96 protein-coding genes, 2 tRNA genes and 2 pseudogenes (1 of these 100 running past the window's edge) are annotated in these 107,635 nt (G+C 40.8%); 48 read left to right on the top strand and 52 right to left on the bottom strand.

Annotation, left to right across the window (positions count from 1 at the left end):
- A partial coding sequence (locus FTT72_RS16145) for a hypothetical protein (RefSeq protein WP_218951547.1) occupies positions 1-195 on the top strand: 195 nt, incomplete at its 5' end.
- Positions 196-251: 56 nt separating this feature from the next.
- Here FTT72_RS16145 and FTT72_RS01145 read toward each other — a convergent pair.
- On the bottom strand, positions 252-1,439 hold the full coding sequence (locus tag FTT72_RS01145; RefSeq protein WP_180177726.1) for a glycerophosphodiester phosphodiesterase: 1,188 nt from the start codon (positions 1,437-1,439) through the stop codon (positions 252-254).
- A 277-nt stretch (positions 1,440-1,716) separates the two neighbouring features.
- On the opposite strand from FTT72_RS01145, the gene FTT72_RS01140 reads away from it, so the two are divergent.
- The 3 genes from FTT72_RS01140 to FTT72_RS01130 all read left to right on the top strand — a co-directional run bounded on the left by FTT72_RS01140 (position 1,717) and on the right by FTT72_RS01130 (position 7,067).
- The gene (locus FTT72_RS01140; protein ID WP_180177725.1) at positions 1,717-4,824 is read left to right on the top strand and encodes a multidrug efflux RND transporter permease subunit; all 3,108 of its coding nucleotides are present in this window, start codon (positions 1,717-1,719) and stop codon (positions 4,822-4,824) included.
- Between the two features lie 228 nt (positions 4,825-5,052).
- Positions 5,053-6,396, top strand: coding sequence for a magnesium transporter (gene mgtE / locus FTT72_RS01135; RefSeq protein WP_180177724.1), 1,344 nt, complete (start codon positions 5,053-5,055; stop codon positions 6,394-6,396).
- 80 nt (positions 6,397-6,476) lie between these two features.
- The gene (locus FTT72_RS01130; protein WP_180026673.1) at positions 6,477-7,067 is read left to right on the top strand and encodes a DUF4112 domain-containing protein; all 591 of its coding nucleotides are present in this window, start codon (positions 6,477-6,479) and stop codon (positions 7,065-7,067) included.
- A 149-nt stretch (positions 7,068-7,216) separates the two neighbouring features.
- On the opposite strand, the gene htpX is transcribed toward FTT72_RS01130, so the two are convergent.
- Positions 7,217-8,122: a protease HtpX gene (gene htpX, locus FTT72_RS01125; RefSeq protein WP_078190437.1), complete on the bottom strand. Its 906-nt coding sequence runs from the start codon at positions 8,120-8,122 to the stop codon at positions 7,217-7,219.
- 133 nt (positions 8,123-8,255) lie between these two features.
- The gene (locus FTT72_RS01120; RefSeq protein WP_168378305.1) at positions 8,256-9,122 is read right to left on the bottom strand and encodes a lytic transglycosylase domain-containing protein; all 867 of its coding nucleotides are present in this window, start codon (positions 9,120-9,122) and stop codon (positions 8,256-8,258) included.
- Positions 9,123-9,622: 500 nt separating this feature from the next.
- Here FTT72_RS01120 and ttcA point away from each other — a divergent pair, with 500 nt between their 5' ends.
- Together ttcA and FTT72_RS01110 are read left to right on the top strand one after the other, a co-directional pair.
- Entirely contained in the window at positions 9,623-10,552 is a 930-nt protein-coding gene (gene ttcA / locus FTT72_RS01115) for a tRNA 2-thiocytidine(32) synthetase TtcA (protein WP_168378304.1), read from the top strand.
- Between the two features lie 222 nt (positions 10,553-10,774).
- Positions 10,775-11,158, top strand: a complete 384-nt coding sequence (locus FTT72_RS01110; protein WP_078190434.1) for an SCP2 sterol-binding domain-containing protein — start codon at positions 10,775-10,777, stop codon at positions 11,156-11,158.
- 75 nt (positions 11,159-11,233) lie between these two features.
- Here the strand turns inward: FTT72_RS01110 and FTT72_RS01105 are convergent, their stop codons facing one another.
- Complete coding sequence (locus tag FTT72_RS01105; protein WP_078192143.1) at positions 11,234-12,346, bottom strand: transglycosylase SLT domain-containing protein; 1,113 nt, start codon at positions 12,344-12,346, stop codon at positions 11,234-11,236.
- A gap of 365 nt (positions 12,347-12,711) precedes the next feature.
- Here FTT72_RS01105 and greB point away from each other — a divergent pair, with 365 nt between their 5' ends.
- The 6 genes from greB (at position 12,712) to epmA (ending at position 16,777) form a co-directional block, all read left to right on the top strand.
- Entirely contained in the window at positions 12,712-13,206 is a 495-nt protein-coding gene (gene greB / locus FTT72_RS01100; protein ID WP_180003371.1) for a transcription elongation factor GreB, read from the top strand.
- Positions 13,207-13,292: 86 nt separating this feature from the next.
- A tRNA-Ser gene (locus tag FTT72_RS01095) sits at positions 13,293-13,382 on the top strand.
- Positions 13,383-13,612: 230 nt separating this feature from the next.
- Positions 13,613-13,702 (top strand) — tRNA-Ser (locus FTT72_RS01090).
- A gap of 165 nt (positions 13,703-13,867) precedes the next feature.
- Positions 13,868-14,620, top strand: a complete 753-nt coding sequence (locus FTT72_RS01085) for a class II aldolase/adducin family protein (protein ID WP_180177723.1) — start codon at positions 13,868-13,870, stop codon at positions 14,618-14,620.
- A gap of 115 nt (positions 14,621-14,735) precedes the next feature.
- Positions 14,736-15,803 carry a 4-phosphoerythronate dehydrogenase gene (locus FTT72_RS01080; protein WP_180065035.1) on the top strand — a complete coding sequence of 356 codons (1,068 nt, stop codon included), beginning with the start codon at positions 14,736-14,738 and terminating at the stop codon, positions 15,801-15,803.
- A gap of 5 nt (positions 15,804-15,808) precedes the next feature.
- The gene (epmA, locus tag FTT72_RS01075; protein ID WP_373683443.1) at positions 15,809-16,777 is read left to right on the top strand and encodes an EF-P lysine aminoacylase EpmA; all 969 of its coding nucleotides are present in this window, start codon (positions 15,809-15,811) and stop codon (positions 16,775-16,777) included.
- A gap of 36 nt (positions 16,778-16,813) precedes the next feature.
- Here the strand turns inward: epmA and FTT72_RS01070 are convergent, their stop codons facing one another.
- The 10 genes from FTT72_RS01070 to FTT72_RS16210 form a co-directional block, all read right to left on the bottom strand.
- Positions 16,814-17,254 carry a GNAT family N-acetyltransferase gene (locus tag FTT72_RS01070; protein ID WP_180049066.1) on the bottom strand — a complete coding sequence of 147 codons (441 nt, stop codon included), beginning with the start codon at positions 17,252-17,254 and terminating at the stop codon, positions 16,814-16,816.
- Between the two features lie 189 nt (positions 17,255-17,443).
- Positions 17,444-18,679, bottom strand: coding sequence for a multifunctional CCA addition/repair protein (locus FTT72_RS01065; RefSeq protein ID WP_180020723.1), 1,236 nt, complete (start codon positions 18,677-18,679; stop codon positions 17,444-17,446).
- An 81-nt stretch (positions 18,680-18,760) separates the two neighbouring features.
- Entirely contained in the window at positions 18,761-21,040 is a 2,280-nt protein-coding gene (locus FTT72_RS01060) for an NADP-dependent malic enzyme (RefSeq protein WP_078192090.1), read from the bottom strand.
- A gap of 140 nt (positions 21,041-21,180) precedes the next feature.
- A complete protein-coding gene (locus tag FTT72_RS01055) occupies positions 21,181-24,057 on the bottom strand; it encodes an EAL domain-containing protein (RefSeq protein ID WP_180177722.1) in 2,877 nt (958 codons plus the stop codon).
- Between the two features lie 183 nt (positions 24,058-24,240).
- Complete coding sequence (locus tag FTT72_RS01050) at positions 24,241-24,954, bottom strand: 16S rRNA (uracil(1498)-N(3))-methyltransferase (protein ID WP_180055741.1); 714 nt, start codon at positions 24,952-24,954, stop codon at positions 24,241-24,243.
- Positions 24,955-24,986: 32 nt separating this feature from the next.
- Positions 24,987-25,823 carry a methylenetetrahydrofolate reductase [NAD(P)H] gene (gene metF, locus FTT72_RS01045; protein ID WP_168378282.1) on the bottom strand — a complete coding sequence of 279 codons (837 nt, stop codon included), beginning with the start codon at positions 25,821-25,823 and terminating at the stop codon, positions 24,987-24,989.
- A gap of 217 nt (positions 25,824-26,040) precedes the next feature.
- Positions 26,041-27,423 (bottom strand): adenosylhomocysteinase, encoded by a 1,383-nt coding sequence (gene ahcY, locus FTT72_RS01040; RefSeq protein ID WP_180026681.1) that lies wholly within the window; start codon positions 27,421-27,423, stop codon positions 26,041-26,043.
- A 190-nt stretch (positions 27,424-27,613) separates the two neighbouring features.
- Entirely contained in the window at positions 27,614-27,751 is a 138-nt protein-coding gene (locus tag FTT72_RS16220) for a hypothetical protein (protein ID WP_257233386.1), read from the bottom strand.
- Positions 27,727-28,050 carry a hypothetical protein gene (locus tag FTT72_RS16215; RefSeq protein WP_257233385.1) on the bottom strand — a complete coding sequence of 108 codons (324 nt, stop codon included), beginning with the start codon at positions 28,048-28,050 and terminating at the stop codon, positions 27,727-27,729. Before FTT72_RS16215 ends, FTT72_RS16220 begins: the two co-directional genes overlap by 25 nt.
- On the bottom strand, positions 28,028-28,468 hold the full coding sequence (locus FTT72_RS16210) for a DUF4062 domain-containing protein (RefSeq protein ID WP_257233384.1): 441 nt from the start codon (positions 28,466-28,468) through the stop codon (positions 28,028-28,030). Before FTT72_RS16210 ends, FTT72_RS16215 begins: the two co-directional genes overlap by 23 nt.
- Positions 28,469-28,560: 92 nt before the next feature.
- On the opposite strand from FTT72_RS16210, the gene FTT72_RS01030 reads away from it, so the two are divergent.
- Both FTT72_RS01030 and FTT72_RS01025 read left to right on the top strand, forming a co-directional pair.
- Positions 28,561-29,508, top strand: a complete 948-nt coding sequence (locus tag FTT72_RS01030) for a DUF4424 domain-containing protein (protein WP_257233383.1) — start codon at positions 28,561-28,563, stop codon at positions 29,506-29,508.
- A gap of 65 nt (positions 29,509-29,573) precedes the next feature.
- Positions 29,574-30,098 (top strand): cysteine peptidase family C39 domain-containing protein, encoded by a 525-nt coding sequence (locus FTT72_RS01025; protein WP_180173972.1) that lies wholly within the window; start codon positions 29,574-29,576, stop codon positions 30,096-30,098.
- Positions 30,099-30,162: 64 nt separating this feature from the next.
- Here the strand turns inward: FTT72_RS01025 and FTT72_RS01020 are convergent, their stop codons facing one another.
- From FTT72_RS01020 to radA, 6 genes are all read right to left on the bottom strand, one after another.
- Positions 30,163-30,675 carry a tetratricopeptide repeat protein gene (locus tag FTT72_RS01020; RefSeq protein WP_180003360.1) on the bottom strand — a complete coding sequence of 171 codons (513 nt, stop codon included), beginning with the start codon at positions 30,673-30,675 and terminating at the stop codon, positions 30,163-30,165.
- A gap of 113 nt (positions 30,676-30,788) precedes the next feature.
- Complete coding sequence (locus FTT72_RS01015) at positions 30,789-31,127, bottom strand: DUF3325 domain-containing protein (protein ID WP_180177721.1); 339 nt, start codon at positions 31,125-31,127, stop codon at positions 30,789-30,791.
- Positions 31,124-32,875: a PepSY domain-containing protein gene (locus FTT72_RS01010; protein ID WP_180177720.1), complete on the bottom strand. Its 1,752-nt coding sequence runs from the start codon at positions 32,873-32,875 to the stop codon at positions 31,124-31,126. Before FTT72_RS01010 ends, FTT72_RS01015 begins: the two co-directional genes overlap by 4 nt.
- 1 nt (position 32,876) lies before the next feature.
- Positions 32,877-33,224 carry a hypothetical protein gene (locus FTT72_RS01005; protein WP_180109446.1) on the bottom strand — a complete coding sequence of 116 codons (348 nt, stop codon included), beginning with the start codon at positions 33,222-33,224 and terminating at the stop codon, positions 32,877-32,879.
- Between the two features lie 202 nt (positions 33,225-33,426).
- Positions 33,427-34,428, bottom strand: coding sequence for a Tim44 domain-containing protein (locus tag FTT72_RS01000; RefSeq protein WP_180113929.1), 1,002 nt, complete (start codon positions 34,426-34,428; stop codon positions 33,427-33,429).
- 123 nt (positions 34,429-34,551) lie between these two features.
- Positions 34,552-35,940, bottom strand: a complete 1,389-nt coding sequence (radA, locus tag FTT72_RS00995; RefSeq protein WP_180003350.1) for a DNA repair protein RadA — start codon at positions 35,938-35,940, stop codon at positions 34,552-34,554.
- 185 nt (positions 35,941-36,125) lie between these two features.
- Between radA and FTT72_RS00990 the strand changes: the two are divergent.
- Positions 36,126-36,482 (top strand): annotated as a pseudogene (locus FTT72_RS00990) (hypothetical protein); the annotation flags it as partial.
- A 246-nt stretch (positions 36,483-36,728) separates the two neighbouring features.
- On the opposite strand, the gene FTT72_RS00985 reads toward FTT72_RS00990, so the two are convergent.
- Positions 36,729-38,090 (bottom strand): sodium:alanine symporter family protein, encoded by a 1,362-nt coding sequence (locus FTT72_RS00985; RefSeq protein ID WP_180177719.1) that lies wholly within the window; start codon positions 38,088-38,090, stop codon positions 36,729-36,731.
- A gap of 332 nt (positions 38,091-38,422) precedes the next feature.
- Here FTT72_RS00985 and FTT72_RS00980 point away from each other — a divergent pair, with 332 nt between their 5' ends.
- From FTT72_RS00980 to FTT72_RS00950, 7 genes are all read left to right on the top strand, one after another.
- On the top strand, positions 38,423-39,826 hold the full coding sequence (locus tag FTT72_RS00980) for an amino acid permease (RefSeq protein WP_180177718.1): 1,404 nt from the start codon (positions 38,423-38,425) through the stop codon (positions 39,824-39,826).
- 345 nt (positions 39,827-40,171) lie between these two features.
- Positions 40,172-40,381, top strand: coding sequence for a lipoprotein (locus FTT72_RS00975; RefSeq protein WP_373686875.1), 210 nt, complete (start codon positions 40,172-40,174; stop codon positions 40,379-40,381).
- 24 nt (positions 40,382-40,405) lie between these two features.
- On the top strand, positions 40,406-41,650 hold the full coding sequence (gene lysA / locus FTT72_RS00970; RefSeq protein ID WP_180020737.1) for a diaminopimelate decarboxylase: 1,245 nt from the start codon (positions 40,406-40,408) through the stop codon (positions 41,648-41,650).
- Positions 41,651-41,663: 13 nt separating this feature from the next.
- On the top strand, positions 41,664-42,509 hold the full coding sequence (gene dapF, locus FTT72_RS00965; protein WP_111883917.1) for a diaminopimelate epimerase: 846 nt from the start codon (positions 41,664-41,666) through the stop codon (positions 42,507-42,509).
- Positions 42,510-42,593: 84 nt separating this feature from the next.
- On the top strand, positions 42,594-43,427 hold the full coding sequence (locus FTT72_RS00960; protein ID WP_180177716.1) for an enhanced serine sensitivity protein SseB C-terminal domain-containing protein: 834 nt from the start codon (positions 42,594-42,596) through the stop codon (positions 43,425-43,427).
- 71 nt (positions 43,428-43,498) lie between these two features.
- Entirely contained in the window at positions 43,499-44,422 is a 924-nt protein-coding gene (locus FTT72_RS00955) for a tyrosine recombinase XerC (protein WP_180177715.1), read from the top strand.
- Between the two features lie 281 nt (positions 44,423-44,703).
- Positions 44,704-45,075 (top strand): hypothetical protein, encoded by a 372-nt coding sequence (locus FTT72_RS00950; RefSeq protein WP_078190406.1) that lies wholly within the window; start codon positions 44,704-44,706, stop codon positions 45,073-45,075.
- A gap of 464 nt (positions 45,076-45,539) precedes the next feature.
- On the opposite strand, the gene FTT72_RS00945 is transcribed toward FTT72_RS00950, so the two are convergent.
- Complete coding sequence (locus FTT72_RS00945) at positions 45,540-46,034, bottom strand: Lrp/AsnC family transcriptional regulator (RefSeq protein WP_078190405.1); 495 nt, start codon at positions 46,032-46,034, stop codon at positions 45,540-45,542.
- Positions 46,035-46,147: 113 nt separating this feature from the next.
- Between FTT72_RS00945 and FTT72_RS00940 the strand changes: the two genes are divergently transcribed.
- The 6 genes from FTT72_RS00940 (at position 46,148) to FTT72_RS00915 (ending at position 53,864) form a co-directional block, all read left to right on the top strand.
- Positions 46,148-46,753 carry a LysE family translocator gene (locus tag FTT72_RS00940; protein ID WP_180107779.1) on the top strand — a complete coding sequence of 202 codons (606 nt, stop codon included), beginning with the start codon at positions 46,148-46,150 and terminating at the stop codon, positions 46,751-46,753.
- 527 nt (positions 46,754-47,280) lie between these two features.
- Positions 47,281-48,033 carry an electron transfer flavoprotein subunit beta/FixA family protein gene (locus FTT72_RS00935; protein ID WP_078192067.1) on the top strand — a complete coding sequence of 251 codons (753 nt, stop codon included), beginning with the start codon at positions 47,281-47,283 and terminating at the stop codon, positions 48,031-48,033.
- Positions 48,034-48,051: 18 nt separating this feature from the next.
- A complete protein-coding gene (locus FTT72_RS00930; protein ID WP_180177714.1) occupies positions 48,052-48,984 on the top strand; it encodes an FAD-binding protein in 933 nt (310 codons plus the stop codon).
- 455 nt (positions 48,985-49,439) lie between these two features.
- The gene (locus FTT72_RS00925; RefSeq protein WP_180177713.1) at positions 49,440-50,072 is read left to right on the top strand and encodes a hypothetical protein; all 633 of its coding nucleotides are present in this window, start codon (positions 49,440-49,442) and stop codon (positions 50,070-50,072) included.
- Positions 50,073-50,362: 290 nt separating this feature from the next.
- The gene (gyrA, locus tag FTT72_RS00920) at positions 50,363-53,347 is read left to right on the top strand and encodes a DNA gyrase subunit A (protein ID WP_180177712.1); all 2,985 of its coding nucleotides are present in this window, start codon (positions 50,363-50,365) and stop codon (positions 53,345-53,347) included.
- Between the two features lie 73 nt (positions 53,348-53,420).
- Complete coding sequence (locus FTT72_RS00915) at positions 53,421-53,864, top strand: DUF3887 domain-containing protein (RefSeq protein ID WP_078192064.1); 444 nt, start codon at positions 53,421-53,423, stop codon at positions 53,862-53,864.
- Between the two features lie 67 nt (positions 53,865-53,931).
- Here FTT72_RS00915 and gltP read toward each other — a convergent pair whose 3' ends face one another.
- Positions 53,932-55,227 carry a glutamate/aspartate:proton symporter GltP gene (gene gltP, locus FTT72_RS00910; protein ID WP_078190399.1) on the bottom strand — a complete coding sequence of 432 codons (1,296 nt, stop codon included), beginning with the start codon at positions 55,225-55,227 and terminating at the stop codon, positions 53,932-53,934.
- Positions 55,228-55,687: 460 nt separating this feature from the next.
- Between gltP and FTT72_RS00905 the strand changes: the two genes are divergently transcribed.
- Positions 55,688-56,236, top strand: a complete 549-nt coding sequence (locus FTT72_RS00905; RefSeq protein WP_180177711.1) for a hypothetical protein — start codon at positions 55,688-55,690, stop codon at positions 56,234-56,236.
- Positions 56,237-56,355: 119 nt separating this feature from the next.
- Here the strand turns inward: FTT72_RS00905 and FTT72_RS00900 are convergent, their stop codons facing one another.
- From FTT72_RS00900 to FTT72_RS00885, 4 genes are read right to left on the bottom strand one after another with little or no spacing between them, the layout of a single operon-like run.
- Positions 56,356-57,474: an ABC transporter permease gene (locus tag FTT72_RS00900; RefSeq protein ID WP_180177710.1), complete on the bottom strand. Its 1,119-nt coding sequence runs from the start codon at positions 57,472-57,474 to the stop codon at positions 56,356-56,358.
- Positions 57,471-58,601 (bottom strand): ABC transporter permease, encoded by a 1,131-nt coding sequence (locus FTT72_RS00895; protein WP_180177709.1) that lies wholly within the window; start codon positions 58,599-58,601, stop codon positions 57,471-57,473. Before FTT72_RS00895 ends, FTT72_RS00900 begins: the two co-directional genes overlap by 4 nt.
- Positions 58,601-59,764: an efflux RND transporter periplasmic adaptor subunit gene (locus FTT72_RS00890; RefSeq protein WP_180177708.1), complete on the bottom strand. Its 1,164-nt coding sequence runs from the start codon at positions 59,762-59,764 to the stop codon at positions 58,601-58,603. The genes FTT72_RS00895 and FTT72_RS00890 overlap by 1 nt, the downstream gene beginning before the upstream one ends.
- Before the next feature lie 21 nt (positions 59,765-59,785).
- On the bottom strand, positions 59,786-61,273 hold the full coding sequence (locus tag FTT72_RS00885) for a TolC family protein (protein WP_180177707.1): 1,488 nt from the start codon (positions 61,271-61,273) through the stop codon (positions 59,786-59,788).
- A gap of 347 nt (positions 61,274-61,620) precedes the next feature.
- On the opposite strand from FTT72_RS00885, the gene serC reads away from it, so the two are divergent.
- Positions 61,621-62,700: a 3-phosphoserine/phosphohydroxythreonine transaminase gene (gene serC, locus FTT72_RS00880; protein ID WP_180117482.1), complete on the top strand. Its 1,080-nt coding sequence runs from the start codon at positions 61,621-61,623 to the stop codon at positions 62,698-62,700.
- 605 nt (positions 62,701-63,305) lie between these two features.
- On the opposite strand, the gene FTT72_RS00875 is transcribed toward serC, so the two are convergent.
- Entirely contained in the window at positions 63,306-64,238 is a 933-nt protein-coding gene (locus FTT72_RS00875; RefSeq protein ID WP_180009976.1) for a hypothetical protein, read from the bottom strand.
- Positions 64,239-64,504: 266 nt separating this feature from the next.
- Between FTT72_RS00875 and FTT72_RS00870 the strand changes: the two genes are divergently transcribed.
- Together FTT72_RS00870 and FTT72_RS00865 are read left to right on the top strand one after the other, a co-directional pair.
- Positions 64,505-64,993: a YaiI/YqxD family protein gene (locus FTT72_RS00870; protein WP_372491130.1), complete on the top strand. Its 489-nt coding sequence runs from the start codon at positions 64,505-64,507 to the stop codon at positions 64,991-64,993.
- Between the two features lie 5 nt (positions 64,994-64,998).
- Positions 64,999-65,904 (top strand): DMT family transporter, encoded by a 906-nt coding sequence (locus tag FTT72_RS00865; RefSeq protein WP_180177706.1) that lies wholly within the window; start codon positions 64,999-65,001, stop codon positions 65,902-65,904.
- Between the two features lie 7 nt (positions 65,905-65,911).
- On the opposite strand, the gene FTT72_RS00860 is transcribed toward FTT72_RS00865, so the two are convergent.
- Entirely contained in the window at positions 65,912-66,481 is a 570-nt protein-coding gene (locus FTT72_RS00860) for a PilZ domain-containing protein (RefSeq protein ID WP_180117560.1), read from the bottom strand.
- Positions 66,482-66,507: 26 nt separating this feature from the next.
- Between FTT72_RS00860 and FTT72_RS00855 the strand changes: the two genes are divergently transcribed.
- The 3 genes from FTT72_RS00855 (at position 66,508) to FTT72_RS00845 (ending at position 70,985) form a co-directional block, all read left to right on the top strand.
- Complete coding sequence (locus tag FTT72_RS00855) at positions 66,508-67,743, top strand: lipoprotein-releasing ABC transporter permease subunit (RefSeq protein ID WP_078190389.1); 1,236 nt, start codon at positions 66,508-66,510, stop codon at positions 67,741-67,743.
- Complete coding sequence (gene lolD, locus FTT72_RS00850) at positions 67,736-68,419, top strand: lipoprotein-releasing ABC transporter ATP-binding protein LolD (protein ID WP_180177705.1); 684 nt, start codon at positions 67,736-67,738, stop codon at positions 68,417-68,419. The genes FTT72_RS00855 and lolD overlap by 8 nt, the downstream gene beginning before the upstream one ends.
- Before the next feature lie 106 nt (positions 68,420-68,525).
- Positions 68,526-70,985, top strand: a complete 2,460-nt coding sequence (locus tag FTT72_RS00845) for a DNA internalization-related competence protein ComEC/Rec2 (protein ID WP_180177704.1) — start codon at positions 68,526-68,528, stop codon at positions 70,983-70,985.
- A 31-nt stretch (positions 70,986-71,016) separates the two neighbouring features.
- Here the strand turns inward: FTT72_RS00845 and FTT72_RS00840 are convergent, their stop codons facing one another.
- Positions 71,017-71,988 carry a lysophospholipid acyltransferase family protein gene (locus FTT72_RS00840; RefSeq protein ID WP_180008950.1) on the bottom strand — a complete coding sequence of 324 codons (972 nt, stop codon included), beginning with the start codon at positions 71,986-71,988 and terminating at the stop codon, positions 71,017-71,019.
- 128 nt (positions 71,989-72,116) lie between these two features.
- Between FTT72_RS00840 and sppA the strand changes: the two genes are divergently transcribed.
- Positions 72,117-73,142: a signal peptide peptidase SppA gene (gene sppA / locus FTT72_RS00835; protein ID WP_180177703.1), complete on the top strand. Its 1,026-nt coding sequence runs from the start codon at positions 72,117-72,119 to the stop codon at positions 73,140-73,142.
- Positions 73,139-73,948 (top strand): alpha/beta fold hydrolase, encoded by an 810-nt coding sequence (locus FTT72_RS00830; RefSeq protein ID WP_180177702.1) that lies wholly within the window; start codon positions 73,139-73,141, stop codon positions 73,946-73,948. The genes sppA and FTT72_RS00830 overlap by 4 nt, the downstream gene beginning before the upstream one ends.
- A 73-nt stretch (positions 73,949-74,021) precedes the next feature.
- On the opposite strand, the gene purN is transcribed toward FTT72_RS00830, so the two are convergent.
- Entirely contained in the window at positions 74,022-74,651 is a 630-nt protein-coding gene (purN, locus tag FTT72_RS00825; RefSeq protein WP_180177701.1) for a phosphoribosylglycinamide formyltransferase, read from the bottom strand.
- 9 nt (positions 74,652-74,660) lie between these two features.
- Positions 74,661-75,731, bottom strand: a complete 1,071-nt coding sequence (gene purM, locus FTT72_RS00820; protein WP_078190382.1) for a phosphoribosylformylglycinamidine cyclo-ligase — start codon at positions 75,729-75,731, stop codon at positions 74,661-74,663.
- Positions 75,732-75,865: 134 nt separating this feature from the next.
- Between purM and cxpE the strand changes: the two genes are divergently transcribed.
- From cxpE to FTT72_RS00800, 4 genes are all read left to right on the top strand, one after another.
- On the top strand, positions 75,866-77,083 hold the full coding sequence (gene cxpE / locus FTT72_RS00815) for a chloramphenicol efflux transporter CxpE (RefSeq protein WP_180177700.1): 1,218 nt from the start codon (positions 75,866-75,868) through the stop codon (positions 77,081-77,083).
- A gap of 18 nt (positions 77,084-77,101) precedes the next feature.
- Complete coding sequence (hda, locus tag FTT72_RS00810; RefSeq protein WP_078190380.1) at positions 77,102-77,806, top strand: DnaA regulatory inactivator Hda; 705 nt, start codon at positions 77,102-77,104, stop codon at positions 77,804-77,806.
- A 118-nt stretch (positions 77,807-77,924) separates the two neighbouring features.
- On the top strand, positions 77,925-79,736 hold the full coding sequence (rbtA, locus tag FTT72_RS00805) for a rhombotarget A (protein WP_180173109.1): 1,812 nt from the start codon (positions 77,925-77,927) through the stop codon (positions 79,734-79,736).
- Positions 79,737-79,760: 24 nt separating this feature from the next.
- Positions 79,761-82,175 carry a CSLREA domain-containing protein gene (locus FTT72_RS00800; protein ID WP_180177699.1) on the top strand — a complete coding sequence of 805 codons (2,415 nt, stop codon included), beginning with the start codon at positions 79,761-79,763 and terminating at the stop codon, positions 82,173-82,175.
- Positions 82,176-82,263: 88 nt separating this feature from the next.
- Here the strand turns inward: FTT72_RS00800 and FTT72_RS00795 are convergent, their stop codons facing one another.
- From FTT72_RS00795 to FTT72_RS00775, 5 genes are all read right to left on the bottom strand, one after another.
- Entirely contained in the window at positions 82,264-82,668 is a 405-nt protein-coding gene (locus tag FTT72_RS00795) for a DUF3106 domain-containing protein (RefSeq protein ID WP_078190378.1), read from the bottom strand.
- A complete protein-coding gene (locus FTT72_RS00790; RefSeq protein ID WP_078190377.1) occupies positions 82,658-82,978 on the bottom strand; it encodes a hypothetical protein in 321 nt (106 codons plus the stop codon). Before FTT72_RS00790 ends, FTT72_RS00795 begins: the two co-directional genes overlap by 11 nt.
- Positions 82,975-83,589 carry an RNA polymerase sigma factor gene (locus FTT72_RS00785; RefSeq protein WP_111883945.1) on the bottom strand — a complete coding sequence of 205 codons (615 nt, stop codon included), beginning with the start codon at positions 83,587-83,589 and terminating at the stop codon, positions 82,975-82,977. Before FTT72_RS00785 ends, FTT72_RS00790 begins: the two co-directional genes overlap by 4 nt.
- 160 nt (positions 83,590-83,749) lie before the next feature.
- Positions 83,750-84,526 carry an RNA methyltransferase gene (locus FTT72_RS00780; protein WP_078192042.1) on the bottom strand — a complete coding sequence of 259 codons (777 nt, stop codon included), beginning with the start codon at positions 84,524-84,526 and terminating at the stop codon, positions 83,750-83,752.
- A gap of 52 nt (positions 84,527-84,578) precedes the next feature.
- The gene (locus FTT72_RS00775) at positions 84,579-85,553 is read right to left on the bottom strand and encodes a class 1 fructose-bisphosphatase (protein ID WP_078192041.1); all 975 of its coding nucleotides are present in this window, start codon (positions 85,551-85,553) and stop codon (positions 84,579-84,581) included.
- 184 nt (positions 85,554-85,737) lie between these two features.
- Here FTT72_RS00775 and FTT72_RS00770 point away from each other — a divergent pair, with 184 nt between their 5' ends.
- Positions 85,738-85,935, top strand: a complete 198-nt coding sequence (locus tag FTT72_RS00770) for an NF038105 family protein (RefSeq protein ID WP_078190373.1) — start codon at positions 85,738-85,740, stop codon at positions 85,933-85,935.
- Between the two features lie 266 nt (positions 85,936-86,201).
- Here the strand turns inward: FTT72_RS00770 and pal are convergent, their stop codons facing one another.
- From pal to FTT72_RS00710, 12 genes are all read right to left on the bottom strand, one after another.
- Entirely contained in the window at positions 86,202-86,771 is a 570-nt protein-coding gene (gene pal, locus FTT72_RS00765; RefSeq protein ID WP_078192040.1) for a peptidoglycan-associated lipoprotein Pal, read from the bottom strand.
- Positions 86,772-86,839: 68 nt separating this feature from the next.
- Positions 86,840-88,123 (bottom strand): Tol-Pal system beta propeller repeat protein TolB, encoded by a 1,284-nt coding sequence (gene tolB / locus FTT72_RS00760; RefSeq protein ID WP_171319182.1) that lies wholly within the window; start codon positions 88,121-88,123, stop codon positions 86,840-86,842.
- A gap of 192 nt (positions 88,124-88,315) precedes the next feature.
- Complete coding sequence (locus tag FTT72_RS00755; protein WP_257233382.1) at positions 88,316-88,834, bottom strand: TonB C-terminal domain-containing protein; 519 nt, start codon at positions 88,832-88,834, stop codon at positions 88,316-88,318.
- A 48-nt stretch (positions 88,835-88,882) separates the two neighbouring features.
- A complete protein-coding gene (locus tag FTT72_RS16205; protein WP_373686873.1) occupies positions 88,883-89,263 on the bottom strand; it encodes a cell envelope integrity protein TolA in 381 nt (126 codons plus the stop codon).
- Positions 89,264-89,464: 201 nt separating this feature from the next.
- Positions 89,465-90,859, bottom strand: a complete 1,395-nt coding sequence (gene tolA, locus FTT72_RS00745; protein ID WP_180177698.1) for a cell envelope integrity protein TolA — start codon at positions 90,857-90,859, stop codon at positions 89,465-89,467.
- Between the two features lie 3 nt (positions 90,860-90,862).
- A complete protein-coding gene (gene tolR, locus FTT72_RS00740) occupies positions 90,863-91,312 on the bottom strand; it encodes a protein TolR (RefSeq protein ID WP_180059241.1) in 450 nt (149 codons plus the stop codon).
- The gene (gene tolQ / locus FTT72_RS00735) at positions 91,312-92,010 is read right to left on the bottom strand and encodes a protein TolQ (protein ID WP_078192037.1); all 699 of its coding nucleotides are present in this window, start codon (positions 92,008-92,010) and stop codon (positions 91,312-91,314) included. Before tolQ ends, tolR begins: the two co-directional genes overlap by 1 nt.
- A gap of 27 nt (positions 92,011-92,037) precedes the next feature.
- A complete protein-coding gene (ybgC, locus tag FTT72_RS00730; RefSeq protein ID WP_078190367.1) occupies positions 92,038-92,445 on the bottom strand; it encodes a tol-pal system-associated acyl-CoA thioesterase in 408 nt (135 codons plus the stop codon).
- Between the two features lie 215 nt (positions 92,446-92,660).
- Positions 92,661-93,308: a hypothetical protein gene (locus tag FTT72_RS00725; RefSeq protein ID WP_180177697.1), complete on the bottom strand. Its 648-nt coding sequence runs from the start codon at positions 93,306-93,308 to the stop codon at positions 92,661-92,663.
- Positions 93,309-93,405: 97 nt separating this feature from the next.
- Entirely contained in the window at positions 93,406-94,413 is a 1,008-nt protein-coding gene (gene ruvB / locus FTT72_RS00720) for a Holliday junction branch migration DNA helicase RuvB (protein ID WP_168378058.1), read from the bottom strand.
- A 219-nt stretch (positions 94,414-94,632) separates the two neighbouring features.
- Complete coding sequence (gene ruvA, locus FTT72_RS00715) at positions 94,633-95,235, bottom strand: Holliday junction branch migration protein RuvA (RefSeq protein ID WP_168378057.1); 603 nt, start codon at positions 95,233-95,235, stop codon at positions 94,633-94,635.
- A gap of 110 nt (positions 95,236-95,345) precedes the next feature.
- Positions 95,346-96,686, bottom strand: coding sequence for a deoxyguanosinetriphosphate triphosphohydrolase (locus tag FTT72_RS00710; RefSeq protein ID WP_180007613.1), 1,341 nt, complete (start codon positions 96,684-96,686; stop codon positions 95,346-95,348).
- Between the two features lie 355 nt (positions 96,687-97,041).
- Here FTT72_RS00710 and FTT72_RS00705 point away from each other — a divergent pair, with 355 nt between their 5' ends.
- The 4 genes from FTT72_RS00705 to FTT72_RS00695 all read left to right on the top strand — a co-directional run bounded on the left by FTT72_RS00705 (position 97,042) and on the right by FTT72_RS00695 (position 103,146).
- Complete coding sequence (locus tag FTT72_RS00705) at positions 97,042-97,932, top strand: M20/M25/M40 family metallo-hydrolase (RefSeq protein ID WP_180164264.1); 891 nt, start codon at positions 97,042-97,044, stop codon at positions 97,930-97,932.
- A gap of 388 nt (positions 97,933-98,320) precedes the next feature.
- A complete protein-coding gene (purL, locus tag FTT72_RS00700) occupies positions 98,321-102,157 on the top strand; it encodes a phosphoribosylformylglycinamidine synthase (protein WP_180177696.1) in 3,837 nt (1,278 codons plus the stop codon).
- 326 nt (positions 102,158-102,483) lie between these two features.
- Positions 102,484-102,612, top strand: a complete 129-nt coding sequence (locus FTT72_RS16200; RefSeq protein WP_257233381.1) for a KGW motif small protein — start codon at positions 102,484-102,486, stop codon at positions 102,610-102,612.
- A gap of 78 nt (positions 102,613-102,690) precedes the next feature.
- The gene (locus tag FTT72_RS00695; protein WP_180007616.1) at positions 102,691-103,146 is read left to right on the top strand and encodes a hypothetical protein; all 456 of its coding nucleotides are present in this window, start codon (positions 102,691-102,693) and stop codon (positions 103,144-103,146) included.
- Positions 103,147-103,185: 39 nt separating this feature from the next.
- Here FTT72_RS00695 and FTT72_RS00690 read toward each other — a convergent pair whose 3' ends face one another.
- The gene (locus FTT72_RS00690; RefSeq protein ID WP_180177695.1) at positions 103,186-104,928 is read right to left on the bottom strand and encodes an FAD-dependent monooxygenase; all 1,743 of its coding nucleotides are present in this window, start codon (positions 104,926-104,928) and stop codon (positions 103,186-103,188) included.
- Between the two features lie 156 nt (positions 104,929-105,084).
- Between FTT72_RS00690 and FTT72_RS00685 the strand changes: the two genes are divergently transcribed.
- Together FTT72_RS00685 and FTT72_RS00680 are read left to right on the top strand one after the other, a co-directional pair.
- Entirely contained in the window at positions 105,085-105,966 is an 882-nt protein-coding gene (locus FTT72_RS00685; protein ID WP_180063430.1) for a LysR family transcriptional regulator, read from the top strand.
- 15 nt (positions 105,967-105,981) lie between these two features.
- Positions 105,982-106,285 (top strand): annotated as a pseudogene (locus FTT72_RS00680) (NGG1p interacting factor NIF3).
- 174 nt (positions 106,286-106,459) lie between these two features.
- On the opposite strand, the gene FTT72_RS00675 reads toward FTT72_RS00680, so the two are convergent.
- Both FTT72_RS00675 and FTT72_RS00670 read right to left on the bottom strand, forming a co-directional pair.
- Positions 106,460-107,233, bottom strand: a complete 774-nt coding sequence (locus FTT72_RS00675; RefSeq protein WP_180109513.1) for a nitroreductase family protein — start codon at positions 107,231-107,233, stop codon at positions 106,460-106,462.
- A gap of 96 nt (positions 107,234-107,329) precedes the next feature.
- Positions 107,330-107,635, bottom strand: partial view of an enoyl-CoA hydratase-related protein gene (locus FTT72_RS00670; RefSeq protein WP_180162957.1) — the 3' portion only. It continues 495 nt past the right edge of the window; 306 of the gene's 801 nt are visible here — the last part of the coding sequence; the start codon falls outside the window, past its right edge; it ends in the stop codon at positions 107,330-107,332.

Here is a 107,635-nt window from a genome sequence, read left to right as displayed (position 1 = left end):
CCGACAGCTCCGACAGCTCCGACAGCTCCGACAGCTCCGACAGCTCCGACAGCTCCGACAGCTCCGACAGCTCCGACAGCTCCGACAGCTCCGACAGCTCCGACAGCTCCGACAGCTCCGACAGCTCCGACAGCTCCAGCACCTCAGCCAGTGGCAACGCAGTCAGCCGCAGAATATTTGGCAAACCCACTTTAAAATTTCCATTGAACAATAAAAAAGACGCCTCGGCGTCTTTTTTCATTTTAGGAAAATTAGGGCTTTTGCAGTTGCGTTAAGGTTTTACGTGCCAGTCCTGGATCATCGGCAAATACACCATCTACACCAGCTTTATAGAAGTTTTCAAATTCTTTAGCCGCACCGGTATCACAACGTTCTGTCGCCACAGAGCTACATTTTAAATAGTCAGGTAAAAAACCATTTTCAGGTCTGAGTGTATAGGGATGGACTTTCAAACCAGCAGCATGGGCATCTTTGACAAAACTGGTTTGTTTAAATTCAGTGTTTGAAAAGATATACGTTTTACTTGGGCCTACACCATCTGCATATTTTGCCACTGATTTTAGGCCTTCTGCAGTGGCTAAACTTGCATAATTTTGAGGTGAGCTTTGTTGCTGTAAGTCACCCGGTATGGCAGTTGGGCTATCTAATAATTGAATAATTTTGCCATGTTTGAGGGTTTTCATTTGCGTGAGTTGATTACGTAAGTATTTAAGATTGGTGGTTTCAAAAGACTGTAAATATACAGGCGCGATATCACGTGTATAACTGTATTTGGCAAGCGTTGTGAGTAAGCGATCTTCCATGGCTAGATTTTGCTGTTGGAAAAATGTTGGATGCTTGGTTTCAATATATAAACCAACAATTTTCCCAGTTTTTTTATAATGAGCGTCGGCAAGTTCAATGATTTGTTCGAGCGTTGGGATGCTGTATTGATCATTATATTGAGTGTTATTAGGGCGATATTGAGCAATACGCTCACGTGCTTTTACATTTTGAGTCAGTTCATTCAAACTAAAGTCTTCCGTAAACCATCCTGTATAGTCGATACCATCGATTTTTTTGGTGGTTTTTCGATCCTCAAATTGTGACAGCGTACTAATATTGGTTGTCCCTGAAATTTCACTTTCATGGCGCGCAACCAGATAGCCATCCTTGGTTGGCACTAAATCGGGTTCGATAAAATCCGCACCATCGTCAATCGCTTTTTGATATGCGGCAAGGGTATGCTCGGGTCGCAAAGCACTGGCACCACGATGCCCAACAATGACAAAACCTGTATCAGGCAAAATAGGGGGCTTGGTGACATGGGTTTTATCGTCATCCGAATTACATGCAGATAAACCAAAAACGCTAAAAAGGAGCAGTGAAGACACGCCCCATGAGGATTTCACTTTGCTTGTTATGGCTAGATTTAACTGTTTTGTTAATTGTTTTTGCATGGCTGCCTCGGCATCTTTTTATTTAAATGAATGAAGTTGCAGGCATACATTGCAGGGCAGTGGCTAAGACTTCATGACAGAGGCGGTTTTGTCACATAAATTTACTAAAATAGCTGAAGTGGAGGCTCTCCATATTTTCTACATATTTCGCTTCAAGCAAGGTTTTTATGTAGTCTAGGCTTGTAATCAAGCACATTGTGATTGATTATCAATAAGATTTTTTGAAAAAAATCAATCAACATATTTTATTTCATTAATTGAAAAGTGACATGGACTGATGCTGTCTAAGTTTTTTATTTATCGACCGATTTTTGCAGGTGTCTTGGCGATCATCGTCATGGCGCTCGGGCTATTTGCTGTGCTCAATTTACCGGTAGAGCGCTATCCAGATATTGCGCCACCACGAATTACGGTCAGCGCAAGTTATAGCGGTGCGTCAGCAGAAACAGTTGAGGAAAGTGTCACACAAGTTCTTGAACAACAAATTAAAGGAATTGATCACCTTTTATATTTTAGTTCAAGCAGCGACTCTTCAGGTCGAAGCCGGATCAGCATCAGTTTTGAAAATGGCACTGACCCAGATACCGCTCAAGTACAAGTACAAAATGCCATAAATGGGGTAATCAATCGGCTGCCTGAAGATGTGCAGCGCCAAGGGGTAAATGTCTATAAATCTTTGGGTGATACCCATATGGTTATTGGCCTCTATGATGAGACTGGCAAGAGTTCGAATATCGAACTTGGTGACTATATGATGACTCATCTAGAGCAGGACATTGCTCGAATTGAGGGTATCGGTGAAGTCGATGTTTTTGGTTCGCAATTTGCCATGCGCATTTGGCTCAACCCACTGAAGTTAAAGCAATATAGCCTTATGCCCAGTGATATCCGTGCGGCTGTTGAATCACAAAATACGCAGGTTGCAGCCGGAGCCGTAGGTGAATTGCCGAGTGTATCGGATCAATATCTCAATGCAAAAGTCACTTCAGGTTCACGTTTAAAGTCAGTTGAAGAATTTGAAAATATTATTGTCAAATCTGCACGAAACGGCAGTTTTGTCTATTTAAAAGACGTTGCACGTGTTGAATTGGGTGCGGAAAATTATTCAGGGGTTAATACCATTAACGGGTATCCATCTTCAGGGATGGGGATCTCATTGGCTTCTGGGGCAAATGCACTTGAAACCTCAGCCTTAATTAAGCAAGAAATTGAACAGTTAGCGAAGCAATTACCTGCCGGTTATAAAATCGTTTATCCACGGGATAACACGCCATTTGTACAAGAATCGATTAAAGAAGTGGTGAAAACGTTATTCGAAGCCGTTTTACTGGTGGTTTTGGTGATGTTTATCTTCTTACAAAATTGGCGAGCAACGCTGATACCTGCGATTACGGTGCCTGTGGTGATTCTTGGGACTTTAGCGATTTTATATGCTTTGGGCATGACCATTAATACGCTCACATTGTTTGCATTGGTACTGGCCATCGGTCTGTTGGTCGATGATGCGATTGTTGTGGTGGAAAACGTCGAACGTTTAATGCATGAACAACAGTTAACAGCAAAACAAGCGGCCATCGAGTCGATGCATGAAATTAGCGGGGCATTAATCGGGATTACTTTGGTATTGACCGCTGTATTTATTCCCATGGCGTTCTTTGGTGGCTCAACGGGCGTGATCTATAGACAATTTTCCATCACACTCGTGGCTGCAATGGGCTTGTCACTGATGGTTGCGCTGATTTTAACCCCTGCATTATGTGTCTTAATTTTAAAACCCAATCCGAAACCACAGCGCTGGGCGATTTGGTTTAACACCAAATTAGAGACTTTAAAAACCAAATATCTAGCACTTGCACAAGCCACGGTTCGTTATCGCTTATGGACGGTGGTTTTGTTTGCGGGGCTCATTACGGTATTTGCTTTGTTTTATCGTGCTTTGCCGACCAGTTTTATTCCTAGTGAAGACCAAGGCATTTTGAGTGTGCAACTTAAATTACAAGAAGGTGCACCGATGTCGAAAAGTCGTGAGGTCGGTGAACAAATTCGGCAGTACTTTTTAACTGAAGAAAAGCAAAATGTTGATTTGGTGATGATTCGTTATGGACGAAATTTTTCTGGTACGGGTCAAAACTTAGGGCAAGGCTTTATTGCACTGAAGCATTGGGATGAACGTTCAGGACAACACAATTCAGCGCAAGCGATTCGTGAACGTGCTATGAAACATTTTAAAAAATTTAACAATGCACAAATCAATGTCAGCATGCCTTCCTCTGTCAGAGGTCTTGGGCAAACCGATGGTCTGGAATTTTGGCTGCGAGATATGAATGGCGAAGGTCGAGCTTATCTGGATGCGCAATTTAAAAGCTTGCAAGAAAAATCTTCACAATTCAGCAGTTTCGAAAATTTAGACAAACGCTCTAACCCAGACAAAGCTGAACTAAAAGTGGATATTGATCAAAAACAAGCAATGGCCTTGGGGTTAACTCAAAATGCGATTAATAGCACCATGAGTAGTGCATGGGGCGGTAGCTATATCAACGATTTTATCGACCGTGGGCGCATTAAACGCGTCATGATGCAGGCAGATGCCGAATTCCGTTCTAAACCAGAAGATTTAGCTTATTGGCATGTACGTAATGACCAAAATGAAATGATTCCATTTAGTAATTTTTCAACCATTGGTTGGAGTGGTGGTCCAGAAGTTGTTAATCGTTTCATGGGCTATACCGCATTACAAATGGAAGCGGATACAGCCAAAAATGTCTCAAGTGGACAAGCCATGCAGGATGTTAAAGCTTTAGTTGACCAAGTGCCGGGTGTGGACGTGGCATGGAGTGGGTTATCCTTTGAAGAGCAAAAATCAAGTCATCAAGCGATTTGGCTATATTTGGTCTCAATTGGATTTATTTTCCTCTGTCTTGCCGCCCTATATGAAAGTTGGAGCATTCCAACCTCAGTCATGAGTGCGATTCCACTCGGGATAGGCGGTAATATCCTGTTTAGCTACATGACCGGTTTTCCAAATGACATCTATTTCCAAATTGCCTTGCTGACGACGATTGGTCTGTCCTGTAAAAATGCGATCTTGATTGTAGAGTTTGCAGCGATGGCACAAGAAAAAGGCAAACATGTGATCGATGCTGCAATGGAAGGCGCAGCACTACGTTTACGTCCTATTTTGATGACCTCTTTGGCTTTTGGTGCAGGGGTGGTTCCTTTAGTTCTAGCTTTTGGTGCAGGTGCAGCCAGTCGTCAAGAGATTGGAGTGAGCGTACTCGGTGGGGTGATATTCGGTACAGTCTTGGTGCTGATTTTTATTCCGTTTATGTATGTGATAGTACGTTCTATTTTTAAAATCAAACCGGTGTCTGAAACTTTGAAATAATCCTCGCACAGCGTATCGCTCTAGTAAAAGCCACCGTGAAAGCTTGAGTATATTGCGGTGGCTTTTTTTATGTCGCCAAATTTATGTCACCAAGCTTTCGACAGGGAATGTTCACAGAGAATTTTCGCAAACAACGTTCACCGAGAACATATTGAAGAGATTTGAAACTCTTCTTTTTATCCTTCAAAATGTGCACTACATAGAAAGATTAAAATAAGAGTGAGTTGGATGGCGGATTTAATACAAAGACAGCGTGAAATTTCCGCTTTGCTGCAACAACAAAATTATGCAGCAGCAGTTTTCGCTTTACAGCCTCTGAATTACGCTGATCAGGCCCGTTTAATTCAGCAATTTCCAATTGAAGATCAAATTGAGTTACTTTCTGGTTTAGCGCATCAAGGCTTGGTATTTGAGTTTTTCCCGTTTGAGTCACAGCGACAGTTAATCTCGCGTTATCCACTGCGTCTACAAATTGAATTATTTGATGATATGCATTCTGATGATGCAACGGATTTATATAAAAGTTTAACTGATGCAGAACAAGATCGAATTTACCAACAACTTGATCAAGATACCCAAGAGCATCTAAAGGCATTATCTGCATATGCAGAAGAGTCTGCAGGTGCAATCATGAGTTCAGACTATGTCAGTATGCCTGCTGACTTTACCATGCAACAAGCCATAGAGGCCTTGCGCCATGAACCGCATGACCGTGAAACCCTATATTTAATTTATGTCACCAATGATCAGTCTCAATTAGAAGGGGTGATTTCACTGCGGCAAATTTTGCAGGCTGACCGTGATGCACGAATTCAACAGGTGATGACCAAAGATGTGGTGACCGGCTGGATAGATGAAGACCAAGAAAGTATTGCTCGAAAATTGGCTGAATATGATTTTATGGCCTTGCCGATTGTGGATCATGCTCAGCGTTTGATGGGGATTGTCACCTATGATGATGCGATGGATGTGGTACAGGCTGAAACCACTGAAGACTTTTTAAAAGCCAGTGCGGTGAGTACTGAACCTGGTATGAGCATTAAGAAAGCACCGATTTTAAAATTGTACCAAAAGCGGGTGTTCTGGTTGGTGATATTGGTCTTTGGCAGTTTATTGTCCGGTTTAGGTATTTCCTATTATGAAGACATCATTGCAGCACATATCGTCTTGGTTTTTTTCTTACCCTTACTGGTCGGAAGTGGAGGCAATGCGGGTTCTCAGTCTGCGACCTTAATGGTGCGAGCGCTTGCCACTGGGGATGTAAAAATTCGAGATTGGTTTTATTTGTTGGGACGGGAGACGCTCGTCGCGCTTTGCCTCGGTGGAACCATGGCCATTGCTGTATCGATTCTAGGCTACTATCGTGGTGATGCAACCGTCGCCTTGGTCTTGGCTTTAAGTATGATGGGTATCGTATTGCTCGGTTGTTTAATTGGCATGAGTTTGCCCTTTGTACTCAACAAGTTAAAGCTCGATCCTGCAAGTGCTTCTGCACCTTTGGTGACTTCGATTTGTGATGCGACCGGCGTGGTGGTGTATTTGATGATTGCTTCACAATTGCTCAATTTATAGAGATTAGCATTTTGCTACAGATAGAAGACTTCTAATATGTTTTAATCTCAGTGATTTACACGGTTTTTATTGGATAAAACATGACTGAACCATTAAAACAAAAAATGTCAAAGCAAGAAGTCATTCGCCTTGAACGCGATCTCGCCAAGTTTGCCAATATGATGGACTCTGTGGTTCGGATTCCATTTACCCGACAAGGGGTAGGTGCAGATGCAGCGTTGAGTACCATTCCCGTCGCTGGTGATATTGCAGGATTCGTCTTGACCTGCTATGCCGTCTATAAGGCCAAACAGATTGGCGTACCACAAGCCAAATTAAATGGTGTGATGAAACTCGCGGTTATGGATGCTGTCGTGGGGTTTATTCCTGTCGCGGGGACGATCTTCGATGTGTTTATTCGTCCGAGCCGTAAAGCTTTAGATGTCGTACACACGCATATACGTGAAGAATATCAAATCAGTACAGACCAACATGTGGTACATCCGTTTTTACATGAAAAATTAGAAGAGAAACAACAGCAATCGGCTTTTTGGCGCAACCCTGTGATTGCATGGTTATGGATCCATATCCCAGATATACTCGGGATGATTTTCTTATTGGTGTTTATCTTTGCAATTTATATGGGCGGTTCATTGCTTTGGCAATGGTTAAAGGCCAATGGGGTATTGTAGAGAGAAATGCACTGTTGCTTGAGCGCGATCAATGAAAGGCTATTCAACTGAAAAGTGATTGATAAAACGGTAAACGCTCTGAGAAAAATTAGACCCAATAAAAAAGCCTCCATAGGGAGGCTTTTTTACGACTTACATCAGATGCTGAATTATGGGCAATCTAATTGTTGTAAAGCCGCAACACGTTGTTCAATCGTTGGGTGTGTTTGGAACAATGCAGCTAAGCTGAAACCTTGTTCTTGACCCGCAGAAATAGCAAAGGCTTTCATTTCTTTTGGCATTTGATCTGGCATTTCAGATTCTGCTTGTAAACGTAATAGGGCAGAAATCATCGCTTGTTTACCTGCTAGACGCGCACCAGCTTCATCGGCACGGTATTCACGGTAGCGAGAGAACCACATCACAATAGCAGACGCTGCGATACCAAAGACAATATCTAATACAATCGTAATGACGAAGTATGCGATACCCGGTGCTTCACCATCTTCACGACCGAAGACATTACGGTCGATAAAGTCACCTGCTACACGTGCAAAGAACATGACAAAGGCGTTGACTACACCTTGCACCAAAGCAAGGGTCACCATGTCACCATTGGCTACGTGACCAATTTCGTGAGCGAGTACGGCACGGAGTTCATCTTTGTTCATACGCTCCAGTAGACCGGTAGAAACCGCCACTAAAGCATCATTTTTGTTCCAGCCTGTTGCAAAGGCATTTGACTGGTACGATGGGAAAATACCCACTTCTGGCATTTTGATACCAGAACGTTGTGCCAGTTGCGCAACTTCGTTGAGTAACCATGCTTCAGCTTGGCTACGTGGTGCATTAGGGTCAATCAGCTCTGTACCCGTGGTTTTTTTCGCCATCCATTTTGACATGAATAGTGAGATCATCGAACCCACCATACCGAACACAAAACAGATAACGAGCAAGTTGCCTAAGTTTAAGCCGCCTGCACCGTGGTAACTACCGACACCGAAGAGTGACAAGATTATGCCAGCTACAACCAGTACCGCGAGGTTGGTCAGCAAGAACAAACCAATCCGCATCATTGGGTAAATCCTCTTATTATAGAAAAATGATCTGATTTACAAATAAAAATCATTAAACTCAATATGAGGTGAAAGTCTTAAAATTTCAAGGAAAAATTAGTAAAACAGATGCAATTTTACAAAATCAGTGATTTCATTCATTGAGATAAATGCGCGCTGAGGCAGAAGCATTTGCTGTCGCAAATGAACCTGAAGGTGCATCGGTAAAACTACCATTGTCCGTTTGAATAATTTGACGTGCCGGTGACTTGGCAACAGCAGGGGCAGCGGCATGGTAATTGTCCGAACTGGCAATAATCCGACCACTATTAGTAGAAGTGCTATTTGAACTGCTCGAACCCGAGACACTTAAACTACCAGCATATAGGTTGCTGTAGCGGCTAGTGACACGGCGGACATAGTCTTGAGTTTCACGAAAAGGTGGGATGCCACCATATTTTGCGACATTGCCTTCACCTGCGTTATAACCAGCTAAGGCAAGTGAGGTGTTGCCATTAAAACGTTTCAGTAGCCAAGATAAATAGCGCGCACCAGCCATAATGTTCTGATGTGGATCGTAGGCATTCGATACATTGAAGCGACGTGCTGTGGCAGGCATGAGTTGCATTAAACCTTGCGCACCGACTGGTGAGCGTGCATTGGTGTTAAAACCAGATTCGGTATGCATCACCGCTTTGATCAGACCTTCGGAAACACCATGTTGGGCCGCGGCTTGTTTAATAATATTGTCAAAGGCATTTTTATTACGGCTATAGCTTGGCAACACAGACGCTTCATTTGAGCCCCAGTTACTATAACTATGGATATTACTGTCCGGATAGTAGGTTTTTTTCTCGACTTTCAGATTGCTATAGCGGCCTTGTTTATTGGTTAGTAGCGTTGTGCCGTTACTTTCACGTAATTGATAGATCGTTTGGCCGGCAAAAATGCTCGGTGCAGCTAAACTGATAGCCACACTTCCACTTAATAACAGCCCCAAAGTCCAAGTATTGTTTTTCATTTTATTGTGAAGAAAAAAATTCTGTCCCCAAACAGTTAAAATAGAGTTTATCAAAAAAAAATCAGATGAAAAGGCTTCGAGGGCTGATTTCTTCTTTACTTTGTAAAAATCAAGTCATTTTGATGATTCAATAATCAAAAAAAATATTTATTTTTTTTTAATGAGCATAACTTGACACATATAAAGTATTGATAAATAAGTAATAATAAATTGATCAAAAAATGATCAATTTAAATAGAAGCCTTAAAATAAGGGCAGCTCACCTTGTCAAGTCATTTAAAATCCACAAAGTTATCCACAGCTTTTGTGGACAACTGTGGAAAAGTCCAAAAGATAAGCGTTTCGCCTAAAAAATGAACTCGACCGTATAAAATAATGCGCTGAGGATGACGTGATCATGACAGTATTTTTAGTTTTTTCGGAAATTACATTCTTTTGATGCGAGAAGTCTGCGAATCGGATAAAATTGCGCGGTATTTTTTTTTAGGTTTAACTCGTCTATGTTCTCGCCAGTTGAGTCCGAACAAGGATTTAATTTCAAACCAGAACTACCAACTAGCTCTGCGTATTATCGTTTATTGAAAAAGCTACGCCGTCAGGTCGGTCATGCCATTCGTGATTTTAAAATGATCGAAGAGGGCGACAAGGTGATGGTCTGTATTTCAGGCGGTAAAGACAGTTATACCTTGCTCGACATTTTGTTGCAGTTTAAGCGTATTGCACCGATTAATTTTGATGTGGTTGCGGTCAACCTTGACCAAAAACAACCGGGTTTCCCTGAAGAAGTATTGCCACGTTATTTAGAAGAAAACAAAATTCCGTATTACATCTTAGAAAAAGATACCTACAGCATTACTAAACGTTTAACCCCAGAAGGTAAAACGTATTGTGCAGTATGCTCACGTTTACGTCGTGGTTCGTTATACGGCTTTGCTCAAGAAATTGGGGCGACGAAAGTGGCTTTAGGTCATCATCGTGATGATATTTTGGCGACGTTCTTCTTGAACTTGTTCCATGGCGGTAGCTTAAAAGCCATGCCACCGAAATTATTGTCTTCTGATAAAAAGAACATTTTGATTCGTCCACTGGCTTATGTGGAAGAAAAAGACATTATCAAGTATGCAGAAATGCGTAAGTTCCCAATTATCCCATGTAACTTGTGTGGTTCTCAGGAAAACTTACAACGTGCGATGTTAAATGACATGCTGCGTACTTGGGATAAAGAATTTCCAAAACGTTTACACAGTATTTTTGGTGCGTTGCAAAATGTATCACCTTCACAACTGGCTGACCGTGAGTTATTCGACTTTGAAGCCTTGGATGAACAACGCGAATTTGACTTTAAAAATAGCGAAAGTTGTTCAACTGAAGAAGGTGAGCCTGAAAGCAAACGCATTAATATGGTGAACTTAGGTTTTATGGCAGATTAAGCCGAAAACCTTATCATGCAAAAGGCATTCTACGGAATGCCTTTTTTATGCTTATGATTTTTCTCATTTTGTTATTAAACAGTTAAATATTGAACGGTGCGTACAAAAAACTTTAGCCTTTTCACAAATGATCATGCTATAACAAACCTCAAGCAAAATATGCTTGTACTGATGTTGTCCGGAACGGCAACACACACGAACAAAATAAATTGAGGAAAGATCATGCCTGCTTTTTTAACTGATGATTGGTTTTCAACTGTAGAAACTCTGACAGCTCAAGCTGGTGATTTAAACTTACCACCTGCATTGGCTAATCTTGCAATTAACCTTGTGGTTGCTGACGCTGCAGGCAATACTGAATTGTCATTAGATGGTGGTGCAATTAAAAAAGGTTTATCTTCAAACGCGAAAACAACGTTGAACATGGATGCTGAAACTTTACGTAAAGTATTCCTTGAGTTTGATATGGCTGCAGCGATGCAAGCGTTTATGACGGGCAAAATAAAAGTACAAGGTGATATGTCACAATTGATGGCATTGCAAACAGCAAAACCAAGTACTGAGCAAAAAGATTTATTCAAAAAAGTACTTGAGCAAACTGCTTAAGTTTAAAACGAAAAAAGCTTACCCAAAGGTAAGCTTTTTTTGTGCGCTCACATGTAAATGTTAGGTGGACGCATATTAGATATTCACAAGTTGAGGTGTGGTTTTAATATGTTCCAAATACGCACGAATACGCGTGACATATTGCACAGCTTGACGATAACGACCATTGCTGGCCTTGTTACGGTCTAGATAAGCATATAAATTCACCCACTTATTTGGGTTTTTACCCTGAGATTGGATGCGCTTTTGAATCTGACTTACAGCACCAGGACCCATGTTATAAGCCACTAAGGCATACCAATTACGATCAGGGTACGGAATGTTACTATAACGGTTTAGCATTTGGTCATAGTACTTTGCACCACCTTGAATGCTTTGAGTCGCATCTGTACGGTTGCTCACCCCCATGGCTTTTGCTGTACTGTTGGTCAGCATCATAATGCCACGAACACCCGTTGGGGATACCGAGTCAGGTTTGAGGTAAGACTCTTGATAACCAATCGCTGCCAATAAATGCCAGTCTAGATCGTATTGCTTGGCTGTGTTTTTAAAACTTGCCTTATAGATCGGCATACGTTTACTTAAATCACGTTGAATCACATTCCAAGAATCTTGTTTGACCACATTACGGTTGTAGAATGATGCCAACTGTCCAATTGCGCCATTTTGTTTGGCACGGCAAATAAAACCACTCGCGGTTTGGCTGAGTGGATCATCTGCATTTTTAAATACCCAGTTTAAGTTGCTGTTTAAACCATTCTTTTTTAAAGAAACGGTATCACCACAACTGGCTGAAAATGACGTCAAATGCTTGGCTTCAATGGTACTCATTTCGGCAGTGGTCATAGCAAAATTAGCTTGACCTTTGGCAACCATTTTTAAAGCAGTGGCATTGTCATTCACTGTTTTAAAATCTAATTGAACATTTAAACTTTCTGCATAGTTACGTGCAAGGTCGTAACCAAAACCATGTCGATGTTTACCATCCTGAAAAACAATGGCAGGATTGGCAACTGCAACAACAGTGAGTTTATTACTGTTGACGACAGCATCATATTGATGTGCTGTTTTGCTGGCATTAATACTGTGAAAAGGAATTAAGATAGTACTAAGTGCAAGCGCTTTAAATGGGAGAGAGTTAAAAGAGTTAAGGCAAAGCCTCGACCCAGAAGTTGAACTACTGTGCATGTTGTCTCCGCTACAAGTAATTTATGCCCTAAAAAGCAAAGGCAAACACGCCTCAGACTTTTTCAAGTTTGATAAATTCAATAAGGGTTGGGCAGTCATGACGTCATTCAAAAATGACTAGGGGTTTTCGGGAAATGTGTAGAAAATCTACACTGGATAAAAATTAAACAAGCCTAAAAGATGTGCGCATAATAATAAGCAAAAAAATACTTGTCAAATTTTGTACGAAAAAATATTAAAATATGTAACATAAATAATTGATTTTGTTTGCGAATAAATTTTATATACTTTGCCTGTGTAGAAATGGAGGATAAAATAGGCATGTTTTGTAAAAATCAGCGCTTGCTCAAGGCCGAAAAATCATCATGAAATCTAACTTAATTACCCGTGGTGGACACGATTTATTGGTCGCTGAACTTCAACATTTATGGCATGAAGAACGACCTGAAATTACCAAAAAAGTGAACTGGGCGGCCAGTCTTGGCGACCGTTCGGAAAACGCGGATTATCAATATAATAAGCAATTGTTACGCAAAATTGACCGACGTGTACGCTATTTGGGAAAACGTTTGGAAGAGCTTCGTATTATCGATTATTCACCCGAACAAAAAGGGAAAGTCTATTTTGGGGCGTGGGTCGATATTGAAAATGATGAAGGCGAACAAAAAACGTTAAGGATCGTGGGGGTAGATGAAATTTATGATCATCATCCGCAGCATATCTCAATTGATTCACCTATGGCTCGAGCACTCCTGTCCAAGCAAGTGGATGATGAGGTCGAAGTCCTGACCCCACTGGGAAAAAAATGTTGGTATATCAATTCAATTCGTTATGAAATGGGCGAAAGTACTGAAAAATAACAAACTGCTCTTATTTTGTTCAATTGGATGTGTTTTTTACAAAATAATTTGCCATTGCTGAAATTTATTTATATGATGGCGGCCATGGAAGCGTGGCAGAGCGGTTTAATGCACCGGTCTTGAAAACCGACGAGGGCGCGAGTCCTCCGTGAGTTCGAATCTCACCGCTTCCGCCATATTCAAAAAACCCTGATGTTTTTAGCATCAGGGTTTTTTTATGTGCCTAAATTGAGGTAATGCAATTAGCCTTGACCTTAATTCAATACATATTGATTCAGCTTCTATTTTTCTGACTTAAACCAAAATTTTACAATCGCCTAAATTTTGTATGAATGATTCGCCAAGTGTTCAAAATAAGGCAAAATAATTTGCCAATCTGAATTTTTATTTATATGATAGCGGCCATGGAAGCGTGGCAGAGCGGTTTAATGCACCGGTCTTGAAAACCGACGAGGGCGCGAGTCCTCCGTGAGTTCGAATCTCACCGCTTCCGCCATATTCAAAAACCCCAATGTTTTACATTGGGGTTTTTTTATTGCCTAAATTTTTGAATAGTTTTTTTCTACAGGCGAAGTTGATATACAGCATGAATATGACATGCTATTAATTATTCACAATAAACAGAAAACATAATTAATCGATTTAGAAAAGGAATTCATCCATGCAAAAACCAGAGCTTATTCATGAACTGGAATGGCAAGCGCGTTGTCAATTGGCGGCACTGTATCGCTTAGTGGCTTATTATAAAATGACCGACTTAATTGATACTCATATCAGCCTGCGTTTAAGTCATGAACCGGAGCATTTTTTGATTAATCGTTATGGTGTGACCTTTGACAAAATGACAGCTTCTGATTTGGTCAAAATTGATCATGAAGGAAAAATTATTGAAACTTATGATGCAGGGAAGATGGTGAATGTCGCCGGCTTTGTAATTCATTCGGCCTTACATCATGCGCGTGCAAATATTAATTGTGTGATTCATACGCATACTGCAGATGGCGTGGCAGTTTCTGCACAGGAACATGGATTATTGCCAATCTCACAACATGCGTTAAAGTTCTATCAGAACATTGCTTATCATGAATATGAGGGTATTGCCTTTTCAACTGAAGAGCGTGAAAGACTGGTACAAGATATGGGACATTATCGCTGCATGATTTTACGCAATCACGGCTTGCTTGCGACTGGAGATAGTGTGGCACGGGCATTTCATGAAATTTATTTTTTAGAACGAGCTTGTCAAATTCAAGTAAAAGCATTGTCGAGTGCTACATTGCATTATCCAAGTCCGAAGATTTGTGAACATACGTTGCAGCAGTTTGAAAATCCGATGGCCGAGCCCATTATTCAAGCGGCTTGGCAGGCGGCCTTGTCTTTAATTGAAGATCAGCACTCAGATTATTGCAGATAATATAATTTTCTATCATCTAGCTTATAAATAAATGGCGCTGTGCCTTATGTGCAGAAGAATAGTCATGGCATGAGCAACGCGTTATCATATTCATAGTGGAACTATGAGATGAACTATGAAAATCGTTGCAGATGAAAATCTGGCATTTACGGAGTATTTTTTTGCCGAATTTGGTGAAATAAAGCAAGCGGCAGGTCGAACATTGACCCATGCAGATGTCAAGGATGCCGATGCATTGTTGGTGCGATCGGTGACTCAGGTAAATGCAGACTTAATTCAACAGACCGCACTCAAATTTGTCGGTAGTGCTACGATTGGAACAGATCATTTAGATATTACTGCTTTAGAAAAGCAGGGGATTGCTTGGTCAAATGCCGCAGGTTGTAATGCACAAGCGGTTGCTGAATATGTGATTACGGCATTGCTTTACGTTAAACCTGAATTGTTGAATGCAAATGAAAAATTTACCTTGGGCATTGTTGGTTTAGGTAATGTTGGTTCACGTTTAGCCGTCATGGCAGAATTATTCGGTTGGAATGTCATTGGCTATGATCCATTTGTGCAATCTGATCAGGTGAAACAAGTTGAATTTGCAGAACTGTTAAAAAGTGCAGATGCGATTAGTACTCATGTGCCACTGACCAAAGAGGGTGAACATCCAACCTATCATTTAATCAATGCTGCTGCGCTTGCTGCTATGAAGCCAACTGCGATCTTGATTAATTCCGCGCGTGGGCCAGTGGTCGAAGAAGCTGCCTTAATTTCCGATATTCAACAGACACAGCGTAAAGTGGTCTTAGACGTTTTTGAGCATGAGCCAGAGATTTCAGCAGCGTTGTTAGATTTAATTTACGTGGTGACACCACATATTGCGGGCTATAGCTTGGAAGGTAAAGCACGTGGCACACAGATGATCTATGAAGCATTTTGTCAAACTTTCAAGCAACCGATAAATAAAGCTTTTGAAAGTCAGTTGCCCGTCTGTGAGCAGTATTTTACGGGTGCTGACTTTAAGACGGTATTACAGCGTTATTTAAAAGATATTTATGACATCGCTCGTGATGATGCCAACTTACGTGCTTGCCTAAAAGACGGCAAGGTGGATCAAAAAGCCTTTGATTATTTACGTAAAACCTATCCTTTACGCCGTGAATGGGCTGCACATGGAGGCCCAGCAGCATGAGTCAAATGAACTTTCAACCGAGTTGTGAACTCACTGCACTTCGTGCACGTGCCACGATGTATGCTCAAATTCGCCAGTTTTTTGCGGCACGTGATGTACTAGAAGTGGAAACACCTGTGCTTTCTCAAGCGGGTGTCACCGATGTGCATTTAGCATCGGTACAGGCTCAGCGCCATGTGAATGGTCAAAAGCAAACGCATTATTTGCAAACTTCACCTGAATTTGCCATGAAACGTCTGTTGGCAAGTGGCAGTGGATCTATTTACCAAATCTGTAAAGTTTTCCGTGATGATGAACATGGACGTAAACACAACAGTGAATTCACCATGTTGGAATGGTACCGTCCGGGTTTTAGCTTAAAAGACTTGATGTTTGAAGTGACGGACTTATTGAATGAAACTTTGAAACAGCGCTTTGGTGAAGTTCGTCCAACTATTTTGAGCTATAAGCATGCCTTTATGGATCGTTTGGATTTGAACCCGTTACAAGCTTCTTTACAAGATCTGAAAGATTGCTGTCGTCGTGTGGGGCTAAGCTTAGATCTGGGTGAAGACCGTTTAGGCTATATCGATTTATTGTTCTCGCATTATGTTGAGCCGAGCCTCGGTTTTGATACGCCAGTGTTCCTTACAGATTTTCCACCGGAAATGGCTTCTTTGGCGAAAACCTGTGTGGACGAAGATGGTGAATTGGTTGCAGCACGATTTGAGCTATATATCGAAGGTTTAGAGTTAGCAAATGCTTATGATGAACTGATTGATGCAGACGTTTTACGCCGTCGTTTTGAGGCGGATAATGCAGAGCGCGCTAAACTTGGCTTGCATGTGATGCCGATTGATGAATATTTGCTTGCTGCATTACCGTATATGAGTGAGTGTGCAGGTATAGCCTTAGGCATTGATCGATTGCTAATGGTGGCAACGAATCAGTTAAAACTTGAAAAAGTCATTAGTTTCCCAGCTGATATTTCTTAAAAAATGTCTTGATCGGCTGATGGTAAAATTGGCCGATCAATTTAAATGTTTAGTAAAACCCAAACTATAGGCTTCAAACCCTAAATTTTGATAAAAAGCATGTGCGGCATAGCGTTCAGGACGATTACCACTGTTGAGTAAAATACGTTTTAGACCTTGTCGCCGAGCGCTTTGCTCAATGGCTTGCATGAAGCGTCGCCCTAAACCTTGACCGCGATAACTGGCATCAATGACAAAAGCCTGAATCCGAATAAATCCTTCCTCAAACTCCCAACTGTATTGTTGGATAAAACCTGCATAACCAATGACGCGGTCATCAGCCATCATCACCAAGGTTTGATAATGCTTATCCAAATGAATCAACTGCCAATGCTGTTGGAGTCGCTCTGGTGGTATTTCATAACCCAATTGGAGTGTGAGTTGATGAATGTCGAGGAGATCTTTTGGGAGGTGTAGTGGACGAATTTGGGGATGCATATTGTCAGCTCGATGGTTTGTTTTCCTTAGAGCATAGATGAATGAGCCTTGATGTGAATGCAGATATTTTTCAAAGCTTATCTATATCTGAAAGGGCAAGGTGAAATATTGCAAAAGTTAAAGTTTTAAAAATATAGAAAAGGAAAATATAGAAAAGGTAAATTAAAAAAGCACCCGAAGGTGCTCTAATTATGCTTCAACTGCATATTGACTGGTTTTTAGTTCTGCAATGGCTTGGATACGTCGTTCAATCAGCATTTCACCAATATCCGGCCCTGATACATCAGGTGGAAGATCGGCAGCCTTAATATTACGAACCACCTGCATGGCATCTAAAACGTATTGAGCTTGCGGATAGGCACGATCCTCTAAACCTAAGCGACCACGTGAATCACATTCACAGGCTTGTACAAAGGCCTCTACGCGTTCAGGACGGCGTAGTACATCCATACGTTGTAACAGACGCCATAATGTCCCCGGTTTTAAACTCAAGGCTTGATGGCATTTTAAATGCTCTTTACATACTGAAATGGCCAATTGCTTGGTATTGGTGGGTACACGCATACGGTCACAGACTTCGGTAACCGGTTTTACCCCACGTTCTTCATGCATGATATGGCGTGGTAACTCATCTACTGGAGTGAGTGCTTTGCCCAAGTCGTGTACCAGTACAGCAAAACGAACATCCAAAGAATAATTGGCACGACAGGCTTGCTGCAATGACATCATGGTATGAATACCACAGTCTATTTCAGGATGATATTCAGGACGCTGTGGAATACCGTATAACGCATCAATTTCAGGGAATAAGACTTTTAAAGCGCCACAGGCTCTTAAGACTTCAAAATATTCATCTGCATGGTCTTCCATTAATGCACGGGATGTTTCCTTCCATACGCGTTCAGGTGTGAGGGCTTCAAGCTCGCCAGATTTGGCAAGCTCTTGCATCAGCGCAAGTGTTTCTTCAGCCACTTTAAAACCTAAAGCTTTATAACGTGCTGCAAAACGTGCAATCCGCAGAACTCGCAAAGGATCTTCGACGAAGGCATCAGACACATGGCGAAGGATGCGTCGCTCTAAATCTTGTTGACCATGGTAGGGATCATAAATTTGGCCAGCATCATCCATGGCAATCGCATTGATCGTGAGGTCACGTCGAATGAGATCTTGTTCGAGTGTGACATTGACGTCGGTATAAAATTCAAAGCCATGATACCCATGTCCAGACTTACGTTCTGTACGGGCTAAGGCATATTCGTCTTTGGTCTCTGGATGAAGAAAAACAGGGAAATCTTTACCCACAGGTTGATAACCTTGAGCAAGTAATTGTTCCGGCGTTGCACCGACAACGACATAATCTTTTTCGTGATAGGGGTGCCCGAGCAAGTGATCTCGAACTGCACCGCCTACTAAATAAACTTGCATGAAAAAACCTCTATTCTTAGAGCAATCATGCTACAGAACAGAGGTTTTCTCAAGTCACAAAGTGTGTTCAGGTCAACTAAATTAGAGTGCTAATTTTTCGTTTTCTTGAATCTCTGCAACAGTCAATGCAGTCATATTCACTAAACGGCGAGTTGTCGCTGTTGGCGTTAAAATATGAACGGGTTTTGCAGCACCCAAAAGAATTGGGCCAATCGTCACGTTACTACCTGAAGTTGATTTCAACAAGTTGAACGAAATGTTCGCTGCATCCAGATTAGGCATAATCAGCAAGTTCGCAGAACCTTTAAAACGTGAGTTCGGGTATGCGAAATGACGAATATTTTCATCCAATGCGGCATCACCATGCATTTCACCTTCAACCTCAAGTTCAGGTGCAATTTCTGACAAAATATCATAAACCTTACGCATTTTTTGAGCGCTAGGATCATTTTGGTCAGAACCGAAACTTGAGTGAGAAAGCAATGCTACACGCGGCGTAATACCAAAACGGCGGACTTCTTCAGCCGCTAAAATAGTCATTTCAGCAAGCTGTTCAGCTGTTGGGTTACGGTTAATGTAAGTGTCGGCAATAAACAAGTTACGATCTTCAAGCATTAATGCATTCAGCGTGAAGAAGTTATTACGGCCTTCTTTTAGCCCAATCACATTGCTGACGAAGTCTAAGTGAATGTCATAGCTAGAATAAGTACCACATAGCATACCATCAGCCACACCATGACGAACCAGCATTGCAGCGATCAGGGTAGAGCGACGACGTGCTTCACGCTGAGCGTATTCAGGTGTTACACCTTTACGTTGCATGATGCTGTAGTAATCGTCAGCAAACTTATCGTAATCAGGGTTTTTCTCTTGATCGACGATAGTGATGTTCACGCCGTCTTCAAGACGTAGACCTAATTTCTTGATGTTCGCTTCAATGACTGCAGGACGACCGACAAGAATTGGTTTTGCTAAACCTTCATCAACAGCAATTTGCACCGCGCGAAGTACACGTAAATCTTCACCTTCAGCATATGCAATGCGTTTCGGATCAGTTTTCGCTTGCGCAAAAATTGGTTTCATCATAAACGCAGAGTTGTAGACGAATTCAGATAAACGTTGACGATATGCAGAGAAGTCTTGAATCGGACGAGTTGCAACACCAGAATCCATCGCTGCTTGTGCAATTGCAGGTGCAATTTCAAGAATCAAACGTTGATCTAATGGGCGCGGAATCAGGTAATCACGACCAAATGAAGCAGATTTTTCACCATACGATGCAGCATCAGCTTCGACATGCGCCATGCGAGCAATCGCATGTACACAAGCAATCTTCATCTCTTCATTAATCGTAGTTGCGCCAACATCTAGTGCACCACGGAAAATATAAGGGAAGCAAAGTGCATTGTTCACTTGGTTTGGATAGTCTGAACGACCAGTTGCCATAATCACGTCTGGACGTGCTTCATGTGCATGTTCAGGAAGAATTTCAGGGTCTGGGTTAGCAAGGGCAAAGATAATCGGATCTTTCGCCATGACTTTAACCATTTCTTTGGTCAAAATACCTGCTGCTGAAAGACCGAGGAACATGTCCGCACCTTCCATTACATCAGCAAGCTGAGAGCCTTCGATGTCTTGAACGTATGCCTTTTTCGACTCATCCAAGCCTTCACGTTTAGTCGTCAATAAACCGCGTGAATCTGCCACAACGATGTTTTCTTTTTTCACGCCAAGTGCGCAAAGTAAGTTCAAACATGAAAGGGCAGCAGCACCTGCGCCAGAAGCGACAATTTTGATTTCTTCAATTTTTTTGCCATTGAGTTGAAGTGCATTCAGTAATGCAGAACCCACAATGATTGATGTACCGTGTTGGTCATCATGGAACACAGGAATATTCATGCGTTCACGAAGTTTTTGCTCGATGTAGAAACACTCTGGGGCCTTGATGTCTTCAAGGTTGATACCACCGAAAGTTGGTTCCAATGCTGCAACGATATCTACGATTTTGTCTGGATCGTTTTCAGCAATTTCAATGTCAAAAACATCAACACCAGCGAATTTTTTGAATAGAACGCCTTTACCTTCCATAACAGGTTTTGACGCTAAAGGACCAATGTTACCTAAGCCCAGTACGGCTGTACCGTTACTGACTACAGCAACAAGATTACCGCGCGCTGTGTAAAGTGCAGCAGTAGATGGGTCGCGTTCAATTTCTAAACAAGGTGCAGCGACACCTGGCGAGTATGCGAGGGCTAAATCGTGTTGGTTGACCAATTGTTTGCTTGGTGTAACGCTGATTTTCCCCGGAGTTGGAAATTCGTGATAATACAAAGCCTGCTGTTTTAAAGATTGATCGTCCATCTGTATCTCGATTGTGTTTTGTTTATCCAATATAAAGCTGCAATGCTTGCTTTATCCGCTTGAATATAACATTAGTTGCACAGTTGGGACAGTCGAAGTCGCGTCTTTTTCAGACAATCTTATAGCTCAGGCATAGTGACTTATATTAAGTAAGTATAAGCAGGCGAAGAGATATTATTTTCAAGGAACACGGTTGCCTCTTCTTGTGGCAGTGGCTTAGAGAAAAAATAGCCTTGAGCAATATCACATTCTAAGTCTTGTAGGTACTGTAACTGTTGTTCAGTTTCAATCCCTTCAGCGACTACCGTCATGCCCATCGCTTTGCCCATGGCAATCATGGCACTAACGATGGCCAATTGTTTATTTTCACCAATTTTAGAGATAAAACTGCGGTCTATTTTTAAGATATCAATTGGGAAATCAGCTAAATAGGACAGTGATGAGTAGCCCGTACCAAAGTCATCAAGTGAAATATTGATTTTACGTTTTTTTATTTCGTTTAATAGTTCACGTACTGAATCTAGATTTTCGACCAAAGAAGATTCTGTAATTTCCAGTTCCAGACTGGCACCCTCAATTTGATTGGCATCTATCGCTTCATCTAAATCATTTAATAATTGTCCACGGCGCAGTTGCTGCGCAACAATATTGACGGATACACAAATATTTTGATAACCCAAATTATTCCAAAAACGAATTTGCTGCGCGGTTTTTTGCAGGACAAAACGCCCGATATCGGAAATTAAACTGGTTTGTTCTGCTAGAGGAATAAATAAGCCCGGTGGTATTAAGCCTTTTTCAGGATGATTCCAACGCACTAAGGCTTCAAAACCATAAATATTTTTATCACGGAAATTGATCTTCGGTTGGTAATACACCACCAGCTCATTATTTTGAATGGCTTTACGCAAGTCTCGTTCCAAGAAGATCCCTTGCTCTAATAATGCGGTATTTTCATTGGAATAATAACGTGTGGTATTGCCGCCCAAATTTTTTGCTTCGCTTAGCGCTTGTTCTGCACAATTATTCAGATAATCCAACTGACGGCCATGCTCAGGATAGAACGCAACACCCATCGATAAGGTGATGACATGTTCTTGGCCAAAAATATTAAATGGAATGCTAAAAGCTTTATTGATGCGTTCACAATGTTCTTGTACTGAAGGGCGGATGTGCGAGATTTCATACACAATCGCAAAATCATCGCCATTTAAGTGTGCGACAAACAGAGCTTCGGCATTGGTTAGACGTAAACGCTGTGCGACTTGGCGTAACAGTTCATCACCACCATTGTTGCTGAGATATTCATTTAATGGACGGAAACGATCGATGTTTAAACGAATGACAGCCAACTGTTTAATCGAATCTTGCTGCGAAACTAAATATTGATGCAGTTGATAGTTGTAATAAAAACGGTTCGGTAAATCCGTTAAGGTGTCATAGTTTTCTAAATATGATAAGCGTTGTTCTTGCAATTTACGTTCGGTCAGGTCTGAAACGATCCCGATATAATGGGTGACACGGTTTTGATCATCGGTAATGGCATTAATATGCATCCACAGCGTCAGTTCTTTACCTGAAAGAAATTTTTCGTGCAATTCACCATCATATTCACCAATTTTCAGCACTTGTTTAATGATCGAGTAGTGCATACTGCGTTGAATTGATTTGTAATTCGCTGTGATATCAAAAAGATGTTTGCCAATAATTTGGTCGTAGTTAAATCCGGTTAATTGTTCGTAAAACGGATTGACTTCGATATAGCACAGTTCTTCATTTAAAATGAAAATTCCTTCAGCGGCTTGTTCGAGTACACTAGCTGCAAGTTTTAAACGTTCTTGTGATGTCCGTTCTTGATGGATATCACGTCGAATACCGACCATGCGCAATGGCTTACGATTATCTGGATCGCGTTGAATGACCCGTCCAATATCATGTACCCAACACCATTTTCCTTGACTGTTTTGAATCCGATAGGTGGCCTCATAACGGTCTTTAAATCCACGTAGATGTTGAATCATCGCTGATTTAAAATGAGGGATATCATCAGGATGGATCACATGTTGTAACTGTTGCTGATGCTCTTTCGAATGTCTAAGGGTTTTTTCTTGCTTATAGTTGGTGACAACGATTTTACGGTCTTTGATATTCCAATCCCAAGGACGTAAACCGGCGATTTCATGCGCAAGGACTAAATTGGCTTGTTGGTTTTCTAAATCCTTATTCATTTGCTCAATGTCGAAGGTCCGCTCTTTAACTTTCTGTTCAAGGATTTGGTTACCCAGTTGTAGCTGTAATTCGATGTCTCGTGATTTGTTGACTTCATCTTGGAGCTGCTGACACAGTTCATCAGTCCATTTGACTTGTTGCTTGGCACTATCAACCAGTAGGTTGTTTTTTGCATGTAAAGTCGATACACGACGATGAATTCGATATGACGTCATGGCGCACATTAGAATCACAATGAGCCCAAAATTAATACTCAGGCTAAATAAGTGATTTGAACTATCTAAGAAAAAGAACTGTGCAATCAGATACGGCACGATAGACGGGATAAAGGCTAAACAAAAATAATTGAGTTTTTGCGTTAAATAGGTCAAACCAAAGGTTTGCGTCACGATCAAGAGTAGGGCTGAGAGCGTTAAGGCCTGAATCGGTTCAAAGCTTTGATTGGTCGCAGGTAAATAGTAAAAAATTAAAAAGATACCGCTCGCAATAAGCGTACCGACTGAAAAACACTGAAATTGTAGCCAACGATGCGCAATCATCAGTGAATATTGTTCAGGTTTAAAATAAACGGTGCTAATCAGCCAGCATAAACTGACAAAAACTTCGGTAAAAATAAACCAAATATTGAAATATAAAGATGGTGATTTATAAAAAATTTGATATATCGAAAAAATATATAAGCAAATAATCAGAATACTGACTAAAAAATAGCGGCTATGGCGAATCGTGTTCGCAATTTGAGCAGTATGATTGTACTGCTTGATATATTCATCTTGTTTATACGTCATGAATATAAAAACCCTGCCTTAACCAAATTTAGATCGTTGTATTTGTATTGTTCCTGAGAGTATTTGTTTATTCTTAGTAACAAATCATTTGTTTTTATTGACTCTAGGGTAATTGCGTTACAAATAAAAAGCAATATCAAGGATGCCATCATTGATGCTTTCAGATGAACCATCGAGTAAAAATTAAATAAATTTATAATTTAAAATTGAAAGTGCAACTACAGGTGCAGTTTCTGTGCGAAGGACACGTTCACCGATACACCAGTTCACAAAACCTTTCTCATTTGCTGCGCTGATCTCGGCTTCGCTCAAGCCACCTTCAGGGCCAATCAGTAAGGCAAAGTGCGGGTCAGCATCTGCTAATACATCAACTTCATCTTTATTGGGTGCGAGTACCAACTTGGTTGTCGGTAGATTACTCTCCAACCATTTTTCAAGGGAAAGGGGCGCAAGTACTTTAGGGACAATGTTGAGACCACATTGTTCACATGCAGCAATAGCAATGCTTTGCCAATGGTCGAGTTTCTTTTGATCACGATCGTACTTCAAACGCATTTCACAACGTTCGGATGTGAGTAGTTGAATTTCAGAAACACCGAGTTCCACCGCTTTTTGAATTGCATAATCCATGCGGTCGCCTTTGCTCATCACTTGACCCAATAGTGCTGTAAAATGTGGTGTGCGATTGCTTGGATTGAATTGCAAAACTTGGACGGCAGCCGACTTTTTAGCGACTTCAACCAATTCAACATGGTATTCGCCACCTTGCCCATTGAACAAAGTGGCAGTTTCGCCCACTTGAGCACGTAAAACTTTTACCCAGTGATGAAACACTGTTTCCGTTAATTCAACAGTCGTATCAACAGTTAAATCAGCTTCAATATAAAAACGTGGCATTAAAGTTTTACTCTCAAAAAGGTCGAAATGTCTTATGCAAGACCGAGGTCTTTCACAAGTTGACGTGTAGGGTCAGTGGTATTCATGGTGTAGAAGTGCAGGCTTGGCGCACCACCAGCAATCAGGCGTTCGCAAAGTTTCACAATCACTTCATGACCAAAGGCTTTGATTGACGCTGTGTCGTCGCCATAAGTCGCAAGCTGTTTGCGAATCCAGCGAGGAATTTCTGCACCTGTACCATCAGCAAAACGAATTAAATTGCTTGCATTGGTAATCGGCATAATGCCTGGAGCGACAGGAATGTTCACGCCTTCTTTTTGAATGCGCTCTACAAAGTAGAAATAGGCATCTGGATTAAAGAAGAATTGTGTGAGTGCTGCATTAGCGCCTGCATTGGCTTTATCGCAGAAACGTTTGATGTCGAGATCAAAGCTGTCTGCTTGCGGATGCATTTCAGGATAAGCCGCCACTTCAATTTTGAAGTGATCACCTGTATGTTCACGGATGAAACGCACAAGATCTGTTGCATAAGGCAATTCGCCTAAGCCCACCTGACCAGAGGGCAAGTCACCGCGCAGCGCAACAATACGGTCAATGCCTTGCGATTTATACAAATCCAGCAATTCAGCAATACGTTCTTTGCTGTCACCAATACAAGAAAGGTGAGGAGCAACAGGCGTGCCTTTACCATTGAAATCATTCAATGTAGACAAAGTACGTTCACGGGTAGAACCGCCTGCGCCGTATGTTACAGAGAAAAATTCAGGATTTAATAATTGTAGTTCTTGGTGTACAACTTTAAGTTTTTCCGCGCCCGCATCAGTTTTGGTCGGAAAGAACTCAAAGGAAATAGGAATCTGTTTTGACATGTTCAAATCCTTTTTTTATAAATACTTTTATTTAAAAAAATCCCCTCATCCTAACCTTCTCCCAGAGGGAGAAGGGACTTCCATTATGAAAGTAATAGTTATTTGGAGTTAACAACAAATTTGCTTTCACAATGAAGAGTTCCCTCTCTTGCGCTGAGCTTCAAAGCAGTGCTTGAAGCACGCTCAGGAGAGGGTTAGGGAGAGGTATTTATAAAACTTAGTATTTATAAGCCTCAGCTTTGAACGGGCCTTCAACTTGAACACCGAGGTAATCCGCTTGTTCTTGAGTCAAAGTCGTTAATACGCCACCGAAACCTGCAACCATTGCAGCAGCAACTTCTTCGTCTAATTTCTTAGGAATAAGTTCTACGCGGATCGCAGCTTGTTTTTGATCTTCAGGAAGATCAGCAAATTTTTCAGCGAATAGGTGCATTTGACCCAATACTTGGTTGGCAAAAGAACCATCCATAATACGTGAAGGGTGACCGGTTGCATTACCAAGGTTCACCAAACGGCCTTCTGAAAGAAGAATAAGGTAATCATTTTCATTTTCTGAACGATACACTTGGTGAACTTGTGGCTTAACTTCAACCCACTTATAACCACGTAAATAGTTAGTGTCGATTTCAGTGTCGAAGTGACCGATGTTACAAACCACAGCGCCCGCTTTTAATGAATCAAGCATTGCTGCGTCACATACATGGTAGTTACCAGTAGTCGTTACGATCAAGTCAGTATTTTGAAGAAGGTCAAGGTTGATGTCTTCTTTCTTGCCAGTTTGAACGCCGTTTTTGTACGGAGCAACAACTTCGAAACCATCCATGCATGCTTGCATTGCGCAGATTGGGTCAACTTCAGTTACACGTACAATCATGCCTTCTTGACGAAGTGATTGAGCAGAACCTTTACCTACGTCGCCATAACCGATCACAAGCGCACGGCGGCCAGATAAAAGCATATCTGTACCACGTTTGATGGCATCATTTAGAGAGTGACGGCAACCGTATTTGTTGTCGTTTTTAGACTTAGTTACAGAGTCGTTTACGTTGATTGCAGGAACTTTTAAAGTACCGTCGCGGTGCATTTCGTAAAGACGTTGAACACCTGTAGTGGTTTCTTCAGTAATACCGTGGATTTTAGCAATTACTTCTGGGTATTTTTCGTGAACAAGTGCAGTTAAGTCACCGCCATCGTCCAGAATCATGTTGGCATCCCAAGGTGTGCCGTTTACATTGATTTGCTGTTCAAGACACCACATGTATTCTTCTTCAGTTTCGCCTTTCCAAGCAAATACTGGAATACCCGCAGCAGCGATTGCAGCAGCAGCGTGGTCTTGAGTAGAGAAGATGTTGCACGAAGTCCAGCGAACTTCTGCGCCCAATTCAACTAGAGTTTCAATTAAAACTGCAGTTTGAATAGTCATGTGGATACAGCCTAGGATTTTCGCGCCAGCAAGCGGTTTAGCCGCTGCATAGCGTTTGCGAAGACCCATTAGGGCTGGCATTTCTGCTTCTGCGAGTTTGATTTCTTTACGGCCGTAGTCAGCTAGTGAAATGTCGGCAACTTTATAATCTGTAAATGAAGCATTAACCGCGTTCATCACGATCTCCTTAATAAAAACAATTGATCATTCAGTTCGCGGATGCCGTTGTTGATTGGAACGAGTGTCCAACCGAATCGTCGAGCCTAGCGATCTTATATTTAGTGCCTATAAGAAAGTCGCAGCATCCCTCGACTAGGGCAGTATTGTACTTGGAATCGAAAATTGTTCCAAGTTGAAAAGAGTAATATCAGGTATTTTTCTCAAGCTGGGCTTTTATTTGATCAAAAGCTTTCCATCCTGTATTTGTAAGGTTAAATAGTCGGCCTTCATATCCTTCATCTTTAATTAACCCTAAATTTTCTAATTCTTGAAGTGTACTTTCCATGAGGCTATTTCTCTAGGAGTTTTTAAATCTAAATTAAATTTTCCAGCATGAATGTGTGTGTGATCAATGCCTTGGTTAAAGAGTATTTCACTTTCGGTTTCGCCTGCATTCAAAATTAATTGAATCATTTCATTTGTTGGCTCAATTGTATTTTGAGTGTCTGATTTAGCAGCTGTTAATGAAATCGTATTGGATAATGTTGATTGAATATATTCATTTTGTTGAATGTGAAGAGATAAGTGGTCTTTAATTTTTTGTTTAAAAACTATTAGATCATCATAAAACTGTAATACCCCCACTGGGTTTCCATTCATTGATTTGATTTTTTAATTTATCGTATTGATCTGTAAATTGGCTTGGTCGAAAAGGTCTATCACATATATAAATAGAGGTTAATTTATTGGAGGCTATATGTTTAGAAATTTCTTCGACAGTTCCGCTCACATATTCCCCAGTCTCAGTGCCTAAGCGAGTCCAAAAAATACCAATTAAAATATCCGAATTTTCTAAAATTCGTTTGTTGATAATTTCCTGAGGACGACTCCCCATTTCAGGCGCAACATGTGTTTCCCAACCAATCGGATTTAGCATTACACCAAACTGTTTTGAATGAATTGCATTCCACTCATAGATAGCATCTCGTACTAATTGCCTTTCTTCTGCAACATCACTCGGTGATGCAATCATTACATTTAGAATTGTTGCTTGGTATGCCATATATTAATAACATTTTATTAGGGTGATTTTGAATCAATATATATTCTCAATGAAATTTTAACCATAGATTTTTATAGTAAAGGTTTGAAGTAATGAATAAAAAATTATTTATAGTACCCATGCTTCTACCAGCTTTTGTATTCGCCAATGACTCAACGGGTTATGTGGCAACAGGCGGTGTGCAATACCTGAAAAATAAAGATATTCAAATGTTCAGTGAAGACCTGTTTATTAGTAAAAAAATTATTAAGGTTGATTACCAGTTTAAAAATTTAAGCAATAAAGATGTCACTGAAACGGTCTTATTTCCGTTGCCAAAAGTAGAAAACTTCTTTGAATCTGATTTTGCCAATACAGAAAAGCTGCTCAAAAGTTTTAAAGTTCAAGTGAATGGAAAAACGATTCAGCCTGAAATGCACGTGCGCACTTTTATTCAAAAAAATGAGAAAACAGCCCCGATTGATATGACTGAGAGTTTTAAGCAATGCGGATTTACGGAAAAAGACATGCTGAATCCGTGGAGCAGGCAAGATGTTGAATATAAAACTTTTGAGGCAAAGCTTAGAAACTGTAAAAATGCAGCGCTGCAAAAAGTATTGCCCAAAGATCCGAATGAAACCATTTCATGGTCGTCTCAGGTGATTTACAGTTGGAAGCAAACGTTTAAAGCCAATGCGCTCACACGTGTACAGCATCAATATGCACCGCTAGTGGGTGGGTCTGTGGCTTTATATCCTGATGAATATAATAAAAGTTATTGTATGGATCAAAACTTTAAGGCAGGACTCAGAAAGGCTAAATCACAGCATGCACCATTTCAAGCGCTGGGCTATATCTTAAAAACTGGTGCCAATTGGGCAAAGCCTATTCAAGATTTTAAACTGACTATCGAGCGTGATGCAGGAGAGTTGGTTTCTTTTTGCTGGGCAGGTAAAGTGAAGAAAATCAGCGCTACGCAGTTTCAAATGGTTGAAAAGAATTTTGTGCCCAAACAAGATTTGGACATTATTTTTGTGCATGTGAAATCAGGTCTGGATTAAAACTTGCAGGCAAAACTGCTGCGATTTGTTTATCATCGTCCATAAGCAATTTTGAGTTTTGATATATGTCGATGGAAATACCTGATGAGTTGGCAAATTTAGAAGCCAATGGCGGCATTTATGCAGTGTGGATGTTGCTGCAGCACTTAGGTATAGATGCAGACATTCAGCAGCTCATCGAAGTTTGCGCTTATGAAGCTGGCCATGGCACAACAACCATTGGTTTGGCTGTAGGACTGAAAAAGTTTGGCTTTCAAGTAAAGTTTTACACAGAGCATGATCCTGAGCTGCAAGACAGTGAAAAACGCAGCTATGCAGAAGCGGATCAATTGGAACTGTCTATATTACCTGCAATTGGCTATGCACAAATCCAGCAGGCTTTTGAACAAAATCAGTTTGTGATTGTCTATTACGACACCCTAGACGGAGTGGGGAATCATTCCTTGGTGTATGACATTGATGAGACAGAGATCAGTTTCTTTGACAGCTTTGATGCCATGCCAGCAGACGTATTTGAACAGCAGCGTGGTGCGGAAGGCATTTGCCGACAAGTCATTATTGTGGATGTAAATGATTATGTGGCGAGCTGAGCCATTTTGTTAAAAGCAAAAAGCCCATCATGAGATGGGCTTTATTTTTTAGAAAAGAATTGGATTACTGCTCAGCCACATTGGCTTTTTCATTCCAAAAATCTGCTTTTTCTTCATCAGCGTCGATGCCTAAGCCATTGGCATAAATAAAAGCTAAGTCACGCATGGCCTGAACTTCACCTAATTTTGCAGATTGTTCAACCAGTTCAATGGATTTAGCGACATCTTTTTCCACCACATCACCACGGCGGTAAAAATTGGCGAGTTCTAAAATTGCAGCAGGATGGTCATGTTTTGCCGCTTGTTCTAACCAGCGGTGTGCATGCTCAAAATAGGTTTTAGATTCTTCAGGATCTTCTTCGAGCATGTCTTTGGCATAGACTGCATAGCCTTCACCCAGCCAATACATCGCTTCTACATGACCTAACTGAGCTGCTTTGAGTGCCCATTCTTCAGCAAGTTCAACATGCTCATCATTTTCACTTTGCATATAAATTTCAGCCAGTTCAAATTGAGCATCTTTATTTCCTGCCATGGCGCGGTTATATAAAGCAGGAGAGATCGAAAGTTCAGACATGTGTAATCCAAAAGAGCAGAATAGGCATAGCCTAATCGGTTGGCATGAAAAAAGCCAATCCGAAGATTGGCTTTCAATGTTTAGAGAATGTTTAGAGAAGCTTGTCTAATGAATTAAAATTTCAATAACACTGCTGACAATACAAATACGACAACCAATGCACCAATAATTTTCCAAAAGTATTCAGCGATATAACTAATACATAGCCCGACAAATAAAGCCGCAATAGTCAGCGCGCCAAACCAATAACTGATGTTATTGCTCGGCGTTCCAAGAGAGAGGCAAATTATCAAGGCGATGATCAATAGCGCCCAGCCGATCAGCGTGGCTAACCGTGTTTGGCCCACACTTAACTCTTTGCTGTAAAACTGCTTTTGATGTTTAGACATGCTGCTTGCCAAGGCAAAAAAACCTAAGCTACTCAGTGCCCAAATCAGGAGAAAGAACATCATGCTTCAGCCTCCTTTGTGGCACGCGCTTTTTTAACAGGCAGTCCTTTATGCTTTTTCACTTTGTAAAATGAATAGGCAAACAAGATAGCCAAAAGCCACATTGCAAGATCAAAGGAGGCAATCATCCATTGGCCATTTGCCATGGTATTCCAAAGCGCTTGACCACCAGTCATGAAGTTTACAATCGGCAGTAAGGCAAAAATTGCTGTGGCAAAAGCTAAAAGTTCTAGCCACGCTTGACGGTGTGTACGGAACATCGCATAAACAAGCGTCAGTAGCCAAACAATAAAGAAACTTCGAATTTCTAATTCCGAACGGTTTTCAAGCTGTGAGGGAATAAAACGGTTGGCATAGAAAAATGCTGCACAGGCAATGGGTAAACCAATAATCGCTGCAATATTGGTCACTTCAACCGTGCGGTAGCCAAATGATTTAAAGCCTTGTTTTTGCTGTTGCGGCGCACGTTTTACACACCACAAAATGAGACCTGTAGCGACCATCAGGGTGCCTACAATTCCTGAAATAAACAGCAGCCAACGTAGAGCTAAGTCTACACCGCGTGCTTCATGTAGCGTGGTCACTACATTGTAAATACCCATCGGTACAGAAGGGTGCTTTAACTTGGCACTTTCGTCAGTTAAGTCTTTGCCAGTTACGCCATCAAATTGTTTGCTTGCATAGACATTTCGATATGCAACACTTTCACCATGTAAGGCGCGTAGCTCAATTTTAGCTTGGTCTGTATTCGGTGCAATGATGCTAACGGTGCTAATAGGATTAGTTTTCCATTCAGCCTGAACCGCAGTCACGATTGGTGCTAAGTTGGTCAGCGGTGCAGCAACAACAGGTTGCTCTTCACGTTTAGAGCGATGATCTCCTCGACCTTCACCACGGCCCTCAGCGCGATTTTCACCTGGGTTTTGTGCAGAATTGGCACGGGCTTGCTGTGGGCGTTCGCCACGTTCTTCGCGTCCTTGAGCAGATTCACGTCCTTCAGGTTTATTTTCTTGAACCAAAGCACGATTTTGTTCTTGTAAAAATTGTCCCCGGTTTTCATAAATACGTTCAATCCCCCAAGGCATGATCGTAAATAACAGCAGCAACAGGCCACTAAAGGTGATCATGATGTGGAAAGGAAGCGCAAATACTGCGGTTGCATTATGTGCATCGAGCCAAGAACGTTGTCCTTTGCCTGAACGGAACGTAAAGAAATCTTTAAAGATTTTTTTATGAGTAATCACACCACTAATGATGGCAACTAACATCAACAGTGTCGCTATCCCGACAAACCATCGCGTCCACATACGTGGCATACCATAAAGTTCGAAATGGAAACGATAGAGAAAATTACCACCACGCGTATCGCGCGGCTCAAGTACTTCACCTGTAGCACTATCAATGTAGATTTGTTTACCACCACGGCGTGCGCGAGGGTCTTCACCTTGTTCACGAACGGTAATTAATGTGGCATTTTGACGCGTATTTGGCAGCAAAATATTCCAAGCACCTGCATTCGGATGATTTTGCTGTAAATAATTCAGTGCGACTTCAGTTTGTTGGACTTGTGAACTGGCTGGAACAGATTGATGCAGCTCAGGTGTCATCCAAACATTGATTTCATTTTTAAAGAAGCTCAGGGTTCCGGTCAGGAAAATAGCATACAGCAACCAACCTAAGATTAGGCTAGCCCATGTATGCAGCCAAGACATGGACTGGCGAGGCCCCTCTACTTTTGCATCAACACGCATTTTAGCTTCCCATCATCATGTAAATGGCATACAAACACACCGCAGGGATCACAATGCCTAAAGTTGCTTTGAGGGTTTTATTCACCATAAAGACCCAAATAAATGCACAGCTCCACAGGATAAATGAAATTAAAGTTGCACTCATGGCTGCACTTCCACGGTCTTCGCTAAATACATCTGCAATTACGATGGCAGATAGCATTGCGACAACATATCCGCCCACTAAAGCGAGGGCAAAGCGATAGAAAATCATCAAGCGATAGGTCAATAGAGAAGGAGTGTCTTTACGCGTTTTAGGCAGCGCAGATTTGAGGGGTGTCACGAGTGCCTCAGGTGGTGAGCTATTCATAAAATACTTAAGCGCTTGGAAATTGTATTAAAGTTAATCTAAATGATAACAATTATTATTAATAATTAGAATAATGTATTCACATAATTATTGATATTTCAGCATGCTGAGTAGAAATTGATTTAAAAAGAGGGGAAATAAAGGCAAAAAAATAGCGACCGAAGTCGCTATTTTAGAATGCAAGAATGCTTAATTGTCTACATTATTGCTCTTGTTGAATGCCTGCAACTAACCAGTCTTGATCAGAACCCGCAGGTTTAACAAAATGCCATACTTCAGCAAAAGGCTGTGGCAGGCTATTTAAGTCTTCACTTACAGTACCTGTAAAACGCACACTTACAACGTATTGACCATTTTCGTTAGCAGAATCGACCACCATAGCATTTAAGTTAGAAAACTCAGCAACGTCTTCATCTTTATTCGCCATAATGTCGTTATACATAGACTGGTAAAGATCAGGCGTTAAGTAACGCTGAATTTCAGAAATGTTGCTTGCCGTATTCATCGATTGAATGTGGTTAAAACGCTGACGTGCAACACGTAAAAATGTTGCTGGCTCTGTACCATCAGGCAATTGATTGCCGCTGTTGGTATAGGCAGCACCAAAAGGCGCGTTCGTTGCAGCAGCTGCACCAAATGGAGCATTTGAAGCTGCTGAATTACCGCCTACAGAATTACCAAAAATATTCGTATTGTCATTGCCTGCACGAGGTGCAGCATTTTGTTGGCCAAACGGTGCATTGTTTGCACCGCTGTTTGGCGCATACGGATTGTTAGTGGTTAGTTTTTTTTTTGCGCCCATCTTACGGAAAATGAAGAAGGCAACAGCAGCGGCAAGTAAAATCCAGATCCAGCCTGGAATACCACCTTTCTCTTCCTGTTGTTGAGCTTGCGCTTCAGAAGCTGCTTGACCGTTATTGTCATCGGCCATCGCATTTGCAGCGACAGCACCAATTGCAGCACCAGCCACACCAGCAGCAACCATTCCGCCCACATTCGAGCCAGATTTTGCTGGAGCGCCAGCAGTTGCAGGCTGTTGAACAGGAGCAGATTGACGAGGTTGCTGATAAGACTGAGTTGGAGCAGCTTGACGGCTCATACCATGGCTTTTACCACCACCGGCACGTTTCGCTTCTGCAATCGGCGCTACCAAAAGGGCTGCTGTTAAAAGAGCAGTCATCAAACCACGCTGTCGAACTTCCATCAAATTTTCCTATATCTATATAAAGTTAAAATAGCCATCTAGTTATGCCGCCATTTGTATTGAATTTCAATAGAACATCGGTAAAAAATTGAAAATTCATTCAAAATAAACTAATCAACGTGACTAAGACTCATCGGTCAGCGTAATTGCCTGACTCAACGCCTCATGTAAACGTGCGACAGAAATAATCTCTACACCTGAAATGGGTTTTTGCGGTGCATTACCACGAGGTAAAATAATGGTTTTAAAACCATGCTTAATGGCTTCTTTGAGTCGTTCCTGTCCATTGGGTACAGGACGGATTTCGCCTGAAAGTCCGACTTCGCCAAATACCGCCAAATGCTGTGGCAGGGCTTTAGCTCTTAAGCTAGAGGCACAGGCTAAAAGTACCGCAAGGTCAGAACCGGTTTCCGTGATTTTTAAGCCACCGACGACATTGACATAGACATCTTGTCCTGCAGTTTGTACGCCACCATGACGGTGCATAACGGCTAAAAGCATGTTTAAACGGTTTTGTTCTAAACCTAAGGCTACGCGTCGAGGTTGTCCGTGCGCATCATCTACCAAAGCCTGAACTTCAACTAAAAGTGGACGTGTACCTTCACGGCTAATCATGACAATGGAACCCGGAATGGCTTCATCATAACGACTCAGGAAAATAGCGGATGGGTTTGATACCTCGCGCAGACCTTTATCGGTCATGCCAAATACACCAAGCTCGTTGACTGCACCAAAACGGTTTTTCACTGCACGAATCATACGGAAGCGCGAGTCAGACTGACCTTCAAAATACAAAACACAATCGACCATGTGCTCAAGCACGCGAGGGCCTGCCAAAGAACCTTCTTTCGTTACGTGACCGACAATAAACAGTGCAGTGCCACTATTTTTGGCAAAGCGAGTCAGGAGTGCAGCCGATTCACGAATTTGGGAAACACCGCCCGGCGCAGACTGGAGTGTCTCGGTGTATAGGGTTTGGATCGAATCTAAAATGGCAACGGCAGGGCGTTCATGTGCCAAAACTTCGCAAATACGCTCGACACAGGTTTCGGCCATGACTTTGAGTTGATCGGTCGGCAAATCTAGGCGCTGGGCACGTAGAGCCACTTGAGACAAAGATTCCTCACCAGTGACATATAAGGCAGAACTTTTACTCGCCGCCATATAGGTTGCGGTTTGTAGCAAAATAGTGGATTTACCAATGCCGGGGTCACCACCAATCAGCACTACTGAACCTGTGACCAGTCCACCGCCAAGCACACGGTCAAATTCACCAATACCTGTTGCCATTCGGGTTTCATGCGAAACAGAAACTTGATTTAAGGTGGTCACTGCTGCGGCTTGACCTGCATAGCCACCGCCCATTTTAGGCTGTGCACGGTGTGTAACGGCGGGTGCAATATTGACTTCGACTAATGAATTCCATTCACCACATTCGGTACATTGACCGGCCCATTTGGGATGATCAGCACCACATTGTTCACATCGATAGACACTTTTTGCTTTCGCCATAATATTTACTGTGCACAAACTCAAATTGAGTCACAGCATAGCGGTGAATACATCGAAAAACCAAGTTTTTATCGCATGAAATGACTGTTGAAGGTCAATTGATGTCGTTTTATTTTCAACAGATGCACTTTTACAGGGTAAGCACTTTATAATAGCGCATTATATTTTTTGAAATGGGTCACCACATGACTGAACTATTACGACATATCGATGCCATCGCACGTGAAAAAAATCGTGATGTGTTATTTGTGCATTTTGAAGAATATGATCATCAGCATCCTGAAAAAAATATAGTGCGTAATGATGTTATGCACTGGTTTGACCTGCAAAATATCGACTATTTCCCTTGTATGGGGCTAGAAGGTGAGTCTTTGATCGATAGCTATACAGGTGATTTATACCTTGACGTACCTTTTGATGAAAGCAGCCCTGCTTATAAAACTCTCAGTGAATATCTTGAAGATGAACAAGGGAACATGAAAATTCAGGGGGTGTTGTTCTTTTCTTTATCCTTGGAAATTGCCCTAGAAATCGAAGCTGATTTGATGGAAGCCAGTGCTGTAGATTCTGAATATGCTGAAAATGAGTTTGGTGACCAATTTGGTGAAGGCTTTATTGAAGATGCTGGATCAGATCCAAAAGATGAAGCGGCCAATGAAAGCAAGACGAAAAACGACAAATTTGATGATGGTCAAATTGGCACGATTCAATAAGTAAATATCAATTTTCAGTCCGAATAAAAAAGCCACGTGAATTCACGTGGCTTTTTGTTGAGCAGGATGCAGGTATTAGTACAACTCACCTGATTTACGACGTTCAATAAAATCTTTCGATTCTTTTACAATGATGCCTGAGAGCAATAACAGTGCAATACAGTTTGGTGCAGCCATCAAACCGTTAAAGGTATCGGCAAATAACCAAACGAGATCGAGTGTTACGACACAGCCGACAAAGACTGATGCGATGTAAATTAAGCGATAAATCAGTACTGACTTTTCACCTAAGAGGTATGTACAGCATTTTTCACCATAATAGCTCCAACCCAGAATGGTTGAATAAGCGAAGAAAATAATACCGAAAGTCACGACCCAACCACCGAAGCCAGGAAGTAGTTTGTCAAAAACACTAATCGTCAGTACGGCACCCGTTTGATCACCAAAGCTTTGTCCTGCCATGATGAAGCCCATGACAAGTACGATACCTGTAATTGAGCAAACAATGATGGTGTCTAAGAACGTACCTGTCATAGAGACAAGACCTTGACGTGCTGGGTGGTCAGTTTTTGCAGCCGCAGCGGCAATGGGTGCTGAGCCCATACCTGCTTCATTAGAGAATACACCACGTGCCACACCATAACGAATCGCAGCACCAATCGCACCACCCGCAGCAGCTTCGCCCGTAAATGCATAGCTAAAGATCATTTTTAGTGCAGGGATCACCAATTCAAGGTTGGTGAAAATAATGATTAAGCCACCCAATACATAACCTACCGCCATAATTGGAACAATAAATGAAGAGGCTTTAGAAATGGATTTGATGCCGCCTAAAATAACGAGTGCAGAGAATATGGTGATAACGATTGCAGTGGTGAGTGTGCTGATCCCTAAGCTGTTTTGCACAGCAAGCGCGACAGTGTTCGACTGTACTGAGCTACCAATACCAAAGGATGCCAAAGTACCAAATAGGGCAAATACCACTGCCAACCATTTCCACTTAGGCCCAAGTCCACGTTCGATGTAATACATCGGACCACCGTTCATTTCGCCATTTTCATTTTTATGACGAAACTTTACAGCGAGTACACCTTCACCATATTTGGTTGCCATACCAAAGAGCGCGGTCATCCACATCCAAAACACTGCGCCCGGACCACCGAGTACACAAGCGGTGGCTACACCGGCAATATTACCTGTACCAATGGTGGCTGAAAGTGCGGTCATAAGTGAGGCGAAATGTGAAATATCGCCATCATGATGATCGGCTTTAGGATGCTTGCCAAAGACTTGTTTGAATGCGAAAGGCAACATGCGGAATTGCCAGAAAAGTAATCGGAAGGTGAGGAATACACCTGTTCCGACAATGAGGACCAACATGTATGGGCCCCAGACCCATCCACTGAGTGTTTCCATGATATTTTGAATTTCTTGCATAGTATCTTCTTCTTATCGGCCCAGAGTGAGTGAATGCTACATTTTTGATATCTGTAGCAATTGATATGCCATTGTTAGAAACTTCCATGATTTTTGGCATAATTTTTTATCGTTGGTAAAATATTTTTTGCATAAAATTTAAGTTATTACAAGTAAATTGTTGTTTTATTGGTCGCTTTAAAATGTGAACTGGCGCTAAGATTTTTATATATAAGAAAAATAAATTAACTTTGTCACTTAATCCGAAAATATAGATGATGAAAAATAATTTTGTATTTTCTGAAATTTTTACGTTAATTTGTCGCAATTGGAACGCGAAGTTGAATTAAATAATGTCAAATGAAATTCATGGTTCGCACGCAAATAGCGGCGATTTGAAACGAAGCTTGTCCAACCGACACCTGCAATTGATTGCGATTGGTGGTGCGATTGGTACAGGTTTATTTATGGGGTCAGGAAAGACCATCAGTTTAGCTGGTCCGTCCATCCTTATTATCTATATGATTATTGGTTTTATGGTTTTCCTCGTCATGCGTGCATTAGGCGAGTTATTACTATCAAATCTTGAATATAAATCTTTTATCGATTTTGCAACCGACTTAATCGGCCCGTGGGCAGGTTATTTTGTGGGTTGGACCTATTGGCTGTGCTGGATCACTATAGGGATTGCAGATTTATCGGCCATTATTTATTACCTGCAATTCTTTAATGGAGGTAACCCATTCTCGCCCGAAGAAGGGGTGATGATCAGTGTTGCCGCCATTGTATTTATCATGGGTTTAAACCTTGTTACGGTTAAACTTTTTGGTGAGTTAGAGTTTTGGTTTGCACTGATTAAGATTATTGCAATCGTGGTGCTCATTGGTGTCGGTCTTTGGATGATCTTTACCGGTTTTACCTCATCGACAGGTGAAATCGCATCATTCACACATTTATGGTCACATGGTGGTCTATTCCCAACAGGAGTAACTGGCTTCTTGGCAGGTTTCCAAATCGCCATTTTTGCCTTTGTCGGCGTAGAACTCGTGGGTACTACGGCAGCAGAAACCAAAGATCCAGAACACAACTTGCCTAAAGCTGTGAACTCGATTCCGATTCGTATCATTATTTTCTATGTGCTGGCACTTGTGATTGTGATGTCCGTTACGCCATGGAATGCCATTGACCCAAGCATTTCACCATTCGTGAACTTGTTTAGCCAAGCCGGTATTGCTGCTGCTGCGATTATTATGAACTTGGTTGTGTTGTCATCAGTTATGTCATCGATGAATAGTGGTGTGTTCTCGACTTCACGTATGTTGTTTGGTTTATCTCGTGAAGAGCAAGGTCCAAAAGCGTTTGGCCGTCTAAACTCACGTGCAGTTCCGGCAAATGCGTTGTATTTCTCGGCAGTTTGTTTACTGTTGGGTGCGGCATTACAGTATTTCGTACCGAACACGGTTGAAGCCTTCACTTTAGCAACTACACTGTCGACGATTTTATTTATCTGCGTATGGCTCATGATTATCTGGAGCTATATCGTTTACTATAAAACTCGTCCTGAGCTGCATGCGAAATCAACCTTTAAATTGCCGGGCGGCTTATATACTTGCTGGCTCGTGATTATCTTCTTCATCGGCATGATTTATGTTTTGTCATTAGAAGCAGATACCATGAAAGCGCTCATGGTGAGCCCAATTTGGTTCATCATTTTGATTATTGGCTATTTCGGTTTTTATAAGAAAAAGCACCATTAATTTACATTTTTGATCTGATGTAAAAACATAAAAAAGCTGCTCCTGAGGGGGCAGCTTTTTTATTTGGATATGGACTTATTTTAAGTTAAAACAGACTGTTTATTAGCGTTTCGATTTGTATTAAACAGCATTCAAATTGATATGCTATTTCAGTGAAATCAATAGCCTGATCGAGCTAGAAATAAAGACAAATAAGGATTGAAAACAGCACCATCAAATTTTGCTTAAATTTAGTGCAGAATGGCAAAAAGCTCACTTGGAATTACAGGGCTTTTCTTTTATCCGCGGGTTGATCACGTTATACTCGGAAAAATCTTTTCATTAGGTACGTTTATGTATCGTTTTATGAATTATAAAATTATTGTATTAGCAAGCGCTGTGCTGCTGACCGCTTGTGGTCAGTCTGGTGCATTGCATTTACCTTCAGATGCAAATGCAGATAAGCGCGCAAAATATCTGATTTATCCAGATACGCCTGCACAGCAAAAGCAGGAAAAACAAGCGGCTCCTGTTGCAACTGAATCGGAATCTTCAAATTCTAACCCTATATCTTAATGCTTTTATAGAAAGGATACTTTCATGAGTTTCACCCGTACGAATGGGGTATTGCATGCAGAGCAATGTTCTTTACAACAGCTTGCACAGCAATATGGCACACCGCTTTATGTTTATTCAAAAGCTACTTTTGAAAAGCATTATTCAGATATGGATCGTGCATTTAGCTTTATCGACCATCAAATTTGTTTTGCGGTAAAGTCAAACTCTAATCTTGCGGTGTTAAACGTACTTGCCAAGCAGGGTGCTGGTTTTGATATCGTGACGGGTGGTGAACTCGCACGTGTATTAAAAGCCGGTGGTGAAGCTTCTAAAATTGTATTCTCTGGTTTGGGTAAAACTGAAGCCGATATCCAAAAAGCGTTGGACGTGGGTATTGCATGTTTTAACGTTGAATCACATGCAGAGCTAGATCGAATCCAAAAAGTTGCTGCGGCAATGGGTAAGAAAGCACCGATTTCATTGCGTGTAAATCCAGATGTGGATGCTAAAACGCATCCTTATATCTCTACGGGTTTAAAAGAAAATAAATTCGGTATTCCTTCAGACAGCGTTTTTGACACCTATGCGTATGCGGCGACATTGCCAAATCTTGAGATTATCGGGATTGATTGTCATATCGGCTCACAGTTGACTGAAACACAGCCTTTTGTTGATGCACTTGATCGTGTCATTGTGATGATCAATCAACTGAAAGAGATGGGTATTCAGCTAAAACACATCGATATCGGTGGTGGCTTAGGCGTAACGTACAAAGACGAAGTTCCGCCTACCGTTGAAGAATATGCTCAGGCAATGCGTCCAGCTTTAGAGAAATTAGGCCTTAAGGTATATATGGAGCCGGGGCGTAGTATTTCTGCAAATGCAGGTGTGTTGTTAACCAAAGTTGATTTGCTCAAACCGACCAATCATCGTAATTTTGCCATTATTGATGCCGCAATGAACGACTTAATCCGTCCTGCTTTATATGAAGCATGGATGGATATTCAGGAAGTAACGCCTCGTACTGATACAGAAAAGAAAGACTGGGATGTGGTTGGTGCGATTTGCGAAACCGGCGATTTCCTCGGTAAGCAACGTCAGTTGGCGATTCAAGAAAATGACGTGCTTGCAGTATTGGGTGCGGGTGCTTATGGTTTTGTCATGAGTTCAAACTACAACAGCCGCGGACGTGCTGCTGAAGTGATGGTTGATGGTGATCAGTCTCATTTGATTCGTGAGCGTGAAACCATCGAATCATTATGGGAACGTGAACGTTTATTGCCTTAAGGAGAAATTCGAGATGTTATTAGAATTTACCAAAATGCATGGCCTTGGCAATGACTTTATGGTGGTCGATCTGATTAGCCAACGGGCTTATTTAGATACAGTGACGATTCAGCGTTTGGCCGACCGTCATTTTGGTATTGGTTTTGATCAGCTTTTGATTGTAGAACCACCAGATTTACCCAACGTCGATTTTAAATACCGTATTTTTAATGCAGATGGTTCTGAAGTTGAACAATGCGGTAATGGCGTACGTTGTTTTGCGCGCTTTGTGCATGAACGTAAGTTGACCAGCAAAACCAAAATCAAAGTACAAACCAAGTCAGGTATCGTAGAGCCTGAATTAGGTGCAAATGGTTGGGTGCGCGTCAATATGGGTTATCCACGCTTTTTGCCGCATGAAATTCCATTTATTGCGGAAGAGCCTGAAAACTTATACGACATTGCATTGGCGAATAATGAACAACTCACCATTGATGTGGTGAGTATGGGTAATCCGCATGCAGTGACGATCGTTCCTGATGTCATTACCGCAGACGTTGCTAAAATTGGTCCACAAGTCGAATCGCATGAGCGTTTTCCACAGCGAGTAAATGCTGGCTTTATGCAAATTGTGGATGAGAAACATGCACGCTTACGTGTATTTGAACGTGGTGTCGGTGAAACGATGGCCTGTGGTACAGGTGCTTGTGCAGCGGCAGTATCAGGTATGCGTCGTGGCTTATTAGCCAATTCGGTCGAAATAGAGTTGGCAGGTGGTAAGCTGCAAATTGAGTGGCAAGAAGGTGGTGTGGTCTGGATGACCGGACCAACCGCAACAGTTTACGAAGGACGCTTAGACTTAAGTTACTTCCAAGGTTAAACTCCAAGCCCTGATTCATTCAGGGCTTTTTTCACAAAATAAAAAGTGAATAAAAAATTATAATTCAATGGGATTGGAATCAACATGGAACAAATAAACGAAGAAATAAAAGAAGAAATCTTAGAGCAACTTTTTCATAAAGCCTTACATGAACCCGCGTATCGCCCAGAATTTTTAGCTCAGTTATTGGCAGCCAAAGTGTATTGTGTGGGAACAACAGGGGGACGTGATTCACGTATTGCCGAAGATTTGATCTTGGATGAAGGTGACAGTGTTCAATTGAAATCATGGGAAGATGAGACTTATGATTGCGTCATCCCATTTTTTACGTCCTTGGAAAAAATGCGGTTGGCAATATCTGAAGAGGAGTCGTATATCCGGCTACCAACCAAGGCATTATTTGAAATGACCATGGGGGCAAGGCTTGTATTGAATCCACAATCACCTGATGCGACGAAGGACTTTGTACCAGAAGAAATTCAACATTTGCTGAACGGGCAGTATATTCAGCCCTCAGAAAACTATGAAGTTACGGAAGATACGGAAGTTTTAATTGGTCAGCCGGCGGAATATCCGCAGTTTATGATTGATCAATTAAGCATTTTTTTCGGCACAGAGCGTGTGGTAAAAGCTGCCTATTTAGCGCAAATGCTGAATCAAGCTCGAGATGATTCACCGACTTTGCTGATCGGACTAGATTTAGAAGCAGGATTATCTGAACAACAAATTCAAGATTTGCACAGTAAAATTGGTCGTATCACACAGGACAGTTTAAAAGAGCAATGCCCAGTGGATTTAATCCATGTCAATCCGCACAGTGTCGATGGTGTAGAAGGGTATTTGCTTAATGAAACGCAAGCTTTTTACCAACGTGTTGATGGTAAGCCTAAGGGGTTCTTTGCTAGACTCTTTTCATAAAACAGATATGTAAGATCGCTTTAGAGAACGTACCGCAACGCTAAAGCAAATGTTGAAATAGGAGAAGACAGATGACGATGGATCAGAGTCAACTACTGGTCATGTGGTTGAAGGAACGTGAAATTCAAAATCAGTCTAAGCATACCTTGCAAGCATATGAGCGCGATGTCAGTGATTTTCTCCAATTTTGTACAATACGCAACTTGCCACTGCATGATGTCGAAAAGTCAGATCTGCGTGAATTTGTTGCTTATAAAGTGGAACAGTTTCAGCTCAGTCCAAGTAGTTTGCAGCGCATGTTGTCCTCCATTCGCCAATTTATGAAATGGGCAGAACAAGGGGATTATCTCAGTTTTAATCCTGCAGATGACTTTCAGCTCAAACGCCAATCACGTCCTTTACCAGGATTGGTCGATATTGAAACCATTAAACAAATCATGGAACAGCCTGAGCCTGAAAGTGAAACTCAACGGCAACTTTGGATACGTGATAAAGCAATTTTGGAGTTGCTGTATTCAAGTGGTTTACGTTTGGCAGAAGTGCAGGGCTTAACCATTCGAGATATCGATTTTAATCGACAACTGTTACGTATTACGGGTAAAGGGAATAAAACGCGTATCGTACCTTTTGGTTCTAAAGCCAAAGAGGCTGTGATGCATTGGTTGCAATTATATCCTGCATGGCATGGTGATTTTGTCCCAGAAGCCCAAGTTTTTATCACTCAAAAAGGTAATCCACTGGGGGTAAGACAAATTGAAAATCGGGTTAAATTTCAAGCTCAACGTGCAGGTGTAAATGTCGATTTACATCCGCACTTATTGCGTCATTGCTTTGCCAGTCATATGTTGTCCAATAGTGGTGACTTGCGTGCTGTACAAGAAATGTTGGGGCATAGTAATTTAACCACTACACAAATTTATACCCATGTGGATTTTGATCGATTGGCACAAGTTTATGATCAAGCCCATCCACGGGCGCAGCATAAAGATTCGTAACAATTGCAAATACGACTTTAGCTCGTAGTGGTCTAAATATTGCTTAAATTTATAGGCTAGATTTCATATTTTGCATCCTAAAGTGGTCTGCTTCATGAAAGTTAAATAAGGATGTGAAAAAATATTGGTAAAATTGACCGACATTTTGAACTATTGTCGCATTATAAAAATTCAAATTATCGGGTATAAAAATTGTCCATTATTGAATTGACGTAAGTGCTGAAGTGAAATTCGCCATTTACTAAATTGCTGTACCGTTAAAAAAATATATAGGCCATACCATGATTTCAGATATTCAAGAAAAATATGACCAGTTAAATGGTCAGCAAAAAGAAATTTTTGCAGGATACGGCTTACGCCAAATCAAACACTTTGTTGAAATTGGTTTGCCTGAAATAGAAGCTGTATTACCAGAAGGTTCACAGCTTCAAGGGATTAATGCCGATGGTAAAGTTCAGGCGTTTAATGCGGCGACGGGCCAATACTTTATTTGGATTTCGGATAAACAGTGGCAGCTTAGCAATAAAGCAACTGTAAAATTTGACAGCAAAGAAGATGCCCTCACCATTTGGCGCATTTTTGATTTGGCACAATATGAACTTATTGACCTAAGCCACATCCATCGTGACTTTTTGGAAAATCAGCCAGCCTAAACTATCCGGCAAATATACAACTCATGGGCTATCTTCATTGGATTTGGATGTTTAGCCCTTATATCACTCGCTCCATGACATGTTGAGATGCTTGTGAGCAGAGCGTTAGAGTGTTGATCTTCTTTACATAACTTAGCTGCCTAAACAAACAATTCACAAGCCAATCCGTTTCGCTGCTCAGTGATTCAACTCATTCAGTCTTGATAGTGTGAATCTGTAAATCCAATCAATGGTTTTCCTACTTGAGCAATTGAGCTCAAAGACTTCCTAGATATTTCCCATTCAATTGCTGCAAATGTGCCGCAAATCATTATTTTTCTTTGCTTAAAATATAAGGAAATACCGCATAGCTAGGTAGTTGCATTCGAGGCTGTGAAGGTAATCCGTCACTACATTGGCAAGCTTGTAGTATCAGCCTCGTCGTTTCTGATGCTTGAGTTGTTCCTTGGCAGACCAATTTCTGTTTATAAATCTTCTAACGGTAACTGGAAGCTTTGTTTGATGATTTGGCTCGGTAAATCAGTCTTTACACTGGTGATGCCATTTTTCTTGGTTAAGTGAGTAGACTGAAATTTGCGGTAACTTTCTAGGTCAGGCACTACAACTTTGAGCATTGCATCGCACTCACCCAAAATAATGTAGCACTCCATGACTTGAGGAAGTTCTTTCATAGCTTCGATAAAGGTATCGATGGTTTCAGCATCCTGCCCAGTTAACCAAATACGAGAGAACAAAATTAATTGAAAGCCAATCTTTTGTGGATCGACTACGGTGGTGTAATTCTGAATAACACCTGCTTCTTCGAGTAATTTGACCCGACGTAAGCAAGAAGAGGGAGAGAGTCCGATTTCCTTGGCTAAGTCATTATTTTGCATGCGACCATTATTTTGAAGTGCGCGAATGATATTTTTATCAATACGATCCAGTTTAACTAGAATTGACTTAGAAGATGTCTTCATAAAATAGAATATAATTCTAAAAATAGCATCTATTATAGAATATTTGATATCCTATTTTAAAGCGATTCAAACATACTAATTTCACTTTCAGGGCATAGAAAGGGAAAATTGAAATGTCTGTATTTGCTTTATTTGCCTTAACGGTAATTCCCCTTATTTTCACACCAGGACCCGATATGCTTTTTATCCTGTCACAAGTGATGGGTAAGGATGCAAAAGCAGGCATGATGGCTACAGTGGGGGTGTGCTCAGGTTATTTGGTTCACTCGATTTTAGTGGCATTGGGTATTGCTGCGATTATCGTGTCATTTCCACTACTGTTTGAAACAATCCGCTGGTTGGGGATTGCTTATCTTTTATATTTGGCAACACATTTACTGCGTTCAGTATTTAGCAGTAAAAAATTAAGTATTGAGAAAAAGTCAGCGTCAAACCCGATTAAAAAAGGCTTTTTTACGGCTTTACTGAACCCGAAAGGAATGTTGATATATTTTGCAATTTTGCCGCAATTTATCGATAAATCAGCGAGTACCGTGAGCCAAGGTTTGATTTTGTCCTTCATTTTTATTGGGCTAATTTTTGTAGTGTATTGTAGTTTGAGTGTGGTCTTTGCACGTATTACACAAAAAACTGAAATTGATGAACGCAAACAAAAGTGGATCGATGGTACATCAGGCGGTTTATTGGCTCTTGCTGCGACATGGTTAATTGCCAATTAAAAACAGCAAATGTAAATTGAGATAAAAGTCTTAACTAAAACCTTCGTGAAGGCGGAGGTTTTTTTATATGTGATGAATATCGACAGATATTAAGAATAAGAAAGAGAGAAAAACCCACCAATTAGCTTCGGAAAAGTGAAATTAGCGCTAAATTCATTATGCTTCTATCTTAAATGACAAGTTTAGATATGTTGCCGAATGTGTAGAGAGAAAGCTCTATTTCAGAAAGATTGATCGAAAATTGATATTAAATCAGATCTTTTGATGAGCTAAATCAAGTAAAAAAATAATAAAAATCAATGCTTAAAAAATAACTGAATAATGCGTTTTTTTGGATAACTGAAGCATTCTTTAAAAAATGTGAACGATAAGTTCAAGGAAATTACGCTTTTTTACAGGTCTTTCGATAATTGTGACTTGACCGAAATGCCGTACACATTGCAAGATAGGGCACCTAAAAAATTTAAAGTGAAGAGTTAATATAACTTTTCTCAACATTTACATTTGCTAAAACAGCCGAGGATTACATGAAGGCTCTTGTTGCTGTAAAACGTGTGGTTGATGCCAACGTTAAAGTTCGCGTTAAGCCGGACAACAGTGGTGTTGACTTAACGAACGTTAAAATGTCAATTAACCCATTCTGTGAAATCGCAGTGGAAGAAGCGGTTCGTTTAAAAGAAAAAGGAACTGTTTCAGAAATCGTTGTTGTTTCTATTGGTCCTAAAGAAGCTCAAGAACAAATCCGTTCTTCTATGGCGCTTGGTGCAGACCGCGGGATCCTTGTTGAAGCTGACGACAGCCAGTTAGGTGCACTTGAAGTTGCAAAAATCCTAAAAGGTGTTGTAGACGCTGAACAACCTCAATTGATCCTTCTTGGTAAACAAGCAATTGATGACGACTCTAACCAAGTTGGTCAGATGCTTGGTGCGCTTTTAGGTGCTGGCCAAGGTACTTTCGCTTCAGAAGTTAAAGTTGAAGGCGATAAAGTACAAGTGACTCGTGAAATCGACGGTGGTTTACAAACTGTTGAACTTGCACTTCCTGCAATTATCACCACTGACTTGCGTTTGAATGAGCCACGTTATGCTGCTCTTCCAAACATTATGAAAGCGCGCAAAAAACCGCTTGATACTAAGTCACCTGCTGATTATGGCGTTTCACCTGCGACTAAGCTTAAAACTGTTAAAGTTGAAGCTCCTGCAGAACGTAAAGCGGGCGTACAAGTGAAGTCTGTAGACGAGCTTGTAGATAAATTGAAAAACGAAGCGAAAGTGATCTAATACAGAAGGATAAAAATCATGAGTATTTTAGTTATCGCTGAGCACGACAACAAAGCACTAAATGGTGCAACTCTTAACGTTGTTGCTGCAGCGCAAAAAATCGGTGGTGATATCACTGTATTAGTAGCTGGTTCAGGCGCTCAAGCAGTTGCTGACCAAGCGGCTAAAGTAGCTGGTGTAAGCAAAGTATTGCTTGCTGACGACGCTGCTTATGCAAACCAATTGGCTGAAAACGTTGCTAAATTAGTTGCTTCTATCGGTGCGGGTTACACTCACATCCTTACTGCTTCTACAACAACAGGTAAAAACGTTCTTCCACGTGCTGCTGCGCTACTTGACGTAAGCATGATCACTGACATCATTGCAGTTGAAAGCCCTAAAACTTTCAAACGTCCAATCTACGCAGGTAACGCGATTGCAACTGTAGAGTCTGGCGAGTCTGTTGTAGTTGCAACTGTTCGTGGTACTGCATTTGATGCTGTGGCAAGCGAGGGCGGTTCTGCTGCAGTTGAAGCTGTTGCTTCTACTGGTGATGCTGGCATTTCTAAGTTCGTTTCTGAAGAAATCGTGAAATCTGAACGTCCAGAATTAACAGCTGCTCGTATCGTTGTTTCAGGCGGTCGTGGTGTTGGTTCAGGTGAAAACTATCACACTGTACTTGACCCATTAGCGGACAAGCTTGGTGCTGCTCAAGGTGCATCTCGTGCAGCAGTTGATGCTGGTTTCGTACCAAACGATATGCAAGTTGGTCAAACAGGTAAAATCGTTGCTCCTGACTTGTACATCGCGGTGGGTATCTCAGGTGCGATTCAGCACTTGGCAGGTATGAAAGAATCTAAAGTGATCGTTGCGATCAACAAAGATGAAGAAGCGCCAATTAACTCAGTAGCTGACTACTGGTTAGTGGGTGATTTGAACACTGTAGTTCCAGAATTAGTATCTAAAATCTAATTTCTGAACGCAGTTCAAAACGCTCCTAAGCTTATGGTTTAGGGGCGTTTTTATTGTTTGACGAATTAGTAGGTCTTCTTGGTTATGTTTAATCGATTAATTATACGTAAATGTACATATATAAATTGCAGTTAGATGTTTCATGCTTATGGGGGTAGTGGATTCTTAGTTTAGTACTTCAAAATTCTTACGATATGATTTTTTGTTGTCAGTATTAGACACTACTGTAGCGTAAGCTATTTGTATGTTGAAACTTAAATGGTAAGTAAGCAGGCGCAATCGCTTGGTAATAGGATAGAGATTAATAAATTATAAAAAATACAAAGATTTAAAATAAAATAATAAAAATTTATCCTTCAAGTTTGAATCTTAAACTTAAAGCAAGCTTAAAGGATTGTATATTTTGTGTTCACATTGCTTTTTTATTGAACTTGCCCTTTAGGCGGAGTCTCCCTTTGAAATTTGATTTTCAGTTACCAATCAGTGTATTGGTGCTGATGATCTGCTGTTTACTTTTTCCTGTTTTACAAAGTATCTCTTTTCCTTTATTTGATGGAATGACTGTTACAGCAGTTGAATCGGTCCAAGCATTGTTATTGCTGTTTTTTGCGATTTATACTTTTTTCTATATTCGACCACTTGAAATGCAAGATGGAAAGAAACAATTTTGGTTGTGGGCTGTCGCATGGTGGTTGTTGCTATTTGGTCGTAGCATTAGCTGGGGGCGTGACTATTTTCCTGATGTGCCTAAACCGTATTTTCGTTTAATTTCGGTATTCATGATTGCACCAGTCGTCTTTATGCTGTTTTCGCCGTATTTACGCCAAGAAATTGTACGTAAGCTAAAAACCTTGGCTTTACCAATTTGGCCATTGGGCTTGGTGATATTAGGCTTACTGATTTCTGATACAGTTGAACATAGTCGAAGTCTCAGTTTTTTATTTTTGTACGATTTGGCTTATAAAGATTTCATCGAAGAAGTTTATGAATTTCCGCTTATTTTAGGTTTGTTTCTAACAGCATACCCATGGTTGCAGCAGGATCATGTACCTCAAGAATTAGAGGTCATGCAATATCATAAAGAGTGATTTTTATCACATTTATGCGCCTAAATTTGAAGCTTCGAGAAGAAATATTTTGAACATTAAACAACCTCTATTCGTAGAGGTTTTTTTCACAGCAAATAAAATCAAAATGCTTAAAATAAATACAAAAAATCATGGTTCTAGTGCAAGATGATTGGCACAAAAATCAGGGTTTTTATGCTATACTATCCGACTTGATTTTTGATATTGGTTCAGTGTTTTTTGAACTAATTTTTACAGATTTACGATATATAAATGCGGGCAGAATTCTGCTTGTATAACAAGGAGTATGCATGAGCGTATCGGAAATTAGACCGATTGCCATTGAGGATGAACTGAAGAGCTCATATCTCGATTATGCAATGAGCGTGATTGTGTCACGTGCGTTGCCAGATGTCCGAGATGGTCTCAAACCTGTTCACCGTCGTGTGCTTTTTGCAATGCACGAATTGGGCAATGACTACAACAAAGCTTACAAAAAGTCTGCCCGTGTAGTCGGTGACGTCATCGGTAAATATCACCCACATGGTGACTTAGCTGTATACGAAACCATTGTTCGTATGGCTCAAGATTTCAGTTTACGCTATCAATTGGTTGATGGTCAGGGTAACTTCGGTTCTGTCGATGGTGACAGTGCAGCAGCAATGCGTTATACCGAAGTTCGTATGCGTAAATTAACCCACGAACTTTTAGCGGATCTTGAGAAAGATACCGTAGAGTGGGAAGACAACTACGACGGTTCTGAACGTATTCCACAAGTCATGCCAACACGTGTGCCTAACTTGTTGATTAACGGTGTAGCTGGTATTGCTGTAGGTATGGCAACCAATATGGCTCCGCATAACATGACAGAAGTCATTAATGCATGTCTTGCTTATGCCAACGATCCGCACATCAGCATTGAAGGATTAATGGAACACATTTCTGGTCCAGACTTCCCTACAGGCGGTATAATTTACGGTAAATCTGGCATTGTCGATGCGTACCGTACTGGTAAAGGCCGTTTGCATATCCGTGGTAAATATCACATTGAAGAAGACCAAAAATCGGGCCGTAGCACGATTGTCTTCACTGAAATTCCTTATCAAGTTAACAAAGCAAAAACCATTGAACGTATTGCTGAGTTGGTCAAAGAGAAAAAACTTGAAGGTATTTCTGAACTTCGTGATGAATCAGATAAAGAAGGGATGCGTATTGCAATTGACTTGAAGCGTGGTGAAAACGCTGAAGTGATTGTAAATAACTTATTCCAAAATACCCAATTAGAAAATTCATTCAGTATTAACATGGTCTGCCTCGATAATGGTCAGCCTAAGTTAATGAACTTGAAAGATATTATTGCAGCGTTTATCCGTCACCGTCAGGAAGTGGTTACACGCCGTACCATGTTCGAATTGCGTAAAGCACGTGAACGTGGACATATCTTAGAAGGTTTGACGGTTGCACTTGCAAACATCGATGCGATCATTGAAACCATCAAAACATCTGCAAACCCAAGCGAAGCACGTGAACGTTTACAAGCGGGCGAGTGGGCAGGCGGTGGTGTTGTTGCCTTGCTTGAAAAAGCAGGCGCGGTATCTGTCCGTCCAGATGAAATTGAAGGCGAAGATCCAGCACGTCCATTTGGTTTAACAGGTGATATTTATCGTCTGTCTCCAACCCAAGTAGGTGCGATCTTAGAACTTCGTTTACATCGCTTAACCGGTCTAGAACAAGACAAGTTACAAGCTGAATATACAGAAATTCTTGGTCAAATTGCTGAATACACGGCAATTTTGAACGATTTCAACTTATTGATGAACGTAATTAAAGAAGAATTGGCTTTAATCCTTCAACAATATGGCGATGCACGTCGTACCGATATCGTGGAATCACGTATCGACTTCTCTCGTGAAGATTTAATCCCTGAAGAGCAAATGGTACTGACTGTTTCTAAATCAGGTTATGCAAAAACTCAACCATTGTCAGATTACGCTGCACAGCGTCGTGGTGGACGTGGTAAGTCTGCAACTTCAATGAAAGAAGATGATTACATCCAGCATTTGATCGTGACTTCAAACCACGCAACAGTGCTTTGCTTTACCAATGTAGGTAAAGTTTATCGTCTGAAAGTGTATGAAGTGCCTCAAGCATCTCGTGGTGCGAAAGGTCGTCCAATGGTGAACTTATTACCATTAGATGAAAACGAAACCATCACCGCTATTTTACCTGTAGTCGATGCGCCGAAGAAATTTAAAGAACGTTTGGCTGACTTTAAAGCATTTGTAAAAGCCAATAGTGCACAGCTACAAACCAATGAAGTGATTAACAGTCATTTTGTAGGCTTAGAAGCCGCACTTGCCGAGACTGAAGATGGTGCAGATGATTTATCTGATGCACTTCGTATTCAGTTGAAACAATTGGGCCTAGAGTTGTCTACGACTGATCTTGATGACGAAATCATCAATGACTTTGCACAGCAAGCGGAAGCCGTTCGTAAAAACTTCTACGTATTTATGGCAACAGAATACGGTACGATTAAACGTGTTGAGTTAGAGCAATTCTCGAATGTTCGTTCAAACGGTCTACGCGCGATTGAGCTCAATGGTGATGACACCTTAATTGGTGTTGCTATTACTGATGGCGAACAACAAATCATGTTGTTCTCAAACGAAGGTAAAGCCATTCGTTTTGCAGAAACTGACGTGCGTTCAATGGGCCGTTCTGCCAAAGGTGTTCGTGGTATGCGCGTGACCATTGGTGCAGCAGCTCAAGCTGAAGACGCTGAGGATGCGGATGTAGAGTCGGATGATGAAGATACCTCTGATTCAGCTCTCATTAGCCGTATTGTGTCATTGGTGGTTGTTCCTGAAACGGGTGAAGTACTTTGTGCTTCAGCTAATGGTTATGGTAAACGTACACCAGTAGATGACTTCCCAACCAAGAAACGTGGCGGTAAAGGTGTTATTGCAATCAAAACATCTGAACGTAACGGTGAACTTGTTGGTGCGGTAGCGATTGATGCGTCTAAAGAGCTGATGTTAATTTCAGATGGTGGTACGCTGGTTCGTACACGTGCATCTGAAGTGGCACAAACAGGTCGTAATGCTCAAGGTGTTCGTTTGATCCGTTTAGGTGAAAGCGAAATCTTAGTCGGTGTTGTGGCGATCGAAGCAGTTGAAGAAGACGAAACTTTTGAAGAAGTGGAAGCAATCGAAACTGAGCAGCTTATCGATGACTCAACGATTATTGATCAAAATGACAATGAATCAGGTCTCAATGAGCCTGAAGAAGACTAATTGAAGATTGAGAAAAGAGGGCGCTACGGCGTCCTTTTTTATAGACAGATAATTTTAGATTGATGAGTACAATATGAAATTAAAATATTTTGCAATGGCTTCACTTATTGGGCTGGGCGGCTGTGACCAAATAGGTCAAAAAGCCTTAAATGCAATACCAGACCCAAGTGCTGAACAGACTGAAGTTGCCCAAGCTGCCTATGATCAATTACGTGAAGGCAATTTTGAAAAGCTGTACACCTACTTTGAACCAGAACTCAAAGCGAAGTTTGAACAGAATGAAAAAGAGCTGCGTAAATTTGCACGAGGTATTCCGAAACAAGATTACTCACGCAAAAATATAGTGGCAAAGCACATTGAAAAATCGACTGAAAAGCCGTCTTTATATACGGTCACTTATGAGTACGGTTATACCAATAAAAACCTTGTACAGTACGATGTAAGTTTTGATAAGCCGGCAGGAAGTAACAAAATTCGAGATTTTAATATTTCAGTGTTTGGTGAAAAAAATAAATAAAGTTTGGTAAAAAATAAAACAAAGCTGTAAAAAAGGACGCCGAAGCGTCCTTTTTTATAACATAAAATTAAGCGGCATCTTTTAGATTAGCAGCATAATTTTTTTGTTTTTCAGTATCAAATTGGCCTTCCCATTTACTGATCACCAGTACCGCAAGCGCGTTACCAATCACATTTAGTACAGTACGTGCCATATCTAAAATACGGTCAATACCCGCAATGAATGCCAGACCTTCAAGTGGAATACCGACACTGCCGAGAGTCGCTAGCAAGACCACGAAAGAAACGCCAGGTACACCTGCAATCCCTTTAGAGGTAATCATCAAGGTTAGGACCAGAATCACTTGTTGGGTGATTGTCAGATCGATCCCGTAAAGCTGAGCAATAAAGATAGCCGCAATACTTTGATATAGGGTCGAACCATCGAGGTTAAATGAATAGCCAATTGGAATTACGAAACTGGTAATCGGTTTCGGGGCACCATAAGCTTCCATTTTTTCCATAATACGGGGGAGGACAGTTTCAGAACTTGCAGTTGAATACGCGAGAATCAATTCATCTTTTAAAATCTTGATAATGGCCCAAACACTGAAGCCACAGAATTTAGCAACTGCACCTAATACAATGAAAATAAAGAAGAAGATTGCACCATAAACTAAAACTGCAAGTTTAAGCAGTGGCACAAGTGAGCTGAAGCCGAAATTCGCAACAGTTGCAGCAATCAAGCCGAATACACCAATAGGTGCAAACATCATGATCATGTGCGTAACTTTAAACATCGTTTCAGAAACAGCGGTCAACACTTTAATTAAAGGTTGTTTTACTTCTTGATCAAGCGCACCTAAACCTACACCAAACATCACAGAGAAAAAGATGATTGGGAGCATTTGACCACTAGTCAAAGCTGCAAAAAAGTTAGATGGAATAAGTGAAAGTATTGTTTGAATCAAACCATGAGAATGTTCACTGACTTCATGTGTTGTTTCTTGATACTTTGAAATATCGACTTGCGTCAATGCAGACATATCAATGCCGGCACCAGGTTGGAATACGTTGGCTGCAACTAAACCGACTAAAATAGCAACGGTGGTAATGATTTCAAAATAAATAATTGTTTTGAAACCAAGTTTACCTAAGTTACTACCGTGACTTGTATTGGCAATACCTAAAATAAGCATCGACACAACAAGCGGAATAACGATCATCTTAATGAGGTTAATAAAAATTGAGCCCAAAGGAGTCAAAAAGTTATTAACTAAAGCATCACGATATTCAGGAGAATAGTGTAGGAAAGCACCAACAAGTATACCTAGAATGAGAGCAATCACGATTTGCCAGGCAAGGCTCACCTTAATCTTTTTCATACATCAGCTCTTATGTCAGATTTGGGAGAAAAAAGCCCACAGTCATCCACGAACAAATGTTGCAGACAGACTGAATCCGCCATGAAAAAAAGTTCTGAACAATTTGGGAGATAAATACGATAATATTTTGCAGTTTATATGAGAATAGAGCCAACGATTTTGATCAAAACCAAACTGTTTGATCGATAAATTATCATTTTTAGTTGTATAAGCGATTTGATTATTAAGTTTAATTTATAGAACGAATAAAATTGAGTTATTAATGAACACTTCACAAAATCTCTGATTTGCCTAGAAAGATCGAAAAACTAATTGTGAGCCTGTATTTTTCATTTTTATATAGAAGTTTGCTTTATACTTGTGAGGCAGATAAATCAGTGAAAGTTCTATAAATCACACAGATTATCCGAACTAAATTTTAACTTTATATATTATTAATAATAAGCAGAGGGCTTGTACGGTGTTGAAAAAATTAGTCGTCATCATTGCTTTAATCTTACCTATAACGGCTTGTGAAAAAATCGGCGATTTCTTGATTGCAAAATTCGAATCAAGCCTACCAAGTGAGACAAGCTCACAGCGTATCAAGTCAGAAAAATTATTCGCAGCACTACACCAACCCCATCAAGACAGCTTTTTGGTATTGGTTGAAGAAAATGTTCGTGATGCGATGCTAGCAGATCCAGAGCTGTTTTCACGTATGAAAAAGCTGATTCCTGCAGGTCAACCTAGTGCTGAGGCGGAAGTAATTCAGCGAATGGCAAATACTCGGCTGGGAGAAGGTAAGACCACAACAATTGTGTATAAATATGATTATCCGCAAAAAGAACTGTATATGAGTGTGGTCTTTGCAGGTCATGATGGGGACGATAAAGTGAAAGGATTCTGGCTTGAAAACGCTGCAGAAAAAGAATCAGATGATTTGGTTACTGAGATCACTTCAGATGCAGATGATTTTGATATTCAAGTGGATGAGGCATCGACTGTGACGCCAACAGCATACAGTTAATAGGTGGCAGAAAGCATTAAAATTTGAGACATGCTAAGAAGCAAAGCGTTCGAGTCCATGATGAATAGGTTTGAACGCATTTCTCCTGAGATCAGACATGTCTTACAGCACAAAAAGCTTTATCTTTTGGCAAACTTTAAACGCCAGACAGCAAGACATAAAAAAATCAGTCCAATACTTGTGAGGTAAAGCAATTTAGGGATGACAATTGCTGTAGGTACACCCATCTGATTGAGTTGAAGAAACATTTGAATGCCTTGAGTTGACGGCAACACCTGAGCAAGTATTTGCATCCATTCAGGCATAGCTGCATGTGGCCATGCCGTTCCCGAGAGTAGAAAAAGCGGAATAGAACTAAAAACGATGACATGTCCTGCACGTTCTGGCAGGTCAAGAAAAGTTGCGAGATAGAGGGTCATCGCAATAATACAACTGAAGAAGATGGGCACAGCAATGAACATGCCCCAAAAATTTCCACCGCGTGGATAATCATTCAGCCAAAAGGTAAAACCAAATAAATAGAAGCATCCCAACGTTCCAATGGTCAAAATACACAAGAAGATGCCAGCCAATTGTGTATAGCTCGGACGCCATGCTGTGTTTTGTCGATAGGTCGCAATCAGCATGCACAGACCCAATAAAATCGTCTGATGAATAATTAAGGGAGCAACCGCTGGGAAAATATAGCTGCCGTAGCCTGAAAGTGGATTAAACAATGGAATCTTATGGATAGATAAAGCTGGGCTAAAATCGGATATGTTCTGGAATTTTTCTGCATATTCGCCGAGAGCATTTTCCATCGAACTGGCTAAACCTAAGCCAATTTTTTGCGTCTTTAGAAAGTTTGCAGCACTGAGATATAAACCAATTCCACCGGTTTCACCACGGCGAATGCTATTTGAAAGATTACTCGGCAACAGTAAAATCCCGTCAGCTTGCTGACTTCGGAGCATATTTTCAGCTTCCGCAAAATTACCAGTCACAGCTCGAATTTCTACATTGGGACTATTGGCTACAGCACCAATAATCGTATTGGTGAGTATGCTTTGTTCCTCATCCACCACAATAATGGGGAGCGATTCTGCGTGTTCCGCTTGATAAGCAATGGGATAAAAAAAACTGTAAAGAAAAACAGAAAGCACTAAGGTGGTAAAAATCGAACTGTGCTTCACAATATCTTTAAAGCTTTGAATATAGTGTCTGAGCAAAGTTGATAGAAATGACACGATTTTATTCATATGCTTTGCTCCTTCAGTACTTTCCGTAAAAAGAAGCTGGCAAGAACCAAATAGAACAGACAGTAAATGATCAGGGTGACAAGCGGTGTGATTGAAATGGAGATTGGGCTACCAATGACCCATTGTTCTGTTTGTAATTTGGCATAAGGCGTATAGGGAATAATATTGGCCCAGAATTTTGTAAACATCGGCGCGTTATTCAGCGGCAATGTCACCCCTGCAAAACTCAGTGATGAGCCACCATATACCGCAATAAAACCAAAAGATTTGGTGAGATCACGTGTCGCCAAAACTACAGTAGAACTGATAAAGGCATAGGCTGTATAAAAAAACAATTGCCCGAGCAAAATTAGCAGTAATGAACCCTGAACAAACCACCCTCTAAACACGATTAGCCAGAACATCCATGCCCATGTCCAAGCGGTAAAAATGAAAACATAACTGAGATTTTTAGCGATTAAAGCTTGAAAGACAGAAGTCGGTTTCACCCATTGATTTACAGTGCCATATTTGATTTCTTGACCGACTGAAAATGCGACACAGCAACACAGTAATAAATGCAGAATCGCAGGAATCATGTACGGCTCTAAATAGAACTCATAATTTAAACCTGGATTATATAAAGGTGAAATTTTGACATTGGGTGTCGGTGCATCAAGGTAGGGAATTGTATTTTCTAAATACTGATGACCACTAAAATCGGCCATGGCTTGCAATGTACTTAGCAGCATGGCTGATGAAATACTATTGCCGACACTAAAATAGCTTTGGTTATAGGCAATGCTGACTTCTGCATCTTTTGCTTGAACCAGTCGTTGCTCTGCACCAGCAGGAATATGAATATAGCCCCAAATTTGAGTCTGATTTAAAAGCTTTTCAGCATCATCCATACTGGGTGTAATGGTGGCTACTTTTAAGGTATGGTTGAGCTGCGCAAAATGAGTAATGTTACGGCTTAAACTGCTTTGATCTTGGTCTATGATCGCGATGGGTAAATGATCTGGTTTGCCTTGAGCAAACATATTGCTAAAGAGCAAAATCACAAGGGCGGGGGCAAGTGTGACCATACACAAGTCCCATTTATGCTGCATCAAATAGCGAAACTCACGCAGAATGCCCCTAAACATTATTTACGCTCTTCAATTTTAAACAAAACGCTCATACCCACTTTTAAGTCAGCAATCGGCTGAGCGGGTTTCAGTTGGACTTTAAAACTACGAATGTCATAGCCGCCCGTTTGTCGCGTGGTTTTGATTGTTGCAAATTCACCTTCGGCTTCGATGTGATCAATTTTAAACTCGGCAGATTTGTTTAGCGCCGGTATAAATCCTTGCATGGTCTTGAGTTGATACACTTGAGCATACTGGTCTTCACGGACATTTAAGCTAATCCATAAGCTATCATCTTGAATCAGGCTTACAACGGGCACACCCATCGCAACTAATTCTGAAACTTTGCCATAGGTTTTTGAAATGGTGCCATTGGACGGTGCAAACAATTTGGTTTCAGCCTCAAGTGCATTTGCTTCGGCCAACGCGGCTTGCGCAATCTTGACTTGGGCATCTGCCGAGCTTTGTTGTTGCGGTGTACTGCCACGTTTTGCACGCGCATATTGTTGATAAGACGCTTCTGTCATTTGTGCAGCAGAGACTGCGGCAGCTTGCATTTCATCACGGCGTTGACGTGAAATGACACCTTCTTTATAGAGGTTTTGACCACGTTGGTAGGTGGTTTGCGCCAATTGTTGCTGTGCTTTTAGACTTTGCCAATTGGCATATAAACTATCAATATTTTCTTGTTGAGAGCCACGTTCAGCTGTGGATTGCAGTGCTTGCGCAGATTGAAGTGCAGCTAAAGCCTGTTGTTTCTTTGCATCGACTTCGGGGCTGGTTAAACGAACCAGTGCTTGACCTGCTTGTACTTTTTCACCGTCCTGCACATATATTTCTTCGATACGGCTAGGTACTTTGGTACTAATGTGGATGGTTTCAGCCTCAACTCGACCTTGTAATTCAACCTGCTTGGGCTGATAACTTTTCCATAAGCCAAATACAATCAATGCCAAAAGCAGAACCAAGACAATGCCAATCCCGAACTTGATCAAAGCAGATTTATTGCGACTTTGCACAGAGCTATTTTTCGTCTCTGCATCTGTATTGATAGCCACTTTTTCTTGAGTATCCTCAGCAGTATTTGCTGTAGGTGAAACGTCTGAAGTCGAGACATTGGATTGGGATGTTTCAGCTTTCGCGGAGGCATCTTCTTGGTGATCAGTCGGTTCCTGATTCATATGGTTTCCCCTCGGCTAAGCTTAGCGAATATAGTCGGTGTGTGATTGATTGATATAGCTTTGGAACTGGTCAATGCTCCCGTGACTTTGTAGCAGTGTTGCGAGTGACATCACGTATTTATAAGCATTAAGCGCCATTTCACTTTGTAGCCCGTTCAATGCATTTTGTGCATCAATGACTTGTGTGGCCGTACCCATATCTTCCTTAAATGAAAGCTGTTGAATTCTTAAATTTTCTTGTGCGGCTTTTAGATTTTGCTGTAACAACAGGTGACTTTGCTGAGCGCTGGTGACTTCATTAAATGAGCTATAAATCAGGCTTTCAATTTCTTGTTTGGTACGCTCAGTCATTAACTCAGATGCATAGCGTTGAAGTTCAGCAGCTTGTACGGATTTGTTTTTATCAATACCTGAAAATAAGTTGTAGCGAGCGGCAACACCAACGATCCAATTTTGTTTATCGTCGAGACTATATTCACCAAAGGCAAAGACGTTGGGTTTTTTTGCTGCGCTTTGGGCTTTCACATTAGCACCAGCCAATTGACTGTCCAATTGCATTTTACGCACCAAACTAGACTGATCCTGATAACTTTTTAGTAAGGCGGTTATATTTTGATTGTGTTGCTGATTGATAAATAATGGCGTTGTAAGATCAGTAATTTGGCTGCTTTGCATTAAGTTGTTTAACTTAAATAAGCTAGAGCGGAGATTCGCTTCAGTATTTTGAAAAGTTCTGAGTGCATTATTCTTCGCCACTTTAAATTGCATACGCTGGCCTTTGCTAATAAAACCCTGTTGTTCCATTTTGAGCGCATTGGCATAGTGTTGTTGCATCGCATTTAAATTGAAGCGGCTGCTTTCGACTAATTTTTTTTGTAATTGAGCATTGAAGTAGGCTTGGATTAATTCAAAACGTTGCACATCTTGTTGTTGTTCACTGCTTATCGCGCTGCGTTTGGCTTGGATATTGGCAATTTCCTTGGCGCTAGACGTTAACCCACCGGTATACAGCGGCATCATTACAGAAACGGTAGGGCGGATCACTTGATCATCTAAGACCACCTGTGACGAATCTGGAATTAAGCCCACACCATCACGGATTGGCTGTTGTAGACTGTCTTTTAATGGGTCTGCCAAATCACTCGGTAAGCTTTCATCAATTTTATTATTAATGCCATTACTCAGCGTTTGTTCTAAGTTGTTTTTTAAGGCGCCGAGAGGAATATCGAGTTCATTATGAAAGGCATAGGCACGGACGTTTAAATCCACACGAGGTAAACCAAGGCCTTTAATGGCCTGAGCTTGAAGTTCGGCAGATTGTTGTAGCGCTTGGTTGGCCTGAGTACTATACGAACTAGTGAGTAGACTTTGTTCTGCTTGGCTATAACTGATACTTTGCGCAAGTACCGTGGGGCTAAAAAAAACACTCAAACAACCAAGGCCAAGCAGCAATCCTGAACGAAATGTATGTTTAATTTTTATAGAATAATCTGTTCGAGGTAGAGGCATAAAAACACACTCACAGCTAGGATGGGTTCATTATAGTCATTGTGATGAAGTTGGGTAAATTCACTAAGTTGTTGTATTGTTTCATATACATATGTAAATAAATTTTATCTTTGTAGCGCACGTCATTTTCGCACATCAAGACCTTAAATTAGCATCAATTCAAGGGATAAAAAATATCAGTAAATCTAATAATTTGAATTAAGAAGAATTAATTTTGATCTTTATTGAAATTTTGACTTTAAATGTCAGACAGCATTGGAATATTTTCAGCTTTAACTACTGCAAGCACGCGTCAGATATGGTTAAATGCCATCATTTTATTGTGTTTCACTTTGAAAGGAAAACTCATGCGCGCGTACAACTTCTGTGCTGGTCCTGCTGCATTACCCACTGCCGTTTTAGAAAAAGCTCAAGCTGAAATGCTTGACTGGCAAGGCAAAGGCCTTTCGATCATGGAAATGAGCCACCGTAGTAAAGACTATGTCGCTGTGGCAGAGAAAGCAGAAGCTGATCTTCGTAAGCTGATGAATATTCCAGACAACTATAAAGTGTTATTCCTTCAAGGTGGCGCATCACTGCAATTCTCTGCGATCCCATTAAACCTATTGGGTAAAAACAGCAAAGCAGACTATATCCACACTGGTATTTGGTCTGAAAAAGCGTTGAAAGAAGCACAGCGTTATGGCGACATTAATGTCGTTGAAGCGGGTACGATCATTGACGGTAAACTTGCGATTACTGATCAAAGCACTTGGAACTTATCTGATGATGCAGCTTATGTGCATTATGCAGATAATGAAACCATTGGCGGTCTTCAGTTTGCCAACATTCCTGAAACAGACAAGCCATTGGTTGCCGATTTTTCATCAAGCATTTTATCTGCACCATTAGACGTATCTAAGTTCGGTTTAATCTATGCAGGCGCTCAGAAAAATATTGGTCCGGCTGGTTTAACTTTAGTGATTATTCGTGATGATTTATTGGATCAAGCGAAAGCAGATATTCCAAGTATCTTGAAATATTCAGCTCAAGCGAAAAATGGTTCAATGGTGAATACACCATCAACTTATGCATGGTACTTATCTGGCCTCGTTTTTGAATGGTTACTTGAGCAGGGCGGTGTAGACGCAATTTATAAAGCGAATATGGCAAAAGCTGAATTACTTTATGGTTATATTGATTCAAGCGATTTCTATGCAAATCCAATTGCAAAAGAATTCCGTTCAATCATGAACGTACCATTTACTTTGGCGAATCCAGAATTGGAAAAACAATTCTTGAAAGAAGCTGAAGAAAACCACTTGCTGAATTTAGCTGGTCACCGTTCAGTGGGTGGTATGCGTGCAAGTATTTATAATGCTGTTCCGCTAGAAGGCGTTCAAGCACTGGTTAACTTTATGGATGACTTTGCAAAACGCAACGCATAATCCTAAAGGCATAAAAAAACCGGCAAATGCCGGTTTTTTTATTGAATAGATTAAAAAATAAAAGTATGTAACACGTATGCACAAATCAGCATACCTAACATAAAAAATAAGCAGGACATTGGCTCGATTTGATATCGAGATTCCATGTGATGGTCAACTTGCGATAAGTTTTCTTCTTGCACGACTTTCATAGATATTCTTTCCGATCTATTTATCGTTAATTACTATTTCTTAAACGCATTTTTAACATAATTATTTGATTAAATAAAGTACTATCTGCCATAAACTTACTAAACTATTTAGTTTATTTAAAAATAAGCAACCGAATTGCTAAATTTAGTTTCATAAATTTCCTATCTTATTTATTTATATTAGATTTTTATATTTTATCTTTTGCAGATGGATTTATATTTCGGCATTATTTTGAATTTAATATTGTGGATAAGTTATTTTAATTTAAATTTAAAAATAGAATATATTGACTGGCTTGTGGATAAAAAATATTCAATCATTTAAATATTCAGCGAATACACATGATTAGCGAGAAATAAAAAAACCGCACTGAGGCGGTTTTTTTATTTGAAAATAGGTTTTTTGAATTCAAATTAGGCAGATTTCGCGTAAATATTGGCTTGTATCCACAGGTTGCCACGAATATATTGCCCAACATTGAAATCTTTATGCGCCGGATTTCGTGTTGCAACACGAACAATCACCGCTTCTTGGTTTTCTTCGTGGATTAAGGTCACATCATACAGCGTGTAGTCTTGCTCTTTAAATTGCATGGCGGTTTTGCCAACAATATGCCCTTGGAACCATGCTTCGTCTTCTTGGCCAAGATTTTCACCATATAGGTATGCAACCATTTTAGAAAAATCGACGGTCACTGGCGCTTTGTCATCTTCAGACTTTGGTTGCCATGCTTTAATTTGTTCGTGTAAATCTGCAGGGGCAACACCATTATTTGCTGCCAAGATATCGTTTAAAGCACGATGATGTTTAATCGATGCAGGATCATCAACGACAAGCTGTTCATGTTCTGCGACAGCTTCGAGTTCATAGGCCCAAGCATTGAGTTGCACACTGTAGCTTGCATCTTTTTCATATTGGTCGTGATTGACGCTATATAAACTATCAAAAGCATACACACTGGTATTTGCGCCTAAGTCGAGGCAAAGCACAGCTTGTGTATTGGATTTACAGGTAATAATACGTTCAATGGTGGCTTTGGTTTTATATGGGCTATCAAAACTTGGAAATGCAGTTTTAACGGCTTTAGGTTTATTATTTTCTACCGCAATCACTTGGCACAGTTGAATCGATGCTTGTGATGGACCTTGAATCAGCCAGGTACTTTGATCCATATCAGATTCTTGTGCGCATAAGCCCATCGGCATAATGGGTGCATCCAATGCCTGACCCAGCCAAACTGGTACATCCGTTGTCGGGTTGCCGGTGAGCAAATTCCAATGTTCAACATGACTACCAAAAGTTTGATCTTCAATAGTGATAATTTCAGGGCTATTTTGTTTTTTCATATGCACAATTGATATTGGGTTGGTTTCATAATTAATAAATCGAGGGTTATTTGAAATTTTCAAGTCACCGACGTCATATTTATCATGAAATCATGCATAAAAAATGTTTTCAGTAGGATTTAAATGTAAAAGCATTGGAAAATAAGCCCAAGTTGGAGTCAATTTGCAGCTTTTCGATTCTCATGATTAGAGAAATGTAGATCCATTCAGCGGATGCAGATCCCCAAATTGTCATGTAGATTTGTTACTATGAGTCATGTTTAAAAGTGAATGGAAAATCAGTGCTGCCATTTAAATTATGGGTGGATGCAGATGCGTTACCACGCATTTTACGTGATGTGATTATTCGGGCTTCTGATCGTTACCAGTTAGAAGTCACTTTTGTCGCCAATCAAAATGTTGGGATAACGCCTTCGGTGCGGATTAACTCGATTCAAGTCATGAGCGGGGCAGATGCAGCGGATAAAGAAATTATTCAGCGCATGAAAGAGCACGACATCGTGATGACACAGGATATTCCACTTGCTGCTGAAGTGATTGAGCGGGGCGGTATAGCGATACATCCACGCGGTGAGATTTATACCACAGCAAATGTCAAAGCTCGTCTACATTTACGCGACTTTATGGATACATTACGGGGCGCAGGTGTGCAAACTGGTGGTCCAGCACCGATTTCAGAACGAGATAAGCGCGAATTTTCTAGTAGCTTAGATCAAACCATTCAAAAGCAAAAACGTAAAACGGCGCAGAAGTAAAAATCATGCCATCTAAAATAAACCTCGCGACGACCTATGCGTTGTTGGTGTTCATTTGGTCGACAACGCCACTTGCCATCGTTTGGAGTGTCAGTGATATCAATGCGTTTTGGGCGCTGACATTACGCTTTTTTATCGCATTACCCTTGGCTGTCGCATTATTGTTTATTTTTAAACATAAACTTCCGATGGATAAAACCTCGCTGCACAGTTATTTGGCGGGGGCATTTAGTTTTATTGGTTCTCAGATTTTTACCTATATGGCAACGGCCTATCTCAGCTCAGGCATTATTGCCCTGATGTTTGGTTTGGCACCAATTATGACGGGTCTGATCGGTCGTTTCTTCTTTCATACCTATCTGCATCGCTTGCAATGGATTGGGATGTTGATTGCCGTTTGTGGTTTAGCCATTATTTGCTTAGGCGGCAGTGATCAGCACGTACAGCCTGTTGGTATCGTCTTAATGTTAATGAGCGTGTTCGTCTACTGTATGTCGATTTTTTGGGTGAAAAAAGTCAATGCACCTTTGCAGCCCATGTCTCAAGCCACAGGTTCGATTCTTATCTCAGCACTATTTTCTGCCGCGATGCTACCGTTTATATGGCAGTATGCACCGACACAGATGCCTTCAACTAAAGCGCTCATTGGCTTATTTTATGCAGTGATTATGGCTTCATTGATTGCAATGTTTTGTTATTTCAAACTGGTACAAAACATCAAGGCGACAACTTTGTCTTTAACAACGGTACTCACACCCATGCTTGCTATGCTCTTTGGTGCTTTACTGAATGATGAAAAATTATCATTGATGGTTTTACTTGGTGCTGTGATTCTATTATCAGGCTTGTTTGTTTATTTTTATAAAGATTTTCGGGCGAACAGAGAGCTCGCCCACAAATTAAAACATTGATTAAAAATCACTCTTTGTTTTGGGTCAGTGCGATACACTCTGCAAGTTTGACGCGGTCTTGAGGGAGCAGCGTGATAAAATAGGCACCCGTACGATATAAGTTGCTTTCTTCTTCACGGCTATAAACCACTTGCGCAGTTGCCGCAATATGGAAAAAATTTTCAGGGTGGCTTAAGGTGAGGTGGATATAAGTACCTTCTTTGATTGGACGTTCACTGAAAAAACTTAATCCTGTTTCTGAAAAATTGACATGTTCAGGCACTGGTAACATGCTTTGTACAATTGCGTCGTATAAAGAACCCGTAATAAGGTTTAACTTTTGGTTAAATAAGGATAAGATTCGAGCAATTTGTTGATCTTTCTCAGCTAATTGTTCTAATTCGTAGTTGAGTGCATGATCAAATTGATCTAATTCAGCAAGTAGTAGAAAATAGCGCGGCAATACAAAATTAGGATCGTAAGGATCATTCAGTGCAACATCATCAGAGATAATCTGATAGTTGATGCGCAAAGCAGCATCGATACGCGACATTACACGGCGTTCAGTTTGAACGCTTTGATGCTGTAAATTTTCCATAATATATTACCTCGGACTAGATGGTTATGTTTAAACCAATCTCGCTGTATATAGGGTTGAGATACACTCGCGCTCGGCGCAGTAACCACTTTATTTCTTTTATTGCTCTGGTATCCATGATCGGCCTCACGCTTGGTGTGGCAGTCCTTATTACAGTTTTATCTGTGATGAATGGTTTCGATCGTGAGCTGAAAACTCGTGTCTTAGGAATGATACCTCAAGCCACTGTTTCTTCAACACAAATTTTAACAAATTGGCCTGAACTTGCAAAAAAAATTGAGCAGCATGAGCATGTTCAAGGGGTCGCACCATTCACCCAATTACAGGGAATGTTGACGGCACAAGGTCAAGTGTCTGGCATTATGGTCAGTGGGATTGAACCGCAGTATGAAAAAAAGGTATCAATTATCCAAGACCATATGGTGGAAGGCAGTATCGATAACCTGAAAAAAGGTGAGTTTGGTATTGTCCTTGGCAAGCAAATGACAGATGCCTTAGGTTTAGGTTTGAATGACAGTGTGACCTTGGTGCTTCCTGAAGCAACACCTTCTCCGGCTGGCGTCGTTCCGCGTTTTAAACGATTTAAAATTGTGGGTATTTTCAGTATTGGTGCGGAAGTTGATTCGATGATGGGCTATGTAGCTCTGAACGATGCGTCGACTTTATTAAGACTGCCAGATGGTGCACAAGGCATCCGTATGAAGTTGGATGATATTTTTGCAGCACCACAAGTCTCTCAAGAAATTGTGCGTGATCTACCAGCAAACTTCTATGCTTCAGATTGGACTTATACACACGGCAACCTGTTCAGTGCGATTCAAATGGAAAAGGCAATGGTAAGTTTATTGCTGTTCCTGATTGTATTGGTTGCAGCATTTAATATTGTGTCTTCATTGGTGATGGTGGTCACTGATAAAAAATCCGATATTGCCATTTTGCGTACTCTAGGTGCTTCACCGGCTACAATCACGCGGATCTTTATGGTGCAAGGTACAGTGATTGGGGTGATTGGTACGGTGTCTGGGGCAATTTTAGGGATTATTGCTGCATCTAGTATTAGTAATTTAGTTGGTTGGTTGAATACAACACTGGGCTTAAATATGTTTGATGCTTACTTCATCAACTATTTACCGTCTTATTTAAGATGGCAAGATGTTGTGGTGATTGTGTCCTTATCATTGGGTCTTAGCTTTATCGCGACTATTTATCCGGCTTTACGTGCAGCTAAAGTTCAACCTGCAGAGGCTCTACGCTATGAGTAATTTAGTTTTAGATGCCCAAAACATTACCAAATCTTTTACTGATGGTAAGTCTACAGTCGATGTAATTCGCGGACTTTCATTACAAGTCAAAGCAGGTGAGTTTGTTTCAATTGTTGGTTCAAGTGGCTCTGGTAAAAGTACGTTATTGCATGTATTGGGTGGCTTGGATCGTCCAACATCGGGTCAAGTGTTGATTAATGGTCAACGCTTTGACACTTTAGGTGAAGCAGAGCGTGGTTATATCCGCAATGAGCATTTAGGTTTTGTGTATCAATTCCATCACTTGTTGCCTGAATTTACCGCGTTTGAAAATGTGGCAATGCCATTGATGTTACGTAAGTCGAGTAACTTCAAAGAAGTCAAGCAGCAAGCTGAATATCTTTTGGAACGCGTTGGACTTTCCCACCGCATGACGCACAAACCGGGTGAGCTTTCAGGCGGTGAACGTCAACGTGTGGCTTTGGCTCGTGCATTGGTAGCAAGACCTAAGTTGATGATGGCTGATGAGCCAACAGGGAACTTAGACCGCAAAACCGCGGTGAGGATTTTTGAGTTGCTGTCTGAATTACGTAAAGAATTTAACATGGCCATGTTAATTGTGACCCATGATGAATATTTAGCTCAATCTGCTGATGCGATTTTGCATATGCAAGATGGTTTATGGGTAGATGACTAAGCGCTAAATTGATTTTGTAAAAAATTAGTGGATTAAGATTGTTTGATTGAAGCTCACCTCGGTGGGCTTTATTATTGCCAGCACATAATAAAAATAATGACGACTCATGTTACAAAGTTTTTGTATTGGCTGGATTTTAGGTATTTCTTTTATGGGGTTCAGGTTTTGGAATCCACAACTCTCGACAGCTCAGTTGCTTTTTATTGTCCTGATTTGGCTAGTGCTACAGCTCTACATTTCACCAAAACTAAAAAGTACCTTTTCGAAAATCTTACAGCTCAGTACAAATCTTTGCATAGGTGCAATTCTCGGCTTTAGTTTCGCCAATACTCAACTCGATCAGCGTTTGGCATTGGTTGAACATCAGAGCAGACAAGGCGAGTTTATTGCGTATATTCCACAGATCAGCCAACTCAAAGACCAAGCAATTCAGCAAAAAATTGAAGTGCTCAATCTGAATCAGCAGATTCAATATTTTATGGCGTATTTACCCAATTCAATTTTGCAAAATAATGAACAGACGATTCAGTTGGTCCCTGGACAATACTATCGTATGTATGGTGAGTTACGACCTACCCAAAGCTATGTGACAGAAGGTGCATTTGACCAAGAGCGGTGGAGCGTACAGCAAAATATACATGCCAGTTTAAAGGTGAAGTCGGTGGAATTAATACCACCTCAACATGTGATTGCGATGGGCTATGGGCAGCAGTATCAACGACATCAAGGTGTGCTACACCAGTTCAAAATAAAAGTCGAACAACAACGTTTATATTTAAGAGCGTTTATATACCAACAACCGCTACGGAATCATGGCTTGCTGTTAGCACTGCTTACAGGTGATAAAAGTTTACTCACTGAAGGCACCAGTGAATTATTTCAACGCTTTGGGATGAGTCATTTATTGGCGATATCTGGTCCGCATGTACTGGTTTTTGCCAGCATGCTCTGTTGGGCGCTGCAGTTAGGTATCCGTAAGTATTGTCCCAAAATCTATCTCAAATGGCCCAAACAGTATGTTTTGGTCGTGCCCTTTATCTTTTGTGTCCTTCTATATTGTGCATTTACCGGTTTTGAAATACCGGCGCTGAGAACGCTGACGATTTGCCTTGTCGCAAGTAGCATGCTGTTGTTACGGCAAACCATTCAGCCTTTTCAACTGCTGGTTTTTAGTGCCGCAATGTTATTGCTCGTGGATCCCTTTAGTATTTTATCTGCAGCATTTTGGTTGTCTTATGGTGCATGCTTTATTTTACTGCGGATATATCAAACCTTAAGGATGCATTTACTGGCTCAAACAGAAGTCAGTTTTTGGCAAAAGTTAAAACATTCAATGTGGTTGATGGTGGAATCACAATGGAAAATCTTTGTTGCCTTATTTCCATTGATGGTGATTTTTTTCAAGCAAGTGACTTGGATTAGCCCACTAAGTAATTTATTTGCCATCCCGTGGTTAGGGACTGTGGTGGTTCCTTTAGATATCATCGGAGGGGCACTTTCTTATATTTCTACACCTTTGGCGCATTTGGTCTTTTTATTCAATGATCTGTGTTTAGAAGTGTTACATGTATTTCTCTATGGCTTAGATCGACTCTTTGCACCAAAAATGCACGATGTCGCATTGACGTCAACTCAAATCATACTGTTGATACTCGCCATAGTAATCTTATTTTTACCTGAAGGAATCTTGCCAAAATATTGGGCGGTCATTGCCTTTTTTGCTCTGTTTATCCCATGGAGAAATTCAGCAAATTTTCAGCTTTCAATTTTAGATGTGGGGCAAGGGCAGGCGATTTATATCCGATCTGTAGATCATCATATGATGGTGGACTTCGGTGGAAACTATGATGAAAATAAATTTAGTGTCGGGCAAAATATCATCCGGCCATTTTTGAGTGTGAATGGTGTCCATCGACTAGATCGGGTGTTATTGACTCATTTAGATCAAGACCATAGCGGTGGTTTTTTCTCATTGGAGCAACAGCTTGATATCGGGCAGCTTTCAAGTAATGAGCGAGTACAAACCACGAACCAAGTTCCACAGCGTTTATGTCAGCGTGGTCAGCAGTGGAATTGGGATCAGCAAGTCTATTTTGAAATACTCTCGCCAAAGCCTGAAGATCTGACAAATGCCCAATGGAATGCCAATGAACGCTCTTGTGTACTGTATGTGACGGTCAAAGGCGTCAATGGACCAAGACATTTTCTATTGATGGGGGATGCGGGTTGGGAGACTGAATATCAAATATTACGTGATTATCCAGACCTAAAAGTCGATATTTTGGTACTTGGACATCATGGTAGTCAGCATAGTTCATCCTATGCGTTTTTAAACCATTTTAAGCCCAAGTTGGCGATTGCTTCTGCGGGGCGATTTAATCGTTATGGACATCCTGCAAAGATGACCCAAACACGTCTCAAACAATTAGACATTCCACTCTTGCAAACTGCACAAAGTGGAAGTATTCATTTCAAGCAAAATAAACAACAAATTGAACTAATTGAAGAGCGTACAAAGTATAAATGGCTCGATCTATATCGCAGGCTATCTAAAGAATCTGAATAGAAAACTGCTTCAAGTGTATTGCTTGAAAATGTCATTCTGTCACATTTTTAATTTTTTGCTGTCTTTGATATTCCTCACGAATATCACGAATGCGTTGAGCGGCTTCCTCATCACTAATATTGTATAGATTTCTCAATTTTGGATTGGCTTTAAAGCGTTTATAGCTCCAGTGATAATGTTCTGGATAACGATGAATTAAATCTTCCACTGCTTTAAAAATAACCATTGAGCCATCATCTGCATTACCTTGATAAATATTGTCATCGATAGGTTCGATATGCATATCAAAACCATGATTATCGTTACGAATGGCATATAGTAAGAGCGCACGTGCTTTGGTTTTTTGAATCAGTTTTGCACTTAAGTTGCTGGTTTTTAGTGGAATACCAAAGTATGGAATCATTTCGCCGCCGGCATTGGGGGTATGGTCTGGCAAGATCACCGTCGTCCCACCTTGTTTTAAGGCTTTGAAAATCTGACGTACACCTGATTCATCCGTAGGAACCAATATTGCTTGCTCACGGCTTCGAGCAGCACGGACAAAATTGTTGGCAGATTCACTTTTTACCGGCTTGTACATGATGGTCATTTGAGTGTACTGCGCAACCCATGCATTCATGATTTCCCAAGTACCAAAATGTGGTACTACGAGTACAACGCCTTTTTGTAGGGCGAGCGCTTCATGTAAATATTCAGCGCCATGTACGTGATGAATCCGTTGAATATTTTTTTCTGTACTTGCACCCCAAATATTAAAAAATTCAAAATAAGAACAAAGTTCGTTTCGAATCGCTTGTTTAGTGAGTTGAATGCGAGCTGACTCTGATAATTCAGGCAATGCAATTTTAAGATTGCGTTGAATCGTAGAGTAGGTTTTAGAGATTTTTAAAACATTGACTAACCCAGCCAAACCTTTTGCAATTAATCTTGAAATTTGAATAGGTTGACGGCTGATAAATTTTAACAGGTGATATGTGGTGTCCTGTGAATTTTGGTCGGTCATCTTATTTAAGTCTGAAAGAAATGAAAGAAAATTTAAAATAATTATAGGGGAAAATGAATTGATTAGACAGTTATAGCGATTAGCGTGTATATAATGACTACAAATTAACGATTAACTAGGTTTTTTTTATGTCCGAATGGCCACCAAAACCTGAAGAAAAACAGCAAAGTTCTTCAAACAATATCCAGCAGCCAACTGGAAATGAATGGAAAATATTAGAAAAAGCCGTACTTTCTTCCGTTGAGGAACAACGTAGAGCACGTAGATGGGGTATATTTTTTAAATTTTTAACCTTTGCTTATTTGCTATTTATTATCATTGCGATGGCAAAAAGTTGCAGCATGTCATCATCAGATCCTGCAGCAACAGCGGGTTCACATATTGCCGTGGTTGATATCATTGGGACCATTGCAGCGGACAAGCAAAGTGTAAACAGCGCAAATACCATCAAAGCTTTGAAAAAAGCTTATGAAAATAAACAAAGCAAAGCCGTTGTTCTAAATATTAACTCACCGGGTGGCTCACCTGTTCAGTCTGATGAAATCTGGCAAGAAATTCAGTACTTGAAAAAAGCCCATACCGATAAAAAACTGTATGCCATTATTGGTGATACTGGTGCTTCAGGTGCGTACTATATTGCGTCTGCTGCAGATGAAATTATTGTCAATCCTTCAAGTTTAGTGGGTTCAATTGGCGTGATCATGCCGAATTATGGTGTTAGTGGTTTGATGCAAAAGTTCGGTGTAGAAGATCGCACTATGACTTCGGGTGAGAACAAAGCGATTTTATCCATGACTCAACCTGTCGATGCTGCACAAAAAGCACATGTTCAAGGTGTACTCGATAACGTTCATGCGCATTTCATTAATGCCGTGAAAGAAGGTCGCAGTAAGAAATTAAAATCAAATGATCCGGCTATTTTCTCAGGTTTATTTTGGACAGGTGATCAGGCTGTGAAGCTGGGTATTGCTGACCGTACAGGTAGTTTAAATAGCCTGAAACGTGAATTGAAAACTGAAAAAGCCGTAAACTATACCATTGAAAATAGTCCATTTGATTCTGTGCTAGGTCGTATGGGAAGTTCATTTGGTCAAGGTTTGGCAAGTGCATTGTCACAACAGGTTCAATCTGAAAACAGCACGAAGTTACAATGAAACCGTTAATTCATTTTGCGCACGCCAATGGCGTGCCATCACAGGTTTATCAAAAATTGTTTGATTTACTGAGTGATGAATATGATGTGATCTATGTGCCGTTACTTGGGCCAGATAAGCGTTACCCAATCGATAACCATTGGAAAAGCTTAACACAGCAGGTAATAGACAGTATTATACGTCAGGCCAATGGTCGTAAGGTGATTGGATTAGGTCACTCATTAGGTTCGGTTTTAACATTTCAGGCTGCGTTACAACGCCCAGAATTGTTTGAACAAGTGTTAATGATTGATCCGCCTATGATCATGGGTAAAGAGTCTTTTGCTTTGCACATTGCAAAACTCCTCAAACTTAAAGTCCTCGATAAAATGTCGCCCGCAGGCTTGTCGAAACGTCGTCGTGATCATTGGGACAGTCGTGAACAAGCAGCGGAGCTTTTAAGGCCGAAAGGTTTTTATAAAGATTTCGATCCAGACTGTTATCAAGCTTATATTGATTATGCATTGATGGACGATAAACTGCGTGGTGGGGTGGAATTAACGATTTCACGTGATGATGAGGTTCATATTTTTCGAACAAACCCTTCACTGTGGTGGTTACCTCAGGCTCAACCACAAGTGCCTGTACAGCAGTTAATTGCAGAGCAAGGACCATTTTTGGCTCGGCACTTTCCACAAATGGTCGAGAAAAAATTTGCGATTCCATTTAAAGTGGTTAGCGGGAGTCATATGTTTCCATTAGAAAAACCAGTAGAAACGGTTGAGTTAATCAAACAAATGTTAGCTGTTCATGCCAAACATGAATGATTAAATGTATTCAAATAAAAAACGCATCCGAGGATGCGTTTTTTATTTCTATTTAAAATAGATAAAACTGATTTTAAAACTTGCAGAATTGAACAGGTTCTTGCATCGGTTGATTGCGATATAACACCCCATCAGCAGTATGTTGGATCGTACCATTACAGATCCATTCTGCGACTTGAGGGTAAATCACATGCTCAAGCACGTGAATGCGATCTGCTAGACTTTCAGCATGATCATGCACATTGACTTTAAGCACACCTTGAGCAAGCGCTTGGCCAGCATCTAGCTCTGCAGTCACGTAGTGAACTGTACAGCCATGGAAGACATCACCAGTGTTTAACACACGTTGATGAGTATGCATTCCTTTATAATTTGGTAACAAAGAAGGGTGGATGTTAATCATTTTCCCTTCCCATGCTTTGACAAATTTAGCGCTTAAAATGCGCATAAAGCCTGCCAAAATCACCAAGTCAACATCCCAGTCGAGCAGTTGTTGATGCATTACATCATCAAAAGCTTCACGACTTGGATATTGCTTATGTTCAATGACTGCAGTTGCAATATTTGCTTTTCTTGCACGTTGCAGTGCAAAAGCGTCAGGTCTATTGGAAATCACCCCAACGATTTGACCTGATAGATTGGCATCGATCAGGGCTTGCAGGTTAGATCCGCTACCTGAAACAAGTACAGCAATTTTAATCATGAACGTTGCTTATGCGAAAACTACACGGATTTTTTCGTCAGCGCCTTCAACAGATTCAGCATTATCTGCAATGTGACCCATTGTGAATGCTTTTTCGCCAAGGCTATTGAGTAATTCAACAGTTTTATCAGCATCGGCTGCATCAACCACGAGAACCATACCTACGCCACAGTTAAATGTGCGGTACATTTCAAATTGTTCAACACCACCTTCTTTTTGAAGTAGTTTGAATAATTCTGGCCATTCCCAAGATGCTTCATTGACTACCGCTTGAGCACCATTTGGCAGTACGCGAGGTAAGTTACCCGGTAAACCGCCGCCTGTGATGTGCGCCATAGCGTGTACATCCACTTCTTTCAATAACTGAAGAATTGGTTTTACATAAATACGTGTTGGTTCCATTGCTGTATCTGCAAGTGGACGACCATCAACGATTTGAGTAAGGTCAACGTTTTTCACATCTAAAATTTTACGAAGAAGTGAGTAACCGTTTGAGTGTGCGCCAGAAGATGCAACACCAACTAAAACGTCACCCGCTTTAACTTTAGAGCCATCAATAATTTTGCTTTGCTCAACTACACCTACGCAGAAACCTGCAAGGTCATAGTCTTCGCCTTCATACATACCTGGCATTTCAGCAGTTTCACCGCCAACCAATGCACAGCCTGCAAGTTCACAACCCGCACCGATACCAGTTACAACATTTGCTGCAACGTCAACGTTGAGGTGGCCAGTTGCATAGTAGTCAAGGAAGAACAGTGGTTCAGCACCACATACAAGAAGATCGTTTACGCACATTGCAACCAAGTCTTGACCAATTGTGTCATGACGGTTCAAATTCAATGCTAAACGCAATTTTGTACCAACACCATCTGTGCCAGATACGAGAACAGGTTCTTCATAACCTTTAGGAATTTTACAAAGAGCGCCGAAGCCGCCTAGGCCGCCCATTACTTCAGGACGTGCAGTACGTTTCGCGACAGATTTGATACGATCGACTAACGCGTCGCCCGCTTCAATGTCGACACCTGCATCTTTGTAGCTTAAACCAGTGTTTGGGGTAGAAGTTGAGTTGCTCATAATGAAGTCTCCGCATTCGCGCGGGGATTATAACCTGAATATGCAAAACTCTTATGCTATTTCGCACTAAAATGTTATCTTTATTAAAATATTTTCCTTTCTATAACGATTACATTGAAAAAAGGTGACTTTATATGGGTGATCGCACCTTGCGCCGAATATTTATTCTTGCTGGGATAGCATTGATCATATGGGTTTTATACTTATTAAAGCCTGTAGTTGTTCCTTTTATCGGCGCATTTCTAATTGCATATTTATTTAGCCCTTTAGTCGATAAATTACATAATATTGGCTTGCCGCGCTGGTTATCCATCAGTTTGGTCTTTGTTGGAATTGGTGTCGCTATTTTCCTTGCCATGTGGTTCCTCGTACCACTAGTCTGGGAACAGTTGATGTATGCGAAAAACAATATTCCAGGCAATATTCACTGGGTGAATTACACCTTCCTGCCATGGTTATCTGAAACATTTAATCTTGTACCGATGGAAATTGATACAGAGCAAATGTCAGCAGCGATCATGGAATATATTCAAACCAATTATAGTGCAGACAGTATTCAAGCCATGTTGTTAAAAGTGGCTCAATCAGGTCTGAACTTCATACAAATTGGTGGCACGATTGTCTTAATTCCAATCATTGCCTTCTATTTCCTATTAGATTGGGAACGTATGTTAGAAAACATGCGTCGCCTTATTCCACGCAAATACGAAAAAAGCACATTAACCATCGTAGGCGAATGTCATGAAGTTCTAGGCGCATTTGTAAAAGGCCAGTTCTTGGTGATGTTCTTGTTGGGCGTTGTATATGCGGTTGGACTTCAATTGGTGGGTATTGAGGTCGGCATCATCATCGGGATGATTGCAGGTTTAGCCAGCATTATTCCGTACTTGGGTTTTGCAGTCGGTATTATTTCGGCAGTTGTGGCATGTCTATTCCAATTCGGTTTGGATTGGGTACATTTGGCCTTAGTGCTGGTTGTCTTCATGGTGGGACAGGCGATAGAAGGCTATATCCTTCAGCCGTTCTTACTGGGCGACAAAATTGGTTTGTCTCCAGTAGCCGTGGTTTTTGCAGTACTTGCAGGCGCACAATTGGCAGGACTGCTCGGAATGCTCATTGCATTACCAGTCGCAGCGATTATTGTGGTGTTATTACGTCATGCGCGTGAAAATTATGAGAAAAGTAATTTATACCGAAATGATGTACTTGTGGTGAATGATGCTGAAATTGGCACATTAAGCGTAGAAACCAATCAAATTGCTGTCGATATTGAGCTCAAAAATCAGTCTGCAAATTCGCTGCAAGATCCTGAAATTTCGAGTAACATTGAAAGATCAGAACATAAAGATTGATAAGGCCAAAATATAGATATGCGTCAATTGCAGCTAGATATAGAACCACAACTCGATGCCCGAATTAGTGATTTTTCTGGGCCGAGTTGGGGGCATGTAATCGATGGTGTTCGTCAGTTACATGCTGGTTTAATGAATCGTTTCTATATCTATGGTGGAGCTGGCACAGGAAAAAGCCATTTACTGTCTGCAATATGTGACTCCTATTTAGAAATTGGCAAATCAGCAATTCAAGTTTCATTGCTTGAATTGCTCGATGCGCCCACTGAAGCGATTACTTCGCTAGATCGCTATGACTTAGTGGCTTTGGATGATATTGAAGCCATCAGTGGAGTTCCACATTGGCAAAAAGCCGTTTTTCACCTGATTAACTATAATAACGAAGAAGGTGGTCAATTGGTCTTTTCATCTCGACTGGCGCCAATTGAACTCAAACTTGAACTGCCAGACCTACAGTCTAGATTAACTCAGGCTGTTAGTGTGAAAGTGCCGAATGGTAGCTTATACGCAGACCGTCAAGCGCTCGTTAACTCTGTTTTAGCGCGACGTGGCATCCATATGGATCAACAAATTGTGGATTATTTGTTGGCACATGGGCCGCATCAGGCGTCTATTTTACTTCGCTCTTTAGAACAACTGATTCAGATGTTAAAAGGTGAAAAAGTCAAATTGAGTCATGCAAATTTAAGACAGATTTTTGCCCTAATTGATGAATATCGGTAAGCAATAAAAATTCTTGAGTAATTACTCAAGCTGTGACAAAGTACATAAAAATATTTTAATGTTGCAAGGATTGTGCAACTTAAGAATAAAAAGATAAAAAATATTTAAGGAGATGGATATGCTCAAACAGAGCATAGGCATTGGCATGCTTCTCATGGCAGGTCATGCATTTAGCGCAGAAATTATCGTTACAACCACTGAAGATGTTGTAAAGGATGACAAGGAATGTTCACTTCGTGAAGCCATAGAATATATCAATAATGGTATGCCAGAAGCCGGATATAATGGTTGCGGGGGTAAAGACGCCTATGCCTCAATTTCTCTGAAAAAAAATGAAGTTTATAAACTCACTAAAAAAATTGATATTAAAGCAGAACTGAATCTGAAAACGGCGTATGGCAGTAACGTCAATGAAGATGTCGTACTCGGTCTTAATAATGCCGTCATTGAAATGACGGGTAAGGATCAAATTTTTAATATTAATGATGGCGAAAAAGAACTACTTGCGATCAATTTTAAAGAAATTTCATTTAAAGGATGTAAGCAAGATCAATGTGCTGATAAAGGCGGCATCATTTTTAATAATGAAAAACTTACACTTGAAAATGTAAAGTTTGAAGATGGCTATGCACGACTTGGTGGTGCAATCTACAATGTTGGATTTTCAGAAGATGGCGCAGCTGTAGCAAGCCGTCTATATATACGAACCACGATTTTTCAAAACAACAAAGCGGTAGATGGTGGTGCAATTTACTCAGAAGCACCGGCTTATGAAATCTATACATCTTTGTTCAAAAATAATGAAAGCACTTCTGGTCGAGCGATTGTTTACAATCAAAATGGGCTCGCAGACATCAGCAAGTTGGTGTTCAGTAACCCTCAAAATATCATTGCCAATAGTACTTTTTTCAAAAACAAAGGTTTTGCTGTCAACTTACGTGATGGTTTAGCACTCAATAATATTACAGTACTGAAGAACAGTGGCGGTATCGAACTAAATAGTACCTCTGAGCATGCTTATTTAGCCAATAGTGTGGTGATTGGTAATGCGCTCAGTGGTACCGCTCAAGATTGTAAAGTCGTGAACTCAGGAACAGACCAATCTGTTTTTTATAACAACTTAGTGGCTGCGAGTTGTCCTGTTGGGCCTGCTGCAAATTTAAATGATGTGTGGTCTGGGACGAGTTTAATTGCGGGTGAAGATGAAGGTAGCTGTAAAACCTTAACAGAAGATCGTAATGCACTTTTTTGTCCATTTACCACAGCAAATAACGCATTTATTGGTTATTTACGTCCTCGTATTTTATTAGATTACGAAACGATTTTCTCAAGCCCGATATTAAATAAGGGGAAGACCACAGCAGATGGCAATGAGCATCATGTGTATTGCGAGTCTTCTGATCAGCGTGGAAAAAATCGTAATTTGGATGATGTTTGGTGTGATCGTGGGGCTATAGAAATTGTGGTTCCTGTGAGCATGCCTCGATTAGGTAAAGACATTCGTACAGGTGAAGTAGCCAAGTTTAATATTTTAGATGCATTAGGTGACAGTGATTTAATTCCAAAAGAAGAATGTTCAAAAGTGATGGGTATGGCAAATTCAACGGGTGAGCCATGGCAAGATGGTTGCCCAATAATTGTACAAAGCACCGAATCTAAAGGTAAATTTACACTGAATTTGAATGGTGATTTTGAATACACGCCAAATGGAAATTGGCATGGCGCAGATATTTTTGAATTGCGTGTGGTGACGTCTTCAACCCGTTTTAATACTTCGGCAAAAAATTATTTAGCTGCAGAAGTGCGTATTTTCCAAGAACCAAACAATGAAATGGAAAGTAAAACCGTTAAAACTTCGGGTGGTGCTCTAGGCTGGGCGAGTATTTTTGCGCTGCTTGGCTTAGTTGGATTTCGTCGCTTTAAAAAATAGTCTGGATAGAATTAAGGACAGCACATGAAAAATTATAAAAAAGGATTGCTGGCGGTCATGGTCCTTGCGGCTATGTCATCTATGGCAGCGACAAGTAACATCATCAAAGTTACGACCTTTGATGATGAAAATGGTGAAAATCTCAATCAATGTTCTTTACGTGAAGCGATTGAAACTGCACGTAAAAACAAATCTTTTGGTGGATGTAATGTCGGTAATCCAAATAATGGGCAGACCGATTATATTCAACTTGAAGCAGGTGAATATCTTCTGACCAAAGGTGAGTTAGTTCCTCTAAATCAGATCGTGATAGAGGGGAAAAGTCGCTTTAACTATGATTCAAAAAATTTACTGACGCAGAAATTTCCTGCCTATGAAGATATTAGAACGACGATTAATGCCCAAGGCAAATCGCGTATTTTTAATACTTCACGCTCAGAAGCCAACTTTATCGTCAATAATGTACGCCTTACTGGCGGGATGGCAGAAGACCGTGGTGGTGCCTTGTATTTAGGGGGAGCATTTACCTTAAATAATGGTGCAATTGAAAACTCTCAGGCCAAAGTTGCTGGCGGTGCGATCTACTCCGTTGCGCATAATATGTCGAAAAAAACATTATTGGTGAGCAGTTTAGTTCAGGGTAACGTCGCACCTAAAGGTAGTGTTGTTGCTATGGACTGTATCGGGAACTTGGGGGATACCCAGCCTGAAATTGTGTTCCAGCAAAGCAGTATTATTCAAAATGGTTCATCGACGAGCAATAGTGTGATGGACTTCTGTGGAAATGCCAAAGTTGAACTGACAGCAAATACGATTGCAAAAAACCAAGCAAATCCAAATACGGGTAGTATTATCCGTGCCATTTCTCAGGGAACGGAACGTTTAAGTGCTTTTTCTAGCTTCGTTTTAACCAGTAATACAATAGTCGAGAACAATGCGGCTAGTACCTATTATTATGATAACAATGGTACAAAGGCTTGGTATTTCAATGTATTGGCCTACAATACTGGTGGTAAATCTTGTCGTTATCTCAATAACGCTGTACCTGATAATAGTCAAAAATTTGTTGCAAGTAATAACGCTTTTGAACTGGCAGCCGCACAGTGTGATTTACCCGAAAGTGTGCTGAATAGTACGGAAAGCTTTCTGCAAAACCATGACGTAAGTAGCTATGCTATGGGCACTTTATTAAGCGCCCTACAAACAAAATCTGCTTATAACTTGTATTTACCTTTGTATTACCCGAAAGCAATCGGCAGCGGTTTTGACTTGATCAATCTTGGCTTAGAAGGTTGTAGTGATGCGGATCAACGGGGTATTTTGCGGATCACAGATGGTACTTTACAGTTATCACCTACGCAAAGAAACACATGTGATATTGGTTCGGTTGAGTTAATGAATTTAACCGCAGCAGATATGGCAGATATTACCAATGAGTCTTTAACAGCTCTGCAAGATAAGTATCAAAATACAATTGATGCTTTGAAAAAGGATATCGATGATCCTGATTATGCAGAATACAAAGTTGCCAATCAGGATGATTTAACAAAGTACGAAGCGGTATTAAGTGCATTAAAAAATAACCTTAAATATCGTGCGGTTTATTTTGATCCGTTCCCGGCATCATTACCTCTAGAAGAGTCTGTGAATGGTAGTGCTGAAACACGACAAATTGCCTTAAATGCTGACAACTATACCGTGACGACTTCACCAATCGGCATCGGTAGTGAAATTACGGTGTCTAGTACAGGCGAAGCAAGTATCGTAGGTAATCCACCGCATGACCTGCACTGTGATTGGGATGCGGGAATAAAACAAATCGTTATTTATCGCACCAGTGGGGCAACAACAGCACCTACCGAATACGGTTTTTGTAAATATACGCTAAAACAAAAGACAGGGAGTCAGGCGGAATCCTCTGGTGTAGTACGTGTGGCCTTTAAAAATATGACCCCAGTGGCCAAAGCTGCCCAATATACGATTAGTCCGTCAAATAATTTGTCTGTTACAGTCAATAATTTATTAGAAAATGCTAATGATGATGGTGATGGTCCAGTTGCATCTATGCCAGCGGGTAAATCGGTATGGCATAAAAATGAAGAAGGCCAAATTATTCCAATTCGTTTTACGAAAATCCCAGCAGGTTTAAACTTTGAAGCTGAGTATAGTGGTAGCTGTCCAGCAAGTTATTTAAAGGAAACCTGCTACGGTGGCAAAATCACCTTCTCTGTAAAAAATGGCTTTAGTCAGTTTGACTATCCTGTTGAATATAGCGTTGTCGATAGTGACGCCATTGCATCAAACAATGCAATTTTGACCCTTAAGAATACCGCGAAAAACACCAATTCTTCTTCTAGCGGCGGTGGTTCGATGGGATTATTTGGGCTGTTGACACTGATTGGTTTAGGTATGTATCGTCAGCGTCGGTTGAGCAAGTAATACAATAAAAAAAGCCTCGATAAGAGGCTTTTTTTATAACTTAACTAATGTAATTGATTTGATTATCACAACATACTGTTGTTTTTGATTAGTGAACGACAGCGATAGGCTGTAAATATTTATTGATATACTCATCGCGAATAGCAGGTCGTTCATCAGGACTAGCTTTTTGCATACGTGTCGCGAGTTCTTTACGTTCTAAAGTACTCATTTTTTGCCATGTTTCGCGCATACGCTGCTTTTCACTGTCTGGAAGTTGGGTGAACCAATCCATGCGCTGTTGCAAGCTGACACGTTGATCTGCAGGAATCTCTTTGAGAGCCTGATACTTTTTAATTAAAGCCTGTTGTTCTGCTTCAGATAGCGAATCCCAAGTTTCATTGACTTGAGTATCTGCATCTTTTGAAAATATCCAAAAGCGATCAAAGCCAGCAAAACTGGTTTGCAAAAAACTAAAAGCACAGAATGCAATTGCTAATTTTTTAGCTGCCATGTGGAACTTTGTCCTCACCCAGAACCATCAACATTTCAAGATCTTCTACCATTTGAGGGGAGAGCTTAGGGGTTGAAATCACCTGATTTTGTGGTTTGTCATCCAGTACAGTCGCATTCGGTAAAATGACAAAACCTGCAATTGCTGCTGCAAGTGCAAAGCCAGACATTTTCCAGAAACCATAACGAGAAGTTTCGCGCTGATGAATATCTTCAAGCACGTTATTCATGACAGTTGCTTTGTCTTTATGGTGCTGTGCGAGTCCATCAAGTTTGGAAGTTACTTGCTTTAAGAAATCATCTTGTTTCATTCGGATGATCCTCCCATATGTGGATTCAAATGTGCCAAAGCGGTACGTAAACCTTGAATGGCACGGTGGTAATGTGTTTTCACACTGCCTTCGGAACAATTCATAATTTCTGCAGTTGTATGCGTATCAAAGCCTTCCCAAGCTCGCAACATAAATGCTTGTTGCTGGCGGACTGGAAGTTCTGCGATAGCATCTTGTATTTCCTCTGCAGTGACAGCCTGATCCAGAAAGTCGAAAGGGTTTGGTGTAGATTCATCTACCACATCCTGTATCTCGACATCGTCGTCATCTAGGCTGACTTTTCTAAATAAGGAAAACGGCTGCGAACGACGTGCTTCTTTTCGACGCCAGTCTTGCAGCTTGTTATTTAAAATGGTGTAAAACAGGGGATACCATTCCTCTGTGGACTTTTCAGCATAAGCTTTATGTAAGGAAATAAAGGCTTCTTGCACCAAGTCCATGGCAATGCCATGTTGACCGTGCGTTGCACTTTCCATCATTACTAAAGCACGCCCCGTCACTTCATTCATGAAGTTTTTCAGGCGAGACTCAGCCGTGCTTTTTAAAACACTGCTGTCTTGCGTCTCGGACTTTTTGGGTGCTAAATCCATAGAGATGGAAAATCCTGTCATCGGATACCCACCATTATTTCCATATTCATATACAAATAACGATGGAAATAACGGTTAGGTTGACAAAAAGAATTATTATTTTTTCTAGTGTAGTCTATTTTTTTCAGGCTTAAGCGCTAAATACAATAAAATAACGATTTTACTGACGCTGACGTACCATTTCAAAAAAACAGATCGAGCCAGCAATGGCTACGTTTAGTGATTCTTGACCACCCGGTTGAGGAATCGCAACGGCTTCGGCATGTTGTAATGCATACTCAGAAACACCTTGACCTTCATTGCCTAAAATCCACACACATTGTTTGCGTAAATTTTTGCTATATAGGTTTTCAGACTGATGTGAGCTTGTTGCATACACTGGAATTTTGAATTTCGTCAAAATATCTTCAAGGGCAATATTTTCAAAGGTATTTAATGAAAAATGTGCGCCCATACCTGCGCGTAATACACGCGGTGACCAGAGTGATGCAGAGCCTTTGGTACAAACGACTTGCTCAATACCTGCTGCGGCAGCAGAACGGAGTAGGGTGCCTACATTACCAGGGTCTTGAATGTTGTCTAAAATTAAGGTGTCTTCACTGAAGTTAAGCGCTTCACTTGAACTTGGTAAATCCACAATCGCTAAGCAAGCAATAGATGTTCCAAGTGTACTGATATCTTTGTATAAAGATTCACTTAGAATAAACACCGCACCTTGATATTGTTCCGCAATGCGGTCGAAGTCGGCATGATTAATTGCTTGTTCAGTGGTGAAAATCGATTTGATTGGACGTTTTGAGTCTAACCATGACAACACCAAGTGTGTGCCTTCCAAAACAGTTTGACCTTGTTTTTTACGGTAGGCATTTTGTTCAATTAAGCCACGTAGGTGCTTAATTTTCGGGTTGTCTTTTGATTCGAGATAAATCAGAGCCATGGGGGAGATATCCACGAAAGTCAGCAAAAATACTGACTTTCGTTATAAGAAATTAATTATGGTATGACGTAACTAGGTCAACTTCGTTTTTAGAACCAATAATCACAGGAACACGTTGATGAAGTTCTGTTGGTTGGATGTCTAGAATGCGGACACGGCCTGTTGTAGAAGCACCGCCAGCTTGTTCCATCAACATACTCATTGGGTTTGCTTCGTACATTAAACGTAGACGGCCTGCTTTTTTCGGATCTTTGAAGTCGTATGGATACATGAAGATACCGCTACGGCAAAGAATACGATGAATATCACCCACCATACATGCGACCCAACGCATATTGAAGTCTTTTTCACGCGGGCCAGTTTTACCTGCAAGAAGTTCGTCGATATAACGTTTTACAGGTTCTTCCCAGTGACGCTGGTTCGATGCATTAATTGCATACTCTTTAGTGTCTGCTGCAACCGCAATCGCATCTTTAGTTAATAAGAATTCTTTGCTTTCTGGATCAAAAGTAAAGAAGACTACGCCAGCACCGACAGTCAGAGCCATCATTGTTGATGGGCCATACAGTACATAACCTGCAGCCGCTTGGTTAACACCCGCTTGCATGAAATCTTCAGCTTGCGTTACGGCATTTTTTGCAGGAAGAATTGAGAAAATTGTGCCAACACACATGTTGATATCGATGTTGCTTGAACCATCTAATGGGTCGAACAAGACAAGATAATCGCCATTTTCTTGAGCTGGTGTGAATTCATCTAATTCTTCAGATGCCAAACCACCGACATGTGGATGAACTTTTAATGCATCGATGAGGTAATCATTTGAAATGACATCAAGTTTCTTTTGTTCTTCACCTTGAACGTTTTCGTGTTGCGCGCTACCCAATACACCAGCCAAAGCACCTTTTTGTAAAAGAAGGTCGATGTCTTTGCATGTATTACCAATTGTTTCAATAACTTGTGCTAATGCAGGAGTAAGATTACCACTTTGTTGTTGTAGAAATTGGGAAAGGGTGAGATTTGACATAACCGGAAAACTCCAAATATTAATTTATCAAAAATGATAAAAATGTGATTGTGCAACATTTTAGATGAGAACGAAGGAAAAGAAAAATTAAACTAGACTATTTGTCGTGATTTTACCCTTGCATGTCCTGAATAACATGCTATGTTGAATCTAATGTATAAATCGAAAGACAGGGAGCACAACAATGACCACACAAAAATTTGATGCGACTCCGACTGCAACTGAGGGATTGAATTTAGACGATATTTCTGCGGATACCGTTAAAGCTGCATGGAGCAGTTACGAAGCAAAAGCAGAGTATAAAAAGTTCAATAAACATGACCTCATTGAGTCGATGCAAACAGAAAAAGAAAATGCTGAACATCCGGAAGCAGAAGCATAATGATTTGGATTGTTAAGCTAATTTTCTAGTTGGTAAAGCTAAGGATCTCGTTTTAAAAGTCGTTCATTTGCATTTTTAATTGGATATTTTTTTAAGTTCTAAAGCCGCTAATCGAATTTATCCTGAGTTAAAGGGCTAAATTGAGTTAAAGCAAAGAACATTGCAATAGAACGGTGCAAATGAAACGATATAAATTAAATGATATAGGTTAAATCAAAAAAGCACTCATTAATGAGTGCTTTTTTTAGCTCAGACTTATTCAAGTCTTATTTAAGTAGTGGAGGAACCGCTTCGTAGTTAATTTCTACACGGCGGTTTTCTTTCCATGCATTTTCATCATGACCCGCATTGATTGGCATTTCTTTACCATAACTAACTGCTTCAAGCTGATTTGGACTTACGCCTGTTGTAATCAGAAAGCTTTCAACAGCTTTGGCACGACGCTCACCAAGCGCCATGTTGTATTCACGAGTACCACGTTCATCGGTATGACCTGTTAAAGCCACGCGTGAGTTTGCATTAGCAACAAGAAACTGTGCATGAGCTTGAAGGGTTTGTAAGTCTTCATTGCTAAGCTCTGTACTGTCGTAGTCAAAGTGTACTACGCGCTTCGCTAAAAATGCTTTATTCGCTTCAGTTACACCTTTCGATGATGCACCCGCAAGGTTTTGTGCATTGAGTGCTGCATCTTCACTTAAACCAGAAGTGTTTACAGTGGTTGAGCTATTTGGGTTTTGTCCTGCTTGCACGTCTGCTGCAGGTTTACGGCTGGCACAACCAGTCATTACTAATGCTGTAGCTAAAACAGGTAATGCAATCAGTTTCATCGCGTTCATATTGATCTCCATGACGGTTATTTATGATGTTTCATTAAAAAGTTATTGTTGAATAAATCATGCAGTGTTTATTTCGGTGCCCAAGCTGGTTCACGAACTTCACCTTGTTCACTTGGTAAGTTCATGCGGAAACGACCATCTAAAGACATGATCGAGAGCAAACCACGGTTTGCTTCACGTGTTGCATACACCACCATTTGACCATTTGGAGAGAAGCTTGGGGATTCATCTAAACTTGTTGGTGTTAAAATATTGGTTACACCAGAACCAATGTCTTGAACCGCAACTTTATAGTTACTACCGCTAGGACGATGCACCAAAGCTAATTTTTTACCATCAGCACTTAAAGTGCCACGGGCATTAAATGCACCACGGAAAGTTAAACGTTTTACACTTTCAGCACTTAAGTTGTAGGTATAAATTTGTGGAGAGCCACCACGGTCAGAGGTAAAAATAAATGATTTACCGTCAGGGGCATAACGTGCTTCTGTATCAATCGCTGTGTCATTGGTCATGCGTTTTAATTGGCGAGTCTGTAAATCCATTTGATAGATTTCAGGATTGCCATGCATTGAAGCGGTAAACAACATAGATTTACCGTCAGGTGAGAAGCTTGGTGCACCATTTAGACCACGGAAACTTGCTACTTTTTCACGGTTACCACTTGCTAAGTCTTGGATGTAAATCGCAGGGCGCTTGGTTTCAAAAGAAACATAAGCTAGCTTTTTCGCATCAGGTGTCCACGCAGGGGACAGGATTGGATCACGTGAAGTCAAAATGGTACGGGGTTGTTCACCATCCGTATCTGCAATTTGTAGGGTATAGCGCTGATCTGGTGTTGCTGCATTACGCAATACATAGGCAATACGGCCGCTGAAGTCACCAGGAATGCCAGTTAAAGCTTGATAGATCGCATCACTGATCATATGCGCTGCTTGACGGTAACGTGAAGCAGGTACAGTGAGTAGTTCATTTAACAGGTATTGTTTTTTTTCAACATCATACAGTTGGTAGTGAATTTCATAAGAGCCATCTGCCGTTGTTTTTGATGTACCTGTCACGACATAGGGTACGCCCGCAGCTTTCCATGCTTCTGCATTAGGTGAATTTATTGTTGCAGTTGCAGGCAAGTTTTTAGAAGCACTGGTAAATTTACCTGAGCGGTTCAAGTCATTTTCAACCACTGGATAAATATTTGAGTCATTACTAAAAGGCACGATCGCAATTTTAGGTGCTTCTTCAGGAGCTTTAGTGATTTCGAGGTGAAGCTGCGCATGCGTTTGAGTCACTAAAACTGGGCTCAAAGCAGTGAATACGGCTAAGCAAAGAAGATGTTTACGCGTCATTTCCATCATTCGCTAACTACTCTAAAAATGTGAGTTATTGTCTGTATTAGGTTGTGTCACATAATGGCATGATTTTGAATTATTAAAAGCACAACATTATGATTAATCTGTTATTCGTCTGTGAATTCGTGTCTAAATGTTTGCCTATTTTGATGATGCTTAATTATAAAAATATAAGGTTCTGCTGAACTGATGTCCTTATTTAGAGTGGAAAGACATATAAATCAACAGAGATTCACGGCGAGCATCTGGATTTTCTGGTAAATCAAAAGGGGCTGAGCTAAGGATGGCTTTTTCAATACTCTTTTTAAATGCACGATTTGGCGCATCAAGAATCACTATCGATTGAATTGAACCAAATGATGTCAGTGTAATTCGAGCATTGGCTTTTTGCCCAGTTGAATCTGCTGGAGCTTGCCAACGGCTCAAGATTAAATGTTTAATTTCGGTTTTGGTCCCAGATGCAAGCTTTTTGGCTTGTGATTTACGAGAAGCCTCAGCGCTTGCTGTTCGTTTAGCTGTCGCAGCAGTTTGTTCACGTTCGCGCTTGTATTGCTCAGACTTTGCCTTTGCGGTAGTCATAGGTACATTCGCGGAACTCACCGCGACCTTTTCAGGTTGAATCTGAGTCGATGCTGGATTGTCAGTAGGGCTGGCTAAGGTTGATGATGAGCCTGCCATTACAGAAAATAGAAACAAAAATTTCAAATGTGCCATAAGTTGTAATTAGTCCAATGATCAATTTAAAAATTTAAATGGGTATCGTTATTTCGCTATAAATTTTGTTATAAAAATGCGCGCTTGTTTACGTGCCTCTGGATCAGATGGCATGGGATAAGGTGCAGCATCGCGAACGGCAGTTTCAATACTGGCTTTCAAATCTGGATCGCTAGAATTGATAATAATAGAATGTACACGTCCATTGTCTGCGAGATTAACACGTACAGATGCCGATTTTCCTGTAGAACCTTTGGGAACTTGCCAAGCACGGCGAATTTTATCTGCAAAATCTTTTTTTGCTGTGAGAGCAATTTTTTTGGCTTCAGCTTTTTTTCTTTGCAGCCTCATCATTTGAATTTTTTGCCATGGCTGTAGGCGGAAATTGTACTTCTTGTAAAGCTTGCTCAGGTTGATTTGTTTTAGCATTATCCTTCAGCAAAGCTTTAAATTGTTCGGATGATATATTTTCAGGCGTTGCCGAAGAGGGGATATAAATTGACCGACTTTGAGCAATTGTTTGGCTGCAAATAAGTAAGAGTGTAGAAAATAAAAAAAGTGGTTTCATCTTTTATGATTCTTTATAGAAGTAAATGAAAAATCCCCACAAGGTTTGCAGGGATTTAAAAATTAACGTGATGACTTGAAGGTGGACGTAAACCTTTGAGCTTCACGTTTTGCATCTGGGTCACTCGGCATTGGATATGGTGCAGCAGCTCGAACAGCAGCCTCAATACTGGCTTTCATATCAGGGTCACTAGAGTTCACAATCACTGACTGAACTGAACCACTTTCCGTAAGGGTAACGCGAGCAGTTGCCGATTTACCAGCAGAGTCAAAAGGTGTATCCCATGCACGGCGGATTTTGTTTTCAAAATCACGTTTAGCAGTTGAGGCAATTTTCTTCGCTTCAGCCTTTTTCTGTGCGGCTTCTTCAGCTGCTTTTTTAGCTGATGAAGCTTTGGCTTCTTCGGCTGCACGTTCGCGTGCTTCGGCATCGGCTTTAGCCTTTGCATCTGCCTTGGCTTTTGCATCGGCATCTGCTTTACGTTTTGCAACTTCTGCATTGGCCTTGGCTTTCGCATCAGCATCTGCTTTACGTTTTGCAGCTTCCGCATTGGCCTTAGCTTTGGCATCAGCATCTGCTTTACGTTTTGCAGCTTCCGCATTGGCTTTAGCTTTTGCATCGGCATCTGCTTTACGTTTTGCAGCTTCTGCATTGGCCTTAGCTTTGGCATCAGCATCTGCTTTACGTTTTGCAGCTTCTGCATTGGCCTTGGCTTTCGCATCAGCATCTGCTTTACGTTTTGCAGCTTCCGCATTGGCTTTAGCTTTCGCGTCTGCATCTGCTTTACGTTTTGCAGCATCCGCATTGGCCTTGGCTTTTGCATCTGCATTGGCTTTTGCCGTTGCTGCAGCTTTGGCTTTATCAGCTTCTGCTTTTCTTAAAGCATCGGCATGGATTTTTTCAGCCTTGGCTTTGGCATCAGCATCAGCTTTACGTTTTGCTGCTTCAGCATTGGCTTTCGCCGTAGCATCTGCTTTTGCCTTAGCTGCATCCGCTTTGGCTTCTTGTTGTGCTTTTAGTTTTGCAGCTTCAGCAGCTTTAGCTTGTTCTTGAGCACGTTTTGCATTGTCCGCAGCTTTTTGTTCAGCAAGCTGCTGTGCTTTTGCCGCAGCGAGTGCCTGTTGAGCAGCAATCTGTGGATCTACCTTAGGTGGTTCTGCTGGCTTAGGTGGTGCAGCCGTTGGAATCTCGGGTGCCGGTTCAACGCTAGGTTCTGCTGTTTGCGTGATTTGTTCAGCTACATTTTCATGCGCGGTTTCATCAAACTCAGTGACTTCACGTGTTACAGGTTTTAAATCTTCCGGTTTTACCAAAACAGTGGTTATTTTTTTAGGGGGCTCAGGTGGTTTACTCATGCCAAGATAAAGTAAGCCAACCACAGCGACGATATGCACACCTAGTGTGAAACCAATCGCAACGGCTTTTTGTTTAAAAGGCGGCTTGTTGAAATCTTTCATAAATTATTTTAATGGCTCAGTCAGTAAACCTACTTGTGTTAAACCTGCATCTTGAAGGGCAGACATGAGTTTCATGACTTCACCATAAGGACGAGATTCACTGCCGTTAATCAGGACACTCATTTGCTTTTTCTGTTCGCTCGCTTCATTTTGCGAGGTCGTTAAAACAGATTTAAGTTCATCGAGTGTGAGTACATCATCTTGATGATTTTTATCTTTGAGAGTGATCGTGCCATCTGCTTTCAGTGTAACAATCGCTCTACTATCTTCCGCTTGCATAGGCGTGCCATTTGCCTGTGGTAAGTCGACTTTGACGCCTGTGGTGATCATAGGTGCAGTGACCATGAAAATCACCAAAAGAACTAACATGACATCAATATAAGGTACGACGTTCATGTCACTTTTTAATGGTTTTTTGATGCGCTCAAAGCGTCCAGAACGTTGAATAGCCATTAGTCATTGTCCTGAGTTGAACCTACAGACTGGCGTTGTAATAACGCAACCATTTCTTCGGCAAAAAGCGCACGATCGTTATAAACGGCTTCACCTTTGGCTGTGAAATGGTTAAATGCAAGTACAGCAGGAATCGCTGCAAAAAGACCAATTGCCGTTGCAATCAATGCCTCTGCAATACCAGGAGCAACCGTAGCAAGGGTGACTTGGTCAACATCTGCCAAACCAATAAAGGCGTTCATAATGCCCCAAACGGTACCAAATAAACCGACATAGGGTGCAACCGAACCAATACTCGCAAGCGCACCTAAACCATTTTCTAAATGTCCTTGGTCGCGACTTAAACCCACACGAAGAATACGTTCTGTACCTTCAATTGATTGTTCTGCACTGGCATTACGCTTTTTAAGTTTGAAAAACTCGCCTAAACCTTGATAGAAAACATCTTCAAGGCCAACACGTTTCGAGTTGAGTTGAGCATTGTTGTATAAAGTGTTGAGTTCGGCGCCAGACCAAAAGATTTTTTGGAAATGTTCATCATCAGCCTGCGCTTTTTTATAACTCATGTGTAACTTGGCAATCAGATACCAACTGAATAACGAAGCTAAGAGCAGCAGGAGCATTACCAGTTGTACGACAGGACTTGCTTGTAAGATGAGGTCTGAAACTTTGAGTGTTGATTCTAGTTGAGTTGCCATAGTTACTACATGTGCCAAATAATTTTTTTAATCTTGTTCCAATTCTTTCAGAATCAGTTCACGTATTTCATCAGGAAGGCGACGGGGTTTCATCTCTGCACTGATACATGCCAATTCTACCTCACCTGATGCCAGCATAATATCACCACGATAAATATTTTGTTGCAACACAAATGACGTAGCCTTACACGAAACTACACTTGCTGTAACAGTAATCAGGTCATCCATTAATATAGGGCGTGAATATTTCACATTTATTTTATGAACGACAAAGTTATAATCTTTTTGATGCCAATAATGGTCTACACCTGAAGCGCGTAGCCATTCTGTGCGGGTACGTTCCATAAAGCGAATATGATTTGCGTGGTAAACAATGCCACCTGCATCTGTATCTTCAATATATACACGAATGTTGAATTCGAATTTATTCGCCATGAGAGTGTTCCGTCTTTATAAAATCTGAAAAATATTGGTCTGCACTTCAGCAAAGAATTAGAGCATTTAAAAATGGCGATAATTCAATGATTCGTCAAGTGCTTCAATGACGGGCAGTTTAGCACCGTGAGTCATCAGTCCAATGGCACAAGGTTTCAACTCACGTAAATCTTTAACTTTCGTAGTTGTAATTATTGGTTAAAAAGTGGCTGCTTTTAATTTGTTTTTTCATCTAATTTAAATTTTGCATCGACAAAATCCTGTAGATGAGCTGCTAAATATCCCGCAATATGAAAGTGAGTTTCTTCCATTTTCTTTTTCTGTTGCTTTGGGAATAATGCCTTTAAAGATTCATACATATACGTTAAGCAGCAAAAGCCAAGGCCAATAACTACCATGAGTAAAAGTTTATTAGGTAGATCTATCCAGAAAAACACATAAACGAGTATGACTAAAGCAAAGAATGAGAAGCTGAAATACAACGTATTAATTTTTGCTGGCTTAAAGTTTTCCTTGACCAAAGCTTGTACGTCGTCGTGATAGTACGTCCCAATAAAAATGAGGGCAGAAGTATAGTTGAAGCTCAGGTTTTTTATACGATATGCAGAAGGCGATTGCTTAATAGTTAAGATGTTATCTTCATCTACTTCTATAGTTTCTTTGCTAAGAATGTTTTCACATTCGACAGTGATAAAATAATTGTATTCGGTGTGGAATAAGCTTTCAAAATCACTCATTTGTTTTGGGCTAAATGAACTGATGGGTTGTTCTCTGGGAATGTGTTCAATGGCACTGTCTAATGGTAGATTTTGAATGTAGTCGCTATTAATTTTGTTAATTATTCTATTCTCAAGATTTATCATTTTAGTCTATTGTTTGTAGTGGCTTGAATTTATTTTAAAATTTAAATAAACATGCAGGGAGCATTTAACTCCCTGAAGTCGTTCAGTGAATTATCGTTTACTTATCTTTCGGCTCTGGTGGTGTCATCCCAAACTGTAAATACGCCATATTGGTGGCAATACGTCCACGTGCAGTACGCATGACATAGCCTTGCTGAATGAGGTAAGGCTCGATAACATCTTCTAGCGTACCTGAGTCTTCTGCCATAGCTGCAGCTAAAGCTTCTACACCTGCAGGGCCACCATCAAAACGCTCTAGTAGCATTGATAAATAACGACGGTCTAGCGTGTCTAAACCATCTTTATCGACATTCAGCATGTCCAAAGCACGTTGAGCCATCTCTTGGGTTACTTCACCCGTACCTTTAACTTGCGCATAATCACGGACTCGGCGTAATAAACGGTTTGCAATACGAGGTGTCCCACGAGCACGGCGTGCAACTTCCTGTGCGCCTTCGGCAGTCATGGGTACATCCATCAAGTTTGCAGATCGAGTCACAATATGCGTTAAGTCTTTGACAGAATAAAACTCTAAGCGTTGTACGATACCAAAACGGTCACGTAAAGGAGAGGTCAGTAGGCCTGCACGAGTCGTCGCTGCAACAAGAGTGAAGGGTGGTAAATCCAGTTTGATCGAACGGGCAGCAGGGCCTTCACCAATCATGATGTCGAGTTGGTAATCCTCCATCGCTGGATAGAGAATTTCCTCGATGACCGGTGAAAGACGATGGATCTCATCAATAAATAAAACATCACCTTCTTCGAGGTTGGTTAGCATCGCAGCCAAATCGCCTGCACGCTCAAGGACTGGGCCTGATGTCGATTTTAAGTTGCCGCCCATTTCACGCGCAATAATATTGGCTAGTGTGGTTTTTCCTAAACCCGGTGGGCCAAAAATTAAGGTGTGATCGAGTGCTTCTTCACGGCCACGCGCAGCACCGATAAAGATTTCCATTTGTTCACGGACGACAGGTTGCCCGATGTAGTCATCAAGGGAAGTTGGGCGAATGGCGCGGTCGAAGTGGTCTTCGGGTTTTTCTGAACCACTGATAAGACGGTCTTGCATATAATTAAATCAATCTCTGGCTGAACTTTCGAGGCACAGCCTCAAGTTGTGATTTGTGTTAAGGTGCCATTGTGTAGGCATTGCTTTACTTTTGAAAGATCAAAAGTAACAAAAATCTTGTGTTGGATTGAGGATATATCCTTATATCCCAATCCAACATGGCGACATCCATGTCGCCTTCGTGTATCCAATTTAGGTGTATTGGTATGTCTATTTGAATTATTTATTCATCGACTTAAGTGCTGCACGGATAATGTCGCTGGCTTCAGTAAAGTCACCTTTGGCAGCATTCACTAATTTTTGTGCTTCAATTGGTTTGTAACCTAATGATTGCAATGCCGCCTCAGCTTCGGCAACTGCAGAGTTGCCTGTAAATTGAATTTGTTCAACAGTTGAATTGGTTGGTGCAGTGCCTGAAGCCATGGCTTTAAAGCGATCACGAAGCTCAATCATGAGGCGTTCAGCGGTCTTTTTACCCACACCCGGAACTTTGACTAAAGTGTTTACATCTTCATGTTCAACCGTGTGAATCAGCATTTCAACACTTAATGTTGATAAAATGCCCAGTGCCATTTTAGGGCCTACGCCGTTAACTTTTAACAGTGTGCGGAAGATCAGTTTTTCTTGAGCATTGCTAAATCCATACAGCAGTTGTGCATCTTCACGTACAGCCAGATGTGTCCACAAGGTAATTTTTTGACCTTTCTGTAGTTGGCAAAATGTTGAAAGTGGGGTGTCAATTTCATAGCCCACACCATTTACATTGAGTAATACCGTTGGTGCTTCCAATGCCAGCACTTCGCCAATTAAACATCCGATCATGTCATTTATTCACTTTATTTCAGTTTAGTCTGAGCTATTTGCTCAATTTCAATTTGTTGCGAGATTAGCGTGAAGGCCAGCGAATTACTAGCCTTCACATTTTTTCAGCTTTAAAAGAAACCAACTTTATTGCCTTGAAGTTCCTGTGCAAGGTTATAAGCCTGATGGTCTGAAAATTTAGAGATAATATCCAATACTTGCATGATGTTTTCATAATGCAACGGCCCAAAATGTGCCCCCGAACGGTGGAGAATGGACATCAGTCGCTGTTCTTTAAAACTCAAGGTTTTATTTGGCGTAGTTAGAGGAATAAATGCATCTAAAATATTTTGTAGACTTTGATGCGCAATAATCTCTAAGCCGGCTTTTTGTGGATGTTCAAAAATTTTATCGCGAGCTAATTCTTTTGCTCGGTTAATTCCACGCTCAATATCTTCACTGCAATATTGCAATAAACTGCCTTTGAGTTGACCTGACAAAATATCATGATGATGACGGGCAAAGGCAGTCGTGACTTCTTCGACTAGACGTTTCATCACACGACCTCGTAATGCGGCAATTTTTTGTTGCCAAGTGGTATCAGTCATAGCCAATTCGGCAGGTATGCCATAGTCACCGACCAAATCAAGGAAAATGGGCTCAACTTCGTTATAGTTCAACATGTTGAGGATAATGCCATCTTCAAGGTCAATTAAGGCATAACAAATGTCATCTGCGGCTTCAAGCAAATAGGTCAACGGATGGCGACAGTAGTGATATTCGCCCAGTTGAATTAAACCCAATTGTTCTGCAATTTGCTGCAAGATTTCTTTTTCTGCTTGATAACAACCAAACTTTGCTCGTTGGCTTGCAGGTTTATTGCCTTGCGATGCAATAGTTTTGGATAGCCACGGGTATTTTAAATATGCACCTAAAGTTGCATAGGTTAAACGCATACCACCATCATTCGGGTGATAGTCAATTTTAGTCAGTAAACGTAAGCCTTGTGCATTACCTTCAAACTGACGCACATCGGCTTCTTCTTCAGGGCTTAAGTCCTGTAAAAAGTTGGTATGCGATGCGTCATCAAACCATTCTCGAATGGCATATTCGCCTGCATGGCCAAAAGGTGGATTACCAATATCGTGTGCCAAGCACGCAGCTTGAATAATTGCACCGACATCGGCAGGTGAAATCCACATCGGGAGTTCATCTTTAATTTTTTCAGCCGCCAGCATCCCCAATGAACGTCCAATACAAGACACTTCTAAAGAGTGCGTCAGGCGAGTATGAATGCCATCGTGTTGGGTTAATGGATGGACTTGGGTCTTGCGATTAAGCTGTCGAAAACTCTGCGAAAATATAATGCGGTCATAGTCTTTATGAAAAGGGCTACGTGCCTGTTCAGAACTGTGTTTATTGCTACCAATACGAACTGTAGAAAGAAGTTCAAGCCAACGCATTTGAGTCATTTATCATTATTCATTTATTACTTGAATTGAATAATGCCAAACTTAGTTGAAAATCACTAGTCTGGGGCGACACAACTTGTCTTAAAAGATGTATGAGTGATTTGCCTTAATGAAATGCAAAACAAAACAGAAATTTAAAAATGGGCTGTTAGTATAGATGGGCAAATTTTACCTTTTATCCCATTTTTTAATTTTCAATGAGAATAATTTAAATGTATAGAAAGCAATTTCTTCCTACTTTGACTGCACTAAGTTTGGGCGTGACATTTTTTTGTCAGGTTGTACAAGTTTCAATACAGAAAAAAATATAACGAAAGTGCAGCCAAACCAAAATGTTGCTGCATCAGAAAATAGCATGATGCATCATTTAGAAACATTTGAAGAAATTGCGGAACAAAATGGTGGCAATCGTGCAGTAGGTACAGCAGGTGGATTGGCTTCTGCACAATATATTCTTGAACAAGCCAAGAAAGCAGGCTTGCACGCGCAAATGTTGCCATTTGAAAATCGAGAAAAGACCGTTGGGCAAAATATTGTGATTGAGATTGAAGGGCAATTCAAAGATACCGCTGTGATTGTCGGCGCGCACTATGATTCGGTGAAAATGGGGCCTGGGATTAATGATAATGCTTCAGGCGTTGCAGTATTGTTAGCATTATTACAAGACTATGCGAAGCAAAAGGTAAAACCTAAACACACACTATATCTTGCCTTTTGGGATTCGGAAGAGGTTGGTATTGCAGGTTCACAAGCTTTTGTGAAATCACTCAGTGAGAAACAGCTTCAAGGCATTCAAGCCTATATCAATGTTGATATGGTGGGAACAAAGAATCCGAATATCATGATTGCCGATGGTGACCATTCATCAATTGCAGAAATGGCGGCACAGTTTAAAGCCAATGGACTTATACAAAGTGATTATCAGCCAATCTTAGACAGCATGAGTCAATTACCTAAGCACCCGCAGGATGCTGCATTAGAACAAAGTATGCGTCAATATTTTAAAACCAATAATATGCAGATTAAAGATGATGTAACGACTTTAACAGCAAGCGATACTTTGCCATTTTTAGGGAAAGTTCCCGTTACTTCACTAATTTTATTTAATGAGCAAATGAAAGGTGATGAACTCGAATTTGCACCGTGCTATCACAAGGCTTGCGATACGATTGATGGTGTAGATGTAAACTCACTGAACTTAGCCCTCAATGTAATTCAACATCTATTGTCAGATTTGAATAAATAAAATGTTTCAATTTCAAATGTGAAATGATTTTAGTCTTTTATGAATTTCAGGTTTAAATCTCACACATTTAGACCTGAAAATCATTTTCAAATATGGTTTTAAAGCTTGATTAAAAAGTGAGTTGTTGTTGAAAAATAAAACATTTTTATAGTTTGAATATTATTCTTAGGATGAAATGAAAAAATCAGATAATTTTGTGTTAATCTGTGCGACTAAATTCAATTTTATTATTTAAAAATAAAAGCATTATTGCCTAAACTTCCCGATATAAGCACTACAATTTCACTTTCACATCTAGCTGATTTAACTAATACACAGTAGAATATGCGCTCTCTCAAGTCACATTGTGGCATGGTCTTTTCGATCATCCCGTGGAGCCAAAATCAGCATGTTTATCGTTGCCGGTGCACCTGCACATTCTTCATTTAAGAAAACTCAACTATTATCACGTTTAACGTCAATTAGTTCTGTTCAATCAATTGAAAGTCAATGGGTTTACCTTTTTGACCAAGCGCTCAACGAGCAACAACAGCAATCCGCTTTACAGCTTCTCAACGATGGTCAATCTTTTGAATTGCACCAAGCAGCAAGTGACGAAGTCCAAATTTTAGTGACGCCACGTGTTGGAACCATCTCTCCATGGTCGTCTAAGGCAACAGACATTTTTGCCAACTGTAATACACCGGTTCATCGCCTTGAACGCGGTGTTTTGTTTACTTTGAAGGGTGTAAATGCTGTTTCTGATGAAGTAAAACTAGCATTACATGATCGCATGACTGAAAGCGTTTTCAATGCTATTGAAGATGCTGCGGCACTTTTCTCTGAAACTGAACCAAAGCCTTTAAACTCAATTGATATTTTGGGTCAAGGTAAAGAAGCTTTAGTGAAAGCAAACTCTGAGTTTGGTTTTGCACTATCTGACGAAGAAATTGATTATTTAGTTGCAGCATTTAACAAGCTTGGCCGTAACCCGCATGACATCGAGTTGATGATGTTTGCTCAAGCAAACTCTGAACACTGCCGTCATAAAATCTTTGGTTCTGAATGGACAATTGATGGTGAAGTTCAGCCATTGTCATTGTTCCAAATGATTAAAAATACCTATAAAGAATCACCTACAGATGTATTGTCGGCATATAAAGACAACGCATCAGTGATCGTGGGCTTTGACACTCAACGTTTCTATCCGAAAAAAGACGAAGAAACAGGTCAGCATGTTTACAAATATAAGAGCCAAGCTGCTCACATCTTAATGAAGGTGGAAACGCATAACCATCCGACAGCAATTGCTCCATTTGCTGGTGCAGCAACAGGTTCGGGCGGTGAAATCCGTGACGAAGGCGCAACAGGTCGTGGTGGTAAGCCAAAAGCAGGTTTAACAGGTTTCACTGTTTCTAACTTGAACATTCCGGGTTTTGAACAGCCATGGGAAGAAAACTACGGCAAACCATCTCGTATGGCATCTCCACTTCAAATTATGATTGAAGGCCCATTGGGTGGTGCAGCGTTTAACAATGAATTTGGTCGTCCTGCGTTAAATGGTTACTTCCGTACATTTGAACAAAATGTCAATGGTGATGTAAAAGGCTTCCATAAGCCAATTATGATTGCCGGTGGTTACGGTAACATCCGTCCTGACCATGTAGAAAAAGATGCGATTCAACCAGGCGATTTACTGATCGTACTAGGTGGTCCTGCAATGCTGATTGGTTTAGGCGGCGGTGCAGCGTCTTCTGTAGACAGCGGTAAGTTGGGTGAAAACCTAGACTTCGCATCTGTACAGCGTGAAAACCCAGAAATGGAACGCCGTTGCCAAGAAGTGATTGATGCTTGCTGGCGCATGGAAGATCATAACCCAATCGTGTCTGTACATGACGTAGGCGCGGGCGGTATCTCAAATGCCATGCCTGAACTTGTGAACGATCACGAGTTAGGTGCGGTACTTGATCTGCGTAAAATTCCATCGCTTGAAAAAGGCATGTCTCCGATGGAGATCTGGTCGAATGAAGCGCAAGAACGTTATGTTTTGGCGATCCGTCCAAGCTCATTAGAATTATTTGAATCACTGTGTGCACGTGAACGCTGTCCATTCGCCGTACTTGGTGAAGCAACTGAAGCGCGTCAATTGACAGTGAACGATCCACTGTTTGAAAACAAAGCTGTGGATATGCCAATGCAAGTGATGCTTGGCGGTACACCACGCATGAGCCGTTCATACGAAACCATTGAACGTAAAGGCGATGACTTCACTGCTGAAACAGTAACAGATTTGAAAGATGCGATTTACCGCGTTCTTAAGAATCCAACTGTTGCATCTAAATCGTTCTTGATCACGATTGGTGACCGTTCGATTACAGGTATGGTTGCACGTGATCAGTTCGTCGGTAAGTGGCAAGTGCCTGTAGCGGATGCTGCAGTAACAACGACTAGCCTTGTTGGTTATACAGGTGAAGCGATGGCAATGGGTGAGCGTCCACCAGTTGCGTTGTTGAATCCTGCTGCTTCTGCACGTTTATCTGTAGCAGAATCAATTTCAAACATCATGTCTGCAAAAATCGACCAGATCAGCGACATTAAATTGTCTGCAAACTGGATGGCTGCTGCAGGTCAACAAGGTGAAGACCAAGCGCTATTCGAAGGTGTTAAAGCCATCGGTATGGAAATGTGTCCTGCTTTAGGTATCGCAATTCCTGTAGGTAAAGACTCATTGTCTATGCGTACAACTTGGAATGATGACGGTGTTGATAAATCTGTAACATCTCCTATGACAGGCGTGATCACAGCATTTGCACCTGTGACGGATGTTCGCAAAACATTGACACCTGAACTTAAAAATATCGAGTCTGTACTTGTACGTATTGATTTGTCTAAAGGTCAATTCCGCCTTGGCGGTTCGATCCTTGCTCAGGTTTATAAAGCAATTGGTTCTGTAACACCTGATGTAGACAGTTTTGATGACTTCAAAGCATTCTTTGCGTTGGTTCAAGATTGGAACAACCGTGGTCTAATCAAGGCTTACCATGACATCGGTGATGGCGGTCTATTGGCAACTGTTGCAGAAATGATGTTTGCTTCACGCCTAGGTGCAGCACTTGAAGATCAATCTGTTGAATCTCTATTTGCAGAAGAAATTGGTGCAGTGCTTCAAATCAGCAAAGCGGATTGGGCTGCATTAGAAGCTGAAGTTGCAGCGTCTTCATTGCGCGATGCAATTGCAGTGGTAGGTACTGTAAACGATACAGATACTTTAACTGTAAATGGTTTGAGCTTAGACCGTGCTGAATTACAGCAAGCATGGACTGAAGTGTCACATCAAATCCAACGTCTGCGTGACAACGTAGAAACTGCGGATCAAGAATATGCGTTAATCGCGGACAAATCACATGCAGGTTTAATTGCAAAACCAACATTTGATTTGAACGAGCCAATCGAAGCACCGTACATCAATGAACGCCGTCCAAACATGGTGATTCTGCGTGAACAAGGTGTAAACGGTCATGTAGAAATGGCTGCTGCATTCGATAAAGTCGGCTTCAACACTGTAGATGTACACATGAGCGACTTGCTTGCTGGCCGTATCAGTCTTGATGACTTTGAAGGTTTAGTCGCGTGTGGCGGTTTCTCTTACGGTGACGTATTGGGCGCAGGCGGCGGTTGGGCTAAATCTGTATTGTTCAATCCTAAACTTCGTGACCAATTTGAGAAATTCTTCAACCGTGATGAAACTTTCTCTCTAGGTATTTGTAACGGCTGTCAAATGTTGTCTCAGCTTGCACCATTAATTCCAGGTGCAGACGCTTGGCCTCGTTTCCACCGCAATACTTCAGAGATGTTTGAAGCTCGTGCTGTAAACGTACGCGTTGAAAAATCAAATTCTGTATTGTTAGAAGGTATGGAAGGTTCGATTCTTCCTATCGCTGTAGCACATGGTGAAGGTCGTGTGGTTGCTAGCGCGGAAAACATTGCTGCACTCAATGCAGGCGATCAAGTAATCTTGCGTTATGTAGATAGCCAAGGCAACCCAACGCAGCATTACCCAATGAACCCAAATGGTTCGCCAGAAGCGATTTCAGGTGTAACGTCTAAAGATGGTCGTGCAACGATTATGATGCCGCACCCTGAACGTAACTTCCGTGCGATTCAGCATTCTTGGAAACCAGAAGATTGGGATCAAGACGGTGCTTGGTTACGTATGTTCCGTAATGCACGTAAATTTATTGGTTAATCTTAGATAGATGAATCATAGAAAAGAGCCGCCTTCGGGTGGCTTTTTTATGGTTAAAATTTACCAAAAGATATATTAATTATTGTGAATGCTTGTTTTTACACATATAATCGCTTTCGATTTTTAACCACCTACGGGTGGTTTTTTGTTGGTTTTTAAATTTTATTTCTCCCGCTGAACTTGGTTTAGATTTTGCTTTTATATTTGTGGAATCATGCTAGTGTGTATTTTATGCACAATAACTATGCAAGATAAAAGATAGCAAGATAAAAGAAAGATGGATAACTAAACGAGTTCAGTATCAACACTCATGATGAGGTGATGACATGATTAAAACAGTGGAATATTCGGCAGTGGATAAGTCTGCGCTACGTAAAAAGGGCTGGAAGCTTTTTGGTGCAGTCGTGTGTTTGCAGTTGGTGTTTTTAGTTTTGGGTTATGTTTTACAGATGTAATATTTGAACAATTGAAACCGCCGTGAGGCGGTTTTTTATGTAAACTAATGCATAATTAAAAAACTGCAAAAATTAATAATGAGCTTTAAACAATTTGTATTATTAAAAGATATAAAAATATTTTTACTTTTAGGCTTTATGTTTCCGTCAACATTGTTAAGTGGGTGCTTTCCTATTTTAAAAACGAAGCATCCGAAAATTAATATAACTGTTATCAATGAGCAAAATGAAAAGTTGGACGATGCAGAAGTATTTTTAAATCTTACAACATGGCAAGGCAAGTCTTTTACTGAATCTACATTAAAAAAAACACAGGACGGAATTGCTACATTTTCTGCAGAGAAAAGTTTGCAATTTATTCATATATTTCCAGCAAAATATAGTTGGTCGATTTGCGTTTATAAAAATGGATATAGTCAAAATAGTTTTGTGCCAAAAAGTTCAAATAATCGAACACAAAATTTAGTATTGTTGTTAGATAAAGCTGAATTAGGTGTAGAAAAAAAACAACATTGTTGGAAAGAAAAATCCTAAAATATTGAATTAATAAAACCACCCGAAGGTGGTTTTTGATTAAATAGCCAATTGGATCTGCTTTAACACCGCCTTCAACGTATTTTCATAATCAAAAGCAGCATTAGTACTGTCTTGGTATCGCCAAGCGACATAACCATCTGGACGAACTAAGACAGCGCCTGATTCATGGATTTCAGATTTCGCATTCCATGTCCCATAAACGTCACGATATTCACGTGATCCAATTTGAATCACATCTAAATAAGGTAGATTCAACGATTCAGCAGCAGATTTCCAACCTTTGCCTGAAAGACCTGTCAGTAGGGTGAAACGACCATGCCCTGTAATATCTAACGTTGATTGCTTATCGCCTTTGGCATCAATAATCCAAGTATGTGGAACTTTAGCCCCCGGACGCGTGGTTGCTTGCAAGTAAAGCTGTTGATCTTTGGCAAAGATCTCAGGTTCAGATTCAGCAATCATGGCATTGGATGTATAGCGCTGATTCAACTCTACACCTTGGGCATTAAACTCAAAGTTTTTAATTTCTAAGGCTTGATATAGCTTTTGACGAATTTCTGCAGCTTGTTCATCTTCCGCAAAAATACGTTGCATCATTTGAGCTTGAGTTGTGATGCCTTGGTCAAAGCCAAATACCTCTTTGAGATGCTTATAGTCAAAGCGAGATTGATTGGCACGCGCCACGATTTGCTTGCCGACAGGCGCACGCTCAGTGGTATAAGATTCAAGTAGAGCTGGAGCAGCCCAACCTTTGATGGCATACGCCAATTTCCAACCGAGGTTAAAGGCATCTTGCATACAGGTATTTGAACCTAAGCCACTTGATGGTGGATGACGATGCACCGCATCACCACCGCAGAATACACGACCTTTTGAATATTCAGTTGCCCATGTTTGGTTCACATACCAATAAGATAGTTTTTGAATCTCGACATTTTCAATTTCAGCACCGACAAAGGCATTTAAACGACCACGCACTTGCTCTTCGGTGACTTGTGGTTCACCTTTGGAAATATCAAAGCCCCAACCCATAATCCATTCATTCCACGGTGTAATGGCACGGAGTAAGCCCATGCCCAGATCACCAAAGCTCGCTTCAGGATTGACAATCCATTGCAAAATGGCAGGGCGGTGTTGCACATATTTGGAAAGATCAGCTTTAAACGTGACATAGACTGTACCTGCGCGAGACATCACCCCTTCCAGGGGTAAATCAAGCTGTTCAAGGACTTTGGATTTTGCCCCATCCATACCGACCAAATATTTGGCACGTAAGCTGAATTCAGTATTTGTAATACGATTTAAAAAGGTTGCTGTTACACCATGCTCATCTTGCACATGGGACAAATATTCAGTATTAAAATTATAAATTGCACCACGTTCAGCCGCATTTTTTACCAACAAAGCTTCCATTTTCGGCTGAATGAGATCGACCAATGGACAAGGACTGCCTTTAATATAATCGCCATGACGTTCATCACCGGTTCCCCAAGCACTCATACGGGCAATTTCTTCACCGACAAGGCTCGTGGTAATGAGGCTTTCACCCATCTGTTCCAAAGGCGTTGCAATTTTTTTGACCTGTTCTTCGATACCTAAGTCACGCAACACTTCCATCGCACGTTGGTTGGTAATATGGGCACGCGGACTATTGGCTAACCAATTAAATTGGGTAAAAAGCTGAACCTGTATGCCGTAATTTGCCAAGGCCAAACCTAAAGTAGAACCTGCAGGCCCTGTGCCAATAATCAGAACATCGGTATCGAATTGCTGTGTCATACAAAACTCCATGTGTATGTGAAGCGCAAACTTGGAATAGTCCGAAGTCTAGGCAAATGATTTTCCGAGTAGAATGGATATTCATATAAACTATAGATCTATTGGTATTTTGACTGCATGACACGGGTGATGTAGTAAGTATGTGGAGTGAAGCGAATGGAATTACGACATTTACGTTATTTTGTGACGGTGGCGAAAGAACAGAGCTTTACCAAGGCAGCGGAAAAACTATTTACAGCACAACCATCGCTTAGTCAGCAAATTAAAGACTTAGAGCAAGAGGTTGGGGTGCAATTATTTGAACGTTCTGCTCGCAAAGTTTTACTGACCGATGAAGGGCAGGCTTTTCTGAAATATTCCGAGCAAGCACTAGAAAATGCCAAACAAGCTGTAGCTGCAGCTCGCCACGTGGCGCAAGCCAAAAATAATCAAATACATATTGGCTTTTTAAATGTCGCAGAATTGAAAATTATGCCGAGTATTTTGGCGCAATTAAAACAACATATCCCTGATTTAAAAATTCATTTACATAGCTTGACGTGTACAGAGCAAATCCAAAAACTTAAAAATACCGAATTGGATATTAGCTTTACTCGTCATCACTTAATTCATGACGACTTCACCAATATTCAGGTTTTAAGTGAGCAGATTTATCTAGTCGGTGCAGCGCATTTGCATCCATCAGATCGCATCTTAAAACTTCAAGAGTTAAAAAATCACACCATTATTATGTGTGAACAAAATGCTTCTCCTGTGTTTTACGATACCTTAAATGCCTTGATTCCTTTTGATCAGCAACAACATGATCACATGCTGTGGGTGACCAATGTCATGCAGCATTTAAATTTGATTAATATGGGTATGGGGCTGAGTTTTGTGCCCGAATATTTACTGAAGTTTTTAAATGATTCGGTCAAAGTCATTCAAACAGATATGGAATTACCGAAACTAGGTTTATATGCTACCTATCCGCATGCATCGAATAATACGGCATTGAAAATGATTTGCAGTGCTTTAAATGATGTGACTGCACAATAGCGTCTGGAATAGTCAATGTTAAAACTAATTTATTATGTACCTGAGTCTCACCTAGAGTCGACTAAACTGGCTGTTTTTGAAGCTGGAGCAGGCGGTATAGGCAACTATGAAGGTGTTAGGTACAGGGCAATTTAAACCTGTAAAAGGCGCAAATCCTTTTATTGGTGAGTTGGATCAGCTGGAGTCTATCCCTGAATGGCGAGTGGAAACCATCGTGCCTGAAGAGAAGGCGAGTGAGGTCGCAAGGTCTTTAAAAGTAAGTCATCCTTATGAAGAGCCGGCATTTGAGTTTATTCAAATGGTGGATGTAAGTTTTTAATTCATAATGAAAGTTCCCTCTCCTTTTAAAGGAGAGGGTTAGGGAGAGGATTTATCAGATTATGCCCCTCATCTTCTTACGAAGAATGCTCCTCTTCCCGAAGGGAGACGGGACTTACCTAATATTTAAAGTTATGCAGTCAATTGCGGTTGTGACTATTCTTTTGAAAGCAAATTATATCTTCTGAATAAACAGCTCACGGTCAAAACGATACTGCGGGAAGAATACACCATCTTTAGCACGTTCACCTGCACCAATCACCATCACTGGGTATTGCTGAGCATTTAATCTTAAAATCTTCTTCACCAAAGGTTCATCAAAACCTTCCATCATACAACTGTCAAAACCATAGGCACGTAAAGCCAAAACTAAGTTTTCACAAGCCAATGCTGTGGTTTTGCTCGCCCAAAGTTTTGCATCTGCTTCATTAAATGCTGTTACAGGCAATTGTTTATCCAGTGTACGTGCAACTTTGAAAGCAACTTTCTTAAAGTTACCTAGGGCGTTGAAGTAGCCTGTCTTATAGTTATAAGGAATGAACTTGTAATACTTCTGCACAGCTGCAGGTGCTTCAGGGAATGGAAATTCGGAAATATTACGTTTAGCCATTTCATCTACACGGTCGGTACGCGCGACACAGACAATCAATTCAGCAGCAGTTTTTGCAGCTAGTTGCCCTAGGCAAGCTTTCACTAATTGTTTTTTCTTTGTAGGGTTTTGAACGACGTAGAATGTCCACGGTTGTAAATTCGATGAATTGGGTGCAAGTAAGGCGAGGTCTAAGCATTCATCTAAAACATCGTTTGGAATGGCCTTGTCGGTAAACTTACGTACAGAACGACGGCTTTGTACAATTTTTTTAAAATTCTCGATATCGATGCCTTCAGGCGCAGGCTCGTAGTAGCGTTTCTTTTCAGGTTTAGTTTCAGTTTGTGATGCTGCAGTCATGTGGAAACATCCAGTTTTTAAATTTAGAAAATAGATTGGGGCTAAGATGAAAAAAACCACCCAAATATGAGTGGTTTTTTACGTTCCATTAAAACATTAATTGAACTGAGAGAAGTCAGGTTTGCGTTTTTGCATAAAGGCTGCAACAGCTTCCATCATTTCTGGAGAACCTACTCGATCCATGAAAATCTCAGCTTCATGGTCAATCCATGCCACGATTTCATCTACATTATGTTTCATTAATGCTTTTGATTGAACCAAAGACGCTAGTGGAAGTGCAGATAACTGTGCTGCTTTTTTCGCAGCTGTCGCATAAGCATCTTCTTCAATGCTATTGACCAAATTTGCTGAAAGCGCTGTCGCACTATCAAACTTCTGAGCAGTTAACAGTAATTCCGCCGC

The organism is Acinetobacter sp. YH01005, from assembly GCF_013420465.1.
GTDB classification, from domain to species: Bacteria; Pseudomonadota; Gammaproteobacteria; order Pseudomonadales; family Moraxellaceae; genus Acinetobacter; species Acinetobacter amyesii.
Note: the sequence above shows the minus strand (reverse complement) of the source record. Positions and strands in the feature narration are given on the sequence as shown.

Bases quoted from the DNA above. Each gene is read 5' to 3' on its own strand.
- FTT72_RS01145 (WP_180177726.1), bottom strand. From the start codon at position 1,439: ATGCAAAAACAATTAACAAAACAGTTAAATCTAGCCATAACAAGCAAA.
- FTT72_RS01140 (WP_180177725.1), top strand. From the start codon at position 1,717: ATGCTGTCTAAGTTTTTTATTTATCGACCGATTTTTGCAGGTGTCTTG.
- mgtE (WP_180177724.1), top strand. From the start codon at position 5,053: ATGGCGGATTTAATACAAAGACAGCGTGAAATTTCCGCTTTGCTGCAA.
- FTT72_RS01130 (WP_180026673.1), top strand. From the start codon at position 6,477: ATGACTGAACCATTAAAACAAAAAATGTCAAAGCAAGAAGTCATTCGC.
- htpX (WP_078190437.1), bottom strand. From the start codon at position 8,122: ATGATGCGGATTGGTTTGTTCTTGCTGACCAACCTCGCGGTACTGGTT.
- FTT72_RS01120 (WP_168378305.1), bottom strand. From the start codon at position 9,122: ATGAAAAACAATACTTGGACTTTGGGGCTGTTATTAAGTGGAAGTGTG.
- ttcA (WP_168378304.1), top strand. From the start codon at position 9,623: ATGTTCTCGCCAGTTGAGTCCGAACAAGGATTTAATTTCAAACCAGAA.
- FTT72_RS01110 (WP_078190434.1), top strand. From the start codon at position 10,775: ATGCCTGCTTTTTTAACTGATGATTGGTTTTCAACTGTAGAAACTCTG.
- FTT72_RS01105 (WP_078192143.1), bottom strand. From the start codon at position 12,346: ATGCACAGTAGTTCAACTTCTGGGTCGAGGCTTTGCCTTAACTCTTTT.
- greB (WP_180003371.1), top strand. From the start codon at position 12,712: ATGAAATCTAACTTAATTACCCGTGGTGGACACGATTTATTGGTCGCT.
- FTT72_RS01085 (WP_180177723.1), top strand. From the start codon at position 13,868: ATGCAAAAACCAGAGCTTATTCATGAACTGGAATGGCAAGCGCGTTGT.
- FTT72_RS01080 (WP_180065035.1), top strand. From the start codon at position 14,736: ATGAAAATCGTTGCAGATGAAAATCTGGCATTTACGGAGTATTTTTTT.
- epmA (WP_373683443.1), top strand. From the start codon at position 15,809: ATGAACTTTCAACCGAGTTGTGAACTCACTGCACTTCGTGCACGTGCC.
- FTT72_RS01070 (WP_180049066.1), bottom strand. From the start codon at position 17,254: ATGCATCCCCAAATTCGTCCACTACACCTCCCAAAAGATCTCCTCGAC.
- FTT72_RS01065 (WP_180020723.1), bottom strand. From the start codon at position 18,679: ATGCAAGTTTATTTAGTAGGCGGTGCAGTTCGAGATCACTTGCTCGGG.
- FTT72_RS01060 (WP_078192090.1), bottom strand. From the start codon at position 21,040: ATGGACGATCAATCTTTAAAACAGCAGGCTTTGTATTATCACGAATTT.
- FTT72_RS01055 (WP_180177722.1), bottom strand. From the start codon at position 24,057: ATGACGTATAAACAAGATGAATATATCAAGCAGTACAATCATACTGCT.
- FTT72_RS01050 (WP_180055741.1), bottom strand. From the start codon at position 24,954: ATGCCACGTTTTTATATTGAAGCTGATTTAACTGTTGATACGACTGTT.
- metF (WP_168378282.1), bottom strand. From the start codon at position 25,823: ATGTCAAAACAGATTCCTATTTCCTTTGAGTTCTTTCCGACCAAAACT.
- ahcY (WP_180026681.1), bottom strand. From the start codon at position 27,423: ATGAACGCGGTTAATGCTTCATTTACAGATTATAAAGTTGCCGACATT.
- FTT72_RS16220 (WP_257233386.1), bottom strand. From the start codon at position 27,751: ATGGAAAGTACACTTCAAGAATTAGAAAATTTAGGGTTAATTAAAGAT.
- FTT72_RS16210 (WP_257233384.1), bottom strand. From the start codon at position 28,468: ATGGCATACCAAGCAACAATTCTAAATGTAATGATTGCATCACCGAGT.
- FTT72_RS01030 (WP_257233383.1), top strand. From the start codon at position 28,561: ATGAATAAAAAATTATTTATAGTACCCATGCTTCTACCAGCTTTTGTA.
- FTT72_RS01025 (WP_180173972.1), top strand. From the start codon at position 29,574: ATGTCGATGGAAATACCTGATGAGTTGGCAAATTTAGAAGCCAATGGC.
- FTT72_RS01020 (WP_180003360.1), bottom strand. From the start codon at position 30,675: ATGTCTGAACTTTCGATCTCTCCTGCTTTATATAACCGCGCCATGGCA.
- FTT72_RS01015 (WP_180177721.1), bottom strand. From the start codon at position 31,127: ATGATGTTCTTTCTCCTGATTTGGGCACTGAGTAGCTTAGGTTTTTTT.
- FTT72_RS01010 (WP_180177720.1), bottom strand. From the start codon at position 32,875: ATGCGTGTTGATGCAAAAGTAGAGGGGCCTCGCCAGTCCATGTCTTGG.
- FTT72_RS01005 (WP_180109446.1), bottom strand. From the start codon at position 33,224: ATGAATAGCTCACCACCTGAGGCACTCGTGACACCCCTCAAATCTGCG.
- FTT72_RS01000 (WP_180113929.1), bottom strand. From the start codon at position 34,428: ATGGAAGTTCGACAGCGTGGTTTGATGACTGCTCTTTTAACAGCAGCC.
- radA (WP_180003350.1), bottom strand. From the start codon at position 35,940: ATGGCGAAAGCAAAAAGTGTCTATCGATGTGAACAATGTGGTGCTGAT.
- FTT72_RS00985 (WP_180177719.1), bottom strand. From the start codon at position 38,090: ATGCAAGAAATTCAAAATATCATGGAAACACTCAGTGGATGGGTCTGG.
- FTT72_RS00980 (WP_180177718.1), top strand. From the start codon at position 38,423: ATGTCAAATGAAATTCATGGTTCGCACGCAAATAGCGGCGATTTGAAA.
- FTT72_RS00975 (WP_373686875.1), top strand. From the start codon at position 40,172: ATGAATTATAAAATTATTGTATTAGCAAGCGCTGTGCTGCTGACCGCT.
- lysA (WP_180020737.1), top strand. From the start codon at position 40,406: ATGAGTTTCACCCGTACGAATGGGGTATTGCATGCAGAGCAATGTTCT.
- dapF (WP_111883917.1), top strand. From the start codon at position 41,664: ATGTTATTAGAATTTACCAAAATGCATGGCCTTGGCAATGACTTTATG.
- FTT72_RS00960 (WP_180177716.1), top strand. From the start codon at position 42,594: ATGGAACAAATAAACGAAGAAATAAAAGAAGAAATCTTAGAGCAACTT.
- FTT72_RS00955 (WP_180177715.1), top strand. From the start codon at position 43,499: ATGACGATGGATCAGAGTCAACTACTGGTCATGTGGTTGAAGGAACGT.
- FTT72_RS00950 (WP_078190406.1), top strand. From the start codon at position 44,704: ATGATTTCAGATATTCAAGAAAAATATGACCAGTTAAATGGTCAGCAA.
- FTT72_RS00945 (WP_078190405.1), bottom strand. From the start codon at position 46,034: ATGAAGACATCTTCTAAGTCAATTCTAGTTAAACTGGATCGTATTGAT.
- FTT72_RS00940 (WP_180107779.1), top strand. From the start codon at position 46,148: ATGTCTGTATTTGCTTTATTTGCCTTAACGGTAATTCCCCTTATTTTC.
- FTT72_RS00935 (WP_078192067.1), top strand. From the start codon at position 47,281: ATGAAGGCTCTTGTTGCTGTAAAACGTGTGGTTGATGCCAACGTTAAA.
- FTT72_RS00930 (WP_180177714.1), top strand. From the start codon at position 48,052: ATGAGTATTTTAGTTATCGCTGAGCACGACAACAAAGCACTAAATGGT.
- gyrA (WP_180177712.1), top strand. From the start codon at position 50,363: ATGAGCGTATCGGAAATTAGACCGATTGCCATTGAGGATGAACTGAAG.
- FTT72_RS00915 (WP_078192064.1), top strand. From the start codon at position 53,421: ATGAAATTAAAATATTTTGCAATGGCTTCACTTATTGGGCTGGGCGGC.
- gltP (WP_078190399.1), bottom strand. From the start codon at position 55,227: ATGAAAAAGATTAAGGTGAGCCTTGCCTGGCAAATCGTGATTGCTCTC.
- FTT72_RS00900 (WP_180177710.1), bottom strand. From the start codon at position 57,474: ATGAATAAAATCGTGTCATTTCTATCAACTTTGCTCAGACACTATATT.
- FTT72_RS00895 (WP_180177709.1), bottom strand. From the start codon at position 58,601: ATGTTTAGGGGCATTCTGCGTGAGTTTCGCTATTTGATGCAGCATAAA.
- FTT72_RS00890 (WP_180177708.1), bottom strand. From the start codon at position 59,764: ATGAATCAGGAACCGACTGATCACCAAGAAGATGCCTCCGCGAAAGCT.
- FTT72_RS00885 (WP_180177707.1), bottom strand. From the start codon at position 61,273: ATGCCTCTACCTCGAACAGATTATTCTATAAAAATTAAACATACATTT.
- serC (WP_180117482.1), top strand. From the start codon at position 61,621: ATGCGCGCGTACAACTTCTGTGCTGGTCCTGCTGCATTACCCACTGCC.
- FTT72_RS00875 (WP_180009976.1), bottom strand. From the start codon at position 64,238: ATGAAAAAACAAAATAGCCCTGAAATTATCACTATTGAAGATCAAACT.
- FTT72_RS00865 (WP_180177706.1), top strand. From the start codon at position 64,999: ATGCCATCTAAAATAAACCTCGCGACGACCTATGCGTTGTTGGTGTTC.
- FTT72_RS00860 (WP_180117560.1), bottom strand. From the start codon at position 66,481: ATGGAAAATTTACAGCATCAAAGCGTTCAAACTGAACGCCGTGTAATG.
- FTT72_RS00855 (WP_078190389.1), top strand. From the start codon at position 66,508: ATGTTTAAACCAATCTCGCTGTATATAGGGTTGAGATACACTCGCGCT.
- lolD (WP_180177705.1), top strand. From the start codon at position 67,736: ATGAGTAATTTAGTTTTAGATGCCCAAAACATTACCAAATCTTTTACT.
- FTT72_RS00845 (WP_180177704.1), top strand. From the start codon at position 68,526: ATGTTACAAAGTTTTTGTATTGGCTGGATTTTAGGTATTTCTTTTATG.
- FTT72_RS00840 (WP_180008950.1), bottom strand. From the start codon at position 71,988: ATGACCGACCAAAATTCACAGGACACCACATATCACCTGTTAAAATTT.
- sppA (WP_180177703.1), top strand. From the start codon at position 72,117: ATGTCCGAATGGCCACCAAAACCTGAAGAAAAACAGCAAAGTTCTTCA.
- FTT72_RS00830 (WP_180177702.1), top strand. From the start codon at position 73,139: ATGAAACCGTTAATTCATTTTGCGCACGCCAATGGCGTGCCATCACAG.
- purN (WP_180177701.1), bottom strand. From the start codon at position 74,651: ATGATTAAAATTGCTGTACTTGTTTCAGGTAGCGGATCTAACCTGCAA.
- purM (WP_078190382.1), bottom strand. From the start codon at position 75,731: ATGAGCAACTCAACTTCTACCCCAAACACTGGTTTAAGCTACAAAGAT.
- cxpE (WP_180177700.1), top strand. From the start codon at position 75,866: ATGGGTGATCGCACCTTGCGCCGAATATTTATTCTTGCTGGGATAGCA.
- hda (WP_078190380.1), top strand. From the start codon at position 77,102: ATGCGTCAATTGCAGCTAGATATAGAACCACAACTCGATGCCCGAATT.
- rbtA (WP_180173109.1), top strand. From the start codon at position 77,925: ATGCTCAAACAGAGCATAGGCATTGGCATGCTTCTCATGGCAGGTCAT.
- FTT72_RS00800 (WP_180177699.1), top strand. From the start codon at position 79,761: ATGAAAAATTATAAAAAAGGATTGCTGGCGGTCATGGTCCTTGCGGCT.
- FTT72_RS00795 (WP_078190378.1), bottom strand. From the start codon at position 82,668: ATGGCAGCTAAAAAATTAGCAATTGCATTCTGTGCTTTTAGTTTTTTG.
- FTT72_RS00790 (WP_078190377.1), bottom strand. From the start codon at position 82,978: ATGAAACAAGATGATTTCTTAAAGCAAGTAACTTCCAAACTTGATGGA.
- FTT72_RS00785 (WP_111883945.1), bottom strand. From the start codon at position 83,589: ATGGATTTAGCACCCAAAAAGTCCGAGACGCAAGACAGCAGTGTTTTA.
- FTT72_RS00780 (WP_078192042.1), bottom strand. From the start codon at position 84,526: ATGGCTCTGATTTATCTCGAATCAAAAGACAACCCGAAAATTAAGCAC.
- FTT72_RS00775 (WP_078192041.1), bottom strand. From the start codon at position 85,553: ATGTCAAATCTCACCCTTTCCCAATTTCTACAACAACAAAGTGGTAAT.
- FTT72_RS00770 (WP_078190373.1), top strand. From the start codon at position 85,738: ATGACCACACAAAAATTTGATGCGACTCCGACTGCAACTGAGGGATTG.
- pal (WP_078192040.1), bottom strand. From the start codon at position 86,771: ATGAACGCGATGAAACTGATTGCATTACCTGTTTTAGCTACAGCATTA.
- tolB (WP_171319182.1), bottom strand. From the start codon at position 88,123: ATGGAAATGACGCGTAAACATCTTCTTTGCTTAGCCGTATTCACTGCT.
- FTT72_RS00755 (WP_257233382.1), bottom strand. From the start codon at position 88,834: ATGGCACATTTGAAATTTTTGTTTCTATTTTCTGTAATGGCAGGCTCA.
- FTT72_RS16205 (WP_373686873.1), bottom strand. From the start codon at position 89,263: ATGCTAAAACAAATCAACCTGAGCAAGCTTTACAAGAAGTACAATTTC.
- tolA (WP_180177698.1), bottom strand. From the start codon at position 90,859: ATGAAAGATTTCAACAAGCCGCCTTTTAAACAAAAAGCCGTTGCGATT.
- tolR (WP_180059241.1), bottom strand. From the start codon at position 91,312: ATGGCTATTCAACGTTCTGGACGCTTTGAGCGCATCAAAAAACCATTA.
- tolQ (WP_078192037.1), bottom strand. From the start codon at position 92,010: ATGGCAACTCAACTAGAATCAACACTCAAAGTTTCAGACCTCATCTTA.
- ybgC (WP_078190367.1), bottom strand. From the start codon at position 92,445: ATGGCGAATAAATTCGAATTCAACATTCGTGTATATATTGAAGATACA.
- FTT72_RS00725 (WP_180177697.1), bottom strand. From the start codon at position 93,308: ATGATAAATCTTGAGAATAGAATAATTAACAAAATTAATAGCGACTAC.
- ruvB (WP_168378058.1), bottom strand. From the start codon at position 94,413: ATGCAAGACCGTCTTATCAGTGGTTCAGAAAAACCCGAAGACCACTTC.
- ruvA (WP_168378057.1), bottom strand. From the start codon at position 95,235: ATGATCGGATGTTTAATTGGCGAAGTGCTGGCATTGGAAGCACCAACG.
- FTT72_RS00710 (WP_180007613.1), bottom strand. From the start codon at position 96,686: ATGACTCAAATGCGTTGGCTTGAACTTCTTTCTACAGTTCGTATTGGT.
- FTT72_RS00705 (WP_180164264.1), top strand. From the start codon at position 97,042: ATGATGCATCATTTAGAAACATTTGAAGAAATTGCGGAACAAAATGGT.
- purL (WP_180177696.1), top strand. From the start codon at position 98,321: ATGTTTATCGTTGCCGGTGCACCTGCACATTCTTCATTTAAGAAAACT.
- FTT72_RS16200 (WP_257233381.1), top strand. From the start codon at position 102,484: ATGATTAAAACAGTGGAATATTCGGCAGTGGATAAGTCTGCGCTACGT.
- FTT72_RS00695 (WP_180007616.1), top strand. From the start codon at position 102,691: ATGAGCTTTAAACAATTTGTATTATTAAAAGATATAAAAATATTTTTA.
- FTT72_RS00690 (WP_180177695.1), bottom strand. From the start codon at position 104,928: ATGACACAGCAATTCGATACCGATGTTCTGATTATTGGCACAGGGCCT.
- FTT72_RS00685 (WP_180063430.1), top strand. From the start codon at position 105,085: ATGGAATTACGACATTTACGTTATTTTGTGACGGTGGCGAAAGAACAG.
- FTT72_RS00675 (WP_180109513.1), bottom strand. From the start codon at position 107,233: ATGACTGCAGCATCACAAACTGAAACTAAACCTGAAAAGAAACGCTAC.